Annotated in this window: 90 protein-coding genes and 1 pseudogene (2 of these 91 only partly in view); 68 read left to right on the top strand and 23 right to left on the bottom strand. The window is 46.2% G+C overall.

Annotated elements, in window-relative coordinates; translation table 11 throughout:
* The 4 genes from NST25_RS29640 to pgmB form a co-directional block, all read left to right on the top strand.
* Nucleotides 1-733, top strand: partial view of an ABC transporter substrate-binding protein gene (locus NST25_RS29640; RefSeq protein WP_340393065.1) — the 3' portion only. It extends 689 nt beyond the left edge of the window; only the last 733 of its 1,422 coding nucleotides appear in the window; the start codon falls outside the window, past its left edge; the stop codon is at nucleotides 731-733.
* Between the two features lie 173 nt (nucleotides 734-906).
* Nucleotides 907-1,995: a sugar ABC transporter permease gene (locus NST25_RS29635; RefSeq protein WP_036682450.1), complete on the top strand. Its 1,089-nt coding sequence runs from the start codon at nucleotides 907-909 to the stop codon at nucleotides 1,993-1,995.
* Nucleotides 1,995-3,086, top strand: a complete 1,092-nt coding sequence (locus tag NST25_RS29630) for a carbohydrate ABC transporter permease (RefSeq protein ID WP_076124061.1) — start codon at nucleotides 1,995-1,997, stop codon at nucleotides 3,084-3,086. The genes NST25_RS29635 and NST25_RS29630 overlap by 1 nt, the downstream gene beginning before the upstream one ends.
* Before the next feature lie 46 nt (nucleotides 3,087-3,132).
* Entirely contained in the window at nucleotides 3,133-6,138 is a 3,006-nt protein-coding gene (gene pgmB / locus NST25_RS29625; RefSeq protein ID WP_081386187.1) for a beta-phosphoglucomutase, read from the top strand.
* Between the two features lie 51 nt (nucleotides 6,139-6,189).
* Here the strand turns inward: pgmB and NST25_RS29620 are convergent, their stop codons facing one another.
* From NST25_RS29620 to NST25_RS29610, 3 genes are read right to left on the bottom strand one after another with little or no spacing between them, the layout of a single operon-like run.
* Entirely contained in the window at nucleotides 6,190-7,581 is a 1,392-nt protein-coding gene (locus NST25_RS29620) for an aldehyde dehydrogenase (RefSeq protein WP_340393063.1), read from the bottom strand.
* A gap of 40 nt (nucleotides 7,582-7,621) precedes the next feature.
* On the bottom strand, nucleotides 7,622-8,596 hold the full coding sequence (locus tag NST25_RS29615) for an aldo/keto reductase (protein ID WP_076191692.1): 975 nt from the start codon (nucleotides 8,594-8,596) through the stop codon (nucleotides 7,622-7,624).
* Nucleotides 8,597-8,632: 36 nt separating this feature from the next.
* Complete coding sequence (locus NST25_RS29610; protein WP_305953676.1) at nucleotides 8,633-9,541, bottom strand: LysR family transcriptional regulator; 909 nt, start codon at nucleotides 9,539-9,541, stop codon at nucleotides 8,633-8,635.
* A gap of 61 nt (nucleotides 9,542-9,602) precedes the next feature.
* Between NST25_RS29610 and NST25_RS29605 the strand changes: the two genes are divergently transcribed.
* On the top strand, nucleotides 9,603-10,493 hold the full coding sequence (locus NST25_RS29605) for a DMT family transporter (protein ID WP_036682097.1): 891 nt from the start codon (nucleotides 9,603-9,605) through the stop codon (nucleotides 10,491-10,493).
* An 86-nt stretch (nucleotides 10,494-10,579) separates the two neighbouring features.
* Here the strand turns inward: NST25_RS29605 and NST25_RS29600 are convergent, their stop codons facing one another.
* A complete protein-coding gene (locus tag NST25_RS29600; RefSeq protein ID WP_052097383.1) occupies nucleotides 10,580-11,680 on the bottom strand; it encodes an FUSC family protein in 1,101 nt (366 codons plus the stop codon).
* A 309-nt stretch (nucleotides 11,681-11,989) separates the two neighbouring features.
* Here NST25_RS29600 and NST25_RS29595 point away from each other — a divergent pair, with 309 nt between their 5' ends.
* The 7 genes from NST25_RS29595 (at nucleotide 11,990) to NST25_RS29565 (ending at nucleotide 19,217) form a co-directional block, all read left to right on the top strand.
* Nucleotides 11,990-13,099: an ABC transporter ATP-binding protein gene (locus NST25_RS29595; RefSeq protein ID WP_036682445.1), complete on the top strand. Its 1,110-nt coding sequence runs from the start codon at nucleotides 11,990-11,992 to the stop codon at nucleotides 13,097-13,099.
* The gene (locus tag NST25_RS29590) at nucleotides 13,089-13,901 is read left to right on the top strand and encodes an ABC transporter permease (RefSeq protein ID WP_036682096.1); all 813 of its coding nucleotides are present in this window, start codon (nucleotides 13,089-13,091) and stop codon (nucleotides 13,899-13,901) included. The genes NST25_RS29595 and NST25_RS29590 overlap by 11 nt, the downstream gene beginning before the upstream one ends.
* Nucleotides 13,891-14,724 (top strand): ABC transporter permease, encoded by an 834-nt coding sequence (locus tag NST25_RS29585; RefSeq protein WP_076099717.1) that lies wholly within the window; start codon nucleotides 13,891-13,893, stop codon nucleotides 14,722-14,724. Before NST25_RS29590 ends, NST25_RS29585 begins: the two co-directional genes overlap by 11 nt.
* A complete protein-coding gene (locus tag NST25_RS29580) occupies nucleotides 14,721-15,794 on the top strand; it encodes an ABC transporter substrate-binding protein (protein ID WP_076181956.1) in 1,074 nt (357 codons plus the stop codon). The genes NST25_RS29585 and NST25_RS29580 overlap by 4 nt, the downstream gene beginning before the upstream one ends.
* A gap of 181 nt (nucleotides 15,795-15,975) precedes the next feature.
* Nucleotides 15,976-16,650, top strand: coding sequence for a response regulator transcription factor (locus tag NST25_RS29575; RefSeq protein ID WP_038573732.1), 675 nt, complete (start codon nucleotides 15,976-15,978; stop codon nucleotides 16,648-16,650).
* On the top strand, nucleotides 16,647-18,011 hold the full coding sequence (locus NST25_RS29570; RefSeq protein WP_339188864.1) for a HAMP domain-containing sensor histidine kinase: 1,365 nt from the start codon (nucleotides 16,647-16,649) through the stop codon (nucleotides 18,009-18,011). The genes NST25_RS29575 and NST25_RS29570 overlap by 4 nt, the downstream gene beginning before the upstream one ends.
* Nucleotides 18,012-18,236: 225 nt before the next feature.
* Complete coding sequence (locus tag NST25_RS29565; protein WP_076191702.1) at nucleotides 18,237-19,217, top strand: alpha/beta hydrolase; 981 nt, start codon at nucleotides 18,237-18,239, stop codon at nucleotides 19,215-19,217.
* Between the two features lie 66 nt (nucleotides 19,218-19,283).
* Here NST25_RS29565 and NST25_RS29560 read toward each other — a convergent pair whose 3' ends face one another.
* The 3 genes from NST25_RS29560 to NST25_RS29550 all read right to left on the bottom strand — a co-directional run bounded on the left by NST25_RS29560 (nucleotide 19,284) and on the right by NST25_RS29550 (nucleotide 21,809).
* On the bottom strand, nucleotides 19,284-20,105 hold the full coding sequence (locus tag NST25_RS29560) for a class I SAM-dependent methyltransferase (RefSeq protein WP_076124053.1): 822 nt from the start codon (nucleotides 20,103-20,105) through the stop codon (nucleotides 19,284-19,286).
* A 157-nt stretch (nucleotides 20,106-20,262) separates the two neighbouring features.
* A complete protein-coding gene (locus NST25_RS29555; RefSeq protein ID WP_076297019.1) occupies nucleotides 20,263-21,114 on the bottom strand; it encodes a 1,4-dihydroxy-6-naphthoate synthase in 852 nt (283 codons plus the stop codon).
* Nucleotides 21,114-21,809 carry a futalosine hydrolase gene (locus NST25_RS29550; RefSeq protein ID WP_081383981.1) on the bottom strand — a complete coding sequence of 232 codons (696 nt, stop codon included), beginning with the start codon at nucleotides 21,807-21,809 and terminating at the stop codon, nucleotides 21,114-21,116. The genes NST25_RS29555 and NST25_RS29550 overlap by 1 nt, the downstream gene beginning before the upstream one ends.
* A gap of 281 nt (nucleotides 21,810-22,090) precedes the next feature.
* Here NST25_RS29550 and NST25_RS29545 point away from each other — a divergent pair, with 281 nt between their 5' ends.
* The 8 genes from NST25_RS29545 (at nucleotide 22,091) to mprF (ending at nucleotide 30,596) form a co-directional block, all read left to right on the top strand.
* Nucleotides 22,091-22,561, top strand: coding sequence for a MarR family transcriptional regulator (locus NST25_RS29545; protein WP_076124049.1), 471 nt, complete (start codon nucleotides 22,091-22,093; stop codon nucleotides 22,559-22,561).
* 196 nt (nucleotides 22,562-22,757) lie between these two features.
* Nucleotides 22,758-23,606, top strand: coding sequence for a neutral zinc metallopeptidase (locus tag NST25_RS29540; protein ID WP_339188857.1), 849 nt, complete (start codon nucleotides 22,758-22,760; stop codon nucleotides 23,604-23,606).
* Between the two features lie 115 nt (nucleotides 23,607-23,721).
* The gene (locus tag NST25_RS29535; protein WP_036682076.1) at nucleotides 23,722-24,123 is read left to right on the top strand and encodes a DoxX family protein; all 402 of its coding nucleotides are present in this window, start codon (nucleotides 23,722-23,724) and stop codon (nucleotides 24,121-24,123) included.
* 17 nt (nucleotides 24,124-24,140) lie between these two features.
* Entirely contained in the window at nucleotides 24,141-25,091 is a 951-nt protein-coding gene (locus NST25_RS29530; protein ID WP_339188855.1) for a ring-cleaving dioxygenase, read from the top strand.
* Complete coding sequence (locus tag NST25_RS29525; protein ID WP_339188853.1) at nucleotides 25,088-25,708, top strand: alpha/beta hydrolase; 621 nt, start codon at nucleotides 25,088-25,090, stop codon at nucleotides 25,706-25,708. Before NST25_RS29530 ends, NST25_RS29525 begins: the two co-directional genes overlap by 4 nt.
* A 164-nt stretch (nucleotides 25,709-25,872) precedes the next feature.
* Nucleotides 25,873-27,096 (top strand): multidrug effflux MFS transporter, encoded by a 1,224-nt coding sequence (locus tag NST25_RS29520; RefSeq protein WP_339174636.1) that lies wholly within the window; start codon nucleotides 25,873-25,875, stop codon nucleotides 27,094-27,096.
* A gap of 115 nt (nucleotides 27,097-27,211) precedes the next feature.
* Entirely contained in the window at nucleotides 27,212-27,562 is a 351-nt protein-coding gene (locus NST25_RS29515) for a FlxA-like family protein (RefSeq protein ID WP_076099710.1), read from the top strand.
* Between the two features lie 367 nt (nucleotides 27,563-27,929).
* Entirely contained in the window at nucleotides 27,930-30,596 is a 2,667-nt protein-coding gene (mprF, locus tag NST25_RS29510) for a bifunctional lysylphosphatidylglycerol flippase/synthetase MprF (RefSeq protein WP_339188851.1), read from the top strand.
* A 48-nt stretch (nucleotides 30,597-30,644) separates the two neighbouring features.
* Here the strand turns inward: mprF and NST25_RS29505 are convergent, their stop codons facing one another.
* Both NST25_RS29505 and NST25_RS29500 read right to left on the bottom strand, forming a co-directional pair.
* On the bottom strand, nucleotides 30,645-32,117 hold the full coding sequence (locus tag NST25_RS29505; RefSeq protein ID WP_076282153.1) for an alpha-amylase: 1,473 nt from the start codon (nucleotides 32,115-32,117) through the stop codon (nucleotides 30,645-30,647).
* A 141-nt stretch (nucleotides 32,118-32,258) separates the two neighbouring features.
* Nucleotides 32,259-33,851, bottom strand: a complete 1,593-nt coding sequence (locus NST25_RS29500) for a histidine kinase N-terminal 7TM domain-containing protein (protein WP_339188848.1) — start codon at nucleotides 33,849-33,851, stop codon at nucleotides 32,259-32,261.
* A gap of 280 nt (nucleotides 33,852-34,131) precedes the next feature.
* Here NST25_RS29500 and NST25_RS29495 point away from each other — a divergent pair, with 280 nt between their 5' ends.
* The 6 genes from NST25_RS29495 to NST25_RS29470 all read left to right on the top strand — a co-directional run bounded on the left by NST25_RS29495 (nucleotide 34,132) and on the right by NST25_RS29470 (nucleotide 40,841).
* Nucleotides 34,132-34,914 carry an ABC transporter ATP-binding protein gene (locus NST25_RS29495; RefSeq protein WP_036682061.1) on the top strand — a complete coding sequence of 261 codons (783 nt, stop codon included), beginning with the start codon at nucleotides 34,132-34,134 and terminating at the stop codon, nucleotides 34,912-34,914.
* A 2-nt stretch (nucleotides 34,915-34,916) separates the two neighbouring features.
* On the top strand, nucleotides 34,917-35,729 hold the full coding sequence (locus NST25_RS29490; protein ID WP_339188845.1) for an ABC transporter permease: 813 nt from the start codon (nucleotides 34,917-34,919) through the stop codon (nucleotides 35,727-35,729).
* A complete protein-coding gene (locus tag NST25_RS29485; protein WP_339188843.1) occupies nucleotides 35,729-36,646 on the top strand; it encodes an ABC transporter permease in 918 nt (305 codons plus the stop codon). The genes NST25_RS29490 and NST25_RS29485 overlap by 1 nt, the downstream gene beginning before the upstream one ends.
* A 136-nt stretch (nucleotides 36,647-36,782) precedes the next feature.
* Nucleotides 36,783-37,883 (top strand): ABC transporter substrate-binding protein, encoded by a 1,101-nt coding sequence (locus NST25_RS29480; RefSeq protein ID WP_339188840.1) that lies wholly within the window; start codon nucleotides 36,783-36,785, stop codon nucleotides 37,881-37,883.
* 104 nt (nucleotides 37,884-37,987) lie between these two features.
* Entirely contained in the window at nucleotides 37,988-39,451 is a 1,464-nt protein-coding gene (locus tag NST25_RS29475) for a CoA-acylating methylmalonate-semialdehyde dehydrogenase (RefSeq protein WP_339188837.1), read from the top strand.
* Nucleotides 39,452-39,482: 31 nt separating this feature from the next.
* A complete protein-coding gene (locus NST25_RS29470; RefSeq protein WP_339188834.1) occupies nucleotides 39,483-40,841 on the top strand; it encodes an aspartate aminotransferase family protein in 1,359 nt (452 codons plus the stop codon).
* Here NST25_RS29470 and NST25_RS29465 read toward each other — a convergent pair.
* Nucleotides 40,816-42,504: a PucR family transcriptional regulator gene (locus NST25_RS29465; RefSeq protein ID WP_076124031.1), complete on the bottom strand. Its 1,689-nt coding sequence runs from the start codon at nucleotides 42,502-42,504 to the stop codon at nucleotides 40,816-40,818. The two genes, NST25_RS29470 and NST25_RS29465, sit on opposite strands and share 26 nt — an antisense overlap.
* Before the next feature lie 318 nt (nucleotides 42,505-42,822).
* Here NST25_RS29465 and NST25_RS29460 point away from each other — a divergent pair, with 318 nt between their 5' ends.
* The 4 genes from NST25_RS29460 to NST25_RS29445 are packed head-to-tail and all read left to right on the top strand — an operon-like array spanning nucleotide 42,823 to nucleotide 47,195.
* The gene (locus tag NST25_RS29460; RefSeq protein WP_076124030.1) at nucleotides 42,823-44,214 is read left to right on the top strand and encodes an NAD(P)-dependent oxidoreductase; all 1,392 of its coding nucleotides are present in this window, start codon (nucleotides 42,823-42,825) and stop codon (nucleotides 44,212-44,214) included.
* Nucleotides 44,215-44,258: 44 nt separating this feature from the next.
* Entirely contained in the window at nucleotides 44,259-45,548 is a 1,290-nt protein-coding gene (gene preA, locus NST25_RS29455; protein ID WP_076124028.1) for an NAD-dependent dihydropyrimidine dehydrogenase subunit PreA, read from the top strand.
* Nucleotides 45,549-45,550: 2 nt separating this feature from the next.
* Nucleotides 45,551-46,939, top strand: a complete 1,389-nt coding sequence (gene hydA, locus NST25_RS29450; protein WP_076124027.1) for a dihydropyrimidinase — start codon at nucleotides 45,551-45,553, stop codon at nucleotides 46,937-46,939.
* A 4-nt stretch (nucleotides 46,940-46,943) separates the two neighbouring features.
* Nucleotides 46,944-47,195, top strand: coding sequence for a hypothetical protein (locus tag NST25_RS29445; RefSeq protein ID WP_076124025.1), 252 nt, complete (start codon nucleotides 46,944-46,946; stop codon nucleotides 47,193-47,195).
* 322 nt (nucleotides 47,196-47,517) lie between these two features.
* Here the strand turns inward: NST25_RS29445 and NST25_RS29440 are convergent, their stop codons facing one another.
* On the bottom strand, nucleotides 47,518-48,036 hold the full coding sequence (locus NST25_RS29440) for a GNAT family protein (RefSeq protein WP_076124023.1): 519 nt from the start codon (nucleotides 48,034-48,036) through the stop codon (nucleotides 47,518-47,520).
* Nucleotides 48,037-48,216: 180 nt separating this feature from the next.
* Between NST25_RS29440 and NST25_RS29435 the strand changes: the two genes are divergently transcribed.
* Both NST25_RS29435 and NST25_RS29430 read left to right on the top strand, forming a co-directional pair.
* A complete protein-coding gene (locus NST25_RS29435; protein WP_036682051.1) occupies nucleotides 48,217-48,834 on the top strand; it encodes a TVP38/TMEM64 family protein in 618 nt (205 codons plus the stop codon).
* Between the two features lie 59 nt (nucleotides 48,835-48,893).
* Entirely contained in the window at nucleotides 48,894-49,805 is a 912-nt protein-coding gene (locus NST25_RS29430) for an aldo/keto reductase (protein ID WP_076179216.1), read from the top strand.
* 12 nt (nucleotides 49,806-49,817) lie between these two features.
* Here the strand turns inward: NST25_RS29430 and NST25_RS29425 are convergent, their stop codons facing one another.
* The 4 genes from NST25_RS29425 to NST25_RS29410 all read right to left on the bottom strand — a co-directional run bounded on the left by NST25_RS29425 (nucleotide 49,818) and on the right by NST25_RS29410 (nucleotide 53,048).
* Complete coding sequence (locus tag NST25_RS29425) at nucleotides 49,818-51,329, bottom strand: aminotransferase class V-fold PLP-dependent enzyme (protein ID WP_076278291.1); 1,512 nt, start codon at nucleotides 51,327-51,329, stop codon at nucleotides 49,818-49,820.
* Between the two features lie 125 nt (nucleotides 51,330-51,454).
* On the bottom strand, nucleotides 51,455-51,931 hold the full coding sequence (locus NST25_RS29420) for a DsrE/DsrF/DrsH-like family protein (RefSeq protein WP_036682046.1): 477 nt from the start codon (nucleotides 51,929-51,931) through the stop codon (nucleotides 51,455-51,457).
* Nucleotides 51,932-52,052: 121 nt separating this feature from the next.
* Entirely contained in the window at nucleotides 52,053-52,370 is a 318-nt protein-coding gene (locus NST25_RS29415; RefSeq protein WP_076278292.1) for a hypothetical protein, read from the bottom strand.
* A 54-nt stretch (nucleotides 52,371-52,424) separates the two neighbouring features.
* Nucleotides 52,425-53,048, bottom strand: coding sequence for a GPR1/FUN34/YaaH family transporter (locus NST25_RS29410; RefSeq protein WP_036682044.1), 624 nt, complete (start codon nucleotides 53,046-53,048; stop codon nucleotides 52,425-52,427).
* A gap of 335 nt (nucleotides 53,049-53,383) precedes the next feature.
* Between NST25_RS29410 and NST25_RS29405 the strand changes: the two genes are divergently transcribed.
* The 4 genes and pseudogenes from NST25_RS29405 to NST25_RS29390 all read left to right on the top strand — a co-directional run bounded on the left by NST25_RS29405 (nucleotide 53,384) and on the right by NST25_RS29390 (nucleotide 57,262).
* Nucleotides 53,384-54,301 carry a prenyltransferase gene (locus tag NST25_RS29405; protein ID WP_036682043.1) on the top strand — a complete coding sequence of 306 codons (918 nt, stop codon included), beginning with the start codon at nucleotides 53,384-53,386 and terminating at the stop codon, nucleotides 54,299-54,301.
* A 35-nt stretch (nucleotides 54,302-54,336) separates the two neighbouring features.
* Complete coding sequence (locus NST25_RS29400; protein WP_339188826.1) at nucleotides 54,337-55,113, top strand: DUF6081 family protein; 777 nt, start codon at nucleotides 54,337-54,339, stop codon at nucleotides 55,111-55,113.
* A 38-nt stretch (nucleotides 55,114-55,151) separates the two neighbouring features.
* On the top strand, nucleotides 55,152-56,105 hold the full coding sequence (gene menA / locus NST25_RS29395; protein WP_076219134.1) for a 1,4-dihydroxy-2-naphthoate polyprenyltransferase: 954 nt from the start codon (nucleotides 55,152-55,154) through the stop codon (nucleotides 56,103-56,105).
* A gap of 162 nt (nucleotides 56,106-56,267) precedes the next feature.
* Nucleotides 56,268-57,262 (top strand): annotated as a pseudogene (locus tag NST25_RS29390) (Gfo/Idh/MocA family oxidoreductase).
* A gap of 88 nt (nucleotides 57,263-57,350) precedes the next feature.
* Here the strand turns inward: NST25_RS29390 and NST25_RS29385 are convergent.
* Nucleotides 57,351-58,706 (bottom strand): dicarboxylate/amino acid:cation symporter, encoded by a 1,356-nt coding sequence (locus tag NST25_RS29385; protein WP_036682429.1) that lies wholly within the window; start codon nucleotides 58,704-58,706, stop codon nucleotides 57,351-57,353.
* Between the two features lie 356 nt (nucleotides 58,707-59,062).
* Here NST25_RS29385 and NST25_RS29380 point away from each other — a divergent pair, with 356 nt between their 5' ends.
* From NST25_RS29380 to NST25_RS29360, 5 genes are all read left to right on the top strand, one after another.
* Nucleotides 59,063-59,833: a hypothetical protein gene (locus NST25_RS29380; protein ID WP_340393051.1), complete on the top strand. Its 771-nt coding sequence runs from the start codon at nucleotides 59,063-59,065 to the stop codon at nucleotides 59,831-59,833.
* A gap of 73 nt (nucleotides 59,834-59,906) precedes the next feature.
* Complete coding sequence (locus NST25_RS29375; RefSeq protein ID WP_340393049.1) at nucleotides 59,907-63,635, top strand: S-layer homology domain-containing protein; 3,729 nt, start codon at nucleotides 59,907-59,909, stop codon at nucleotides 63,633-63,635.
* Between the two features lie 692 nt (nucleotides 63,636-64,327).
* The gene (locus tag NST25_RS29370) at nucleotides 64,328-65,134 is read left to right on the top strand and encodes an ABC transporter ATP-binding protein (protein WP_036682032.1); all 807 of its coding nucleotides are present in this window, start codon (nucleotides 64,328-64,330) and stop codon (nucleotides 65,132-65,134) included.
* Nucleotides 65,127-66,785, top strand: coding sequence for a hypothetical protein (locus NST25_RS29365; protein WP_340393047.1), 1,659 nt, complete (start codon nucleotides 65,127-65,129; stop codon nucleotides 66,783-66,785). Before NST25_RS29370 ends, NST25_RS29365 begins: the two co-directional genes overlap by 8 nt.
* A gap of 233 nt (nucleotides 66,786-67,018) precedes the next feature.
* Nucleotides 67,019-69,034, top strand: coding sequence for an EAL domain-containing protein (locus NST25_RS29360; RefSeq protein WP_038573706.1), 2,016 nt, complete (start codon nucleotides 67,019-67,021; stop codon nucleotides 69,032-69,034).
* Between the two features lie 77 nt (nucleotides 69,035-69,111).
* Here the strand turns inward: NST25_RS29360 and NST25_RS29355 are convergent, their stop codons facing one another.
* Nucleotides 69,112-70,809: a methyl-accepting chemotaxis protein gene (locus NST25_RS29355; protein ID WP_340393044.1), complete on the bottom strand. Its 1,698-nt coding sequence runs from the start codon at nucleotides 70,807-70,809 to the stop codon at nucleotides 69,112-69,114.
* Between the two features lie 243 nt (nucleotides 70,810-71,052).
* On the opposite strand from NST25_RS29355, the gene NST25_RS29350 reads away from it, so the two are divergent.
* Nucleotides 71,053-71,484 (top strand): MarR family transcriptional regulator, encoded by a 432-nt coding sequence (locus tag NST25_RS29350; RefSeq protein WP_081383619.1) that lies wholly within the window; start codon nucleotides 71,053-71,055, stop codon nucleotides 71,482-71,484.
* 112 nt (nucleotides 71,485-71,596) lie between these two features.
* On the opposite strand, the gene NST25_RS29345 is transcribed toward NST25_RS29350, so the two are convergent.
* Nucleotides 71,597-73,462, bottom strand: coding sequence for an LTA synthase family protein (locus tag NST25_RS29345; RefSeq protein WP_076124004.1), 1,866 nt, complete (start codon nucleotides 73,460-73,462; stop codon nucleotides 71,597-71,599).
* Nucleotides 73,463-73,744: 282 nt separating this feature from the next.
* On the opposite strand from NST25_RS29345, the gene NST25_RS29340 reads away from it, so the two are divergent.
* Complete coding sequence (locus tag NST25_RS29340; protein ID WP_340393041.1) at nucleotides 73,745-76,057, top strand: helicase C-terminal domain-containing protein; 2,313 nt, start codon at nucleotides 73,745-73,747, stop codon at nucleotides 76,055-76,057.
* Between the two features lie 53 nt (nucleotides 76,058-76,110).
* The gene (locus NST25_RS29335; RefSeq protein WP_076182005.1) at nucleotides 76,111-77,079 is read left to right on the top strand and encodes a Gfo/Idh/MocA family oxidoreductase; all 969 of its coding nucleotides are present in this window, start codon (nucleotides 76,111-76,113) and stop codon (nucleotides 77,077-77,079) included.
* A 76-nt stretch (nucleotides 77,080-77,155) separates the two neighbouring features.
* Here NST25_RS29335 and NST25_RS29330 read toward each other — a convergent pair whose 3' ends face one another.
* Nucleotides 77,156-77,839: a CidB/LrgB family autolysis modulator gene (locus NST25_RS29330; RefSeq protein ID WP_076123999.1), complete on the bottom strand. Its 684-nt coding sequence runs from the start codon at nucleotides 77,837-77,839 to the stop codon at nucleotides 77,156-77,158.
* Nucleotides 77,833-78,207, bottom strand: coding sequence for a CidA/LrgA family holin-like protein (locus tag NST25_RS29325; RefSeq protein WP_340393038.1), 375 nt, complete (start codon nucleotides 78,205-78,207; stop codon nucleotides 77,833-77,835). Before NST25_RS29325 ends, NST25_RS29330 begins: the two co-directional genes overlap by 7 nt.
* A gap of 111 nt (nucleotides 78,208-78,318) precedes the next feature.
* Between NST25_RS29325 and NST25_RS29320 the strand changes: the two genes are divergently transcribed.
* The 7 genes from NST25_RS29320 (at nucleotide 78,319) to NST25_RS29290 (ending at nucleotide 88,069) form a co-directional block, all read left to right on the top strand.
* Entirely contained in the window at nucleotides 78,319-79,248 is a 930-nt protein-coding gene (locus tag NST25_RS29320; RefSeq protein ID WP_340393036.1) for a LysR family transcriptional regulator, read from the top strand.
* 114 nt (nucleotides 79,249-79,362) lie between these two features.
* The gene (locus NST25_RS29315; RefSeq protein WP_076099698.1) at nucleotides 79,363-79,632 is read left to right on the top strand and encodes an aspartyl-phosphate phosphatase Spo0E family protein; all 270 of its coding nucleotides are present in this window, start codon (nucleotides 79,363-79,365) and stop codon (nucleotides 79,630-79,632) included.
* Between the two features lie 164 nt (nucleotides 79,633-79,796).
* Nucleotides 79,797-81,194, top strand: a complete 1,398-nt coding sequence (locus NST25_RS29310) for a DNA-binding protein (protein ID WP_076105042.1) — start codon at nucleotides 79,797-79,799, stop codon at nucleotides 81,192-81,194.
* 345 nt (nucleotides 81,195-81,539) lie between these two features.
* Complete coding sequence (locus NST25_RS29305) at nucleotides 81,540-81,986, top strand: MarR family transcriptional regulator (protein WP_076124352.1); 447 nt, start codon at nucleotides 81,540-81,542, stop codon at nucleotides 81,984-81,986.
* Nucleotides 81,979-83,739, top strand: a complete 1,761-nt coding sequence (locus tag NST25_RS29300; protein WP_076123992.1) for an ABC transporter ATP-binding protein — start codon at nucleotides 81,979-81,981, stop codon at nucleotides 83,737-83,739. The genes NST25_RS29305 and NST25_RS29300 overlap by 8 nt, the downstream gene beginning before the upstream one ends.
* Nucleotides 83,736-85,631 (top strand): ABC transporter ATP-binding protein, encoded by a 1,896-nt coding sequence (locus NST25_RS29295; protein WP_076182009.1) that lies wholly within the window; start codon nucleotides 83,736-83,738, stop codon nucleotides 85,629-85,631. Before NST25_RS29300 ends, NST25_RS29295 begins: the two co-directional genes overlap by 4 nt.
* A 212-nt stretch (nucleotides 85,632-85,843) precedes the next feature.
* A complete protein-coding gene (locus NST25_RS29290) occupies nucleotides 85,844-88,069 on the top strand; it encodes an MMPL family transporter (RefSeq protein ID WP_339188815.1) in 2,226 nt (741 codons plus the stop codon).
* Nucleotides 88,070-88,472: 403 nt separating this feature from the next.
* Here NST25_RS29290 and NST25_RS29285 read toward each other — a convergent pair whose 3' ends face one another.
* From NST25_RS29285 to NST25_RS29275, 3 genes are all read right to left on the bottom strand, one after another.
* Nucleotides 88,473-88,784: an antibiotic biosynthesis monooxygenase gene (locus tag NST25_RS29285; protein WP_340393033.1), complete on the bottom strand. Its 312-nt coding sequence runs from the start codon at nucleotides 88,782-88,784 to the stop codon at nucleotides 88,473-88,475.
* Between the two features lie 835 nt (nucleotides 88,785-89,619).
* Entirely contained in the window at nucleotides 89,620-90,339 is a 720-nt protein-coding gene (locus NST25_RS29280) for a 3-ketoacyl-ACP reductase (protein ID WP_036681981.1), read from the bottom strand.
* Nucleotides 90,340-90,488: 149 nt separating this feature from the next.
* Nucleotides 90,489-92,036, bottom strand: a complete 1,548-nt coding sequence (locus tag NST25_RS29275; protein ID WP_076182015.1) for an FAD-dependent oxidoreductase — start codon at nucleotides 92,034-92,036, stop codon at nucleotides 90,489-90,491.
* 159 nt (nucleotides 92,037-92,195) lie between these two features.
* Here NST25_RS29275 and NST25_RS29270 point away from each other — a divergent pair, with 159 nt between their 5' ends.
* The 17 genes from NST25_RS29270 to NST25_RS29190 all read left to right on the top strand — a co-directional run.
* The gene (locus tag NST25_RS29270; protein ID WP_076123985.1) at nucleotides 92,196-93,554 is read left to right on the top strand and encodes a spore germination protein; all 1,359 of its coding nucleotides are present in this window, start codon (nucleotides 92,196-92,198) and stop codon (nucleotides 93,552-93,554) included.
* A complete protein-coding gene (locus tag NST25_RS29265; protein WP_076301457.1) occupies nucleotides 93,554-94,654 on the top strand; it encodes a GerAB/ArcD/ProY family transporter in 1,101 nt (366 codons plus the stop codon). Before NST25_RS29270 ends, NST25_RS29265 begins: the two co-directional genes overlap by 1 nt.
* Complete coding sequence (locus NST25_RS29260) at nucleotides 94,651-95,748, top strand: Ger(x)C family spore germination protein (RefSeq protein ID WP_076123981.1); 1,098 nt, start codon at nucleotides 94,651-94,653, stop codon at nucleotides 95,746-95,748. Before NST25_RS29265 ends, NST25_RS29260 begins: the two co-directional genes overlap by 4 nt.
* Before the next feature lie 91 nt (nucleotides 95,749-95,839).
* Nucleotides 95,840-96,235: a transcriptional repressor gene (locus tag NST25_RS29255; RefSeq protein WP_076123979.1), complete on the top strand. Its 396-nt coding sequence runs from the start codon at nucleotides 95,840-95,842 to the stop codon at nucleotides 96,233-96,235.
* A 229-nt stretch (nucleotides 96,236-96,464) separates the two neighbouring features.
* Nucleotides 96,465-98,468 carry a methyl-accepting chemotaxis protein gene (locus tag NST25_RS29250; RefSeq protein WP_179086281.1) on the top strand — a complete coding sequence of 668 codons (2,004 nt, stop codon included), beginning with the start codon at nucleotides 96,465-96,467 and terminating at the stop codon, nucleotides 98,466-98,468.
* 103 nt (nucleotides 98,469-98,571) lie between these two features.
* Nucleotides 98,572-99,384 carry a uroporphyrinogen-III synthase gene (locus tag NST25_RS29245; RefSeq protein WP_076282139.1) on the top strand — a complete coding sequence of 271 codons (813 nt, stop codon included), beginning with the start codon at nucleotides 98,572-98,574 and terminating at the stop codon, nucleotides 99,382-99,384.
* 205 nt (nucleotides 99,385-99,589) lie between these two features.
* Complete coding sequence (locus tag NST25_RS29240; RefSeq protein WP_076123974.1) at nucleotides 99,590-100,228, top strand: ThuA domain-containing protein; 639 nt, start codon at nucleotides 99,590-99,592, stop codon at nucleotides 100,226-100,228.
* Nucleotides 100,229-100,326: 98 nt separating this feature from the next.
* Entirely contained in the window at nucleotides 100,327-100,674 is a 348-nt protein-coding gene (locus tag NST25_RS29235) for a phasin family protein (protein ID WP_036681962.1), read from the top strand.
* Nucleotides 100,675-102,342, top strand: a complete 1,668-nt coding sequence (locus tag NST25_RS29230; RefSeq protein WP_076182022.1) for an AarF/UbiB family protein — start codon at nucleotides 100,675-100,677, stop codon at nucleotides 102,340-102,342.
* Between the two features lie 390 nt (nucleotides 102,343-102,732).
* The gene (locus NST25_RS29225) at nucleotides 102,733-104,532 is read left to right on the top strand and encodes a DEAD/DEAH box helicase (protein ID WP_081383618.1); all 1,800 of its coding nucleotides are present in this window, start codon (nucleotides 102,733-102,735) and stop codon (nucleotides 104,530-104,532) included.
* A 200-nt stretch (nucleotides 104,533-104,732) separates the two neighbouring features.
* Nucleotides 104,733-105,599 carry a M15 family metallopeptidase gene (locus tag NST25_RS29220; RefSeq protein WP_340393029.1) on the top strand — a complete coding sequence of 289 codons (867 nt, stop codon included), beginning with the start codon at nucleotides 104,733-104,735 and terminating at the stop codon, nucleotides 105,597-105,599.
* 141 nt (nucleotides 105,600-105,740) lie between these two features.
* Nucleotides 105,741-106,217, top strand: coding sequence for a glutathione peroxidase (locus NST25_RS29215; RefSeq protein ID WP_340393027.1), 477 nt, complete (start codon nucleotides 105,741-105,743; stop codon nucleotides 106,215-106,217).
* Nucleotides 106,218-106,465: 248 nt separating this feature from the next.
* Nucleotides 106,466-108,100, top strand: a complete 1,635-nt coding sequence (locus tag NST25_RS29210; protein WP_076123967.1) for a formate--tetrahydrofolate ligase — start codon at nucleotides 106,466-106,468, stop codon at nucleotides 108,098-108,100.
* Between the two features lie 334 nt (nucleotides 108,101-108,434).
* Complete coding sequence (locus NST25_RS29205; protein ID WP_038573671.1) at nucleotides 108,435-109,799, top strand: FAD-dependent oxidoreductase; 1,365 nt, start codon at nucleotides 108,435-108,437, stop codon at nucleotides 109,797-109,799.
* Nucleotides 109,800-112,358: 2,559 nt separating this feature from the next.
* A complete protein-coding gene (locus NST25_RS29200) occupies nucleotides 112,359-113,186 on the top strand; it encodes a formate/nitrite transporter family protein (protein ID WP_036681949.1) in 828 nt (275 codons plus the stop codon).
* A 460-nt stretch (nucleotides 113,187-113,646) separates the two neighbouring features.
* The gene (locus NST25_RS29195; RefSeq protein WP_036681946.1) at nucleotides 113,647-114,867 is read left to right on the top strand and encodes an MFS transporter; all 1,221 of its coding nucleotides are present in this window, start codon (nucleotides 113,647-113,649) and stop codon (nucleotides 114,865-114,867) included.
* Between the two features lie 68 nt (nucleotides 114,868-114,935).
* Nucleotides 114,936-115,343 carry the 5' portion of a GNAT family N-acetyltransferase gene (locus NST25_RS29190; RefSeq protein ID WP_339813027.1) on the top strand. The gene runs 123 nt beyond the window's last position, so 408 of the gene's 531 nt are visible here — the first part of the coding sequence; it begins with the start codon at nucleotides 114,936-114,938; its stop codon lies off the right edge, out of view.

Raw genomic sequence — 115,343 nt, 5'->3', positions numbered from 1 at the left:
TCCTGCCTGGGCTATTGGCATTGAGAGTGGTGCTGCAACGGGTTGGCCAGCAACAGACTGGGTCGAAAATATAATGCTTCGTACGACTACGCCTGAGAACTACGATAAGTGGGTAAAAGGTGAACTGCCATTTACTTCACCAGAAGTAAAAAATGCTGTTGAAATCATGTCTAAAATTTGGCTTAACAAGGATTATGTTTACGGTGGTGCTAAGTCTATCGTGACGACATCCTTCGGGGATGCCCCAGCGCCAATGTTCACTGATCCGCCTAAAGCCTGGTTTAATATGCTCGGTAACTTTATTACAAGCTTCTTCCCTGAAACGGCAAAGGTTGATCAGGATTATGATTGGTTCTACTTGCCGCCAATTGATGCGCAATATGGTAAACCAGTGCTGGTTGCAGGTGATATTTACGCTATGTTCAACGATCGTCCAGAGGTTCGTGCAGTCATGGAATTCTTCACCACTGGAGAGTCGATTAAGAGCTGGGTACAATCTGGCGGCGTAATTGCTCCTATGAATGATGCTTCCCTTGATTGGTATACCTCTGAATCTGATCGCCGGATGGCGAAGTTGGTTCAAGATGCTTCCACACTGCGTTTTGATGGCTCTGATTTGATGCCAGGTAAAGTGGGTGCAGGCACCTTCTGGAAAGGGATGACCGACTATGTGAGCGGTACAGCGACACTGGATCAAGCCTTGGAACAAATCCAGTCCGGCTGGAACAACTAACCTAATATTTAAAGCGCACAGTAAAAAGAGGGGCAGTGAGAAAAGAGGATTGTCTGCCCCTCTTTTTGTTTTCTAACTAGTGAGTTCGATGCTTATGATAAGAGTTTTGCTCCGCAAAACTTATAGGAGGAGCTGGAGCTAATATGGGTGCACAATCACAGCCACAGCCACAAATGCCAACACAACCACAAGCTAGGCCAACCGTCAGCCTGAAGGCGGTAATGTTGTCCCTAGTTGTGTTGTTAGCGAATATTGTTGTTAACGGCGCAATCTTTTTATTCTTCCGGGATTCCACATTAAATCCGCTGCTAACAGCGGTTCTGGCTGTCCTCTGGGGAGTTCTAGGTGTTTATCTGATTTACTATACGCTGACTTGGGCGGTTGAGCAGTACCCTGATCATATCCGGCGAAAGGTGCTGCCTTATATCTTTATTGGTCCGGCAGTGATTATTCTGGGCTGGTTACTGGTCCTGCCTGCACTGCGAACATTATATTTGAGCTTTTTTAATGCTTCTTCAGAAAAATTTGTGGGTCTGAGCAATTATGCAGCGATCTTTAGCGATCATCTGATGGCAACGGCATTGCGTAACAATTTACTTTGGGTATTCGTTGGCACGCTTGCTTGTGTAGCATTCGGGCTCTTAATTGCTATTCTTGCCGATCGCAGCAGCTATGAGAAAATCGCCAAATCGATCATCTTTATGCCGATGGCTATTTCCTTTGTAGCGGCAGGAGTCATTTGGAAATTCGTATATTACTATCAACCGGGTGACGAACAAATCGGGCTGTTGAACGCAATCGTTACTTATTTTGGGGGAGAACCCCAAGCCTGGACGAGTATGCTTCAGCCATGGAATAACTTTTTCCTCATTATCATTTTGATCTGGATGCAGACGGGATTTGCAATGGTGATTTTCTCGGCAGCAATCAAAGGGGTTCCTGACGACATTTTGGAAGCTGCACGAGTGGATGGAGCAAATGAGGTGAAGATTTTCTTTGGAATCATGATTCCATATATTTCATCAACCATTCTGACAGTGACAACGACCATTATCGTCTTTACGTTGAAAATATTTGACGTCGTCATGGTGATGACAGGAGGTCAATACGATACAGAGGTTGTTGCTACACAGTTCTACCGGCAATTCTTTATGTACCGTAATTTCGGCTACGGCTCCACGCTGGCTATTGTTCTACTGATCGCGGTGCTGCCTGTAATCATAATCAATCTACGTCAGTTCCGTAAGCAGGGGGGATTCTAATGGCTGGCAAAAAGAAGAGAAAAGGCAGCAAAACGGTTGTAAATATCGTGTTGGGTGTGATCTGTTTTATTTGGCTGCTTCCGACTCTTGGGCTATTTATTTCCTCCTTCCGTCCGGCTGCTGACATTCTGCAAACCGGATGGTGGAAAGCTTTTCCTCATCAGGAGTGGAAGGCTGGAGAGACGATTCAGCTATCCAAGGATGTGGATCTTCGGGAGCCAATTGAGGTGAACGGTAAAACTTATACAGATGATGAGCTGAAGGCTGGCGTGAAGGCAGATGGCAGCCGGCTTATGTGGGAGAATCGTAGAGCACGTACCGTAAATGAACAGATACAAGGTTGGAAGATGACACCGGATCTCACGCTGGATAACTATAATAATGTGCTTTCCGGTAAGGAATACAAGCTGAAACAGGCTGATGGTAGTGAAACGGTGCAAAAAGGCTCCGGATTGTCACAGGCCTTCTGGAATACGCTAACGATTGCTGTTCCAGCAACAGTTATTCCGGTGCTGATCGCTTCTTTTGCTGCATATGCTTTTGCCTGGCTGCGGTTTCCTGGGCGCAGAATCCTTTTTGTGATCATTATTGCAATGCTCGTCATTCCGATACAGGTTGCGCTTATTCCAGTGCTTAAGGATTATACCGCACTTGGGCTAAACGGAAGTTATCTGGGAATTTGGCTGGCGCATACGGCTTTTGGATTACCGCTGGTTACGTACTTTATGTACAACTTTATCAGTCAATTGCCGAAGGATTTGTTCGAATCGGCTTTCATGGATGGGGCAAGTCATTTCACTATATTCAGTAGGCTAATTCTGCCTCTATCCGTGCCAGCACTGGCTTCTATCGGGATCTTCCAATTCCTATGGGTGTGGAATGACTATTTAGTCTCATTGATTTTTATCGGCAATCAACCGTCTGTGCAAGTCATGTCGATGAAAATTGCCGATTTAGTAGGCTCACGAGGCAACGATTGGCATTTACTTACTTCGGCTGCATTTATCTCTATGCTGATGCCGCTCGCTATTTTTTTCCTGCTGCAAAAGTATTTCGTCAGAGGGCTTATGGGTGGGTCGGTGAAAGGTTAATGATTTAGAACCCGAATGAAACTGTGATCAGGGGGAGCTTAGAGAGATGAAGATGAAACCATACGTACATCCGGCGGCGGTATATCCTTACCGGGAGTGGAGTCTTGATGAGGAAGCTTATAGTGAAGAGAACAATCAAAGAAGCGAGAGTATTTTTGCGCTTGGCAATGGATATATTGGTATGCGCGGTAATTTCGAAGAAGGTTACCACGGCAGCTCAGGCTCGTCTGTAACAGGCAATTATTTGAATGGTTTTTTTGATTCGGAGCCCATTGTATATCCAGAAGGAGCGTACGGATATCCATCCCGCAATCAAGCGATGCTGAACGTAACAGATGCCAAGATTATTGAACTGAGTATTGAAGGGCAGACCTTTCAGTTAAACAGTGGGCAAGTGCACCATTATGAACGAAAGCTGGATATGCGAAGCGGGGTTCTGCATCGGCAGGTAGAATGGGAATCTCCAGCTGGTCACCGGGTACAGCTTCATATCCGGCGGATGGTGACTTTGCAGCACAAACATCTGGCGGCGATAGATTATGAGGTTAAAGCGCTGAATTTCAGCGGAGTGCTTACCTTCACTTCATCCATCGACGGCAAGATCCAAAAACCTAAGGTAACGGATGATCCCAGATTGGGCTCGGGAGGCAAGGAGCCCAGTCTGCTCCTGGAGGATACCGGTCATGAACCGGGACAGTCCTTCTTATGGATGAAGCAGCGGACGCGGCATACCCAGTTTGCCTTATTAACAGGGGTAAGTCATAAGCTCGATTCAAGATCTGAGGGTAAAAGGACCGTGCAGCATGAGGGGCAGAAATTATCCGTGCAGTTTGTCGTCCCGGTGGAGCGTGGGGAAAGCGTCTCGCTAACCAAATATATCTCTTACCATACCTCTAAAGATTATCCAGAAGACGAACTACTTAGTAGAAGTACTGAAATATTACACTTAGCAGACCATAGCGGGTTTGAAGCGCTTGCCCAGGAACAGCAGGCTTATCTGGATCGATACTGGGCACATACGGATGTGGAGATTCATGGTGATCTTGCGCTTCAGCAGGGCATTCGCTTTAATGCTTTTCAACTGCTTCAATCCGTAGGCCGTGATGGGGTTACGAATATTGGAGCCAAGGGATTAACGGGTGAAGGATACGAAGGGCACTATTTCTGGGATACCGAGATGTATATGCTGCCCTTCTTTACGTTCACACAGCCGGAGATTAGCCGAAAGCTGCTCGAATTTCGTTATGCCACGTTAGACAAAGCACGGGAGCGTGCAGCGGTAATGTCGCAGAAGGGAGCCTTGTTCCCTTGGCGGACTATAGACGGGGCAGAGAACTCTGCGTATTTCCCGGCAGGCACGGCGCAAATGCATATTAATGCGGATATTGCGTATGCCATCAAGCAGTATGTACTGGCTACCGGAGATTATGATTTTTTGGTTACGAAGGGAGCGGAAATTTTATTCGAAACTTCCCGCTTTTGGTTGGACTTGGGGTACTTTAATCCGGCTAGGGGCGGTGTCTTTTGTATTGATGCAGTAACCGGTCCTGATGAATATACAGCTATCGTCAACAATAATGCATACACCAACTTTATGGTCCAGGATCAGCTTTATTATGCACACGAGATGGCAGGGATATTGTCTAAGCAGTATCCTGAGCATTTTGAACGCCTGAAGCAAAAAATCGGTCTGACTGAGCATGAGACATTAGTGTGGCTGGAAGCGGCGGACAAAATGTTTATCCCCTTTGATGAGGGACTTGGCATTTATGCTCAAGACGACACGTTTCTCTCCAAGAAAAAATGGGATTTCGAGCATACACCAGCTGACAAATATCCGCTGCTGCTCAACTACCATCCGCTGGTAATTTACCGGCATCAGGTGTTGAAACAGGCGGACTTGGTAATGGCGATGTTTCTACTGGGTGACCAATTCAGCTTGGCGGATAAGATCCGGAATTATAATTATTATGAGCCGCTGACGACGCATGATTCTTCATTGTCACCGTGCATTCACAGTATAATCTCTGCTGAGATTGGTGATTTGACGGGAGCCTATTCCTATTTTGACCGCACGGTACGGATGGACTTGGATGATATCAACCGCAACGTAAAGGATGGACTGCACACTGCTGCTATGGCAGGCTCCTGGCTGTCGATTGTGAATGGTTTTGGTGGCATGCGCTTATGCGGCGGGATGTTATCATTTAATCCTAGTGTGCCAGCGCAGTGGGAGAGCTATCGGTTTAAAATAACATGCGCTGGACAGCTATTGGATATTTTTGTGAGTGATACAGAAGTGATCTATACGCTGCTGGAGGGCGAAGAGCTTGAGATTATGCATAAGGGAAACCTTATACAGTTGTCTGCACAGAAGCCGCTGAGGCTTTCGAATGTGAAGCAGCTTGAAGCTGTTATTTTCGAGCTGGACGGGATAATTACTGACACTGGAGAGTATCATTATGAGGCTTGGAAGGATCTGGCGGATGAACTTGCGCTTTCTTTTGATCGAGAGAAGCATAAGAGTCTTAAGGGCCTAAGTCGAATGGAATCTTTAGAAGTCATTCTGGAGAGTAGTGGACTGAATTTGCCGCAACCGGTAAAGGGAATGCTCTGCAACAAAAAGAACGAGAAGTATAGACAGCTGGTTCAGCAAATGACGCCTGCTGAGCTGTATCCGGGTATCCACAGCGTGTTGTCCGATTTGCAGCAAAGAGGGATTGCTATCGGACTGGCTTCAGTGAATGAGAATGCGCTGCTGATTCTCGAACGCTTGCAGATCGGGCATTGGTTTCAGGCGGTGGCTGACCCTGGCAACTTGCGTAGAAGCAAGCCAGATCCAGAGATTCACTTGCAGGTTGCGGAGATGCTGGGCATATCCCCAGACTGCTGTGTGGCGATTGAGGATACCGAGGAAGGAATAGCCGCAATTAATGCTGCTGGTATGAGGTCAGTGGGAGCTGGAGTGGCGCTCGTAACCGGGACCGCGGATCTATGTCTGGCTTCCACCGCAGAGATAAGTGTTGAGAAATTGTTAGAGCTGTTTGCGTAGTTACCCTGATAAGCAGCAAACCTCCCGATCATGGGAGGTTTGCTGCTTTGTTTATTTCATTACTTTTCGAACCAGCTTCACTTTATTGCCATAAGGAGGATACACGATTCCGAGATCGATCCGTGTGCCTCGCTTGACGATGCTTTTACGATGGGAGAAGACCTCAAAGCTATACTTCCCGTGATAACCCCCGATTCCAGAGTTTCCTACTCCACCAAACGGAAGATAAGTGCTCGCCACATGTGAGATCGTATCATTGATACACCCTCCCCCGAATGAGACCCGGGACAGCACCTCTTGTTCTACACTCTTATCCTCCGTAAATAGGTATAGTGCCAGTGGCTTTGGATGTTCATTAATACTCTGAATGGCCTCATCCAATTGATGATATTCCAATATTGGGAGGATCGGACCGAAGATCTCATCTTCCATAGCAGCATCCGTCCAAGTGGCAGGATAGATTAAAGTAGGCTCAATATAACGTTCTTCTGGCACGATGGTGCCGCCCATAATCACCTTGCTCTGATCTCGCGCAATGAGGTCAGCAAGTCTTTGCAGCTGGCGATCATTCACGATCCGGCCATAATCTGTATTAGGCTGTGCATCCTGACCGTAGAACTCAGTGACGTGATGTTTGAGTTTGGTAATCAATTCTTTGGCAATATCCTTGTGGACTAACAGATAATCCGGTGCAATACAGGTTTGACCCGCGTTTAGCAGCTTGCCCCAGACAATCCGTTTCGCTGCAACATCAAGATTAGCGGTCTTATCAACAATAACCGGGCTTTTCCCGCCAAGCTCCAAGGTTACAGGCACTAAATTTTTGGCTGCTGCTTCCATAACGATTTTGCCGACAGGCACACTGCCTGTAAAAAATATATAATCAAACTTGGCGTGGATCAGTAAATTAGTGGTCTCTTTTTCCCCTTGAATTACGCGGATATACTGCGGCTCGAAGGTCTCTTGAATAAGCTGTTCAACCACGGACGAGATGGCAGGTGTGCTCTCAGATGGCTTGAGGACAGCGCAGTTACCAGCGGCAATGGCGCCGATCAGGGGCTCAATCAGCAACTGAAATGGATAATTAAACGGGCCAATAATGAGCGTTGTGCCGTAAGGCTCACTTAAAATATAACTTTTTGCAGGAAATAAGTGCAGCGGCGATCGAACCTTTACAGGCTTCGCCCAACGCTTAAGATGTTTCATCATGTAGCCGATACTGTCCAGCGTAAAGCCGATTTCTGTGGCATAGGCTTCGAACTCACCTTTTCCTAAATCCTGTTGTAGTGCGGTGATGATACGTCCTTCGTATTGTTTAATAATATTCTTAAGCTTGAGCAGCTGCTGGAGACGAAAAGAAACCTCCTTAGTTACGCCGCTATTAAAAAAAATCTTATGCTCTTCAAGCATTCCTTGAATGCTGTCAGCTGTATAGGTTGTCATTAATCTTTCCTCCATCCTTGTAAGAAGTTAGAGCATACGACTATGGGAGCCGGTAAAAAGCGAACGGCTCGCGATAACGGAAGGAATCACTGGCTTCATCCAGCTTGGCCGAAGTTTCTTCATTAAGTACAAGTGAGGTACTAAGCAAATTTTGTTCCAGCTGTTCCACACGCGTAGCCCCGACAATAACCGTCGAGACGGCAGGCCGATTCATAAGCCAAGCTAAGGAGAGCGCGGTAGATGAGGTTTCCATTTCCTCAGCAATTTGACTCACTTGGCTTCCGAGCTTGATCCGGTCAGCATCAAGGAATCTTTTGAAATTAGGATCGGTATCTGCTCTGGACCCCGATGGCGCTGAGTCGCTTGTATTATATTTGCCTGTGAGAATCCCGCCAGCTAGTGGAAAGTATGGAATGATCCCTACACCTTGATCCAGGCAGAGCGAAAGGAGCTCATTCTCCGGTGTCCGGTCTGCTAAGGAGTAGCTGCACTGAATTGAAGTGTACTTGGTGAAGTTGCGTGCTTCACTAATCCCAATCGCCTTCATTAATTGCCATGCTGTATAGTTGGAGGCCCCGATATAACGGACTTTCCCCGAGGATACCATATCGTCCAAGGTTCGTAAGGTTTCTTCAAGCGGCGTATAGGGATCAAAGGTATGAATCTGGTATAGATCGATATAGTCCGTCTTAAGACGGCGAAGGCTATCTTCAAGCTCCTGCAGCAAATGGCGACGGGAGGAGCCGCTACCGTTAGGACCCTCATTTTTGACTAAACCTGCTTTAGTTGCTAGAACAGCCTCATGTCTCCTACCTTCCAAGGCCAGACCGATGATTCGCTCGGATTCTGAGCCAGCGTAAATATTAGCAGTGTCTATGAAATTAATTCCCTGATCAAGCGCAGCATGTACAATCTGAATGGAGGTCTCTTGATCCGCACGTTTGCCGAAAGCGTTCGTTCCCAGTCCTAATGCGGATACCTGTAATCCGCTATTTCCTAGTCTTTTAAAGTTCATCCTCAGCACTCCTTATCATCTATTAATTAATCCATTTTATTTTTGAGTGAAAAGATCCAGCGCTGTCTCAATGAAGAGCTTTACAGCAATTGAAGTGTCGGCAAGCGAGCTGACCGCAATTTGGATATCTCTATAAGCATCCGGCTGCAGCTCACGGGTAACCACATTTGGAGGCAGAGATAACAAGGACAGTTCAGACATCACGCCGATCGCCAGTCCCTCCTGAACCATATTAAGAGCTGTTGCAAAGTTATTAACCACATATTTTACATTCAGATGGCTATTACTTCTGCGGAATAGCTCTACAACAGGCGGTTCATATCCTGCTTTGCAAATCAACATGGGCTCGTTCGCTAATTCCTGCACACATACAATGGATCGCTTTTGCAGGGGATGGTCATCTCTAAAAACGGCAAACAATTTCTCTCTATATAATGGAATGGTTTCGAATTCTGCACTGGGAGCGAGCAATAAGCCAACATCAATTTCTTTTGAATCCAGCCATTCTCTGACTTCAGCGATAGAACCCTCCTGTAAGCTAATCGTAATATTTGGATATCTTTTAGTGATAGAGCTAATAATCTTCGGTAGAAAATGAGCCGATGCCACAGGGAAAGCTCCAATGCGGATACTTCCTTTTTCAAGACCTCTCTCCGCGTAAATCTCCTGATTGACCTTATCAAAGCCCATTAGAATTTCACGGAAAATAACAAGAATACGTTTGCCGATATCCGTAAGCATCAGGCCATTACGCCGGTCTCGAAGCAAGAGCTTCACGTCTAATTCGGCTTCGAGGGACGAGATCGCCCGGCTGACCGCAGGCTGTGTCATATTCAGTTCTACACCAGCTTTAGTAAAGCTGCCGCTTTCGGCGATTTTGACGAATAAACGAATTTGAGTATTGTTCATAACAAATATGATATGCCCCTTATGATTATTATTCATTTCATTTATGCTCTTGTTTATTGTATCATTTGTGATGAATCTACACCAAGGAAGTGAACAAATGAATCAGCAGAAGAAAAGTATGATCCTTCTTATTTTTTTGGTGATTGTATGGGGCATTAATTGGCCTATATCCAAAATCGCCTTAGACTATGCTCCACCTCTATTATTTGCAGGTATTCGAACCGTCGTAGGCGGTATTATTCTGATTCTAATTGCACTGCCCAAGGTGAAGGAGCTTCGCTTCAAGCAGCTCTGGCCGATCTATCTGATCTCGGCGGTACTTAGTATTGTGTTCTATTATGGATTTCAGACAATTGGCTTGCAGTATGTTCCGGCGGGATTGTTCTCATCGATTGTATTTTTGCAGCCTGTATTGTTAGGTATTTTTTCTTGGCTGTGGTTAGGTGAGAGCATGTACGGGCTTAAAATGGCTGGTTTGCTGCTTGGCTTTCTCGGGGTAGCCTCTCTTAGTATCGGCGGAATTAATGGGAGTATCTCCATATGGGGAATTGTGTTGGCTTTAGCCAGTGCCTTAAGCTGGGCATTAGGAACAATATATATGAAACGGAATGCTGTACGTGTGGATATGCTGTGGATGACGGCTATGCAAATCACGATCGGTGGCATCATTCTGCTACTTTCGGGATCAGCTACGGAGAAATGGTCGGATATTACCTGGAGTGGAACCTTTATTGTGGATACCTTGTTTATCGCAATCTTTGTTATTGCTCTGGGCTGGCTAATTTATTTCAAGCTGATTAACGAAGGAGAAGCAGGAAAAGTAGGTTCATTCACCTTCTTGATCCCCCTGATCTCGATAGCAACCAGCGTAGTTTTTTTGAAAGAGCAGATTACCATAAACCTTGTGATCGGATTATTGCTGATTGTCAGCAGTATTGTACTGGTAAATGTGAAGATAGGGCGTGCTGCCAAACAATCAGTCAGTTAAATTTGTTGGATGGTTGTAGTAACCAATCGTGCTAAAGGGCATTATGTCTAATAGGGATAGAACATAAAAAAAGGACACTCCCAAGCTTAGAGCTTCTGGGAGAGTCCTTTTTTAATTAAGCGTATAGCGCGTGTGATTTCAGCTGTTGAAGGCCGAGCTGCAACTACGTAAGTAGCAGAACTAGCGCGTTCCACTTCTTCGAGTACCCGGTTTAAGTGACTGAAGAGCGCTCCTAGATCACGAACTGATGACAGTGAGCACCGTCCTTGCAGTTCAGAGAAGCTGGCCGCCTGCAAGTCGCGGGCACGATGCAGACAATCTGTAAGTGAACGTTGGCATTCAGCCTTGGATAAGGTCTTGGTACCATAAACAGCTATACAATCGGCTGTTGCCTCCAGCACTTCCAGCATCCAGTCAGAATTGGCATGATGTGCTGGCAGCAAGCAAATATCGTCGGCAATTTCTTTAACATAGGAATGAATGGTCTTTAGATGTGCTGTGGCTTGTATAAGTCCCTTTAGATCACCACGACACTGATAGTGAGCAATGGTATAGAACATTTCCTTCTGTTGTTGATTGCTGGCAGACAGCAGTTTACCTGCTTGCTCCAGCATATTATTATCCTTTGATGAATCTCTTCTTATGCCTACGAGACCTTTTAAAGCATCCGAAAGTAGAAGGCTTCCATCGAGTGCCAATGCTTTTACCTTGACGAACCTGTTCGGTGGAACGATAATCATATTGATGATCAAGGCAATGAGCACACCAATAAAGGTTTCGGCGACTCTCCACAGCACGTAATCATTGTGATAAAAGGTAAGGGCCAGAACCGAGGTCACCCCCACCTGCGAAACCGCTTGGATATTCATCCGACAGGCTGTGGCAATTCCAATCCCGATGAGCAGAATTAGCAGAATGGAAAATGCACCTACATCGAAGAATTGGCCTACAATCAGGCTGACGATTCCGCCGATAATAATGCCGATCAGGCGGTAGATTCCTTTTTCAAGTGAAGCCTTCACACTGGCTTGAGTAATTAGAATGGCTGCAAGCGGTGCAAAGTATAAATATTGGTCACCATATAAACTGTGTACGGCTACCCAGGATAGTGATGCGGCAAGCGTAATTCGTATCATGTAAAGCGAGAATCCATATTTTTCAAGGCGGTCTAGTAACCCCTCGTTCATTATCATTCATCTTCTTTCGCAAAAATAAGAAAACCACACTGGCTTTTCAGTTCGTTTTCATTATAGCACCTCAAAAAGGGCAGGGAAGACTGGACTTTTTACAAACTTGTTAAGTTTATGCTTAGCATTTAACAATGTAAGCTATCGCATATAATGGTACAATCTAATATGCTATATCTATTGGAGCGTCGAAGGAGAGGGAAAATTGTCGCTTATTAGCGCTGAGCATACTCATTTCGATTGTTCTCCGCAAGATGCGGGTAAAATAGTATTGTATTACTAAGGTAAGGGAGGTTGTTAGCTATAGCTATTCAGGAAGGTACCATCATTTCATTTGAAGAAGTTACTAAGCAATATGACGACGAAGATCCGGTGTTAAAAGGAGTCAGCTTTGAGATAGAGCGCGGCAAATTCTATACACTACTTGGTCCATCTGGCTGTGGTAAAACGACTATTCTTCGATTGATCGCCGGGTTCGCTGAGCCAACGAGCGGTTCTATTTATTTAAATGGAAAAGTAATTAACCACATTCCCGCCAATGAGCGGCAGGTCAATACGGTATTTCAGGATTACGCATTGTTTCCACACCTGAACGTATTCGAGAATGTGGCTTTCGGACTGCGCATTAAGAAGCTTAAGAAGGATGTTATCACAAAGAAGGTGCAGGAAGCGCTAAGCTTCGTTAACCTTGTGGGTTATGAGCAGCGTGCGATTAATGAAATGTCCGGCGGTCAGCGCCAGCGGGTTGCCATTGCCCGGGCGATTGTGAATGAGCCACAGGTTCTATTGCTGGACGAGCCTCTATCGGCGCTAGATCTCAAGCTGCGCACGGAGATGCAGTACATACTGCGGGAAATGCAGCAGCGGTTAGGCATTACCTTCATTTTTGTAACTCATGACCAGGAAGAGGCACTCGCGATGTCCGACTGGATTTTTGTCATGAATAAAGGAAAAATCGAGCAAAGCGGCACCCCTAACGATATTTATGATGAGCCGATTAACCGTTTTGTGGCGGATTTTATTGGCGAATCGAACATTGTGCCGGGAGTTATGATCGAGGATTATCTGGTGGAGTTTAACGGCCGCCGCTTCGAATGTTTCGATGCCGGGCTGAAACCGAATGAATCCGTAGAGATTGTTATTCGTCCTGAGGATTTGGAAATTTCTACGCTGGAACAGGGTAAACTACGTGTGCGGGTTGATTCCCAGCTGTTCCGGGGCGTGCATTATGAAATCAGCTGTTATGATGAATCCGGGCATGAATGGCTTGTACATTCTACACGTAAGGCGACTGTAGGCAGTGAAATTGGCCTTTATTTTGATCCGGAAGCGATTCATGTTATGCGTTTCGGTGAAACGGAGGAAGAATTCGACAGACGTCTGGAAGCTTATGGCGAGGTGGAGAGTCATGAAGAATAAGGGCAAATCGTACTATCTCATCCCTTATTACCTCTGGATCGCATTGTTTGTAATTGCACCGGTAGTGCTTGTCATCTATTATTCGTTATTTGATTTGGATGGCCATATTACTCTGGATAATTACGTCAGTTTCTTCACCCCTGTATATTTAAAAATGACGCTGACCTCGTTCTGGTACGCGTTTCTGATTACAGCATTCTCATTGCTGGTTGCCTATCCGGCGGCTTATCTGCTGACGAGAACCAAACATAAGCAGCTGTGGTTATTGCTGATTATTTTGCCGACATGGATTAATTTGCTGCTAAAAACCTACGCTTTTATAGGGATATTCGGTACATTTGGTCCGATCAATAATTTCTTTGATCTGCTTGGAATCGGAGAACAGCAAATTCTGTTTACGGGCTTCAGTTTTGTATTTGTATCTGTCTATATTTTTATTCCGTTTATGATCCTGCCGATATACAGCGCTTTGGAGGATTTGAATTTATCCTTGCTGGATGCGGCACGTGATTTAGGGGCTTCGGGCTGGACCACGTTTAGACGTGTTATTTTTCCGCTGACCATTTCGGGAGTACGCTCAGGCTGTATGGCAGTATTCATACCTGCGCTGTCCCTGTTTATGATCACCCGTCTGATTGCAGGCAACAGGGTCATTACGCTGGGCACCGCAATCGAGCAGCATTTCCTGGTCACTCAGGACTGGGGCATGGGTTCTACAGTTGCAGTGTTTCTGATTGCCATTATGGCGCTGTTTATGATTATCACAGGCGGATCGCGGAAAGGGGCGCGGAATGAGAAATAAAAATGGATTCTCTAACCTCTACCTAGTTCTGGTGTTCATTGTTCTGTATGCACCTATCTTCTATTTAATGTACTATTCGTTCAACAGTGGGGGGACGATGCATAAGTTCGAGGGCTTCACGCTGGATTACTACCGTGAGGTGGTCCAAGATAAGCGCCTGATCATCATCGTAATCAATACGCTTGTGATCGCGCTGCTATCCTCGGCTATTGCAACCCTTATCGCTATTATTGGTGCGCTGGCCATTAAAAGTGTGCAGAATCGCCGCGCCAAGAACACCTTGCTGTCTCTGAATAACGTGCTGATCGTCAGTCCAGATGTCATTATTGGTGCTTCGTTCCTTATCCTGTTCACCATTGCTGGCATCAAGCTGGGTTTCGCGTCTGTTCTGCTCTCACACGTTGCATTCAGCGTACCGATTGCCGTATTGATGATTTTGCCGCATCTACAGGAAATGAGCCCTACATTAACGGATGCAGCCCGTGATCTTGGGGCAAGCCGTAAGGATGTGCTGACTAAAGTAATTTTGCCGATTATTAAACCAGGGATATTCAGCGGATTTTTTATGGCGCTTACGTATTCACTGGATGACTTTGCGGTTACGTTCTTCGTAACAGGCAACGGTTATTCGACGTTATCGGTTGAGATATACTCTAGAGCCCGGCAAGGGGTGTCGCTATCGATTAATGCGCTGTCGACAATGATCTTCCTGTTCACCATTCTGCTTGTGGTTGGTTATTACTTCCTGACCCTTAAGAAAAATCGCCATAACACAGCAGAAGCTGTGGCGGAGCCTGTTGCAGAAGCGGGGGTGCCTAGATGAAACAGCTGATAAATGCTTTTCTGGCGATCCTTATCACGGCATTTGCGCTCATGTACTTGGGATCTTGGATGAATTCGAGAGAGGGATATTCGGGTGGAAACACACTGACTATCTATAACTGGGGCGACTATGTCGATCCGGATCTATTGAAGGAATTTGAAAAAGAGACCGGCTTAACAGTCATTTATCAAACCTTCGATTCCAATGAAGCTATGTTGACCAAGGTTGAGCAGGGCGGAACTACCTTTGATGTTGTAATCCCTTCGGATTATGCCATTGCTAAGATGAAAGAAGAAGATCTGCTCATCCCGCTGGATCATAGCAAGATTTCGAATCTAAAGAATATTGATTCACGCTTTATGGACCTCTCGTTTGATCCGGGTAACAAATATTCTGTACCTTATTTCTGGGGGACCGTCGGGATTATTTTCAATCCGGAAATGACCAAGGGCATGGACTTCACCAGCTGGGATTCTCTCTGGGACAGCAGACTGCATAATAACATCTTCCTGGTAGACGGAGCCCGTGAAGTGATGGGCATGGCCTTGAACAGCCTGCATTATTCCGTTAATGACAAGGATGAGGCACATCTGCAGGAAGCACTGACTAAGCTCAACAAGTTGTCTCCTAACGTGAAGGCGATTGTCGGTGATGAGATCAAGATGCTGCTGGCAAATGAAGAAGCTTCGGTTGGGATTGTCTGGTCCGGCGATGCTTCCGAGATCATGGACGAGAATGATAAGCTGGATTATGTAGTGCCGGAAGAAGGCTCGAACAAATGGTTTGATAACATGGTTATTCCTCGGACAGCGAAAAATGTGGATGGAGCGCATCAGTTCATCAACTTCATGCTCCGCCCAGACGTTGCTGCTAAGAATGCAGAATATGTAGGTTATTCCACGCCTAACATTCCTGCACTGGAGCTGCTTCCTGAGGAAACTTCTGAGGATACCCGTTTCTATCCACCAGCCGAAATTACGGACCGGCTTGAAGTATACGATAACCTTGGCAAACGGATGCTTGCTCATTATAATGAGCTGTTCCTAATGTTTAAGATGAATAAGAAGTAAGCTGACTAAAGCTAAAGCTAAAGCTAAAGCGAAACGACATTAAGAGCGTCTACATACGGGTAACCGTGTTAGACGCTCTTTTTCGGTTTGATCATCGTGTAGTCTCAAGACAACAGACAGTTTAGCCGAAAGTATAATATAGTATAATAGTAAGAATGGACAACAGGAAAAGAGGAAACGAATGCCTACTATACTGGTTGCTGACGACGATGCGAACATTCGCGAACTTGTCTGTTTATTTCTCCGCAACGACGGATTCGAAACAGTTGAAGCTGTGGATGGCAAGGAAGCGCTCGCCGTATATGCTGGAACACATGTCGATCTTGTCGTGCTGGATATTATGATGCCAAATATGGATGGTTGGATGCTTTGTAAGGAGCTCCGCAGAGCTAATCCTGATCTTCCATTACTTATATTGACTGCCAGAGGCGAAACCTGGGAGAAAGTGAAGGGCTTCGAATTAGGCACGGACGATTATTTAACTAAACCGTTCGATCCGTTAGAGCTGACGGTTCGTGTTAGGTCATTGCTGAAACGATATCGGATTGGCTCCACGCAGATGATCCAAATTGGCAATGTCATCCTTGATCGGCAGACCTATAAGGTGATGAAAGGTACGGAGTCATTTCCCTTACCCCTTAAGGAGTTCGAGTTGCTGTACAAGCTTGCTGGAACCCCTGGACAAGTATATACGCGCGAGCAGTTGATCGATCAAATTTGGGGAATTGATTATGCTGGAGATGATCGGACGATTGACGTGCATATCAAACGCCTGCGTGAACGGTTTGCGACTACTCCTGATTTTCGTATTGAGACGGTGCGTGGACTTGGCTACAGGCTTGAGGTGCATGAATGATCAGATCTATATATACACGCGTTGTTCTGACCTTCCTAGCCTCCGTAATCGGGGGCACAATCATTGCTTTGTTTGTGGCAACTTGGGTATTTGAAGACAAACTGAAAGAGAACATGCGAATTCCCTTATTGCATTTTGGACAGGATATAGTCAAAATTTACGAAACCTTTCCATTACGTGAAGCCAACTCTTTCGTAAGTGGGATGAAGCAGCTTGATTCCTACTATATCCGAATATTCGATGAAGCGGGTAAATTCCAATCTTACGGACTTAATGGGCACAAGCCGGTCCCTGTAACTATGGAAGAAATAAAAAAAGTTCTCGCAGGAGAAGTTTATCAACCTCATAACAGGAATACTTCTGCGCTTCTCCTAGGCTTGCAGTTGAGAACGGAAGACGGCACCAAAGCGATGTTTGTGGAGACGCTTAATCCCCCTTCCGTCACTGCCAGAAGGAATTTGATATTAAATTTCTTGCTCTATTCATTGATAGCTGGAAGCCTCTTGATTCTGGTAGCTGCGATGTTCTTAGTCAGACCGATCAAGAAGCTAACCAAAGCGACTAGACGAATAGCAGCTGGTGATTTCAACGTCGAGCTGAATATTAAGCAAACCGGTGAGCTAGGTACCTTGGCTCGCAGCTTTGAAGAAATGATGCACGATCTGCAGCAGCTTGAGCAGATGCGTAAGGAGTTTGTATCCAATGTGTCGCATGAGGTCCAGTCTCCGCTCACCTCAATATCTGGTTATGCGATTGCGCTCAAGCGAGTAGATCTTGCAGAACAAGAGAGAAATCGTTATCTTGATATTATTATCGCAGAAGCAGAGCGGATGTCTAAAATGAGCGACAGCCTGCTGAAGCTGAGTTTATTAGAATCGCAGTCACAGCAGCTACGGCTAATTACATTTAACCTGGACGAACAGATAAGAAGAGTAATCGTAGCGATTCAGCCGCAATGGTCGGCTCGTAATATCAGCTTTGACCTTGATCTGAAGCCTATTATCCTACTGGCTGACTACGACCTGTTAAGTCAGGTATGGACCAATCTCCTTGGCAACAGCATCAAGTTTTCTAAGGATAACAGTGTAATTAACGTCAGCCTCAAACAAGATATCAACAACGTGACCGTTCGGGTAACAGACACTGGCATCGGGATTTCACTTGAGGATCAGCAACGTATATTTGAACGGTTCTTTAAGGCTGATCGGTCCCACAGCCGTAAATATGGTGGCAGCGGGATGGGACTTGCCATTGTTAAACAGATCGTAACGCTTCATAAAGGGGATATCCGCGTGGAAAGCGAACCCGGCCAAGGAACGACCATCGTTGTCACCCTCCCAATTATAGCGCCGACAGAGTAATTAGCTTCCAGGCGGTGCCTTGCGAGGGCTTGAATGCATCCCGGATTTTTCATGCTACAGCAGTACAGGCAAGTTTTCTTGTCTTGTGCTGCTGTAGCATTTTTTTTACCTGTTCATTTTCAGTTCATATTGTCGTCATGAGGGGTACATCTTTGTTAGTTATGATCTCATTAGCGAAACGTTAAGGGAACTTAATAAACAGATTAAAGACAGGAGAAGATGAGGGTGACACAACAAGAGGACAAAAAAACGGGGAATGGACAGAAAAAACATAAACTGCGTAACCTGTTGCTCAAAATATTAGGAGCAATAGTGATCGTGGTCGTACTTTTTCTAGCTGTTGTCTATACAGTTAATGTGATCAGCAACAAAACAGATCAGAAAAAAATACAGCACTATGGTCAGTTAGTCCCTGTTGACGGGAAAAATATGAATGTTTTGATTCAAGGAGAAGGTAAACAGACGATCGTGCTCATACCAGGCTTTGGAACAGGAGCGCCAGCGCTTGATTTCAAGCCGTTGATTGATGAGTTATCACCATTCTACAAAGTGGTGGCGGTTGAACCGTTTGGGTATGGACTCAGTGATGAAACGAAAAAAGAACGAACTACAGAGAATATCGTTAGTGAAATTCATGAAGCCGTTCAGAATCTTAACATTGACCAATACATTCTAATGGGCCACTCGATTGGAGGTATTTACGGATTGGAATATGCGAAGAAATATCCAAACGAAGTGAGTGCTTTTGTGGGTATTGATAGTAGTGTTCCGGAGCAAGGCGGTATGGATGTTAAATTCCCAATTAAAAAATTAAAGCTGCTTAAAGATTCAGGGATTATAAGATTGGGCTTGCAATTAAGCGGTGACCCTTATGATGGACTGCCATTTGATGATGAAACCAAAAAACAAATGAAATTAATTTCGCTTAAAAATATGAACAATTCCACTACCTTAAATGAAATGGAACATATTTATCCTAACTTTGTTGCCTCCAGAGGCTTAACATTTGACAAGAATCTACCCATTATCTTCTTTATACAAGCGAATAATACTACCGTGAAAGACTGGATTCCTCTACATGAAGGGCAAGTCAAGGATTCTGTGCATGGAAAAGTAATGACATTTGAAGGCGGACATTACTTACATCATTCAAAATCCAAAGAAATCGTAGAGAACCTAAGGGTATTCATGGAAGAAGTTAAATAAAAAGAAGAAAACGCTCCGAACTCCTCATATGAGGGGGCGGGGCGTTTTTTTGGTTGTGATCGAAGATTATTTGATGCCGATTCTCATTCGGTAGCTGATCAGAACCTCTAATGTTCTGCCTTTAAAATGCTGTTCAACTGCGGCGGTGTAATCGGCGATGTCTTGCTCAAGCAAGGTAGCGTCTAGTTTCATTACGGTTTGCACTCCCCCTTGACTTAGGGTTAAACCAATATATCGCTGGGCATCGCAGGACTCTAGGTTGTGGAATACGATTTCTCTGGCAAAAGAGAAGGCCCCACTAGCTTTGATCCGTGACAAATGACCTTCTTTGTCCCATTTATGTGCTCTCTCCTCATTAGGTAAAAGCGAAGCCAGCAATTCTTCTGTTTTGGAGATCAGCTGGTTGTATCGTTCTTCTACATTTTGCTGAAGAGATAAAGGCCAATCGCAATCGTAGGCGGCAAAGACTCCGCCTTTTTTTAAGACCCGGGAGATTTCTTGCAGTGTACTTTCAGGATCCATCCAGTGGAATGATTGCGAGCAGGTAACTATGTCTACACTATCTGATGCAAGCGGAAGCTGATTAGAGTAGCCTTGCACAAAAGTAATTGATTGGGGTGCTTCTAATCTGCTAAGTTTATCGATTGCTTTTCCCAACATATCTGGATTGGGTTCGATACCGATTACGCGTTCTGCGACATCGTTCCAGAGAAAAGTAGACAAACCCGTACCGCAGCCTATATCTGCGACGAGTGAAGGGGTGGTACCTAGGTAATCTGTTAGCAATTTGATAATCATCTCAGGGGCTTCGGGACGGTAGCGGTCATATTCATTTTGAAAGCCCAAAAAGCGGTCGATGTTTTGTTTGCTGTTTTTTTCAGGTATCATGTGATCCTCCCTCATAGATCATGTTTATAGGTCTATTGTATAATCACTGGTTCGATAAGCCAAATAATGTCTGGCTGGAAGGCTACGTAGAATAAATAAAATCCCCGGAGAACACCTTATAGGTGTGGCCGGGGATTGTTAAACTATCTGGTAAATGCTAACGAAGCAGTGCTGGATCGATTGCAGGCACAAGTCCTTCTGCCGCAGCACGATTAAGCAGGGCAGAGATTGCGGCATAGCCGTCATCACCCAGATTCATCGAGAAGTCATTCACGTAGAGATCGATGTGGGATTTAGCCACTTCAGGAGCCAACTCTTGAGCATGGCTAAGCACATAGTCTCTGGAATCCGTTGGATGATCCCACGCATACTGAAGAGAGCTGCGAATCCAGCCGGTGATAGCATCGGCATCTAAATCACGGCGGGCAATGATAGCGCCGAGAGGAATGGGCAGTCCGGTATCGCTTTCCCACCAGCTGCCTAGATCAGTCAGCATATTAAGACCATAAGAGGCGTAAGTGAAGCGGGCTTCGTGAATTACCAGCCCTGCATCGATATGGCCATCCCGTACGGCAGGCATAATCTCATCGAAAGGCATTACGACTATTTCGCCGATGCCTCCAGTTACATTTTGTGCTGCCCATAATCGGAAAAGCAAATAAGCCGTAGAGCGTTCGCTAGGTACAGCAATCCGGCGTCCGGCTAGCTTTTCTGGGCGTTTGACCGCATGGGGTCCACTTGCTGTAAGCAGCAGCGGGCCGCAGCCGCGTCCTAAAGCACCGCCGCATGGCAGCAGTTTGTACCGCTCCAGAACCCAAGGCAGAGCAGCGTAGGAGATTTTGAGGACTTCTGGTCCTTCTCCGTCAGCAGCCAGCGTATTGGTAATATCAATGTCGGCATAGGTTACATTCAGCTTAGGTGCATTCGGGACAAGCCCGTGCGCCCAGGCATGAAATACAAAGGTATCGTTAGGGCAAGGGGAAAAAGCGATATTAAGCTCAGTTGTCATTACAGCACCTCCAGTAATATAGCGGCTGCCGCCGTTAATGCTTCCATTGCATCACCGATCTTCCAAGCGGCCCGGTCGCGGGGACCGACCGGGTTCGAGATGGCGCGGAGCTCCAGTACCGGGAGCCCCAGCGCCTGAGCGGCCACGGCAACTCCGTGGCCTTCCATCGCTTCCGCGACGGCATGGGGATGCCGCGCGAGATGGGCGGCGGCCGTCTCCGCGGTGCCGGTCGCCGTCGAGACCGTAAGCACGGTGCCCGTGCTTACGGGTAACCCGGCCGCAGCCAGCGCGGCCGAAACCGCTTGCACCGTGCCGCGGTCAGCCGGCACGGACACGCTGCCGAAGCCGAGCTCGGCAGCGCTGCGGAAGCCCTCCGGCGTCTCGGCCCCGAGGTCGGCGGCAATCATCTCGCTGGCTACAACCAGCGAGCCTAAAGGCGCCAGCCCCGGGAATCCGCCGCCGATCCCGACGCTCAATACGCAGCCGTAAGAACCGGCTGCGAGTGCCGCGGCGGTTCCCGCCGCCGCCGCTGCCGGCCCTGCGCCGGCAGCGATAACATGGAACCTGTCGCTGCCTTGCAGGCCGCGCAGGACCGCGTCACGCTCCGCGTCTACGGCTGTCACGATCAGCACGCGTCGTGCTCCAGCCTGCCCCTCCATAGCTTCTTCGGTAGGGGTTGGATTGAACGAACTCATCAGGTCGCCTCCTTTAGGGTATTGAAATCGCTTACTAAAGAGTCATTCGTAAAGACAAGAATACGCCCTTTTATAGGTCAGGTCAAACTTGGGGTGATTTTTATCACTCCCTGTAAAGTGTCAAAGAAAAACTTACCGGTCTCTAGACGGAAGTGACTTTTTTAGCGATGAGGTTGACAAGGAGGATGGGAAGTCGTATAGTTATCTTAAATTAAAGATACTTAACGTAAAGACAAATAAATGGATTGAATACAAGTTTGATTGAAGTGGAGGTGGAATTGATGAGTGATAAACAAATAAATCTGCGTAATACAGAGAGTGCACCTGACGAAGAACAAGCCGCCTCACTGAAATTGTTCGTAGTCTTATCTAAGGCTTATAAAAGCCTAATGGATCATGCGGTGAAGGATATGAAAAGTTATGGCTTGGCTTCGGCTGAATTCATGGTGCTTGAAGTACTTTACCATAGAACGCGGATTCCGCTGCAACAGATTGGGGAGAAAATTCTCGTTACGAGCGGAAGCATTACCTATAATATCGACAAGTTGGAGAAAAAGGGACTGCTGAAACGTGTACCCTGTAGCGAGGATCGCCGCGTTACTTATGCGGAGATTACGGATGCAGGCCGTGAACTGTTTGATGAGATTTTCCCTCGTCATGTAGCCTCAATTCATGATTTGATGGGTGGATTAGATAAGGAAGAGAAAGTCCAGGCTATCGAATTAATGAAAAAGCTTGGCAAAGGTGTATAGGCGCTGCGAACATGACGAATAACTAGGCGCTTCTATAAGGTTGGAAGTAGTTCGGCTCCATCCTCATTCTCCCAACTCCAGTAAGTATAAGTGAAACCCTGCTTTTTTGGGTATATCACTAATAAGATATTTAACTTAACGAAGCCAGGTAGCCATTTACTTAAGATTACCTGATATTTCGACTGGGGGCTTGGCCATGAAATGGCAGGGAAGAAGAGGGAGTTCGAACGTGGAGGACCGCAGAGGCATGAGCGGCGGCGGCAAGATGATTGGTGGCGGGATCGGAGGAATTATCCTTGTCCTGGTCATCACGTTACTCAGTGGAGGCAATGCCGGGGATATCCTGGGAAGTTTGACTTCCACAGGCTCCAGTTCAACGGCCCCTTATGAACAGACCGCAGAGGAGCAAGAGCTTGCGGAGTTTGTATCGGTAGTTCTTGCCGACACAGAGGAGGTTTGGGGTGAGATTTTTCAGCAGCAGGGAATGACCTATACGGACCCCACCTTAGTGCTATACAGTGGGAGTGTAGACTCTGCTTGCGGAACAGCCACCTCGGCAGTTGGTCCCTTCTACTGTCCGGGTGACGCCAAACTGTATATTGATCTGAGCTTTTATGATGAGTTGCAGCAACGCTTCCACGCGCCGGGCGACTTCGCCATGGCTTATGTCATTGCCCATGAGGTTGGACATCATGTACAGACATTACTAGGCACCTCGAAACAGCTCGATTCCCTTCGCCAGACGTTGAGTGAGAAGGAGTACAACAAATATCAGGTTCGTTTTGAGCTGCAGGCTGATTATTTCGCCGGTGTCTGGGCCAATCATGCTCAGGGTATGAATCTGCTGGAGGAAGGCGACTTAGAGGAAGCTCTGGCAGCTGCAAGCGCCGTCGGCGATGATACGATTCAGAAGCAAGCTCAGGGCTATGCAGTGCCGGATAGTTTCACTCACGGTACCTCAGAGCAGAGAAAGCGCTGGTTCTACAAAGGTTTTAACTCGGCTACGATTAAGGGCGGCGATACGTTTAACGCCTCCGAGTTGTAGATAGAAGAGGGAAGAGGAGAGCAGCCCATAGGTTATTCCGGTTCGCCGGGCGCTCTTTTTTACCCAATATCTTAACATTAAGATAATTAAATCAAAGGAATAGGGGAAGGTAAAAATGATAAGTGTAGGACTGTTATTAATGAGATTGGTGATTGGGCTTGCTTTTATAGGACATGGCGCACAAAAGCTATTTGGATGGTTCGGAGGATACGGTCCGAAGGGTACGGGAGGCTGGATGGAGTCCATCGGAATCAAACCGGGTGTGACTATGGCGATTTTAGCAGGGATTATGGAGCTGGTGGGCGGATTTATGTTCGCGGCAGGACTGTTAACGCCTGTTGCAGCGGTGTTAATCGCTGCCACGATGCTGGGGGCAATCGTTAAGGTTCATGCTCCAAATGGTTTCTGGTCCACTTCGAACGGGATTGAGTTTCCGCTCACGGTTTTGGTATTTGCGGTAGGTGTGGCGCTTACGGGACCAGGTTCGATTTCTCTAGATGCATTGTTTTTTAACTAAGAAGGGAGTTTATAATAATGACACTTCAAACTGCAGGAATACATCATATTACAGCTTTTGTCGGAGACGCTCAGCGCAATGTTGATTTCTACGCCGGGATTCTGGGCCTACGGCTCGTGAAAAAAACGATTAATTTTGATGCTCCAGAGGTCTATCATTTATACTTTGGGAATGAGCAGGGTGCGCCGGGAACGATTATTACATTTTTCCCTTCACCTGTAGGGCGTAGAGGCAGAATCGGCAGTGGTCAAGTTGGCGTAACGATCTACGCAGTGCCGGTCGGTGCTCTGCAATTCTGGGAACAACGCCTTGCTGAATACGGAATTTCGGTTACAAAAGGAAGTCGGATCTCGGAACCCTATTTATCTTTTGCTGATTACGACGGTCTGCGGATTGAACTGGTGGAACGTGAGGAAGGCCCGCTCAGTAAGTGGTCCTTTGGTGGGATTCCTACTAAATACGCGATCAAAGGTTTTGGCGGGGCCGTGCTATATAGCAGCAATCCGTTGCAAACAGCCGAGACACTTGTTCATACGCTGGGTATGGAACATATTGCTGACGGAGATGGATATACTCGCTATAGAACCAATGGGGAGCTAGGTAATATTATTGATTTGAAGACATCACCCGTTCCGCTCGGAGCGGGAGGTGCAGGGACAGTTCATCACATCGCGTGGCGGGCAAAGGATGATGCAGAGCAACTGGAATGGTCGCGCCATGTACAGAGTCATGGGCATAGACCTACACCCGTTCAAGACCGTCAGTATTTTAATGCGATCTATTTCCGTGAAAGAGGAGGAATCCTGTTCGAGATCGCTACAGATCCTCCAGGTTTTGCCCGTGATGAAGCCCCAGATGCGTTGGGTGAAAAGTTGATGCTGCCGTCCTGGTTTGAGCCGCATCGCGCGGCCATCGAAGAAAACTTAACGCCTATTCAAGTAAGAGAAATTGAGGTGAAGCAGGGATGATTCATGTATTCCGTAAAGGTAAAGATATAACTAAACCTACGTTAGTGTTGTTTCATGGTACAGGTGGTAATGAGCAGGATTTGCTGCCGCTGGCTGAGATGTTATCCCCAGATTCATCGGTGCTAGGTATACGGGGCAATGTGCTGGAGAATGGCATGCCACGATTCTTCCGTCGGCTGGCAGAAGGAGTGTTCGATGAAGCGGACTTAGTTTTCCGTACCCATGAGATTAAGCGATTTCTGGATGAAGCGGCAGAGAAATACGGGTTTGATGCCAACAATCTGGTAGCGGTTGGTTACTCTAACGGTGCAAACATTGCTGGTAGCCTTCTGTTTCATTATAAGGACATTTTCCGCGCGGCAGTGCTGTTGCATCCGATGGTGCCATTACGCAATGTGGAGCTTCCTTCTCTTGAAGGTGTGTCTATCTTTATTGGGGCAGGTACGAATGATCCGCTAATAACATCTACGGAAACTCAGGAGCTAGAGGGGATTCTGCAGAAAGCAGGCGCTGAGGTTACAACCCATTGGGGCAACCAAGGTCACCGCTTGAGTATGGCGGAAGCCGAAGCCGCCAAAGATTGGCTACAGGGGTTTAGTACATCTCAAAATGCATAAAACAATTAGGATAACCGCCTTTTGGCGGTTATTTTTAAGTTATTAGCCCCGAATGAGGCCTTATAAAAGGATTGATCATTTGAGTTCCTTTACGTTAGTATGAAGAATACAAAAAAAGGCCCCCGGGTTGCTTTAGAAAGGTTGACGTAAGGATCATGATTGGAATGCAAAATGCTAATAAACTTGCTGCAGATGGACCCTCAAGGAAGCAGAGATTGCAACTTGCTGTTATTCTGGGCTCCATTACAACCATTGGGCCGTTATCGATTGATATGTATTTGCCGGCGCTGCCTACACTTGTCGACGATTTCGGTACGACGGCTGCTTTGGTGCAGCTAAGTCTCACCTTCTTTTTATTGGGACTGGCCTCAGGTCAGTTAGTAGCTGGACCACTGAGTGATGTATATGGACGTCGCCGTCCACTGCTTATAGGGATGTTCATCTATGCCGTTTCCTCAGTGCTATGTGCTTTTAGTCCTTCGATTGGACTTTTAATTGTTTTGCGGTTTATTCAAGGTCTTGCTGGTTCAGTGGGTGTAGTTGTCTCTAGGGCGGCTGTGCGTGATCTGTACAGTGGCTCTGAACTAACGAAATTTTTCTCTTTATTGATGATTGTTAATGGTCTGGGTCCGATTTTGGCTCCAGTCATTGGAGGCCAGCTCTTAAGAGTGACTACATGGCAGGGGATATTCCTCGTATTATTTGCTGCCGGAATTATCTTCTGCTTGACGATTCTCCTGCGCTTGCCTGAGACATTGCCGAAGGAGCGGCGCTCCAAGAGTGGGTTGAAGGGTACTCTGCTTACCTTTAAGGTGTTACTTGGCAACCGCAAGTTTATGGGTTATGCCTTGTCCCAAGGTTTTGTTACAGCGTCTATGTTCGCTTATATCTCAGGGTCATCTTTTGTTTTGCAAAATATTTTTGCAGTTACTCCGCAGGTATACAGTTTGATCTTTGCTGTGAACGGGATTGGGATTATTATTACAGGTCAAATCGCCGGCAGACTAGCTGGTAAGGTGAGTGAGACGAAGCTACTGCTTAGCGGGTTGCTGCTCTGTACAACGGGGGGCGTCTTGCTGCTGCTTACGATCCTGGTAGGGGGAGGGCTGATCCCTATTCTAATCTGTCTGTTCGCCGTTGTCTCCAGTGTGGGGATTGTCGGAGCGACCAGCTTCTCACTTGCGATGCAGGACCAAGGAGAGGCCGCAGGCAGTGCTTCGGCTTTAATCGGACTGTTACCGTTGCTGCTTGGTAGCTGTGTAGCACCGCTTGTGGGTCTTGGGGGCGTAGACTCAGCCCTTCCGATGGCAATTGTGATTGCCTGTACGGGTGTTCTCTCTATTCTGTCTTATTTTCTGTTGGTCAGACGGGTGAATTCCAATTCCTAACAGTTTATCCTTATAACCTTGAAAGAGAGCAATACTTTCAGCAAACTTTCAGCGGGTTTTAACGTTCCTTATCTGCAAAAGGATTATATTGGAGGTAAGGAAGGGAGGGATGATTATGAGTATATCCGCAGTCTCAGGTTCTACATCGTATACTACCTCGACGTCTAGTACTACAGATACCAGCGCGCTCGAGAAACAAAAAGCGAAGCTGGAAGCCGAATTGGACAAGATTGATGCCAGCTCGGATGACGCGAAGACCAAAGAAACGAAAACGAAACAAATTGAGCAGCAGATCAAGCAAATCGAGGCACAAATTTCCCAGAAGTCGCAGAGCAGTGCTTCCGCTGCAAGCAGTAGTGCAGAAGCACCTGCCAAACCTGCAAACAACGCGCTTGCTGCGGCAAGCCCGCAAGAAATCGCTACCGCAACAACGAATAGCCAAGGCAGATTTGATATTCGTGTATAAACCATACTAAGTCGTGTTACATAACAAAAAGGGCATCCTTTGCCGTGAGGGATGTCCTTTTTGTTATGTATTTTTAAGTTTAGACTACAATTTAAATGTTCTTTTATCACATTGTTGGCCAATACTAGAAAGATACCCCTAAAATAAAGTTCCGTCATATTGATCTGTCCAGCTTCGTAATATATTAACTATGCTTATCCTCATTTCCCAAAAAATCTTTAACTGTTGCAGGGGTTAGGGATTTGCTGGCAGTCTAATAGAGTAGGTGTTGATTATCACGGGTCTTCTATTCCAAGAATTGCTATAATGGACTAGTTGTAAAAATTGTCTAGCACAACGTGTGTCAGCGGTAAAGGCAGGTGGGCTCATGCATTCAAAGCAACAGACATTAGAAAGATTCAAAATTGTAAGACTGATCTTATCTATCTATCGGATCCGGGCGGTCAGAGCTCTTTTTCCAGTGGCTATCATAGCGTTCGTATACTGGGAGGGGCAACATGAGCTGAAGCAGGTTCATTTAGGACTTATAATGCGTGAACTAAGGCGAGTACCTACGTCTGCTATTTTGCAAATGATTGGTTTTGCACTTCTTTCCGTAGCTGTGATGAGTGCTTATGATTATTTGATTCGGGCCCATTTTCGTTTAAAAGTAGGGCTGTGGAGTACCTTTCGGTATGCATGGATTGCTAATACATTTAATAACTTGATTGGGTTTGCAGGTCTGGCTGGAGTTGGTTTAAGGACGCTGCTGTATAAAAAAAGCGGAGTGCCGACCTCCGTACTAACACCCGCCATTGTATTTCTATCGCCGCTTATGATTACCGGGTTATCACTACTTTCATGGGCGAATATCTTTGGTTTACTTCCGGCAACGGCTTTGCTGGAAGAACATCGCTGGCTGGTATTTGCAGTATGGGGTATGGCGCTTTATTTGCCGGTTTTTGTGTTTGTGCAGCGCTCATCGCTTTATGCGAAATGGATTAACCGGGGAAAAGGCAGAACACCATGGCTTACAGTCGTTAACTCCGTCGGTGCTTCCTTTCTGGAATGGAGCTTTGCTGGCGTGACGTTTTGGACCATCAGCAGCCATCTCTTGGATGAGGTCCATTTTATAGCTATCTTTGGTATATTTACGATTGCTGCTATTGCCGGAATCTTGAGTATGGCACCCGGCGGTATCGGTGCATTTGACCTTATCGCCTTGCTCGGGCTGACACAGCTTGGCTACCAGACCGATAAGGCGATGGCGGTGCTTGTCATCTTTCGATTGTTTTATTATGTCATTCCTTGGTTGATTGGATTGGTGCTGGCTGCACTGGAAATTGGTCTGCAAGGAAAAAAGGATCAAGATCGTTCAGTTCCAGGGTTCGAACCCTCTCTTAACAAATGGCAGAAGATCTGGGGCTGGCCGGGTCAGTATACCTTTCTGAGCGATCTTGGGATGTGGGCTCTTGGCAAGCTGGTACTAGCTAGCGGGCTTATTCTCTTACTATCTGCAGCAGTACCCGGATTGCTGTATAGGTTGAAGATTACGGAGGAAATATTGCCGTTTCCCGTAATGCAGCTTTCTCATCATCTGTCTGTCCTTATTGGTTTTATGCTGATTTTATTGTCGCGGGGCATTACATTGCGGGTCCATAGTGCATATGTATGGACTAGCATACTTCTGTTTATTGGATCATTGTTTGCAGTCACTAAGGGTTTTGATTATGAAGAGGCGCTTTTGCTACTTATAGTAGCGCTTATTCTTTGGATATCCAGATCGCGGTTTTATCGGATTAGTGCGCCAATCAGCAGACAGAGCGCGATCCGGTGGTTTGCCCTCACTTCAGTAATTGCACTAAGCTACTATCTGATGGGCTGTTATGTACATCGTGGATTTCTGAAGCATCTGCCTCCGGGTGTACAGCCTGAATGGTTGCAGCGATATAGTCATGTTGCATTTACGGCAGTGGGAGGATTGGTCTTGTCTTGGGTACTGCTCATAATGTGGGTAAACCTCAGGCCCCATCATAAGGAGAACGAGCTGTTCGGGACCTTGGATGTAGCTAAGCTGAAACATTTTCTAGATGGAGTTCGAGGCAATACCTTAACTCATACGTTGTTTTTGGGTGATAAGGGCTTCTTCTGGGCTCAGAACGATAAAGTGCTGCTCGCTTTCGCCAGAGTTAGGGATAAACTCGTTGTGCTGGGTGATCCGCTGGGAGAGAGCAGCTTAATAAGTGAAGCCATCAGTGAATTTAGACAAGCTGCAGATCAGTATGGTCTGGTTGTAGTTTTCTATCAAGCTTCACCTGCTTTTTTATCGGTCTATCAGGAGCAGGGCTATCGCTTTTTTAAGCTGGGTGAAGAGGCAGTGATAAGCCTTGATAACTTTGCACTCAGTGATCTGAAGAATGGTGATCTGCAAAGGGTAAGCGATCGTTTTGAACGGGAAGGCATGATTGTTGAAATTACAGAAGCGCCGCATGCTGATAGTTTGCTGAGAGATCTGCGAACGATTTCGGACGAGTGGTTGAATGGCCGAGCGGAAAAGGGTTATTCGTTAGGGTGGTTTAAGGTCGAGTATCTGCAACGGGCTCCCATTGTGGTGCTGCGGAACACCAAAGGTACAATACTGGCATTTGCTTCTATTGCCCCAGGGTATGATCAAGGATTGACCCTGTCCGTAGATTTGTTGCGCCAGCGGAAGAATGTGCCAAACGGGACGGTAGATTATTTATTGGTTTGTATGCTGGAATGGGCGAAGTCCAAGGGGTATCGGCGATTTAATCTAGGCAACACTCCTCTATCATCCAGTGGGGGTCAGGACCCCGGAGCTCTGAAGGAGGAGAAGCTGGCTCATCAAGTGTTTAATAGAGGTGGGCATGGGCATGGTTACGGTTTTGCCAGATTGCGTCGTTACAAGGAAAAGTTCAATCCAGAGTGGGAGCCGCGTTACTTAGCTTATCCAGCGTCCCTAACATTACCCGTCTTAACGCTGGATCTGGTGAGGCTTGTATCCCGCCATCCGGAGCATAAAACGAATAACTAAAAAAAGGTGCCCAACGCCAAACGGCGTTGGGCACCTTTTTAATCAGGTTTACTTCTTGTCAGCTTCTGCATCTGGCAAAGCCCAGACGGAGACGCTGCCGCCATTGACCGGGAAGGTCGCCCAACCATCTTTTTCAATGGTTATGGTGGCTTTATGGTTATGGGTGAAATCCACCCATGCTTCACCGGCGCGATGTTCTCCTACGAACATTCTCTTCTGGCCATTCTCACCATTACTGATCACAACCGCACAACCGGAGTTTTCAATATCCTCCACGCCGAGCCGTGTCCAGCCAATCGTGTTAGGATGATCGAAATAATCCTTCTGTTCACCATAAGCTTTGTGATAGCGGGTATACAGCAGAGGGTCAATCGCATCTTTTTTACCTGCTACAGGTGTTGGTCCTTCGATCCCATAATAATCCCCGTAAAAGACCACAGGATATCCATCCCGTCGCAGCAGGATAAGCGCGTAAGCACTTTGCTTGAACCAATCATCTACCCAGGATTCCAGGGCTTCGTGAGGCTGAGAATCATGATTGTCAACGAAGGTTACAGCATTGGTGGGATGGGTCTGCACCAGTGTGTCATCAAGAATTTTGGTCAGATCATAGTTTCTGCCCTCCAAAGAAGCTGAATGCAGCTTGTAGTGAAGGGATACATCGAAGAGGTCAATTTTATAATCGACGGTATTCAGAAATTGTCGACAGGACTCTAAGTCGGAATTCCAGAATTCACCGACGATATAGAAATCCTTCTCGCATTTATTAAACATCTCTACCGCGAATTCTTTAACAAACTCATGGTTGATATGTTTGATGGCGTCCAAGCGGAAGCCGCTGCAGTGGAGGGTATCCACCAGCCATTTTCCCCATTGGATCATTTCTTTTTTGACTTCCGGATGGCTGTAATCAATATTAGCGAACATTAGATAATCATAGTTTCCGAACTCGTCGTCAACATTCTGATTCCACGCTTTATTCTCGCCTACTATACGGAATACGCCGGTTCGCTCTTCTTTGGCGTCAAAGTCAGTGCCGTTAAAATGATTGTGATTCCACTTAAAGGCAGAGTGTTCATTCCCGCGGCCAGGGAAGGTGAATTTTGTCCAGCCCTCAATCTCGAAAGGTTTCGAAATTTCTTTCATCCGATCATTGGGGTCGACCTCGATGACTTGGAATACTTCCTTTTCATCCGCGCCAGCCTTATGATTCATCACCAAATCAACGTAAACGGCGATGCCATTCTTTTGACATTCCGAAATTGCGTTGATCAGTGCTTGTTTGGTGCCATATTTGGTGCGTACCGTACCTTTTTGGTCATATTCGCCCAGATCGTATAGATCATACACGCCATAGCCTGTATCGTCAGCGGAGACGGCCTTTGTCACAGGAGGTACCCAAACAGAATCAATGCCTACGGCTTTTAGCGCGGGTGCAGTTTCTTTTAAGCGATCCCAGTGTTTCCCGTCCGCAGCAACATGCCATTCAAAAAACTGCATCATTGTATGGTTCCTCATTATTTCTTACGCCTCCATATCCCATCAAGCAAATTTTACTCTCAACACTCTGATTAGTTTTTCAGATAACTCTTATTAAACTTAAAAACAGACTATGAAAAATAAGGCCAGTTGTTGAATGCGCAGGAAGGGACATGATTGTCATTAAACAGGCTTGAAAAGAATGATTTCTGACCTTTGGGAGAGATGCACAGCGTTGCGTCCATTCCGTTTGGAGCTATACAGAGCATGGTCGGCTTCAGATAGCAGTTCTTCTAGAGTGGCCTCTGGATTTAGGGCCTCCACAACTCCAAAGCTTGCGGTCACATTAATGGGCCCGATGACGGTATATAAGGTGCTTTGTTCAATATCCGCGCGGATAGTTTCGCAGATCAATGCTGCTTGCTTCAGTGACGTCTCTGGCAGACAGATCACAAATTCCTCACCACCATAACGGCCAAAGAGATCTCCCTCCCGCAGATGTCTGCTGCACACCTGGACAATATGCTGTAGAGCTTGATCTCCATATTGATGCCCATAGCGGTCATTAATGCTCTTGAAGAAGTCCACATCCAGCAAAATCATAGATAATGAGCTTCGCAGGCTGGCAGCCCGGGCAAGCAATGCTTGACTCAGCTCCAAAAAATAGGAGCGGTTATAGATACCCGTTAGGCTGTCCATCGTAGCCAATTGACGCAGCTTCTCCTGAAGCAGTATTCGTTCAGTCACGTCAATCAGCATGATCATCTGTCCTGCTATGTGCCCCTCTTGTTTCTGTACCGGAGAGGAGCGGATTTGATAATAGCAGATCTCCTCTGCTTTGTTCCAAGCCACTTCCCGTTCTTCGCGCAACAGTGGCTCGGCATCCATCACATAGGACAAGGCATCTTTGCCTGCGTTAAGAAACAATTGTGCTAGCGGTTTGCCAATCGATGAGGAGTTGAGCCCCTCTATCATATTCGCGGCTGCACGATTGTAATCGACGAGCATGTCCGAGCGGTCGGTGACAAGCACTCCCTCCCGCATGCTCTCGAACAGATTCTCACGAGCAATAGGTGCAGCCGTTAACATGCCCCGGGATAAAATAGCCCAAATATATAGGGAGGAGGTTAGGCTCATAATGATCGGGACGGGATCCATTCCGTAAGGAGTCAAGCCTATCAGATACAAAAAAGCGCCGAGGGTTGGAAGGCTTAACCCGATTATTATTGTGATGATCTGCCTGCGGTATACCCTTTTCATCCGGTTCCACTGCCATATCATGAGGCAAATGGCTGCCAGCAGACAGCCGAAAGTAAAGCTGCCGTGAACGATATACCAAGGTCCCATCACAACATCAACGAGTGGGGTGGGCGTATTTTCCCGTAAATAAATGGATTTATAGAAGAGATGATGGTAATCATTGGTCCAGACCAGCAGCGTTGTAATGAATGGAATGATAAATAACGCCGCCCGTATGCCTTTTTTAAACAGCGTCTCCAGCCCAACGAAATGGATCACCATGATTAGACTAGCCGGCGCAATAAAGGGCATCCCCAGATATTCTAACTTAATCCAGAAGCTGATTTCCTCCAGAGTTTTCCCCGATAATTCTAATGCGAAACCGAAGGTGTAAATAGCAGAGGTAAAGGAGCTTATAACAAAAGCCCTGATTCCTAAGAAATCAGTTTTTTTATAATAGGCGAAAAGGGCTAGTAAGACACTCAGCACACCTGATATAGCAACAATTACAATATAATTCGAGATTATAGATCCCATGGGTCTATTGTCACCTACCGAGGAAAGATATGGATAAATATTACCACATATTCGCGGATATAAAAAAATACTTCGGGTTTGTGGTCAAAAAAATGTCTCCTAGACAAAATGACGCAATTTAACAGGAGCTATTTTACTAATTGTCTAGTGAGAGTCCAGTGAGCAGCGTGTAACATGTTAGTTAATACTACATGCAATAGAAGTTTTCTTTATTTTATCTGAATAGCGTCAGTTTATATAACATTATAAACATGGCTTATTTTGAAAAGGGGGGCTGAGGATGTCATCACTAGCGACAAATATTCCTGAGATTCAGCTGGAGAATGTTGAAATGCGTTATCGGACAGAAGCTGCGGAAGTGCTTGCCCTGCATCAGGTGAGTCTTGATATTGCAAAAGGGGAGTTCGTCTCCCTGCTCGGACCTTCCGGATGTGGCAAAACGACGCTGCTTAGACTGATGGCCGATCTCATAGCACCAACAGGCGGGAACATTGTGGTAGCTGGGAAAAGTGCCAGAGAAGCCAGGCTGGCGCAAAAATATGGCATTGTTTTTCAAAGTCCAGTGTTATACGACTGGCGGAAAGTGAAGCATAACATCACATTGCCACTGGAGCTGATGGGGGTAAAGAAGTCAATCCGTGAGGAAAAGGCGATGGAGCTTCTTGATCTGGTGGGGCTGCAGAGCTTTGCGGATAAATATCCGTGGCAGCTCAGCGGCGGGATGCAGCAGCGTGTAGCGATTGCTAGAGCACTATCGATGGAGCCGGAAATTCTGCTCATGGATGAGCCGTTCTCTGCACTGGATGAATTTACGCGTGAGCGATTGAATGAAGAGTTATTGTCTGTCTGGAGTAAAGTGCAGAACACAATTGTTTTTGTAACTCATAGTATTCCTGAATCTATATTCCTCTCTGACCGGGTGTTTGTTCTTTCCCCGCATCCAGGTCGCTTGTCCGCTGTGGTCGAAATTCCTCTGCCACGTCCGCGAACGGCGGAAATGAGAAATAGCCCAGAGTTTTTCGAACTGATCGCACGTATTCGCGACAGCTTCGAAGGGGTGTAGTGATGAAAGGGGGCAGTATCTTTGTGCGAGGTCGTCTGCTGCCGTTGTTCGTCTGGAATATTGGCCTGCTGCTAGTCTGGGAAGGGACTTCCTGGATGCTGCTCCATGTGGTGGAGACGCCGTTAGCACAGTCCAAGCTGCCATATGTTCATGAGGTGTTAGCTACCTTATGGCAGTATGGAGGCACGCTCTTGAAGGAAGGGGCTGCGACCTTCGGTAATGCTGGTGTTGGCTTCCTGATTGGAGCGGTAGCTGGTGCCTCATTGGCGGTGCTGATGAGTTTGTCGAAGACAATAGAGCAATTAACTTTTCCTTATGCTATTGCCTCGCAGATGATTCCGATTCTGGGGTTGGCACCCATCATCTACGGGATTGTGCGCGATGAGCAGACCTCGCGGATTATTATTTCGGGGTATATCACCTTTTTCCCCGTGGCTCTGAACATGCTGCGCGGCTTGCGGAGTGTAGATCCATCAGCGCTCGAATTGATGCATTCTTACGCGGCGAAACCTTGGGCGGTCTATTGGAAACTCAGATTCCCGGCGGCTTTGCCGGGTTTGTTCGGTGGGCTTAAGATAGCTGCCCCACTTGCTGTGACTGGAGCTATTCTGGTGGAGCTTATGGGTGCCCAGCATGGCATTGGTGTAATTATGCTGCGCAATCTCTATTATGGAAGCTCTCACACCTATATGTTCTGGTCTACGGTGATTGTGGGTGCCTTGCTGGGAATCGTAAGCTACTGGTTAATCAGTCTGATAGAACGCCTGGTAACGCCTTGGCAGCCTGAATATCGTCCGAAAGGAGGCAGCCGCTAATGGAAACTAACTCCGTTCGGGAGACCACGTTTATAGGCTCTACTGGTAAAGAAATGGCTCAGCCGGCGCTAACGGCTACACCAAAGAATGCTGTAGCCGTTCCGAAACCTGCGGAAGCTACGGCGAGTCGAGGCGGCTCACGAATGCTGAATAGGATATTTAGCGCAGGGGTGCTGCTGCCAGTACTGGCAGGTCTGTTATTTCTTGCACTATGGGAATTTCAATTTTTCCATAAGATCTTTGATCTGAAAAAATATCAACTCCCGCTGCCTACAGCCATCGCCGAAACCATGCGAGATAATTTCAGCTTGTTGCTGTCCTATACCGGATACACTCTTGCTGAAGCTGTGCTGGGAATGTTGGTTGGTTCTGCTATCGGCTTCCTGATCGCTTTAGTCGCGACAGCTTGGCCGCGCTGGGGGAGTGGAAGCTTGACGCTGGTTGCCGCTCTAAATGCTGTGCCTATCGTTGCCCTCGCGCCCATCATGAATCTGTGGTTTGGAGATGGGATAGGCTCACGAATTGCCATAGTAACCGCAACTACAATGGCAGCGATGGCGATCAACGCCTATAAAGGTATGGCGGCGATTGATCCATTGGCGCTGGATCTGATGCATTCTTATGCGGCGGGTAAACCGGCGGTATTCCGTTATCTGCGGATTCAGAGCAGTCTGCCCTATGTATTTACAGCACTCAAGATTAATGCTACTGCCAGTATGATTGGTGCCATTGTTGGGGAATTCTTTTTCTCCTCAAAAGGGCTTGGATATCTGCTCTCCAATTCCATTAAAGTTGCCAAAATGCCACTGGGTTGGTCCTGTATTGTGTTGGCTGCGATTGCAGGCGTGCTCTTCTATTTAGTGGTTGAGCGGCTGGAGAAAGTATTCATTAAGTGGCATCCTTCGCAGCGTACTTAATCTTACCCTCATTACATCCGGCCATAGTGGGAATGGAAAAGAGAAACCGCCCACGGCTGTATGCATAAACGCACCACGATGATTGTCCATACTGTGCTTGTTACAAACTTAAATTACGATAGGGGGAGTTCGATTGATGAACGGGAAAAAACGCAAATTTCGTGGTGGTTTGTTGGCAATCGTGATGATGTTGAGTGTTTCTTTAATGGCGGGTTGCGGTGGCAACAATAATAACTCGGCAGCTGAAGCTACGACTGCCCCTGAAGCTTCAGCAGCTCCTGAAGCAAGTGCTGCTACTGAACCGGCTGCTGATCCAGTTACAGTGAAGCTACAGCTGAAATGGGTGCCGCAGGCGCAATTCGCTGGGTATTTTGTGGCGCAGGATAAAGGATATTACAAGGAAGAAGGCTTGGATGTAGAAATTCTGCCGGGTGGGCCTGATATCGTTCCGGAACAGCAAGTGGCAGGTGGCTCCGCAGATATCGGTGTGGGTTGGGTAGCCAGCTTGCTGCCGAGTCTTGAAGAGGGAATGCCGCTGGTGCAGATTGCGCAAATCTATCAAAAGAGCGGATTGGTCCTGGTCTCCAAAAAAACTGCTGGCATTAACTCAGCCGCTGATCTTAAGGGTAAAAAAGTCGGCAACTGGATGGGTGGCAACGAATTTGAACTATTAGCGTTATTCGATAAATATAAGTTCGATCCGAATAAGGACCTAAGCTTTACGAAGCAAGGGTTCACGATGGATCAGTTCTTGGGCGATCAGATCGATGCGGCCTCAGCAATGACTTACAACGAGTACCAAGTAGTGCTGGAGTCAGGCATTAAGGCTGAGGATCTAAATGTCATCGACATGAATACAGAAGGCGTTGCGATGCTTGAGGATAACTTGTTCGCGAATAAGGAATGGCTTGCGGAGAATAAAGAGACTGCAGCAAAGTTTGTGCGTGCCTCCCTGAAGGGCTGGAAAGATGCAATTACTGATCCTGCGGCTGCCGTGGACAGTGTGATGAAGCAAGCGGAAGACGGCAGTACGACGAAGGAACATCAGCTGACAATGATGACTGAGGTTGCCAAGCTGATTCTGCCTGAAGGCTTTGACAGTGCCAAGATGGGATATACCGATGCGGCGGCGTTCCAGCAAACCGCTGATATTTCGCTTAAATTTGGTGTCATTAAAGAACCGGTTAAGGTAGATGAGGCTTATACGAACGAAATCGTAGAAATGGCGGCAAAATAACTAACTGAGCTCAATGTTATAGTGGATGGCCGCCTGATCTGGCGGTCATCTATTATAATCAGCAGTCCATCAGTGCATCTGAAACAGAGAAAGAGGTGCGAGCTATGTCTCTCCTAGTAACGCAGGCTGAAAGAGTTAAGAATTATGTGAATGGAGCTTGGGTAGAATCGTCGTCCGGGCGAGATGAAGAGGTTTATAATCCGGCGACAGGTGAAGTGATTGCTTATGTGCCCATTTCTAGTAAGGAAGAGTTGGGTGCGGCGGTAGAAGCGGCTGCGGCGGCATTTCAAGCGTGGAAAAGGGTCGCTGTGCCGCGTCGTGCCCGCTATTTATTTCAATATCAACAGCTGCTGGTAAAGCATTGGCATGAGCTGGCCGAGCTGATTACGCTGGAGAATGGCAAAAGTCTGGAAGAGGCGCAAGGTGAGGTGCAGCGTGGAATTGAGTGTGTGGAATTTGCCGCAGGCATCCCCACGTTGATGATGGGCAGTCAGCTTCCGGACATTGCTACCGGTATTGAATCCGGGATGTACCGTTATCCATTGGGGGTGATCGGGGGAATTGCCCCGTTTAATTTTCCAATGATGGTTCCTTGTTGGATGTTTCCGCTTGCCATCGCTTGTGGAAATACCTTTGTGCTGAAGCCTTCTGAACGGACGCCGCTGCTGGTTAATCGATTGGCAGAGTTATTTGCCGAAGCGGGCTTTCCTCCAGGTGTACTGAATGTGATACATGGGGCGCACGAGGTTGTGAATGGGATGCTGGAGCATGATGAAGTGAAGGCGATTTCGTTCGTCGGTTCGCAGCCGGTTGCGGAATATGTATATAAGACAGGGACAGCGCAGGGAAAACGGGTGCAGGCGCTAGCTGGAGCCAAGAATCACTCGATTGTGCTGCCTGATGCGGAGCTGGACAATGCGGTCAAAAATATCATTGCGGCTTCCTTTGGCTCGGCAGGTGAGCGGTGTATGGCTTGCTCGGTCGTAGTGGTTCATGAGGATATCGCTGACGAGCTAGTGAACCGTCTGGCTGCGGCTGCGGATGAGCTTAAAATTGGTAATGGCGCGGATGATGGGGTGTTTTTGGGTCCGGTAATTCGTCAGTCGAATAAGGAGCGGACTCTTTATTACATTGAGACTGGTGAAGCTGAGGCAGCCAAGCTTGTGAGAGATGGGCGGAAGGATGCGGCTACGGGGGGTGCGGGTTATTTTATCGGGCCGACGATATTTGATCATGTACAGCCGGGAATGACCCTCTGGAAGGATGAAATTTTTGCGCCGGTATTGTCTGTGATTCGTGTGAAAAGTCTGAGTGAAGCGATTGCGGTAACGAATCAGTCCCCATTCGCGAATGGGGCGTGCATTTATACAGATAGCGCAAAGGCGATCCGTGAATTTCGGGAAGAAATTGATGCAGGGATGTTGGGTGTGAATCTGGGTGTGCCTGCCCCCATGGCATTTTTCCCCTTCTCGGGTTATAAGAAATCGTTCTATGGAGACCTGCATGCCAATGGCCGTGATGGGGTGGAGTTCTATACGCGTAAAAAGATGATCACTGCCCGTTATTAGAGAAAATGAGCTGCTGAGAGGAGAAAATGTTATGCAGATTCTGGGGAACGATAGTGAGCTTGCGGTGAAGAAGGATCAGGAATATTTATGGCACAACATTACACCTTATAGTGAAAAGAACCCGCCTATGATTGCCGCCTCGGCAAGTGGGTCGTGGATTACAGATATACAGGGCAATCGATTTTTGGACGGGATGTCTGGCCTGTGGTGTGTAAATGTGGGATACGGGCGCAAGGAGCTGGCGGAAGCTGCTTACAATCAATTGCTGACCCTGCCATATTTTCCTCTGACACAAAGTCATCTCCCGGCGATTGCGCTGGCGGAGAAGCTGAATGAGTGGCTCGGAGACGATTATGTGATCTTTTTTTCCAATAGTGGATCGGAAGCCAATGAGGCTGCTTTCAAAATGGCCCGCCAGTACCAGCAGCAAATCGGCCAGCATTATCGCCATAAATTCATTGCCCGTTATCGTGGGTACCATGGCAGTTCACTTGGGGCATTATCTGCAACGGGCCAGGCCCAGCGCAAATATAAATATGAACCGTTGGCGGGTGGTTTTCTGCATGTAGCTCCCCCGGACAGCTATCGCCGCCCGGCTGGGATGACTGTGGAAGAATTCAATCTCCAGTGTGCACAGTCCATAGAGGATATGATCATCTGGGAAGGCGTGGAGACGGTAGCTGCGGTGATTATGGAGCCTGTAATTACGGGTGGTGGCGTCATTGTACCGCATCAGGTTTATTTGGATCGGGTGCAGGAAATCTGCCGTAAGCACGGTGTGTTGCTCATTATGGATGAGGTGATTTGTGGATTCGGACGTTCTGGACGTAAGTTTGGTCATCACAACTTTAATGTGAAGCCTGACATCGTAACGATGGCTAAGGGACTGACTAGCGCTTATCTTCCTCTATCTGCCACTGCTGTTCGTAAGGATATCTATGAGGTATTTAAGGACAATAGCGATGACTATGGGCATTTTCGCCATGTGAATACTTTTGGTGGTAACCCTGCTTCCTGTGCGCTGGCGCTGCGTAATCTGGAGATTATCGAGCAGGAGAAGCTGGTGGAACGTGCGGATCTTTTAGGTAAAAGAATAAATACAGAATTTACTGAGCTGCTTGATCACAAGCTTGTAGGTGATGTCCGCAGCTTTGGTTTGGTGACAGGGATTGAGCTGGTTGAAGACAAGGTCAGTAAGAAACCGGTTGATCTGAATATTGTGAAGGGGATTATTGCCGAATGTAAGTCCAAGGGGCTTATCATCGGTAAAAATGGCGATACCGTAGCTGGGTTCAACAACGTGCTTACCTTCGCCCCGCCGTTATCCTCCACGGATGAAGATATAGAATTTATTATCGATACCTTTAAATCTGTGCTGAACGGGGGCTAGGTAAAGTGATTTTGTCTGGATATAGAAATTGGTAAGCGCGCAGGGCGACTTGAATGGAGATCCGATTCTCTGGCTGCATGAAGTCTTCACCCAGTAGCTCTGTTATTTTGTCCAGGCGATAATAAAGGGACTGTCTGACAATGAATAAGTTTCGAGCGGCAATTTGTTTGGAACCATCATGATCCAGATAAACACGAAGGGTAAGCAGCAGCTCGCTGCCTTTGGTTTGGTCATGGTCGATTAGCGGGCCGAGATAACTGCGAATGAAGTTCTGCAACGTTTTTCCGTCGTTTAAGCTCAACAGCAGCTGGAATACACCCAGCTCTTCATAGAAGAGTAGTGACTTCTGGTAACAGGAGTATAACGACAATGCCTGTAGGGCTTCCTGATAACCGGAATAGGCTCGTTTTAGGCGCTTATGCGATTTGCTGACTCCAATGACGAGCTGCAAATCCTTGAGCTTCTCATCGGAGCGGATGTTCTGCAGGGCTTCAAGTGCTTGTTGAAGTCGCATTTTTCCAGGCATTTTCGATTGGATGTCAAGGGCGATGACGGTGAGGCGATTGTTCTTAAGGGTGATCAGTGGACGTAAAGAATATTTCTCAAAGATGGAACGCAGGATGAGCGAAAGGTGGAAGGTGATGGACTCCCATTCGTTCTCTGAGCTGTTCCATTTTACATCTCTGGGGTTCTTGATCTCTATAAGGCATACACGGTAAGGGAGCTCGTTGACTACGTTGAAATTAGAGCCGATCAGGCCCTTTAAGCGGTTATCATCTTCGATGCGGCCATTGATCAGCTCGTCGACCCATAGATTTTCTGAAAAAAGCTTACGCTCCTCCATATACCGCGTCCGCAGCAGCTCTTGTGCAATGGACAAAGAGGCGGAATCCAGCAGCAGACAGTCGAACTCCTGTGGTTTGTGATTGCATACCATCAGAATGTAAGCCCAGGTCTGATCCAGCGCACCTACAGGCTTGAGCGCGATGGTCTTCTGTCCATATTCCCGGATATAGGGGGCGGCGTCAGGTTGAATTCCTTCCAGCTCGTCGCCGAAGGCGGTGAAAAAATTCAGCAATGGAGCCTGCTCTTCCGGCGGAAGTGCCGGAAAAAATAAGGGTTTGCCTTGCAGCTGCATATAGACAATTTGTGTGCGGGTACTTTTGCACAATAATTGCAGCACTTTCAGCGTTCCTTGTGAAGTTAAGGTCAGGCGGTGGAATTCACGTGAGATTTTTTCAAGTTCTTGGAGCATCCGGTGATGCCGGTTGATGATAATCGAGTGAAGATCCAACGTGATATCTACGAAACGAACCGTGCGGGTGAAGATGATTAGCGGAAAGTCATGCCTGTCGGCTAAGTCGATCATCTCTTGCGGGATGGTACTGAAATACGTACCTAACTCAATACATAGGCAAGCTGCATTTTTGTCGATCAGGTTCTGCATAAACTCCAAGGAGGAAGGGAGATCGACACTTGCACCAATCCCCGTAGTCAAAATCATTTCTTCGCCATGAATCAGAGTCTCGAAGTTGGCACTTTCCAGCACATGCACCCAGCGAATGGCACGGCTTAGGCCGCTTTTCCCGCCGATCACCTCGGCTTCTGCGAATAGTGGTCTTTTTAAAGCGTCACGAATGGTTAATACAAGCTCCCAGTCCATAGGTACTCCCCCTCGATCTTCTGCGCTCTGGCCTTCGGCTAACGCCTTGTTATTCTCAGCCTATTCTCACACGTAAAAAATACAGTTTTGAAATTAGACAAAGTGTCTAATGCAACGAAAATTCGAAATGACTATAGTTTGATTAACGGATGTCAGTATATATAACCTAATCAGGAAGAACGTTGAGAGATAATTTCTGTTAATGCTTATATTACTACAATAAATTAAAGATGTAAGCAAAATATTCAGACAAAACTTGAAATAATGTTATATTATATAACACAAATATGAAAAATTACCCATAAGGAGGGACTAGTGATGGAGCATTCATCTCCGTTAACAGCATTTACACCTGATATGTTCATGCGCAATTTCGCCGAGGCTGAGCCGCCTCTGACCCATAAAGGTGCCCTGGATGAGTCTAATCGCTGTCTATATTGCTACGATGCCCCATGTATAAAAGCATGTCCGACCAGCATTAATATTCCCTCCTTTATCAAACGGATCGCTACTGACAATTTGAAAGGCTCGGCACAGACGATTATGGATTCCAATCCTGTGGGTGCCAGCTGTGCTCGTGTTTGTCCTACAGATGAGCTGTGTGAAGGAGCCTGTGTGTTAAATGATGCCTCGGCGCCGATCCAAATCGGACTGCTGCAGCGTTATGCGACAGATTGGGCGATGAACAGCGGAGTTCAATTATTTAAGGCTGGCACCCCTAATGGGAAAAAGGTAGCCGTAATTGGTGGTGGTCCTGCGGGATTGTCTGCGGCTAGGGAGCTCGCCCGTGAAGGTTTTGCTGTTGTGATCTACGAAGCAAAGGCGTTAGCGGGTGGGCTGGATACACATGGGATTGTATCGTTTCGGCTCCCGCAGTCTGTATCTCTTTGGGAAGTAGAGCAGGTAGAGAAGCTGGGTGTGGAAATACGTACAGGTGTAAAAGTCGGAGTGGATGTTTCTGTAGATGAGCTGAAGTCGAATTATGATGCTATCGTTTTGGCAGCGGGTATGGGATATGTGCCTCCAATAGGGATTGAAGGTGAAAAAATGGCTGGAGTTTATGACGCTATTGCGCTTGTAGAATCTACTAAGACGGGCATTCCTCTGCTAGAGCTGATGGATCAGCGGGTCGCTGTCATTGGGGCAGGGAATACGGCTATTGATGCAGCGACTTGCTCAGTGCGGCTGGGAGCCACCAATGTGAAAATGGTCTACCGCCGGACCCGCGAAGAGATGACGGCATATGACTTTGAATATGAATTCGCGAAGCAGGAAGGTGTGGAGTTCAGCTGGCTTACCTTACCGAAACGTATCGTGGGTGATGAGCTTGGGAATGTAACCGCACTGGAATGTGTGCAGATGAAGCTGACGGAGGAGCTGGGCAAAGATGGGCGTCCAATACCTATGCCGATCGAGGGTTCTGAGTTCTTGATTCCTGTAGATGCGGTTGTAATAGCTATTGGTCAAAAGCGTCGTCTGGATCTAATAGATTCCTTAGGTCTTATGCATGACCGTGGGGTTGTTAAGGTGGATGAGGTCACCTGCCAAACCTCCGATCCGCAGGTTTATGCCGCTGGGGACATTATTTTTGGTTCAGGTAAGGGTGAGGCCATGGTTGTGTCAGCGGCACAGCAGGGAAAAGATGCAGCCCATGCGATTGTTAAACAATTCTCAGGCCAGCAGGAGGTCGTTGTTAGATCAGCGGGCTGAGCGTAGAAATCAAATTGGATTTTACATGACAGGGAGGGAACATCATGGCAGATTTAAGTATTAATCTCGCAGGAATCAAATCACCGAATCCGTTCTGGCTGGCCTCCGCGCCGCCTACGAATACAGGTTATCAAGTGCAGCGGTCCTTTGAAGCAGGTTGGGGCGGTGCGGTGTGGAAGACGCTCGGCGATCCGATCATTAATACCTCATCGCGTTTTGCGGCAGTAAATTTCAATGGGCAACGGGTTGCGGGCTTTAACAATATTGAACTGATCACCGACCGTCCGCTTGAAGTTAATCTGAAGGAAATCTATGAAACGAAAAAAAGATTCCCTAATCATGCGATTATAGCCTCCCTGATGGTAGAACCAACGCAGCATAAATGGCATGAGATTGTTAAGCGGGTAGAGGATGTGGGTGTAGACGGCCTGGAACTTAATTTTGGCTGTCCGCACGGGATGGCTGAGCGTGGAATGGGCGCTGCTTCGGGGCAGCAGCCTGATCTGGTGCAGGCACAGACCACCTGGGTAAAAGAAGTTGCAACGACCCCGGTGATTGTGAAGCTGACGCCTAATATTACGGATATCACCGTCGTTGCCCGCCATGCGGTTAAGGGTGGAGCAGACGCGATTAGTATGATCAACACGATCAACAGTCTTGCTGGTGTAGATATTCATAGCTGGAACACAATTCCGAATGTTGGGGGTCAGGGTGCACATGGCGGTTACTGCGGGCCGGCTGTGAAACCAATTGCGCTTAGTATGGTGGCCGAGTGTGCCCGTGACCGGGGAGTAGGCATTCCTATCTCCGGTATTGGAGGGATTTCCACCTGGCAGGATGTTGTTGAATTCATGCTGATGGGTGCTACGGGCATTCAAGTATGTACAGCGGTCATGCATCATGGCTTCCGGATTGTGGAGGAAATGATCGATGGCCTGAACAACTATTTGGATGACAAAGGTTTGGCTTCTGTAACAGAGTTAATCGGTAAATCGGTATCCCGGTACTCGAACTGGGGTGATCTGGATCTCAACTATAAGGTTGTTGCCCGTATTAATGAGAACAACTGCATCAACTGTAATAAATGCCATATTGCCTGCGAAGATGCTTCACATCAGTGTATTGATATGTTAACTAATGCAGATGGGAAAGCTATTCTACAGGTCCGCGAGGAAGATTGTGTAGGTTGTAATCTTTGTTCTATTGTCTGTCCAGCAGACGGCGCGATCGATATGGTTCCAGTGGATACCGGGGCAGCTCCACTGACCTGGAATCAGCGGCAGAAAGTGATCGGCAGTTTGAATGGCACCTATTCGGAAGTGGAGGTGGTTTAAGGATGAAAAAGATTATTAAAAATGGCATCATCGTTACCGCAGCAGATACTTATACAGGCGATGTGGCGATTGAAAACGGGGTTATTACGGAGATTGGCCTTCATTTGGATGTCCCTGGTGCGGAAATTATAGATGCCTCGGGGTGTTATGTTTTTCCTGGAGGCATTGATCCTCATACCCATCTGGATATGCCTTTTGGCGGCACGGTTACAGCTGATAATTTTGAGACGGGAACTATTGCGGCTGCATATGGCGGAACGACCACAGTCATTGATTTTTGCTTAACCACCAAAGGACAACCGCTACAGCAAGCCGTAGATACATGGCATCATAAGTCGCAGGATAAAGCTGTGATTGATTACAGCTTCCACCTTATGGTCTCAGAATTAAACGATAAAGTACTGGGTGAGCTTCCGGAGATAATTGAGAATGAAGGCATTACCTCGCTCAAAGTATTTATGGCTTATAAGAATACTTTTCAGGCGGATGATGGCACACTTTTTAAGACCCTTCAAGCTGCGAAAAAAGAAGGTGCACTCGTTATGGTGCATGCGGAGAATGGAGATGTCATTGAATATCTTGTTGAGCAGGCCTTGGCCGCAGGCAACACTGATCCGATCTTTCATGCGCTGACCCGCCCGCCGGAGCTGGAGGGTGAAGCTACGGGACGCGCAGCTTATCTAACCGAACTGACAGATTCTCAGCTGTATGTTGTACACGTGACCTGTGCGGAAGCTGCTTGGAAGATTGCTGAAGCGCGTAAAAAGGGACTGCGCGTCTACGGCGAGACTTGTCCACAGTATTTAGTGCTGGATCAGACGGCACTGGAAAAGCCTAATTTCGAAGGTGCTAAATACGTGTGGTCTCCGCCCCTGCGTGAGCAGTGGAATCAGGATGTTTTGTGGGATGCGTTATGGAACGGCAGCTTGCAGACGATTGGCTCTGACCAGTGCTCGTTTGATTTCAAAGGACAAAAGGATCTGGGGCTGGGCGATTTCTCCAAAATCCCGAACGGTGGGCCGACCATTGAGGACCGGTTTACGATTCTATATTCGGAAGGTGTGCAGAAAGGCCGGATCTCATTGAACAAATTCGTAGACATTATTGCTACCTCTAGCGCCAAGCTGTTTGGCTTATATCCGCAAAAAGGCACGGTCGCAGTAGGTAGTGACGCTGACCTGGTCATTTTTGATCCTTCTGTAGAAAGAACCCTTTCTGCGGACACGCACCATATGAACGTAGATTATAATGCGTTTGAGGGCTTTGAAGTGAAGGGAGAGCCTGTTTCTGTTCTCAGTCGAGGCGAATTTGTTATTCGTGACAAACAATTTGTCGGCAAAGCAGGTTCGGGAAAATATTTGAAACGCAAACGTTTTGCAGCGGAGGTGTAGTCTAATGTCTGCTTTTGCGGAATATGCCAAAGAACAGCAGGAGATTGATGGGCTGCTTTTTAAAGGATATACGATTGCCGGCATCCAAGAGGATTTGGACGGTGCCCGAATAAAGTTTGTCAGAGGGGAGCCGGCTAAAAGCTCGGTAGAGCTGTTACTGCTGACAGCGGATGCCCGTAAGTACGTGACAACCTATGTGGTAGCGGGGCTGAGGGCGGAAGGTGAGCAGGCGGGTTGTTACAGTGGAGAGGTTTGAGGGAAATGGAATTGAAAGCTGAGTAGTGAGCCTGCGCAGGATAGGGGGCCTATTGCTCGGCTTTTTATTGTGCTCCTGAAAGGGGGCGAGGAAATAAATTCCCTGAAAATAGCCGATTATCATCGCGGCATACACTTTTTTGGGAAAACCTCCCTAAAAAGTGGCTGATTAGGGTCCCCAAATAGACGATTTAGGGAAAACCTCCCTAAAAATTACTGAAATACGCCGATTTTGCTCAAATTCGCTGAATATTAGGGAAGTTTTCCCTGATTTGCAGTTATAGGCACCTGAAAGACCAAAGATCAGGGAGGATTTCCCTAATCTATTTCTGTCGCTGCTGCTCACGCTCTATATACTCATACCGTAATATGGACATGATATGCAGAGATTCAAAATGTCCCTCAACCTTCATACAATCACGTAGAGTCCCTTCCAGTGTAAAGCCACAGCTTTCATAGACATGGCGAGCCCTGTGGTTGTGATCTCTAACATCCAACCATAGCCGATGCGTCTCGGTGTGCTGGAAGATCCAGTCGCTCACGAGACGAAGCGACAGTTTGCCATACCCAAAGCCCTTGGAATGGATGACGATTCGTTTAATACAAACAGTAAGATGAATATCTTGAAGTCCTGTTACGATGATATAGCCGACTCTTTTCCCGGACCTCTCCCAAATTGTAAGATGCAGGATATCTGGATCATGGATAGCCGTAATGTGCTCCTCTTTACTCCACTGTCCGATATAGGCACGATTAAGCTCACTTTGTTCAATGGCTAGAACGAACGCTAAATCCTGCTCAGTGGTAGTTTGCAGATCCAACGTTTCTGAATGAATGATCATAACCTTATGCCCCCGTCTAATATGTATTTTTGTCTATAGTAACGAAGAAATTTCTCCCTGTCATTTAATTAGTCCCGGTTGCTCACTCTATATTGGCGGCACTGTAGGAATGAACGTAACTTCGTGTATAATTGAGACCAAGTGTTAAGAATTCCAATCGGATGAGGAGATCAGCTGGTTATGTATTTTCTTGATATTATGTCTTGGCTGACAGAGGATAATCTGCGGCATCTGCTTGAACAATATCGTTCGTTTGGGCCCTTTCCGGGCATTGCGTTAACGTTTATGAAATCATTTATACCACCACTGCCAACTATTGCGATCGTAGGGTTAAATGGGGCCGTATATGGTTTATGGTTAGGTTTTTTGTATTCTTGGATCGGTCTGGTTGCAGGCTGTGTGACTACCTTTTGGATTATCCGCAAAGTAGCCTCCCATCGTTATTTACGAAAATGGGCAGCGCGGCCCAAAGTAGCCAAAAGCATGACGTGGGTGCGGCAAAGCGGATTTAGCTATGTTTTTCTGCTTAGTATATTTCCGGTAGGGCCTTTTGTTGTGATTAATATGGCAGCGGGGCTTGCCGGGATGAGGTTCCGTTCGTATCTTCTTGCGCTCACGGTAGGCAAAGCGATTATGGTATTCGCAGTTTCATACATTGGCAACGATCTGGAACGTTTCATTCGCCAGCCGTGGGAGATTATCTATGTTCTGTTGTTTATCGGGCTGTCGTTATGGGGAGTCAAAGCCATCGAAGCGCGTTTTGCTAGAACAGCACAGGATGGGAACAAGATAGCTTAGCATAGTGTCAGAATTAACTTGAATCCCTAAATCTAAATAGAATAAAGGAGGAAATGATGATGAAATATCGTAAGCTTGGCAGTACAGGAATGAATGTCTCGGTGATTGGCCTAGGGACTTGGCAGTTTGGCGGAGAGTGGGGCAAGGATTTCACTCAGGTTGAAGTCGATGCCATGCTGGATAAGGCTGGAGAGCTGGGTATTAATCTGATTGATACGGCAGAATGTTACGGAGATCACTTGTCGGAGAAGTTCATCGGGGATTATCTGGCGCGCCGCAAACGCGAGGACTGGGTTGTAGCTACGAAATTTGGCCATCATTTTCAGGGGCATTTGCAGCGGGAACAGCTATGGCGTGCTGAGGATGTGCTTAAGCAGCTGGACGACTCCCTCCGCGCACTCCAGACAGAGTATATTGACCTCTATCAATTCCATTCCGGAACGGATGAGCAATTCGATAATGATAAGCTGTGGAGTATGCTCGACAGACAGAAGCAAGCCGGCAAAATCCGTCATTTGGGCGTGTCGATCAGTGCATCGGGCTCGGGGGTGCACCAGACCTCTGCGGCAGCGGATGTGCAAGCAGAGGCCATACAAGTAGTATATAATCGGCTGGATCGTCAACCTGAAGAAGAGATTCTTCCGCTGTGCATCGAGCATCAATTAGGTGTGTTAGCTCGCGTTCCGTTAGCCAGTGGTTATTTGAGCGGCAAGTATAAGCCAGATGCGGTTTTTGCTCAGGGTGATGTGCGAGCTAACCATAAAGAGGATGTAAGACAAAAGCAGCTGCGCGCAGTAGCAGAAATTGCTGCTAATGAAGTGCCGTCAGGTCTGGATATGGCGCAGTGGGCTTTGGCTTGGTGTCTCCAGCATTCCGCAGTAACCAGTGTAATTCCGGGCTGCAAAAATGTAGAACAAGTCATCTCCAATGCCAGTGCTGCCGATTTGGACATGGTGAAGGGCAACGTGTGATAAGTTAGATTGTTACATGGTGAAGAGTTCTTGGAGCTTCATCTCGGGTGAATGCTGCGCGTAGATATGATTCCAGCTGTTCGTGGAAGTATCGTAAAGGTAGTCCTGCTTCCATTGCTGGACATGGGTCGCAATACTCCTTACAGCGGATACAATTCTCTTTACTTCCTGATTAGTCATAATGGGATGTAGGGAGATGCGAATCCACCCTGGTCTGAAGGATTGGTCGCCGCTCATGATCGCTCCGGCAATCTGAGCGGATTGCGTCCACCCTAATCCAAGCAGGTAATGTCCGTATGGACCTGCACAAGAGCAGCCGCCTCGAGCTTGTATGCCGAAACGGTCATTCAACAGCTGAACAGCGAGGTTGTAATGGATATCACGAAGTGTAAAAGAGACGATTCCATGACGTTCTGTATGATCTCCGGCCAGCAGCGCGCACTCCGGGATGCTGCGGAGTCCTACCATTAATTCCTGACATAGCTCGTGTTCTCTAATCACCATATATTGACCGTTTCCATTCATCTGCTCCTTCAGCTTCACGCAAAGCGCCGTGCGAAAAGCTTGTAAAAACCCCGGTGTTCCCCCGTCTTCCCGCATCTCAATCGCATTAGTGTAGCGGCGTCCTCCCCAAGGGTTGACCCAGGCTACTGTACCTCCACCCGGTTCGTCAGGAATACGTCCATTGCTCAGCGCTTCATCAAAGATTAGAACGCCATTTGTGCCCGGCCCACCCAGAAATTTATGCGGAGAAAAAAAGATCGCATCAAGCTTCTCCAGTGGGGAAGGTGGGTGCATATTGATAGGCTCGTAGGGAGCACTGGCGGCAAAATCCACAAAGCATACGCCCCCATGACGATGCATAGTAGCCGCTAGCTTTGCGTAAGGCGTCTGAATTCCAGTCACATTAGAACAAGCTGTAAATGAACCAATCTTGAAACGGCGATTGGGGTACAGTCGCAGCTGGTCTTCAAGCTGTTGAGGGTCAATATTTCCGTCCTTTCCGGCGGGAATGGTAACGACGTCACCAAGTCCCTCCTGCCAAGGAAGAATATTGGAATGATGCTCCATATGGCTGGTGAAGATAACGGGGCGGTCTTCCAGTGCACGGTTATTATGTTCCTGTAGCCATTCCGGGAGCCTTAATCCCATGATACGCTGCAGCTTGTTCACGGCTCCTGTTGTTCCATTGCCGCAGAAGAGCAGTACATCCTGAGGGCCAGCATTTACATGGTTCTTAATGATTTGGCGAGCTTCATTATAAGCCTGCGTCATGATTAGTCCGGTGGTGTTGGAATCTGTATGTGGATTGCTGACGTAGGGACCGAAGGCTTCCTGCAACTTGCGTTCGATCGGTTCATATAAGCGCCCGCTTGCGGTCCAATCGGCATACAGAAGCGGCTGTCTGCCATAAGGGGTGTTGATTTGATGCCGAATGCCGATGGTGTGACCACGAAAAGTATCAAAATGGTCTTGTAATGAAGCGGGCGTCTCTGCAGAAGAGGCGTGGATGATGTTTAGCACGGATATTCCCTCCAGCCCGTACGCCGTCAGTGCTAAGTTAATGGGGTGTATTTTCGGCGTGCCAGTAGTTTCTATGGCAACAGTATATGCCTGCATGGGGGATTGGGTTAAAGCCTAGTCAGACTTTAAATAAATAACTGTACATCACTTTCTAAAGCATCTTTTAAATATGCCGCAGCATCGATGATTTCGACCTCTGGCAGCAGTTCCTCGGGCTTAAAGCCCATGATCTCCACAGAGAGCTTGCAGGCATAGAATTTGATGTTTTTTTTACGAGCCCCTTTTAGAAAATGAATCAGCTTCGGTGCGCCTTGTTCCTCCATCATTTCCTCGAGCATCATTCGTCCTAGCCCGCTAAAGTTCAGATGAGAGAGCGGCAGCTGCCCAGGGCCCTTCGGTGTAATAACATCCATCAGCTTCTCGTAGATACTCTTGTCCTCAAGAGTCATCTTCTCCGGATCACGCACCAAAAATAGACCCCAGAATGAAAAAAACATAGTAACCTCGACATCGATATCTCTTGCGGCATTCGCTAGGATCAGTCCAGCCATCGCTTTGTCGTATTCCCCACTGAACATTAGCAGATTGATTTTTTTGCTCACCCTGATAATCCTCCCGTTACTTTTATTAGAATGTCATTAGTATGGTTGTGAGGGGGAGAACTATGCGAAGAAGCTTTCTGAAATTATAAAAAAAAGCCCCCTTTCGGGAGCTTGAGATTTACTAATGTGCTTCAGGATCTTTAGATTCTGGACCTGCATTGCGACTGATGTCGTAATAACGGGCGGACAGCCAAATAGCTCCGGTAAATAACACAATGAGTCCAAGGACGATAGAAAAGCGCCAATCGCCTGCTTTGAAATTCAACTGAAGCACCGTTAGTACTAGTGAAACTTGGGTCCAAACCAGTGTTCTTTTGCGAAAAGCCGCAATATCACCAACCATCTTCGGGATATTCCGAATGATCAGGTAGGCAATAACTGCGAGAATAAGGGCGAAAATAGCAGTTACCGCTAATTCAGAAGAGGACAGGACATGCATAGTCTCAGCATCCTTTCGGCTTGCAAAAGTATTAGTTTCAGATCAGAACAATTTCTATTTTTTGAAGATGCCCAGCGGAGCTCCAATCGGTAAGAAGCTGCGGCCGAAATGAGCGTTTAGCACGGATGCTCCACATCCGTAAAGGGACACGATACCAATACCAAGCTCAGCACAAGCAGCTAGCTTATGGAAGAATTCTGGAGCGATCCCAAAGGAATCAAAGGTTAGTCCGATAAAGAGAAAATCTATCAATACAAAAATAATAAGCAGAACTCTATTTGCCTCAACGGCACCAATCGTCATAAAGAGTGTGAAGATCAAGTAACCCAGAAATACAAATCCGAGCTGCTTAGGATCTACAGCCTCCGCAAGCGTTGGACCAAATACGCCAAGCTTGATTAGCCAGCTGCTAGCCATGCCGAACCAAAAGAAAGCGTAGGCGCCAAAGGCGGTCATACCAAAGGTATTGTTGTGCTTAGCATCCTGAATGGCGGCGAATAGCTGCGCGAATGCTCCCAGGAAGATAGCCCAAGGAATAACGTAGCTAAGTCCTGTTGTAAATTCAAGCTTCTGTGAAGAAGCGACCAATGTGACAATAGCCAGTCCGAATAGCCCGATGGCGCTAGGGTCGGCAGTGACGATTTTGACAGATTGGGTGTTAGGGGATTGCGCTGACATGACAGTAAAAGCCTCCATTATTATATATAGTTTTACGCTCTTAAAAACAGCCCGTAAGGGGCGCTGTTCATAGGCTTGCCTATCATATCATATCGGTATGTGCTTGCCTATAAAACAACACTCATTTTTTGTCGTAAAATAGGGGTCCTGCGTGAAATAAGGAATTGTTTACATTTTTATCTTCCATTATCAAGATACTTAACCAAACAAACGGAAATATTATGTCAAGAATAGACATTATATGCAGTGATAATCTTCACAATCTCTCGAAAATTGATGTATAATAGTCAGTGATAATTATTATCAAATCATATGAAAAAGGCGGTAAGCTTGAAGTGAACAAATGGACATTATTTACCAAGGCGACCCGGTTTTGGAGTTTTTCTGTTATGCTCATCCCGATTGTTTTGGGGACCGTTGGGGCATATGTATGGGAAGGGACATTCCATCCGGTTTTATTTATTCTTACCTTAATAGGGGCGATTTCGGCGCATTTGTTCTCCAATATGGTGAATGATCTGTGGGACTTCCGCAACGGAACCGATACAGAAGCAAAGAATTCCGCTGGTGAAATCAGCACAAACTCCGGGCTACTGACAGGTGGAATCCTCTCGGAGTCTTTTTATGCAAGGATGACCTGGAGTATGCTGGCGATTGCCCTTATCTGTGGTGGGATTCTTAGTATATATAGCGGTTGGAATATCCTCTGGTTTGTACTTGTTGGTGCTTTAATCGCTTATTTCTATGTGGCTCCGCCACTGCGTTATGGCTATCGCGGCAAAGGTTATAGTGAGATGGCCATTTTTATTGCTTTTGGGATTATGCCTGTATTAGGCTCCTATTTCGTACAAACCGGTCAGTTTAGCATGAAGCCTGTAATTCTCTCGCTGCCTGTCGGATTTTTAACTACATTATTGTTGTTTAATCACCATTTCCTACATTGGAAAGCGGATGAGCAGGCGGGTAAGCTTACGCTTGTTGTAGTATGGGGAGAACAAAAGGCACTTGTTTTCTCACGTGTACTTCTTTTCACTGGCTACGCTTCGGTGATAGTCTGTGTGCTGTTGGGTGTACTTCCTGTTTACGCACTGTTGGCGCTGGTTACAGCTTTCTGGCCGCTGCGCATTTACAGTAGTCTGAAGCAACATAATGCTTCGCCGGCTTATATCCCGCTGATGGGTGCTTCACAAAAAGCCTCCGTACGCTGCGGAGTAGTAATGGCAATAACTTTATTAATTCAAGGCTTGATCTGATACTAATAGATGGACTACAGAAGGAGTGAGCTTTCATGGAAAAGAAGGACAAGGAATTGATGGCAGAAGAACAACAAGTTAAAGGCAATCGCATGGTTCTTGGGGATTTCCACTCCATTTTAGAAGAAGGAAAGGTCTGGAAGACGGGTGGATTTACACTGCCTGACGGATCATTTTGGGCTTACCGTGAGCCGGAGGCTGTAGTTATCGTTCGTAATGATACCTTGTATGTACGTGCGAAGTTATCTCGTGAGAACCATCAAGTGCAAATTCTGGACAATGCCAAGCACATGTATTATTCAGCCAAGCCAGTGGAGATTCCGGAAGCTGGAGAGATTAGCATTGAGCTGCAAATTCGTTGCCGTACACAAGGAACTGCACCTGGAGATCTGTATGATGGATATGTATCGCTGAACCTGCTGGATTTCACGACAGGCGCTGCGCTCGATTTCTTCGCGGGAAATGACAAATATGCTAGTGTATATGGTATTTTGCCGTTCCCGGGTGTACAAGTGCCAGAAAGCACTGGAACGAAATATTTCTGTATCTTTAAAGAAGATACGGATTTCAAACCACGGGAATTCAATACGTACCGTATTATCTATCACCGCGGCAATGATGAGGCTGTATTCTATTTGAACGGCAAGGAAGTACGCCGCGAGAAAAATATACCGCTTAAATTCAATAACTTCACTGTAGCGCTCGGAATTATGACAGAGAAGGATCTGAGTCCTGAAGGCAGTGTGTCTGTACATGGACAAACAGTTATTGCAGAATGGTCCCCAGTGACGGTTACAACAACTGAACAGTAATGCCTTGCAGGCTCATTTGACAGATAAGGGTGTATGGTGTGAATATTAAAAGCTTTCTAAGATTTGTGGAGCTGCCGACGAAGGTAGCCAGTATTATTCCGTTTCTAATGGGAACGTTGTATGCCCTGTACCGGTTTGAGGATTTTTACGTACTGCGTTTTGGATTGATGTTCGTGTCTTTGCTTAGCTTCGATATGGCGACGACGGCGATTAACAACTATTACGATTTCAAAAAAGCCTCCAAAACCCACGGCTACGGCTACGAAACGCATAATCCGATTGTTCATTTTAAGCTAAAAGAGCGCACCGTCGTGGCGACGATTGTTATTTTGCTGGCGCTGGCAGCAGGGGGCGGGATTGCGCTTGTCACTCAGACGGGTTTGCTGGTCTTTTTGCTGGGTGGACTGTCGTTCTTGATCGGTATACTTTATTCGTTCGGGCCGATTCCCATCTCGCGTATGCCGTTAGGTGAGCTGTTTTCGGGTTTGTTTATGGGCTTTGTTATTATTTTTATCTCTGCCTATATCCATACGGATGAGCATGTGGTTTCACTGCTGCTTCAGAACGGCTGGGTCAGCTTGAATATCAACATCGTGGAAGTGCTGTACCTTTTCTGGTTTTCCGTGCCCGCTATTTTGGGGATCGCAGGGATTATGCTCGCTAATAATATTTGTGATATTGATGAGGATGTGGAGAATCGCAGGTACACGCTTCCGGTGTACATTGGCCGCCGCAATGCGCTTGTGCTTTTTAAATATCTCTACTATGTCTCTTATCTGGATCTTGTAGTGCTGCTGATCTTAGGGATTAACCCTATTCTGGTTCTGTTGATTCTACTTACGCTGATCCCGCTTCGCCGAAATATTGCCTTGTTCACAGAGAAACAGGAGAAGGCGAGTACCTTTATTCTTGCCGTCAAAAACTTCGTATTGATGAACCTTGCGCGTATAGTTGTGCTGGGTGCGGCTGTGCTGTTAAATGCACTAATATAAACATTCATATTTTATAAAAAGCAGTGTCTATCGGGGTTGGAGCTCCTTTTGGCACTGTTTTTTTGCAATTTGCAGGCTTCTTTCTGTTAGAGAAACGTTTCATTCTATGATAAGGTGGCTTTAAGTATAGTAAGTAATCTATAAGGAAGAAGGTTAGCAACGATGGTGCAAAAACTTCGCTGGGGAATCATGGGCTGTGCGCAGATTGCGACAGGTTCAGTGATGCCGGCTATAATGGATTCGGAGACGGGAATGATTACAGCGGTAGCCAGTCGCGGTTTAGAAAAAAGCAGCGCTGTAGCCGCAGAGTTCGGAATAGATAAAGCTTACGGCAGCTATGAGGAATTACTGGCGGATAAGGATATTGATGCGGTGTATATTCCACTGCCAAATCACCTCCATCGGGAATGGGTAATCCGTGCGGCGGAAGCTGGCAAACATATCTTATGTGAGAAACCGATCGCGCTGAACAGTGAAGAAGCGGCTGAGATGGTAAAAGCTTGTAATGATGCTGGAGTCCATTTGGCAGAAGCTTTATGTATCGGCATCATCCTCGGATTGCGGAATTGCAAGAGATTATCGCTAGCGGAGAAATTGGCGAATTACGCTCCATTCGAGGCACTTTTACTTATAATGACGCTACAGACACCTCTAATATTCGTTTTAAATCCGCTTGGGGCGGCGGCTCGCTTTATGATATCGGCTGTTATCCGCTAAGTGCAGCACGACTGCTGTTCGGAGCTGAGCCAGAAGCCGTAACAGTTCATGCTATGTTCTCTCCGGAGCATGACAACGTAGATATGATGGCTTCAGGACTGGTAGAGTTTCCGAAGGGGCTAAGCCTGATTTTTGATTGCGGGATGTGGGCATATAACCGCCAGCTGTTAGAGATTCTGGGGACCGATGGAATGATTGAAGTGCCTATGCCTTTTAATGCTAGAGATGAGGATGCTGAATTTTTTGTGCATACGGGTGAAGGGGTAAGACGGGTTGATGCCACCGGGGCGAATCCCTATACACGGGAGGTCGATGATTTTGCCGCCGCAGTATTTACAGGGAAAAAATTATTTGCACCTGAGGATGCAGTGCTGGGCATGCAATTGATCGAGACTTGTCTAGCTTCTGCTAAAAAGCGGGAAAGAATTAGTATGCTATAAGAAGATGAATCCAATAGGAATCTATGCAAAAAAAACCTCCGGGCGCTCTGCTTTACGCAGATTCCGGAGGTTTTTACAGTTTCAGCTTTTACACGGTGCTCAAGAGAATATCATCGTCATCATTGCTATTAAACGCTTCGCGGTCAAATTCACCTTCGGAATTAGCTACTAACAGAGCTGTTACAGCTGTTCCAGTTGCGTTTACAGCAGTACGGCCCATATCGATGAGCGCTTCAACACCTGCAACGATAGCGATTCCTTCAAGCGGCAGGCCGAGAGCAGTTAAGACTACTGTGGTGGAGATTACGGCTGGTCCAGGTACGCCAGCTACACCAATGGAAGAAATAATACTTACTAATACCAGTGTAATATAGTCGGTCCAGTTCAGATCAATACCGAATACTTGGGCGGTAAATACAGCCACAATAGCTGGCCAAATCCCACCGCACGCATTAAAGTTCACAGATGCCCCTAACGGTGCGATAAAGCTCGCGATCCGCGGGGAGACATGAAGCCGCTTCGTAATCACTTCTAGATTGACCGGTAGGGTTGCGTAGCTGCTTCTGGTTGTGAAGGCGACGGTAATGGTTGGATACACTTTGCGGAAGAAACGAATTGGATTCACCTTTGCTACTAATAGAACCAATCCGCCAAAGATAAGTACAAAATGTATAATCATTGCTACGTACGAGGTTATAATTACACTGCCTAGCTCCTGCAACGTCTCCCAGCCATAACGTGCGGTGATTCCGGCAATCAGTGCGAATACGCCATAAGGCGTCAGACGAATAATGAATTTCACAACCTGATGCAGTATCAGTGTCAGGGATTCAATAAGATCACGTACAGGCTTGACGGCTTCCGGTTTCTTGGAGCCAATCTTGATTATAGCCACTGCTAGGAAGATCGCGAAAATGAGTAGAGGCACAACCTTACCCGTAGCTGCTTCATTAACAGGGTTAGATGGAACAAGATCGAGGATAACCTGGGAGAAGGTCGGGATTTCCCGGGCTGCAAAATCTGCGGGGACATCTTGTTGTATACCTTGGCCGGGATTGAACAGCAGCGCAACGGATAGGCCGATAATAGAAGCGATGCCCGTTGTTCCGAGGAACCAGGCGAAGGTTTTGATCCCGATTTTGCGTAGATACTCCAGATTGGTTAAGGAAGAAATGCTGTTTAATACGAGTACGAATACTAAAGGAATGACGAGCATGCGGATCAAGCTGACATAAATGCTGCCGAATGTGCTAATAGCTTTGGTCTCTAAATCGAAGTACTGAAAGAATATACCGGCAATAAGTCCGATGCCAAGTCCGATGAGTACCCGGGTACCAAATCCAATTCGTTTACGTGCCAGTAGAAACAAAATTGCAAACACAAATATGGAGGCGACAAATCCATACCAGTTCGTTTCGATGGCGGATAATAAGTTGTTATCTATGTTCACTACCAATACCCCCTTAAACCTAGTTTTTTAATGTGATTAATCCTATTGAGATCAATCTATATAGAATTTATAGTAAAGTCAATGTAATTATATGTTAAAAATAATCAATTCCGATAAAAACCATGTGAAAAATAAAAATTGATTGACAAGGCACTATGGCATGAATAATATGGAACTTAATCACAAGCCAATTGGAATCGACTGGACAGCCGGAGATTCAACGAAAGACGCGTAAATTGCGTCCCGTTGAGTCTCTTTTTTTTTACTTTAGAGAAGGGAGAGTTACGGATTTAAGGTACAAGAATGTAGTGAAGGGGTTTCTTATTTTATTTGAAAAGGATGGTACACATATGAAAAAGCTTTCGATCTCTTTGGTTGCCGCCGCTATCGTCTTCTCCGCATTGACGTATGCCGCAGTATCCGCTAACAAAAAAACAGCAGAGGCAGCACCCATTCAAGAGAGTAGTAATACAGCAGTAACCGCAGCAGCTTTACCAGCAGCTACTTCTGCGGCAGCAGTTGTTGTTCAGGCAGAAGCTACTGCAGCTGCTGTAACAGAAGCTGTCCAGCCGGAAGCTTCGGCTCCAGCAGCTGAGACAGTCACGGCAGAAGCGACTACGGCCCCAGCCGCAGCTGTTGATTCTGCGGCGAAGGTTGTGGCTTCAGCAGCTCCAGAAGCGGGTGCAGTTCAGCCTAAAGCAGCTGCATCCCCGGCTGCGGACACCGCTAAGACGGCAACAGCTGCAACAACGGTATCTGCATCTGTTAAACCGCAAACCAGCGCAGCAACGCCTGCGCCAACTGCTGCGCCTACGACTGCTCCAAAAGCAAACGTAACCGCTAAAGCCGTTCAGCCGACTGCCGCTCCTGTTGTATCTGAACAGCCTAAGGAAACTGCAGCTCCCGTAGCAAAAGCAACGGAGACACCTTCCAAAAAGGCTATAACCTTCTCTACCACAGAGGTAGTTAAGGCAACCCCGGCTCCGGTAGTTGAGTCTTCTCAACCGAAAACATCGTTTTCTGCACCTGCATCTACAGTCAGCGCGCCAGCAGCTGCTCCAGTGGAAACGGTTCAGGCACCCGCACCGGCACCAGCCGCTGAGGAAGAGGTTTGTCCTTGATGAGCAGCAGGCTCATTCAGGATTCCTTTCAGCCCATTCATCCCATAAACCTATTTAAGGCGAGGTGCACATAATGATACGACCATTAACCTTCAAAAAAATTGTAACGCTGTTGCTGGCAGCCTCCCTGCTAATCCTGCCTACTCAGGCAGGGAGAGCTTATGCTAATCCGGATACCGCAGAAGCGATAACCTCTTCCCAAGGCGGCGTTAACCAGTTTGACTATTTCAGTCATGTCTATGACCGTCTAAATGATGCTAACCATGTATTTAAAACAGCGACGTATGAAGATATCGTTCATCTTTTTGAGAGTGAAGGCACATACGCTGTTCTGGTTGGCGGCGCTTGGAGTGAGAATACACAGGCCGATATCGGCTTTATCAACGAGGCAGCCAAGGAATATGGCATCTCAACGATTTATAACTTTGATACTAAGCTGGACGGGGACACCCTTCAGATTGCAGACAGCAATAATAAATTTGCCTATAAATATGTTGATCTGGTCAACAAGTATTTGAAGAATTTAAATCTGTCTTCCAAAGATGATCCAGAACGCAATGTCAGCTATACCAATACAAACGGGGAAGTTGTGACTGCTAACAAGCTCGAGTCTCCATTCTTATTGGTATACAACAAGGATCACAAGGATGCACAGGGAAATAGTGCTCCTGTCGTATCCTATCTGGATAAGAGCTATTCGTGGAATGAGTTCCTGACGAACGGAACACTTGATGCGGCGAAGGTTAATGCGTATAAAACATCAGTAAGTGAGGTGCTGGGTGCCGCTTCCCGATATGACACTATCGACGAGTCGGCTTATATCAAGGCTGCATTTAATAAGAACTATGAAGGGGAAAATGAGGGCAAACCTACGATCTTCAACGAAGCGGATGGCACGCTTGTTTATGAACATGTGACCTATCATCAGCTGAAGCAAATTTTAGCGAGTGAGGGAAACTATGCGATTTTGTTAGGCGGCTCGTGGTGCCCTAACACGCAAGCGGTGATTAAATATATCAACGAATATGCCAAAAAACATAATATCCATAAGATCTACTTCTTCGACACTAAGCTGGATGCTGGTGTGACCGTTGCTGAGCCTAATAACAACAGCGGCACTAAGGGCAGTGCGAATCCGCATAATAATAATGAGCTTCAGATTAGAACCACCAATCATCCGTATGCGCAGCTTTATGTTGATCTGGTTCGTACTTATCTGACTAATATCAAGACCGAAAACAATACAGCTGCTAAGCCAACTGTAATTAGTTATGTAGATGGACTTGGAAACACCGTGAGCGGAGACAGACTTCAGGTTCCATATCTGTTCACTTATAACAAGGACAATAAGGATGCAGGAGGCAAAAACACACCGATTCTAGGGCATGTTGAACTTATGTACAGCTGGACGAATATCCAACCGGATTACGTGCAGGCTAATTACCCAATCGGAGCCAGATACAATAACACTACAACAGCGCTGGATAAAATATTCTCCAGACTCGAAGCTGTGCCGGCAGGACTTACGGGTGTAGCACCAACTGCAGCCGACAATAAGGATGGGCAAATTGTAGGCACCAGTTCAGCATTGGAATTTAAGCTTGCTGTAGACGAGGCTTACACCCCAGTTTCGGGATCAGCCATCACAGGGCTTGCACCTGGTGTTTATAAGGTAAGATATGCCGCAACATCGGGCTATCAAGGGCCAACTTCCGCAGCTGGACCCACAATCATTCCTTATAATGCTGGCGAAGACGTAAGTGTGGAAGTTCCTGCTTACACCCATCAACAAGCAGCTCCGATAGGACTGGTAGGCGTAGCCCCTACTTCTGAAGCTAATGATGATGGGCAAATTACGGGTTCAGCGGAAGGACAGGAGTATAAAGGCGTTGGAGAAGCTGATTATAAGCCTGTAACAGGTGCGGCTATCACTGGTCTTACTCCGGGCTTCTATAATGTGCGATATGCGGCAAAAGAGGGATACAGCGTTGGTAAAGACGCTACAGTTGAAGTCCCGGCATATGGTGAGCAAGCGGCACCTACAGGATTAGTAGGTGTAGCACCAACCAGTGCAGCTAATGACGACGGTAAAATTATAGGAACTACGAAAGCGCTGGAATATAAGCTGTCTACCGTTACCGATTATGTCTACGCATCAGATGTAGAGATCGTTGGACTGGTGCCGGGTATCTATCAGGTAAGATACGCAGCTAAAGAAGGATTTAACGCGGGTAGAGCAGCAGATGTAATCGTTCCAGCATTCACTGCGGAACAAGCAGCCCCAACTGGGTTACAGGGAGTTGCTCCTACCTCAGCAGCGAACAACGATGGAAGAATTACGGGAACCACGACAGCCTTAGAATATAAGCTGTCGAGTGTAACTAATTATGTGTATGCACCAGATAAAGAAATCACAGGATTAATACCGGGCACGTATCAAGTGAGATACGCAGCCAAAGAAGGTTATAAGGCAAGTCCAGCGACTGACATTGTGGTTCCGGCCTATGTGCCTATTTCAGATCCTGGAACAGGTGGAACAAGTGGATCGGGTGGCAATTCTACACCGAGCACGACTACACCAACACCATCGGCAAGCCCGCAACTGGTTGCTACGGCAACAGCAGGGAGTACCGTGAACCTATCAGCAACAGCAGCAACTAAAACGGATAAAACCACAGGAGTTACTACTGCTACGATCACAAAAGAAACGGCTGCTGAATTTGTGAGTCTCGCTAAGAAGGCAGCAGCTGATGGGAAGAAAGCTGTTCTTGAAATTAAAGTTGCAGCTACTTCGGATACTCAAACAGCTGATCTTATACTTCCAAGAAGCATAATTAATGAGTTAGCCGCCGGAACGAAGGCGGAGATTACCATTGATTATGAGAATGTGGGTACGATTACGTTTGATGCCAAATCATTGGCGAGCATTAGTGCAGCTTCAGATGCCGGAGACATCATTGTTAGAATCGCGAAGGTGTCATTAACGGCAGAAGGCAAGGCTGTTCTCGGAGACAGACCGGTTTATGACTTGTCGGTTATAGCGGGTGAAAGTACGATTTCCACCTTCGGTGGGGGGAGTGTTCGTATCAGCGTACCGTATGTGCTGCAAGCGGGAGAACGGTCAGATGCGGTTATTGTGTATCACATTAACAGCACTGGAAGTTTGGACAATGTACGTGGAAATTACAATGCCGCCAAGAGAACTGTAGATTTCGTAACCACACATTTCTCCCAATATATTATTGGATATAATCAGGTGAGCTTTGCAGATGTTCCAGATGCATCGTGGTATAGCCATGCAGTAGGTTTCTTAGCAGCACGCAGTATCACATCTGGTACGGATGCTGAACATTACAGTCCTAATGCTGCAATCACTAGAGGGCAGTTCATCGTCTTGTTGCTCAAGGCTTATGACATCACACCGGATGCCATTGCTGCTGATAATTTTGCAGATGCAGGTAATACGTATTATACGAATTATCTTGCTACAGCTAAGCGTCTTGGGGTAGCAACCGGTTCGGGAGATAATCAATTCCAGCCAGATATTCAGATCACTAGGCAGGAGCTATTTACACTCTTGTACCGCTCGCTTGTAGCGCTAGGTGAACTGCCATCTGAGAAGACAGCGGCCACGCTTGCCGGCTTTAGTGATGCTGGACAGATCGCTGGTTATGCACAAGAAGCCCTTCAAGCGCTGGTAGAGAGAGGCGTAGTGACCGGAGCGAACGGTAAACTCAATCCAAAAGAAGTCACTACAAGAGCAGAAGCAGCACAGGTTATTTACAATTTGCTATCCAAATAATCAGCCACTAAGACATAGCGGACGTCACGTAAGTAGCGTTCAACTATGAATGCGGCGACTTGGTTTGGCTAAGACAGCAGAGCAGCGATTCCTCTTTTATTGGAGTATCGCTGCTCTGTTTTTTTGTTTGTTAGCAGGCTGGCTGGTTGCCCTTGCCCTGTCCGCTTGCCCTCATGCCCTCATGCCCGCTTGATTCAGCAGTTCATTCATTATCGGCGCGGCTTTCGGACCCAGATGACGTTATTTTCCACTTTCCAGCCTTTGGGGCATAGTTTCGGACTCCAGCGACGCTATCGCTTTGAAAAAGGTGCGTTTATGGTGTTTTTCATGCTGATAGCGACTATAGGGTCCTTTAGCACTCCAAATGAGGTAAAAAGCCGCGTATAAGGTCAGCTGTGTCCGATAGCGTGCTCGCTCTCTTACTTATAAATGCTACCCGACCAAACGTACGCTGATCTTAGTCTGGTTTGCTCAAATAGAGGGGGTGCCAACAGCCATTTCGTGGCATCGGTGGTGCTGCCTTTCGCTATAAATCTCTAGTGGGTGGCCTAATGGCCACTCTTTTTTAACTAGACATAAGATTAGCAGACTAAATCATGGAAGAGGATTCTACTAAATGATACAATTATTGTAATTACATAAAGTAGTAATATTTCACATTATTGATTAGTTACTAGAAAGGGGACTGAGATATGGGTTTAGCTGACGATCCGGTCATAGCGATTTCAGGTTTATGGATGAACTATACAGACCGAATGGTGCTAAAGGGAATTGATCTTAAGGTATATAGAGGACAAATTATTGGTTATATCGGCCCTAACGGGGCAGGCAAGAGTACAACGGTGAAGATTATGCTCGGTCTGGTAGAAGGATATAACGGTAAAGTGGAGATTTTCGGTAAGGATATTGCCGATGGAGATGTTTCTTACAAGAAACGTATAGGTTATGTGCCGGAGGTAGCCGAATTATATGATAGCCTCACTGCAAGAGAGTATCTAACCTTTGTTGGCGAGCTGTATGGGCTAGGTCGTGCCGAGGCGGACTACAAGGCCAAAAAATTAACTACACTGCTAGGTTTGGAGAAGTCTTACGATATGCGGATTTCTTCGTTCTCAAAAGGGATGAAGCAAAAGGTGCTGCTTATCTCCAGCATGCTGCATGACCCTGATATTTTATTCCTGGATGAACCGCTGAGTGGTTTGGATGCTAATAGCGTGATGATAGTGAAGGAGATTTTTGCATCGCTGGCGGCACGGGGGAAGACCATTTTTTACTCCTCACATATCATGGATGTGGTTGAGAAAATCAGCAGCCGAATCATTTTGATTGATGGCGGGGATATTGTGGCGGACGGAAGTTTTGCAGAGCTGAAAGAGAAAGGCCGTGAAGGGACGCTTGAAGATATTTTCAATCAATTAACCGGATTTGATAAATACCGTGATATCGCTGGTGAATTTGTTGCGGTCATGCAGGAGCAAGAGGTATCCTCTTATGACTGATTTCTTCGTGCTGAGGCTGTTGGATAAGCTGCGGGGTGCCTTTATAAGATTTGGAGTCGATTACGACACCATGCGGAGTATTTTACAGATCAAACTGACCATGGACGGAAGAAGAACGCCTACAGCGCTTGCAGGTATGCAGAAAAAGGAGAACGCTAAAGAAGGTTCACCCTTGCGATTACAGTGGATTTATTTACTATTTGGTTTAATATTAATTCCGCTAACGCTATCCAACGATCACTATATGCTGCAAATGAGCTTAACCTTTGGGATCATTATGTTTTTTGTCTCCACAACCCTGATCTCTGACTTTTCTTCAGTAATGCTTGATTTACGTGATAAAAATATTCTTTTTTCCAAACCCGTCAACCGTACCACCTTAAATATGGCCAAAACCATCCACGTTCTCCTCTACTTAGGGACAGTTACATTGTCGATCACTGGTCCATCTTTGGTATTTAGCCTATTTAAGCAGGGGATCGCTTTTTTTCTGATGTATGCGGTGACAATTGTCTTGTTAGACTGTTTTATCCTCGTAATAACTGCACTGCTCTACCTGATGATCATGCGGTTTTTTGATGGGGAGAAGCTCAAGGATATTATAAATTATACGCAAATCCTTCTGACGATCGGAATAATGGTGGGCTATCAATTCATCTCCCGGTTGTTCAACCTCACTGAGCTTGGCGCTGCTTATCATCCTGCTTGGTGGCAGTACTTTATTTTTCCGGTTTGGTTCGCGGCTCCGTTTGAACTGTTGCTTGGTGGAGCTAGAGAACCCTATTACTTCATTCTTTCAATGCTGGCTTTGATAACCCCACTTGTACTGATCGCAGCGTATATTAAGCTGATGCCGCAGTTTGAACGGAATTTGCAAAAGCTGGCGGAGCAAGGCTCCGGTGGAAAAGACAAGGGCCAGATCGCAGAGTGGCTCTCGCGCAGAGTATGCAAGGAACCGGCAGAGGGGATTTTCTTTCGGTTTACTTGGTCCATGATGAAGAATGAGCGCGATTTTAAGCTGAAGGTCTATCCTGCACTTGGCTTTTCTATCGCATTCCCGTTTATTTTTATATTTGGTATATTGCAGAATAGTTATGATGGTTCCCTTAAAGGTTCAAAAGTGTACTTGTTAATCTATTTCTGCACGATGTTAATGCAGACTGTAATACAGATGTTACGCTACTCTACAAGTTATAAAGGAGCTTGGATTTATAGGCTGATTCCTTTACCCGATAGCACGCCTATTTACCGTGGGATGCTTAAGGCGGCATTGCTACGGCTAGTCTTGCCTTTATTTGCTGTAGATGCGGTATTGTTCATTCTGTTGTTCGGTGTGCACATTGTACCTGATTTAGTAGTGGTATTATTCGCCATGCTGATTTTCTCAGTCATCTGCTTTCGTGTTTATCCCCGGAGCTTACCTTTTTCAGAGCGTTATGAGGCAGCCAAACAAAAGGATTATACTGGAGTCGCCTTCATGCTTATGTTTTTGCTGATGGGGATGGCGGGTATTCATTATGTCTTCACTTTATTTACCGGAGGAATTTACATCTATCTGTTAGTTCTGGTAGTTTTGAATCAATGGTTATGGCGAAAGACCTTCCCCAAAACCCCATCAACCACAGGTCACATATCCAACTTTTTGGGGTGAGTGAATGCGTCAAATATGGACATTTTTTGCCGACATAAAAAAAGGGTATAAATTCCAGTATTTTCTTAGACAATCGGCTGAATACAAGGTAGAATACATCTAAAGTTGCTTTTCAGGGATAACCTATAATCTTTACGCACTCTTCCATTTATCTGATATTCGTGTACTGATTTTTTACTTGAGAAATACGCTGCAGCGATTACGGTATTCAAAACCGGTGAAGAGGTTAACTAATGGATAAAATGGGAATCCACTATAACGTTTGGATTGTTTTACTATCATTTGCGCTAGCGGCGACTGCAGCTTATTCCGCGCTGAATCTGATCTCGCAAGTCCCTCGTTCGTTTGGGAAAGTTCGACGCTTATGGTTAATATCGGGGGCATGTGTACTCGGCAGTGGCATATGGTCGATACATTATGTAGGGATTATGGCGAGCCGTTTTCCTTTTAGCGTGAATTATTATCCAGGCAGGGCTGTATTATCGTTATTGGTTGGTGTGTTGTGCTGCTATTCGGCATTCCGGATTACGTTTGTGCCACGTTTAAGAAAAAGTTGTTTAATAGTTAGTGGTGTTCTTCTAGGCAGCGGAATTTCGGCTATGCATTATATCGGAATGTCCTCCATGAAGATCGCAGCGGAGATTCATTATGAGATATGGACTCAGACATGTGCTGTAATCCTCGTTATGCTCTCGTCTTTTATCGGATTATTTCTATTTCACAAGTTTAAAGACTATGTGGGTTTTAACCGCTGGAAGTTATACTCTGCTCTCTTTATCGGATTTTCGGTGACTGGATTGCATTATACGAGTGTAAGGGCGACTCATTTTGAATATAACGGTCTACTAGGCAATACAACTTTTTTTATGGAGACTGATGTTATTCTTTTAATGGGAGTGTCCTTGGTAACGCTATTTATGCTTGCGATTTCTGGTGGTGCTGTATTTCTGGACCGGCATGTGCTGGAACGGATGGCTTATTATGATCCGCTAACCGATCTTCCGAACAGGCATGGCCTGGTACGTTATTTTAAAGATGAATTTTTCGGGAGTAGATCTGGCGCCGTATTTTTTGTGGATCTGGATCGGTTTAAGTCGATTAATGATACGCTTGGACATGATATAGGAGACTTGTTACTGCGAGAGGTCGCTATAAGATTAAGACGCTCTGTAGGAAGTAAGGGCAAGGTCTTTCGTTTGGGCGGAGATGAATTCCTGATCGCTCTTCCAGATTGTACTGTGGAGGATGCGCAAGAGGAAGCAGAGCACATTTTATATGAGCTTAAGAAATATTACAGTATTCAAGGTAATGAGCTATATGTTACTGCAAGCGTGGGGATCAGTATGACCCCTATGCATGGAACTGACCGCTCAGCGTTAATGAAGGCGGCCGATACAGCTCTTTATACCTCTAAGGATTCGGGTAAGAATAAATTCAGTGTGTTCGATCAGGAGATGAACCGCCATCAGCTGCGACGGATGTCGCTGGAGAAGGATCTTCGTAAAGCGCTGGCACGCTCCGAGTTTATGGTTGTGTACCAGCCAAAATGGGATTCGTATATGAACGTTACCGTTGGTCTTGAAGCACTGCTGCGTTGGCGGCACCCTGAACATGGGATAATCTCCCCGGCTGAATTCATTCCCATTGCAGAGGAAACGGGACTGATTGTCCCGATTACCTATTGGATGCTGCATGATGTATGCAGCCAGAACATGCTTTGGCATAAGGAAGAGATAGCAAATGTCGCAGTCTCTATTAATATGTCAGCACGGATGTTTGAGGGCGGGGGCTTATACGATGTTGTAGAAGAAGCACTCACACGTTCAGGTCTAGAGCCGCATTTCCTTGAACTGGAGATTACAGAGTCCATTGCGATGAATAACATGGAAGAGACGGTTGCGCAGCTCTCCAGACTTCGGGCACTTGGGGTAAGGGTATCACTGGATGACTTTGGGACAGGCTTTTCATCCCTTGGTAATTTAGACGAGATTCCAGTTAACACACTCAAGATTGATCAAGTGTTTATTCGTAAGAGCAAGATGCATTCCAAGAAAGCCATTATCAGTAATATCATTGCGATTGCCACCAATCTTAATATGGAGGTCGTGGCGGAAGGTGTGGAGACACCAGAGCAGATTGAGCTGCTGCAATCCTTAGGCTGCAGAGTGATGCAGGGTTATTATTATGGGCGGCCAATGCCGGTGCATGAGCTGGGCCAGTGGTTTATAGCGAATACAGCAGTATCGTAGCAGATGATCTCAATACATAGAATAAGGGGCTAGCGTCTAAGCAGAATATCTCTGCTTGGATGCTAGCCCCTTTGCTATTAAGAAACCTTAAATCGTTCAATCAGAATTTGCAGCTTCTCAGCTAGGGAGGACAGGAAAGCTGCTGCAGACTCAACTTCCTCCATTGCGGCAAGCTGTTCTTCTGAGGAAGCGGATAATGTCTCTGCACTGCTGGCTGTCTGATTAGCGACATTTACGATATTCTGAAGGGTTGTAACGAGACGGTCGGAGATCAGTGAAAGCTGGCGAACCGTTCCTGAGATCTGCTGGCTTTGTGAGGCCATTCCCGAGACAGACATTTCAATTTCCGAGAAGGACTGGCCTGCCGTGGCAATCATTTCTCTGCCGTGCTCCATCTCTTCTGTAGAGCGTTTCATAGTTTCTCCAGCCTGATCCATCTGGTTTACGATGATGTTGACCAGTTGGCCAATTTGCGCAGCGGAATGGGCTGAGCGCTCAGCCAGCTTACGTACGGAATGAGCAACGACCGCGAACCCTCTTCCCTCTTCTCCAGCTCTTGCGGCTTCAATCGCTGCATTCAGGGACAGGAGATTGGTTTCTTCTGCGATGCTGGCAATAGTACCCACGATATTTTCAATTTCTTTGGAATAACCACCCAAGGTTTCAATAATGAGTGCTAGGTCGGTAATACTGTCACTTACGACTCTCATCTGCTGTGTGGTGGAATCCATTGCCTCACGGCCTGTACGTGCTTTATTAGCGTTGCTGACCGCATTATTCATTGCGTTATCTGCATTGCCTGCAATCTCTGTGATGAAACGAGACAGGTCTTGTACAGACTTATATTCACCCTCCATATTCTGCAGCTGTGAATTCGCGGTATCGGCAAGTTCAATCGTAACATTGACGCTATATTCACCGGCCCGGTTGGTTTCCTGCGCACTGGCGGAGAGCTCTTCGGAAGAGGAGGCTACCTGCATGGAGGTCTCATTGACCTCGGTAATAAGTAAGCGCAGGCTTTGGGTCATGTCATTGAAATCACGGGCTAATGTACCAATCTCATCCTTGCTGTTGAATAAAATAGGATTATGAGTAAGGTCGCCCTGTGCAACAAGGTTGACCCCTTTGGACAGCTTCGTTAACGGACTAATCATTCGGCGGATTAACAGATAAGCTGCCACAATAGCTATAACCAGAATGGAAGCACCGATAATAAAAGGCTGAACAATGATATCTTGAGTTCGTTCTTGAATTATGGAGCCATCGAAATTAATAGCCATCAGCGCAACTATAGGTTTAGACGGATCATGATCCTGATAGATGGGGCCGTACCCTGTCTTAAGTGAGGTACCTTCGTATGTATAAACCTTGGAGTAGGAGGAATGCTTATGCTCAGTAATCATTTGCTTATCTTTATCTGAAAAATAAAAAGTATCGCCTGCTTTATAACCTCTAGCCTGGAAGCTTGAATCTGCGGCAAGTACTTTTCCGTCTAAGGATAAGATGAATGCCTCTTTAAAAATAGCCTTATGTGCTACAATCCAACCGATTCGATCCTCTACAGCCTCCAGTTTACTTTGATCGCCTGCCAACAATGCGGAAATGTCTGCGGGGTCAATCAGGCCGGTTGTAATATTAGCGCATCCTACCAATTCGATACCTGCGGCTTCGTCTACTTGCTTATAAGCTGTACGGTATCCGAAAAACCCGATGGATGATCCTACAAGAAGTAAGACGACGAACATCATCCAAGTTAATTTAGTTGCTAATTTCATTCTTCGCACCAACCTTGACAAATTATGTTCTCAGTGATAATAGCTCTCACCTCTACGATTATATCGTATTGATATGCTTATAACCTTACATGGAATATAGTATTTCTGTGTCGGAAATTGGAGAATGGTGGAAGTTTGCGCTTTCCATCATGCTTTCAATGGTTTAGTAGACAAAACCATTGAATCATAACCAGTTCTAATGGTACGCTTGAGTTATTAAAAACGGATTGGGGTTGAACAAATATGCCACATCAAATAGATCCGTTAATAGATCGTCTAGGACTATCCATGTGGAGAGTACAGCGTAAGATTATGTCTCAAATGTCTTTGCACAAAGAACTCGGACTTACGGTGCCACAGATGGGTCTGTTAAATATGATAGCGAAAGAAAAGAAGTCGCGGGTGGTACAGCTGGCAGAATGTATGGAGGTCAAATCCAGTGCGGTGACGGTGATGCTGGACCGTTTGGAGGTGCTGGGTTATATCAAACGTGAGCCGGATGGGAAGGATCGGAGAGCGGTTGTAGTGACGATCACCGAAAAAGGTCAGCAGGTGCTCGAAGAAGGACATTTCCGGTCCAAAGAACTGCTGGCGGAGCATTTATCCATACTGAAGCCCGAAGAACTACGCAACTTTGCAGAGTATTACCGTATGATCGAGGACCAGGAGCGTTAGTCAGCTAAGCTTCGGAATGGATATCTTTATAAAAACAGCAGAGCAGCGGTTCTCCTTATTGGAGAATCGCTGCTCTGCTGTTTTTGTTCGTTGGCTGCCTACGCCCTGTAATTTATTGTTTAGGTTGTTTGTCAGGCAACTGAGTGATATAGCTGTGGGAAAGCTGTAAAAGCCTCAAGGCACGGTTATATTCGTCTTCAGTGGCACTCGGCGTTGTTCCATTGTTATAAATAGAGTACTGAGTGTTGTCTTCAAAGCTGTTACCAGGAATAAGCAATCCTGAGCTGGCAATGAATGAACCAGAAGGTAAATAATATCGTTCTGGCAGCAAATTATAAGTCTGACTGAGTAGATCTTGACCAAAATATACGTTATTCTCTAATGAAATCCCAAGCAGACTGGCTGCGGTTGGCATGATATCTACTTCCCCGCCTACTTCGTCAATGGTCTGCGATGCTACGCCAGCACCTGCATGAATAAGCAGAGGGATGTTCATCATATCCGCATAACTGTATTCATGACCATAGATTTCAGTCATCAATTCTTTATCATCATGATCGAGGGAATAAATCGGCAATCCCATATGATCTCCATAAATCATGATTACACTATTGTCCCAGACACCATTTGCTTTTAGCTCTTCTACAAAATGTCCAAAAGCATCATCCGCATAGTTCTGGGAACGGATATAGTCACCAACAAAAGTACCTTCATAACGCTCCGGCAGCTTCATGCGGTATTTTTCTTCCGGAATAGTAAAAGGGTGATGCGCTGACATTGAAATGACTTGAGCGTAAAAAGGCTGCTCCTGTTGGTCCATTTCTTTTAGTTTATCGGCTGTCTTACTGTAGAGCGTATCATCAGAAGCTCCAAAGAAGAAGACATCATCTTCACCAAAAAATTTGCGGTCATAATAATGATCGAAGCCGAGGGAGTCATACAGCTCGCCGCGGTTCCAGAATTCTACGACATTGGTGTGGAAGGTTGCTGTCTGATATCCATTTTCTTTAAGCACGCGTGGCAGACTTGGAAGTACCTTATCCACATAAGACATCGTTGCCGCTCCACGTGGAGGGATGTAGAAGGAAGTGTTAACTACGAACTCTGCATCCGACGTATTCCCTTGGCCAACCATTTGATAGAAATTAGGGAAGTAAAGACTGTCCTTCATTACCTTGTTCAGGTTCGGTGTAATTTCTTGACCGTCTAATTTAAGTCCCAGCAAGAAATTCTGGAAAGATTCCATTTGAAGAATAATAAGGTTCTTGCCTTTAGCGATGCCTTGAAGTGGAGAACTAGCCGCAGTATTAATCCCCTTCAATTTGTTGATGGCATCCTGTGTAATGTCACTTGAATCGACTAGCTCAGGCTCTTCTTTAGCGAAGATCGTATAAGCTTCATAATTAAGAATTCCCATTTCTTGAGCTTTCTTAATTTCGTTCATACTGGCCTTATTAGGCAAGATGTTGAACAAACATAAAGCAAGTGAGACTGCAAACAGAACACTATACTTAAGTTTTCCGCCACGGCGGTGGTTGATATTCTCTTTCTTATAGACCCGGCCTTTTTTATTAAAGAAGAAATAGACGCCAAGAATAATGATGTCTGTAAAAATCAGCAGGTAGTATGGATCCATTAGTGAGAATACGCTGTTGCTGACGGCGGTGACTTGATTCACCTGCTCCGCTGCATGGTAAGTCACAATAACACCGTAATATTTAAAATACATAATGGCTGCGAAGAAAATGGCTGTCACTAATAAATTTACGGTCATGTAATATCCGAGCTTGCGCTTGGAACCAAAACGTTCAATGATACAGAAGAGCGCCCAAGCAAAGGGGATTTCAGTTAATAATGATTTCCAGGGCAATATATCGTCAAAGATTACGCCCCATGCCAAGAAAGCTTTTAGAATAAAAATTATTGTGAAAAACACAAAAGGTTTAACGATCCACTGTTTAAAGTTAAAGGATGACACAGCTTCGCCTTCTTTCTACATGATAAAACGCCATTTCCCGGCTAGGAAGAAACAGCGCCCAGACAAAATAATTCCATAGTAATTAAATTTATTATGCAGGGCTGGCTATAGAATGTCAAAAATCGAGAACCTAAGTATAAGCTTAGTGAAGCGCGTAAAGTTGAACACAAAGGGTTGAAGCTGACGCTCCTGCTCTCATGCAGGGTTATACAACGAATTCAGGACTAAAATGGCAATTGGGAACAAAAAGGATATATGGATAATAAAAGGAGGTGATGCTGGATGAGCTCTACAGTAGCTTTATCAGTTAGAACTCTCGTTGAATATGTTTTTCGCAGCGGAAGCATTGAACCCGGCTTTCATGGAACGGGCGCTATGGTCGAAGGCACAAGAATTCATCAGAAGATCCAAAAGCAATATAAGGAAGGTGACCGCAAGGAGGTTTATTTGAAAACGGAGATTCCTTATGGAAACCTGCTTTATGTTGTAGATGGGCGTTGTGATGGATTGCTTGTCTCGGAGGATGGGAGCTTTACGGTCGAAGAAATCAAATCAACCTCCGGACTGCTGGATTTACTGGATGAAGGACATGAGGTTCATTGGGCACAGGCGCTGATGTACGCATATATGGTGGCTCTGGAGCAAGAGCTTTCTTCTATTCAGGTTAAGCTTACCTATGTCCACCGGGCTACTGATGAGCAAAAAAGCTTGTACCGAACGTTGTCTTTTGAAGAACTGATTTCATTTGTGAATGACACAGTGGCTAGATATGCTCCATACGCTGAGATGATGGTTCGTCATGATGCTAAGAAGGAGCAGAGTCTTCGGGAGTTGAGCTTTCCGTTCTCCTCTTATCGAAAGGGACAACGTCATTTTGCAGGAGCTGTATACAAGTCCGTCGTGGAAAAGGTCAGTCTGTTCGCTCAAGCCCCCACAGGTATCGGGAAAACAATGTCGACGTTGTTCCCTGTCCTTAAAGCGATGGGCGAAGGACAAGCTAAAGGATTGTTCTATTTAACGGCAAAGACGGTTACCCGTTTTGCCGCGCAGGAAGCCATCTCGCTGTTGCTAACGCAGGGTCTTCAGCTGCATGTCATCACACTTACCGCTAAAGAGAAGGCCTGTTTTCGCGAAGAGGGGATATGTGGTAAGGATTCCTGTCCTTATACGGATGGTTATTATGACCGGATCAACGAGGCATTAATGGATCTGTTAGAGCATGAGACACTGATGAGCAGAGACACCCTTGCACTGTATGCTCACAAACACAAAGTGTGCCCATTTGAGTTCTCGTTGGATGCAGCCTATGCCTGTGATGCTGTGATCTGCGATTACAATTATATATATGATCCTCGCATCAGTCTGAAACGGCTAACAGAGGAAAGAAAGAGAGAAACGGTACTTCTAGTAGATGAAGCACATAATCTGGTAGACCGGGGACGGGAGATGTTCTCCGCCTCTTTGCTGAAAGCCCCTTTCCTGGAAATCCAGCGCCAATATAAAGAAATGAACCGGAATTTGAGTACAGCCGCTAAATCGGTGAATGCTTTTTTCATCTCCCTTCGCAAAATTTGCAATGAAGAGGGGCAAGGGCAGTGGGACTCGTTCCCGGAGGAGCTGCCGGCTTTGCTTGAGATATTTTCTTTGGAGGCGGAACAGGAGCTTATTCACCCGAGCTCCAGTATTGTCTCACTGAATAGGGAAGGAGAAGGGGAAAATGTCCTCTTGGATACCTATTTTGCAGTTCAGGGCATGCTCCGTACCTTTAAAACCTATGATGAACGCTACATTACCTATGCGGAGGTTCGTAGAGGGGATGTCTATCTCAAGCTATTCAATTTGGATCCCTCGCATCTGCTACGGCAGATGTCCAAGAGCTTTCGCAGTCAGATCCTGTTCTCAGCTACACTTTCTCCATTATCTTACTACCGGGATATGATTGGTGCAGCGGAGGAAGATTACAGTTTAACCGTGTCTTCCCCTTTTCAGAAAGAGCAGTGGGAAGTAACCGTCTTACCTGTCTCCACACGTTATCATGACCGGGAAGCCTCCCTAGTTCCGTTGACTAAAGCACTGAGCCAAATGGTCTCTAAAAAGGGCAACTATCTGGTGTTTTTTCCTTCGTACCTCTATTTGCAAAACGTATATCAGGCCTTTACGGAGTATTACCCTGAAATCCGGACATTGATGCAGGATACTGGCATGAGCGAGCAAGCTAGAGAAAGTTTTTTAGCCGCATTTAGTCCAGATAATGACGAGACGTTATTGGGATTTGCTGTACTTGGAGGGATTTTTTCAGAAGGTGTGGATCTGCCAGGGGATCGCCTCAATGGGGTTATGGTTGTTGGCGTTGGCCTGCCACAGCTTGGTCTTGAACGCAATCTGCTGCGTCAATATTTTAATGCCAGAGGAAAAAATGGCTTTGATTATGCCTATGTCTATCCGGGAATGTGTAAGGTACTCCAAGCCGGAGGCAGGTTGATTCGCAGCGAGACGGATACGGGCATTATCGTGTTGGCGGATGACCGTTTTTTGCAGAGTCCATATATGCATTTGCTTCCCGAAGAATGGAGAGATTATCTTATACGCTCATAAGAGGTTATAATCTACGAAAGGGTATTCATAATCAATCGGCAGGAGGAAATAATATGACAATAAAAGTGGGTATTGTGGGTACAGGTTGGTTCTCTAAGGTACATGCTGATTTGCTGGCAGGGATGGCTGATGTCCAGTTGCAGGCAGTTTGTGGAAGCAGTAAAGCCAAAGGCGAAGATATGGCACGTCCATATGGAGCTGCTGGATATGGTGATATTACAGAGATGTTGGATGCGGAGAAGCTTGATGCTGTTTATATCTGTGTGCCTCCACAATCTCATGGTGCGATTGAACGTTCATTAATCAAGAGGGATATTCCTTTTTTTATAGAGAAGCCGCTTAGTATGACTACTGAAATTCCTGCCAGCTTGCTGCAAGATATTAAAGAACATAATTTATTGACCTCGGTAGGTTACCATTTCCGCTATCAAGAGAATGTTAAAAGGCTCAAGGAAACACTACGTGGTGACAAGATCGGTATGGTCATGGGCCAGTGGATGGGCGGCATGCCGGGCGTAGCTTGGTGGCGTGATCAGGAGCAATCCGGAGGACAGTTCACCGAGCAGACCACTCATATCGTCGATTTGGTGCGTTATCTGGCAGGAGAGGTAAAAGAAGTATACGGCATGTTCGGAAATCGAATTATGCATGAGCAGCATGAAGGTGTGAGTGTAGCCGATGTAGGTACCGTATCTCTGAAGCTTGAGAATGGAATCATAGCTAATATTTCAAATACATGTGTCCTGCCTGATCCGGTAGGAAGTGTAGGTCTTAGTTTCTATAATGATCGGGGATTGCTGGACTGGAACCCGGATCGTCTCTTGGAAGTGCGAAGTGGCAATAGCACCGAATTTGAAAACACAGGAAATCCATATTTAGTGGAAAGTGAAGCTTTTCTGTATGCTGTACGGACAGGAGATCGTTCGCGTATTCTCAGTGACTATGAGGATGGATTCAAGACGCTTAAAGTAACTTGTGCGGCTTACGAGTCCGCACAAAGTGGACTTCCGGTTAAATTCTAAGTTTGGATTCTTAAAAAAAGGACATGCCGCCTTAGATGTGCTAAAGAGACATGTCCTTGGCTCAAGCTGGGTTAGCCTAGTGGAGGAATATTGCGAGTAAAGCTGGCGCCACACCTATGGATAACAGCGCGGACAGAATCATCGCAATACTGGAGATGGTTCCGGTCAGTGAACTAAGCTCGAAGGCCTTGGATGTTCCTGTACCATGCGCAGCGGTTCCCAGCGATACACCACGCGCGATTTCATTGTCAATGCGGAAGATGCGGAGTACTGTAGGGCCCATCATTGTACCGAGTATCCCGGTAATGATGACGAAGACTGCAGTAATACTCGGTACACCGCCGATACTTTGCGAGATGCTCATAGCGATCGGTGTAGTCACCGAACGTGGAACCAGACTGGCTGCCAGATCGCCGCTGACATGCAGCCATTTGGCGAGCAGAATGGAAGAGATCACCGCTGTTATCGTCCCTGACAGCACGCCTGCCGCAATTTCGGCGGCGTGCTTTTTGAGCACCTTGAAGTTTTTATGCAAAGGGATTGCAAAGGCCATAGTTGCCGGTTGCAGCAAATCCGTCAGCCATTTGCCTCCCGCATTGTAAGAATCATAAGTAATGCCTGTGATGAGTAAGAAGATAATCATAAGTACGGGTGTAATGATCAATGGAGAGGTGTACACTTTGCCACTAGAAGCATAAATGCGTTTCGCCAGTAGATATACAGCAACCGTAAGACCGAAGAATAATAGAGCGTTTAACATGATCCTTTCCGCTCCTTTGCTTTGTAAATTCTACTGGTAAGTAATCCGGAACTGGCCATTACAACAATCGTACCCAAAATGACCACCGCGAGGATTCGTAAACCATCAGTTTCCAGAATATTGGCGTATTTCATTACGCCGATAGCAGATGGAATAAAGAACAGCAAGAGCTCAGCCAGTAGCCAAGAAGCACCAACTTCAACCCAATTCAGATGAATGACACCAAACTCAAGCAGAAGAAACAATATAATCATTCCGAGTATGCTTCCGGGAATAGGGATATGCAAAAATGGGGTTACAGCATTGATTAGTAATGAGAATAGGGTGAGTCCCGCTACCTGCAGCAAGCCTATAATAATCTTTTTCATAAGGCTTCGCTCCTTTCATGATAATGAAAGTTTACATCAATTGTTTTCATAGGTAAAATGAATAGATTGAATAAATGACATTCCTTTTGTCTATGGATCGGAGGTTGGAAAATGGATATCAGACAATTAGAATATTTCGTCCAAGCAGCACGAATGAAAAGCTTTACTCGGGCTGCCGAATCCTTATATATTTCACAACCTACGATCAGTAAAATGATCCGGAATATGGAGATCGAGCTGGAGGCTGATTTGTTTTACCGTGAAGGGAAAAGTGTCCGGCTTACAGATGCGGGGGAAATTCTGTTCACCAAAGCGCAAAATATCGTGGAGTCGTTCGCCAGCTTGTCTTCTGAGCTGGATAGCTTACGAAATTTGGAGCAGGGCCACATCCGCATCGGTCTGCCTCCAATGGTAGGAGCGAGCTTTTTTCCTTCGGTGATTGGTCAATTTCATAAACGTTATCCGCAGGTTACTATTCGTCTGCATGAGGATGGCGCGAAAAAAGTGGAGGAAGATGTAGAAACGGGCTTGTTGGATATCGGAATGGTTGTGCTGCCTGTAAATACAGCCAAACTTCATTGCTTCACCTTTGTTGAAGAGAAGCTGAATCTTATTTTACCTGTTGGACATAGATTGGCCGAGGCAGACCTTGTTCCGTTAAGTGAACTAGCCGAAGAGGAGTTTGTGCTGTTCCGGGAGGATTTTACGCTGCATGATCGGATTATTACGGAATGTGTGAAGGCGGGATTTCAGCCTAAGGTTATCTATGAGAGCTCCCAATGGGACTTAATTAGCCGTATGGTGGCTGCCGGAATGGGAATCGCATTGCTGCCAGAAACCATTTGCAAGGATATGGATCGTTCACGATTGGTCGTTGTGCCTTTGACGGATCCGGTAATTCCGTGGCAGCTTGCTATGGCGTGGCGTAGAGACCGTTATTTATCTTTTGCGGCACGCGAATGGATTGCTTTTGCAAAGGGACTTTTGCGAGAACAGTATCCAAATGAGCTCCCTGACGAACTTGCGGAGGACTCTGAATAAGTAGTAATTCCGTTTTTGTTAGAAGCTCTACAATTTTTCTTTTTTTTGAAAATATGTTTTTTGGTATCATGACTTATGATAGGAGAAGATGTTGATAGAGAGAAGGAGAGAGATGTGACACAAAATCCAAATTCCTCCAAGAATAATCATAGAAAAGATTATAAAGAAGATGAGCTACTTGTAACTATAGAGAGTCTTAGATGTGAATTGCTGGAGGTTGCAGAGCAACGCAGTCTTAGTGACCGTGCTGTTCTAGAGCTCAGTGAGCGATTAGACAGCTATATTTTGCTGGCACAAAATAAGATGATGGAAAATTTGCGCAACCGGAAAGCCGGCATTACATCCTATAGTAGAAGTTCCAAAACCGCCATCACTGTTAGCTAAACTACCAACAACATAGAATTATAATACTATGAAGATGTTACTGATCTAGAGGAGCGTATTAGGCTCCTCTATTTGTCGTACAATCTATTTGTTGTACAATCCATAACTTTCACCTATAATGTCAATTAATAGAATCTTTTCAAGTCAAACTTTGGGGGTGCCGAGTGGAGGGAAAGTTAACAACTATACGCTCAGAAATTGAGAAAAATTTGTCCCGCTCCGGCCATAATCTCGCCTCATTTTCAAAAATTTGTGGCCTGAATCGAGGCAGCCTCAGTGCAATTCTGCATGGAAATCCGCCGAAGCCTATGTCCTTGGGACAAGTAGATGCAATTATAAAAGCCTTTGGTTTTCCAGAAGGTTGGTTATATCCTCTGTATGTTGATGAATGCTTCAATGATGAGAAGGTCTCACGCCGTAGAGTGGAGCCTTTTTTGATTCGTTGTGCTGAATTGGGCAAACAGAATTGCATTGATGAAACTATAAGCAGATTATTAGAGTCTACCAAGCCGCTGGATATCATTTATTCTGTTGCTGATAAATTATTCAATAAAGGCAAAGTTCAGGAATCCATGTTTTTTTACAAGATTGTAGTAGAGAACGAGTCGGATAGTTATAGTGAACGTCTCGCGATCAGTCATTATCGTAATTTTAAATTTTTGCAAACACTTGATATGGAGGAGAAGCTACGCGCAGTCATTAGCTTTAGTCCTTTTAGGGGGCGCCTTCCGGAAAATTTGCAATTAGATGGTTTATTGATGCTGACACAGCTATGTTTCGCCCTTCGCAGATGGGAAGAAATGGAGATCTATGCTGATGAGTTGAGAGCTTTAGCCAATGCAGTTTACCGCCAAGAACTGCGGAGGAGCGGAGACAAACGAAGAGAAGAACTCTGTACGGAACGTCCGCTCGTTGTTTATTATGGACACGGATATTTGCTTAAAGCAATTTCGTTGACGAAGCAAGGTCAATATGAAGCGGCGAAGAAATATACCGCTGGTTATGCAGACTTAGGCTGGTTTGAGATGTTGGATGAAGTAGGCCAGCAAGCTGTAGAACAATTCCGATTATTTGCAGTTGGGAACAGTTTCACACTGGAAATGTTGGAGGGAAACGTAAAGGTTGTACCGGACTATGTAGCTTTTTTGGCTGAGCACCCCGGAGAAATATTGCCAGGACTCATTATTATTATGGAATCGGCTAATCATTACAGATTTTCTGTAGACGATGTGCTTAAACGTTTTGCACGGGAAATGTTACGATTTGAACAGTTTGAAGATCCCATTAATATTGACCGATTATATCGGTTGTACTATCAAATAGCCATGTATCTAATAAACAATGGACAATATATTACGGGTGTAGACTATATCATACAGTCTTTAGAGTTATCTATTAAGACTAATAATGGGATAGACTTCATTAAGTGCGTGACCTTGTTTGAGACCAATAGGGACTATGCAACTCTGAATCAACAGGAGAAATACAGAAAGCTGATAAGGGAGGTGAGAAAAGATGAAAAAATCACTATTGATGATGGCAGGCATTTTAGCATTGTTTAGCTTCATCATTATCGGCCCAGTTGGTTCCGGAAGTAACGGACCAATCACAACTTATGAGCACGGAGCAGGATTCTAAAGGTTATCCTTGGCAATATTCTATATACAGATACATATACGCATAACTACTCCCTTGCACTCGTGCTGGGGAGTTTTCTTTTTCGTAATAATTGATAGCGCATTCATAATTTGACAAAGCAATCTGGCGAAAATATAATTAGGTAGCCTAAATAATATAGTGTTTAATAATTAGTTGACCTAACTAAAATAGAGGTGAAGGAAATTGGGATAAACGGAGGAAATACAGAAAATACTGAAAATTCAGTCGCACACGGGCTTTTTGCGGCGATGAAACGCCTGCACAAAGCTCAATGGCAAAAGGGCGTTGAGGGCCACAAGCCAAGTGAGATGACTTTAATGATATGCATTGAAAAATGGAATCATTCTGATGAAGAGGGTCTCAAGGTGTCTGAAATCAGCCGACTACTTGGATTCACTCCTCCTACCATCACGCAGCTGATTAACAGTCTTGAAGCGAAACAGATGGTGGAAAGACGCGCGGATCCTTCAGATCGAAGAGTTGTACGCGTGAAATTAACGGAAAGTGGAAAAGAACTCACACGAAAAGCAGAACATTATCGTGATGTGATGCTTGATAAGCTTGTGCAACACTTAGGCGAAAAAGACACTAAACAGCTCACAGAGCTATTGCTTAAGGTACATGAATACGTTGAGGATAATCCACCACCTGATTGGGATAGGCTACAAATGAACGGAGATGAGAAGCTTGATTAAATTATTTAAACAACTGAAGCCTTTTAGGGTAGCTATTGGTGCTGTATTAATCCTTGTATTTTTGCAGTCCATGGGCGATTTATACCTTCCTACACTGATGTCCGACATCGTCGACAAAGGGATTGTTCAAGGAGATCGCGCTTATATTTGGAAAATAGGTAGTTTCATGCTCCTGGTTGCAGGTGGCGGTGCTTTATGTTCGGTAATTGCCAGTTACTTATCGGCAAAAGTAGCAGCCGGGTTTGGTAAACTCACCCGTGCACGAGTATTTAACCATGTAGAAAATTTTACGCTGCATGAATTCGATAAGCTGGGTACAGCTTCCTTGATTACACGTACAACAAATGATATTACACAAGTTCAAACGGTACTTACTATGATGTTGCGCATGATGATCGGAGCACCGATGATGATGATTGGTGGTATCATCATGGCAGTATCTGAAGATGCTAAATTATCATTGATTTTTGTAGTCGTTATTCCTGTACTTGTAGGGGCGATCTTCTTTATTGGGATGAAGGGTCTGCCACTGTTTAAAGCCATTCAGATTAAGCTTGATAAATTAAACCTGGTGCTGCGTGAGCATCTGACAGGTATTCGTGTTATTCGTTCTTTTAACCGGATTGATCATGAGAATAGACGTTTCACTGAAGCTAACCGTGATCTTACGGATACAGCTATCAAGGTCAATAAAATTATGGCCGGCCTGATGCCGCTGATGATGATTGTAATGAACTTTTCTATGATTGCTATTCTTTATTTTGGTGGAATACGAATTGGTGATGGCGACTTGCAAGTTGGGTCCCTGATGGCATTTATCCAATATGCAATGCAAATTATGTTCTCTCTGATTATGGTATCGATGATGTTCGTGTTAATTCCGCGTGCTTCAGCTTCAGCCGTGCGTATCAATGAGGTACTGGATATGCAGCCTGAATTTACAGATCCTACTGAGAGTGAACTGCATACAACAGCTCAAGCTACTAAAAAAGACGGACGCGATTCTTTGCGTGGTTTTGTTGAGTTTGAGAATGTATCTTTTTCCTATCCAGGGGCAGAACAGCCTGCACTTTCGAAAATTAGCTTTAGTGCTCGTCCGGGTGAAGTTACCGCAATTATCGGGGGTACCGGATCGGGTAAATCTACACTGCTTAGCCTGATTCCAAGATTCTATGATGTTAATGAAGGTGCTGTACGCGTAGACGGAGTGGATGTACGTGAGATGACACAGGAAGAGCTGCGGAGCAAAATCGGTTACATCCCACAAAAAGCAGTATTGTTCTCGGGTACGATTAATGAGAACATCCGCTACGGTAAAGAGGATGCTACGGATGAAGAAATCATTCATGCATCTAAGGTGGCTCAAGCCTACGATTTCGTATCCGCGATGAAGGATGGGTTTGACTCGGAAATTGCTCAGGGCGGGAATAACGTCTCAGGTGGTCAGAAACAGCGGTTGTCCATTGCTCGGGCGCTTGTGAGAAAACCTGAGGTTTATCTGTTTGACGATAGCTTCTCAGCTCTTGATTTCAAGACAGATGCCAAACTTCGCGCGGCTCTCAAATCTGAAACTACGGAATCCACCGTATTGATCGTAGCTCAACGGGTTAGCACCGTTATGGATGCGGACCGGATTATTGTAATTGATGAGGGTGAAATTGCTGGAATGGGCACTCACCGTGAACTGCTCGAGAGCAGTGATGTGTACCGCGAGATCGTATCCTCGCAGCTGTCAGAGGAGGAAATAGCATGAGTGAACAAAACAGAGAACATAAACCTGCAGCTCCCCGCGGCCATAAAGGCCCGGGTGGACCGGGTGGTCCTGGAATGAGGATGCCGGCAGAAAAAGCTAAAGATTTTAAAGGTACACTTCGTCGCCTAATCAAATACTTGCGCCCACGTATGGTTCAATTGATTATTGTACTAATTATGGCGATTGCCAGTACGGTGTTCAGTATCTTCAGTCCAAAAGTTATGGGTAAAGCTACAACCAAACTGTTCGAAGGTGCTTACGGCAAACTGATGGGTGTAGAGGGTGCCTCCATTGATTTTGGATATATTAATGATATTCTGATCCTGCTCGCGGGATTGTATCTGCTTAGTGCTCTGTTTAGTTACATTCAGCAGTATGTAATGGCTGGTGTAGCGCAGAAGGTAGTTTATGACATGCGTGAGCAGATCAACAGCAAGCTGGAGCGTTTACCTTTAAAATATTTTGACTCCCGTACACACGGGGAAATTCTTAGCCGTGCTACGAATGACGTGGATAACATCAGTACCACGTTGCAGCAAAGTTTAACGCAGCTAATTACTTCAATCGTCACTATTATTGGTGTTATTGTGATGATGCTTACCATCAGCCCATGGCTGACGTTAATCACGATTACTACGTTGCCACTCAGCTTTATTGTGATTATGGCGATCTCTAAACGTTCGCAGACTTATTTTGTGAGACAGCAGAAATCGCTTGGCCAGTTGAATGGTCATGTAGAGGAAATGTATACGGGGCACCGGATTATTAAAGCTTTCGGCCGCGAACCGCAGTCGCTTAAAGATTTTGATGAAATAAATGATAAGCTTTATGATTCTGGCTGGCGGTCTCAATTTATGTCAGGTATGATTATGCCGCTTATGATGTTTATCGGTAACTTGGGTTATGTGCTTATCTGTGTTGTGGGTGGTATTTTTGTTACTAAAAAAATGATTGATGTCGGGGATATCCAAGCCTTCATTCAATATTCACGTCAGTTCACCCAGCCGATTGCACAAACGGCTAATATTGCTAACATTATTCAATCCACCATTGCTTCCGCAGAACGTGTATTTGAACTTCTGGATGAAGAAGAGGAAGTTAAGGAAGTTAATAGTACACTTGTGAAGCTTGATGAAGGTGCTCCGGAAGGTTCCGTTGAGTTCCGTCATGTGAAATTCGGCTATAAAGAGGATGCTATTCTGATTGAGGACATGAATATTGAGGTTAGTCCAGGTCAGACTATAGCGATTGTCGGTCCTACTGGTGCTGGTAAAACCACTTTGATTAACCTGCTGATGCGCTTCTACGAGCTTAACGACGGGGAAATTATCATTGATGGCGTCAACATTACCGACATGAAACGGAGTGACCTACGTAGCAAGTTTGGTATGGTGCTTCAGGATACCTGGCTCTTTAACGGTACGATTCGTGACAACATTGCTTACGGTCGTGAAGGTGCATCTGAAGCTGATGTGGTGCGGGCTGCCAAAGCTGCGCATGCCGATCACTTTATCCGCACACTTCCGCTTGGCTACAATACGGTGTTAAATGAAGAAGCTTCTAATATTTCACAAGGACAGAAGCAGTTGATTACTATTGCTCGCGCTATTCTGGCCGATCCATCGATCCTTATTCTTGATGAAGCAACGAGCAGTGTCGATACACGGACTGAATTGCTGATTCAAAAAGCGATGAATGCGCTGATGCAAAACAGAACAAGCTTCGTTATTGCCCATCGTCTCTCGACGATTCGTGATGCGGATCTCATCCTTGTCATGAATCAAGGTAGTGTAATCGAGAAAGGCAACCACGAAGAACTGCTGGCCCAAGGCGGATTCTATGCGGATCTCTATAACAGTCAGTTCTCTGAAGGAGATTTGGACGTAGGCTAAATTGAAGTGAAGAAAAAAGTATAGATAACCCATAAACCCCTCTTTTCACATGTTGCTGATTTTTTATGTGAAGAGAGGGGTATTTTATATGTGATGATGTGTTTTAATTTTTCTGAAAAATAAAAAAAGTTTGATTAAAAATTAAAGCATATATATGATAGAATAAAAAATGACCCGCGGCTCATTTTTAAGGCTGCAAGGTAAAGGAGAGGATGAAGGGAATGTCAGGCTACGGAAAATGGGTGGCAGGAAAAAAGACGAAGTGGATTACTCTTCTCGTATGGATAGTGCTTGTAGGTGCACTTACCCTGTTATGGCCTGCAGTGAATTCTCAGGTTGCTAATAATGCGCCTAACCTCCCAGATGATTCACAATCGGTACAGGCAGCAGCTATTGCAGAGCAAGAATTCCCTAGTGGAAGTGGAGTGCCTGCGCTGCTCGTATGGCATAGAGAAGGTGGGCTTTCACAAGATGATTTAGTACATATCACTGCTGTGTACAAGAAGTTGGAGCAGCAACCATTGCCCCATCAGAATTTTGTTCCCCCATTAGGACAACTGCCGCCACAGGCATTACAAGCCTCGTTATCTGAGGATCTTAGTACGCTGGTAACCCCGGTGCTTTTTGATAAAACAGCAGATAGTGATCAGCTTGGCGAAGCTGTGACAGAAATGAAGAAGATCATAAACACAGAGACGGGTGGAGACCCCTCCGCGGCTAAGGTGGATGGAAAAGACCTGAGTTTACGTGTTACGGGTCCAGTGGGCATCTCCATAGATGCTTCAGGCCTGTTTCAGAACGCAGACGTTTCCTTGTTAATTGCTACGGTTATGCTTGTGCTGGTGTTCTTATTGGTGATTTATCGTTCACCGATCTTGGCTTTTATTCCACTTATTGCGGTTGGATTCGCTTATGGTGTAACTAGTCCGATTCTTGGAAAAATGGCGCAAGAAGGCTGGATCACAGTGGATTCACAGGCTGTCTCGATTATGACTGTTTTGCTATTCGGAGCTGGTACGGACTATTGCCTGTTCCTGATCTCACGGTTCCGGCAGTTGTTGAAGGTAGAAGAGAGTAAGAGTCGTGCGCTTCTTCGCTCCATTACCGAATCTTCAGGCGCCATTGCTATGAGTGGCTTCACCGTCGTGCTCGCGCTGTTTGCGTTATTGCTGGCTAAGTATGGAGCTTATCATCGTTTTGCCATTCCATTTAGCGTATCTATCTTCATCATGGGAATTGCCAGTCTAACCCTCGTACCAGCACTGCTGGCAATCTTCGGACGGACCTCGTTCTTCCCATTCATTCCGCGCACACCGCAAATGGAGGTAGAACGGGCTAAGGCTAAAGGCAAACCTATTCCGGAACCCAAAGTTTCCCGTAAAAAAGGAATTGGTGGTTTGGTAGTAACCCGGCCTTGGGCTATCGTAGGTGTGACCGTTATCGGACTGGGGATTTTGGCTTCATTCTCCAGTGGCATCAAATTTACGTATGATATCCTATCCTCTTTTCCTAAAAATATGGAGTCCCGCGAAGGTTTCGACCTTATTGGCAAACAGTTCTCTCCCGGAGAATTAGCTCCAGCGAAGCTGATTATTGATACCCAAGGAAAAGCGAGCGGAGAGGATTTAAAGGTCATTCTTGGCGGACTCACCTATGTGGACACGGTTTCCGATCCGCAGCAGGGGGCAGTAAACAAAGATATTGTTGGTTTTGATATTGAATTTAAAAGCAATCCATATTCACTAGAAGCGATGGGTCATATTCCTACCCTTCTTGCTACCGCAGAGCAGGCATTAATCGATGTAGACGTTGCGAACCCTGCGGATCACGTGTGGCTAAGCGGGCAGACGGCGACACAGCATGACACTAAAGAGATTGGAGATCGGGACACCGATCTGATTATCCCCGTGGTGATCGGAATGATCACCGTACTGTTGTTGATATATCTGCGTTCAATAGTGGCCACCATCTATCTGGTCGGCACCGTTATTCTCTCCTTTTTCTCAGCGCTTGGCTTAGGTTGGATTATCATTCACTATGTGATGGGAGCAGATGCTATTCAGGGAGCGATCCCACTGTATTCCTTTGTTTTCTTGGTGGCACTTGGAGAAGACTACAACATCTTCATGATCTCGAATATCTGGAAAAAGCGTAAAACCATGCCGCTTAAGCAGGCTATCGCGGAAGGAGTGAATGAGACCAGCTCGGTAATTACCTCTGCCGGCCTCATTCTGGCAGGTACATTTGCTGTATTGGCAAGCTTGCCGATTCAGGTGCTTGTGCAGTTCGGTATCATCACCGCTCTTGGTGTTCTGCTGGATACCTTCGTGGTTCGGCCGTTCCTTGTACCAGCTATTACAACGCTCTTTGGCCGTTGGTCGTTCTGGCCGGGTAAACATCAAGAGGTGGAGACCCCTCAGCCAGATGTAAGTAAATAATGAGTTTATAAACAAACAGGGATGTCTCAGAGCCATATTGGCTCCGGACATCCCTGTTTGTTTTAGGCTTGGGCACAGGACATCGCTGGATAATAGCGCTGCTTGTACCAACTAACTGAACAGTATCTATTAGGCTAATCAATCAGTCAGCTGGACGATAATTACTCTAAGTTTTTACTGTAGCAATTAGCATTTAGAAGCGATAACTGTGTTAATTAGCGGCTGATTCTCTTAGCCCAGTGGTAGAAGACAATTAGGTGGCTGTATCAATAATAGTCAATTAGCTCGTAGCACCGGTTACCTAGCAGTAATAGTCAATTAGTTAACTGTACTTATCGGGCTACCATTCCGTACACACTGCTGGTTCAATCTAGCTACTGCTCTGTTTGGGTGGTCCAAATCCTTAGTTACTGGGCGTGCGGCTGATCATTAGTTCATATTTATCGATGGAAGCACCCAGGATTGCGTCATTACCACCAGCACCACGGTGCGACTGACGGAAGGACTCGCTGGAGGTCCAGCCTTTGAATGCATCCTCATTCTCCCATACGGTGCAGATTTTTAATTCCTCGACACCTTCCTGGGCATTTCCACGCCAAACCTCCATACGTACAAACCCTGGCATATCCTGCACACCATTATTTCCTCCGAAACGTTGAGCAATAGCTTCGCCGTGGCCTTCTTTTACTTTAATAGTATTAGTTACTACCAGCATGATAGATAAACCTCCGATCAGAAAGTTAGTATATTTTTCAGGACATTGTGAATCGAAATAGTATAACATGGGAACCTCGAAAATTAGCCAATATCTCAAGGTAACATCGTGATTTTCAACTAACAAAATAAAAGACCATCCCACAAGACACAAGAGTGCGGGCGTTTAATTGCACTTTGTACACTTAAATTATCCGTCACACCAGAAACGATCGAATAAGTGTATTCTCTGCAACTAATTTGTGCGAATCTGGTGAATCGCCGAGATTAGCCTTCTTTTAACTGTATAGAGTGCAATTAAAGTATGATTTCTACTCTAATTGCGCTGAATAGATGTACAAAGTGCAACTATTATCTATTTAAACGTTAAGCATTGTGCAAACTCAGGTACCTGCGAAAAATCAAAGTGTCTACTGCAAGTAAAGTGGCTATAGCAAGTTAAAGTAACTACTGCACGTTAAAGTAACTACCGCAATTAAAGTGCCACCTCAACCGTAATGTTACTCTAAGCCAAAGTGCCAACCCAACTCCAAAGTTTTTACTCAAAACCACCATTACAGCTAGCACCTAATTCCAGTCCCAGTTCCCTAATAAAGCCCCCAAATGAAGTTACATTGCAGAATGTGCAACAGAATAGCCTGAATGTTATCTGAATAAGGCAGTCTGTTGCATTCTGTACAATAGAATCAAGCCCAAATCGCCTAAAAAGGAGGGGAGCCACTAAACTGATTGCACCACGTGCAATCACCTAAGGCCTCACCCTCGTCTAGAGCGATTCTATTGCACAAAGTGCAATCACCCCAGATCACCCGGCTCCCCCCGCGTCCAGCGCGATTTTATTGCGGATTGGTGGTCCATAGTCCTGCTGTTTTTAGGAAGACGCGATCCGGCAGCTTCAAAGCTGTCAGTGCCAATTCAGCAACATCTTCAGGTTGCATCATGCGGTCTTCGTCACCGATTTTAAGTCCAGCATTGGAAGCTAGGCCAGTGTTGACGGTGCTTGGAGTCAAGGCTACGACGCGAATATTGTGTTTGCGCACTTCTTGTGCGAGGGCTTCGGTCATGCCCATGAGAGCGAACTTGGACGCGCAATAAGCAGAGCCTGTCGCGAAGCCACGTTCTCCGGCTGTGGATGAAATATTGATGATATTTCCGCCATTTTTCTCAATCATCGCAGGCAGTGCAGCACGAGTTACGTAATAAGTACCGTAAAGATTAACTTGGATGTGGCGCTCCCAGTCTGCAGGATCCATTTCTACTAAAGTGCCGAATTTTGCGATCCCGGCATTGTTGATTAATGCATCAAATGCTCCAAGCTCATTTTGCAGGGAAGCAACAGCACGTTCAGCTTCTTCGCGTACGGCGATATCGGCCACGGCAATGCTGACTTTAACGTCATATACTTCCGTTAAGGCTGATTTTAACGCTTCGAGATCACCTGAAGTTCTGGAGATCAGGCCTAAATTAGCACCTTCCTTAGCCAGTGCCATAGCCAAGGCTTTTCCGATCCCTTTGCCTGCACCAGTAATTACAACACTCTTTCCTCTCAAATCCATCTCTATCGTCACTCTCCTTCAAACTTTTTTTGAAGCAGCTGCTTCATTCAAGTCTTATTATACCTGAATGCTGTAGGGCAATTACAATCGCCCCTTAGAAAATGGCCTGCAAATTTTCATGAAGCCGAACTGCCTTTTCATGAAAGGTATTATTCATGGAGTTTCGTCAGCGGTACCGAAGCTGGGCCCTCTAAAACCTCGCCATCGTAGGAGAAGCGGGAACCATGGCAAGGGCAATCCCAAGAACGATCCCCGTTGTTCCATTCGCATTCACAGCCCATATGGGTACAGGTTCTATCCACCAGATGAAGTTTACCTTCTGGATCCTTATAAGCTCCCACACGTTTGCCATCATGGAACACAACGGCTCCTTCGTCAGCTTCCAAATCAGTTGTCTTTTTATGGACGATTTCCACTTTGCCCGCCACGAGCTCTTTTGCCACATTGGCATTTTGCACGATGAAGTTTTTTAGACTGGTGCCAGCTTTGAAGCGGGACGGATCGTACAATTCGGTATACGGATTATCTTTGCGCTGAATCTGATCCGAGATGATCTGTGCGGCCAGCGTACCGCTTGTCATGCCCCATTTTCCAAAACCTGTGGCGATATAAATCTCTTCGTTGTCAGAAATTTTACCGATGTAGGGCACTCTGTCTAGGGTGATTAAATCCTGTGCTGCCCAGCGGTAAGGGATTGTTTTGATGCCGAGCAGATTTCCTGCGAATAGCTCCAAATTCTCATAATGTCCTATCGTACAGATGCCCTGGCCTGTCTTATGGTTGTCTCCCCCGACAATGACCAGATTCCTGCCTTCCCACTCTACTGCACGAAGAGAACGGGTGGGTTCGCTTGCACTTAGATACATTCCACCCTCAAAATCCGTTTCAGGCTGGATCGCCAGACAGTAGGAACGTTCAGCATGCAGCCGCGAGAAATATAGTGCTCCTCCATCGTAGAATGGGAAATGAGAAGCTGAAACGGCGTAGCGGCAGGTGATCCGATGCTCGTCCTTTTCAGTAAAAAGCGTAAGCTTATCGTTCTTCTCCACCTTATCCGCCATCATCGTATGCTCATAGATTACGCCACCTTTATCCTGAATGACCTTCAGTAGCCCCTTCAGATATTGCAGCGGGTGAAAGCGGGCTTGTCCTGGTAATTTAATGGCACCACTCGCCATCAGAGGGATAGAGACGTTATCTAGCCATTCTCCGGGCAGACCCAATTGTTCATAGGCTTTATACTCTTCCTCCAGTTGTTTAAGCGTTTTATGATCTTCAGCATCCGCGTACAGAAAAGCCGCCTCATGTTTCATGCCGCAGGATACTTCAAGTTCCTCAGCCGTATTCTGGATCCAATTCATAGCCTCGCTGTTCGAGCGATAATAGAGCCGGGCTTGCTCCTGCCCAAAATGCTTTATCAAATGATGATAGATTAACCCGTGCTGTGCTGAGATTTTTGCACTGGTAAAACCCGTAGTGCCACTCAGAATTTCTCCGGCTTCTAAGAGCGTGACTTTGTAGCCTGCGTTGCTGAGGAGATAGGCTGTTGTAATGCCTGTAATTCCACCGCCTACCACTGCCACATCTGTAGAAATATCTTCAGCCAGCTTTGGAAAAGCCGGTAAATCCGTGGTATCTCTCCATAATGATTCCGGAAATTGTGGAAGACTTTGCGTTATTTTACGGTTTGGGTCCATCTATTATCCCTCCATCTTTACAATCTTCATCTCATTTATTACCACAGTCCTGTGAAAAGAAACTTCCCATTCCATCGTGCTGTGCATGAATTCAGAGAAACAGTGCCAAAATAAGGTGGAAACTGGGACGTAAAGGATAAATAGGAGGGATGATGTTCCATGTCAGTTCAACAGGATAAGGACAATATTTCTCTGGAATGGATCAAAGATCAGCTGAACGGGTTCGCGGATTTAATCGATAAAACAAGCGTTGCCCCTTTTGGGCAAATCAACCTGCTATATATCAAAAGTGTTACAGATGCGCAGACACTCAGCCGCCACGTGATTGCGCCGTTTTATGAAATGGAGAGTATTAGCGCTTATCAGGATTACATTATGACTTATCCGGGCACTGAAGAGGCGACTACGAGAGAGAAGGCGATCGACCTTTTGCTCAGTGGTTATGTGCTTCTGGGTATAAAAGATGTGATATATTTCTTCGATGCTATGAGTACGGAGAGCAGCGGTGTTAGTGAAACGTCTGCCGAAAGTATTTCACAGGGGCCGTCAGATGCACTGACAGAGGATATAGCGATTAATTTGAACATGATTCGGCGGCGTTATCAATCGACTAATCTCAAAATGGAGACCATGGTCATCGGCGATGTCTCTAAAACAAAGATAGCTATTTTATACGATGACAGTCGTGTTGACCATAACGTTTTAAAAGAATTAAGGGAGAAGATGGGAACGCTAAAGGTTGATATTTTGCAGGCTACAGGAGAGCTTGAGAAGTTTATAAGCAGTGACAAATTAAGAATACTCCCTAAGTCCATCATCACCGAAAGACCGGATAGAGTGGTGTTTAATTTGTCTGAAGGAAAAGTAGCGATAGTGCTGGATACAACCGGTTATGCGATAGTGCTGCCTTCTATTTTTAATGATTTCTTTACATCCATGGATGATAAAATACAATTTCCTATCGTGGGGCGATTCCTAAAGCTGCTTCGGATTATCGGTGTGTGCATGACGTTGTGGCTGCCTGCGCTCTATGTAACACTCACCTCGTATAACCCAGAGATTATTCGTGTGCAGATTGCCTTGCTTATTGCGGGCAGTCGTGCGACTGTGCCTTATCCATCTTTTGTGGAAGTGCTTTTAATGCTCATGATGATGGAGTTTCTGACTGAGGCGAGCTTACGGCTCCCCAAGGCAATTGGTCCAACGGCCACGACGGTAGGGGGGCTTATCTTGGGGCAGGCAGCGACGGCAGCAGGACTTGTAGGAAATATCATGATCATATTGGTTTCTGCTGTTGCGATATCTAATTTTCTAATTCCGCTGAATATGATGAGCTTGTCCATACGAGTGCTGAAGTATATTTTTCTAATTGCCGCAGCTTTTTTAGGATTGGTTGGGGTAGTAGTCTGTGTCGTGGGATTCGCAATGTATTTATGCAAACAGCGTACCTTCGGACAACCTTATTTCAGATTGTTTTTTCTCGATAATCTCGGCAAGAAGAAGGGTGGAGAGCATTGATGGCCAAAAGCCGTTATTTCTACTGTCTTTTTCTGATGAACAGCCTGATCAACATCATTAATTTTGTTCCAAGGGAACTAATAGACAGACGTTTTGGTGGCGCTTTGATGTCTATACTAATCGGAACGATTTTGGGCACTTTGTTTGTCTATATATTTACTGTACTGATTGCTAAATTCCCCGGCAAGGGGTTTCCGGAAATATTTGACTCTTTGCTTCCTAAGAATTTATCCAGAATCTTACTGGTCCTTTTTGCTGGCTTATGGTGTGTGGCCGGGGGAGTTACATTGCTTTCTTTTGTAGATATTACGCTGCGGTTTATCAGTCCGGATTCGAGTCCTTATACGGTTGTGATCAGTTTTTTAGTCTTGGTCTGCATCTGCTGTCGCTTCGATTCTCTATCACTCTTGTATGGGCTTGAAATCATTCTCAGCGTATCCTTACCTTTAATTATTTATGGCCTCGTAAAAGCATTGACCAATCCGGACTTTAATTGGGATTCTGTTCTGCAGGTCACTACATACTTCTGGCATAAGCCGGACCTAATGAGCCTTGCGGCGGCTACCTTTTCGTTTAGCGGTTACTTAAACCTGGCCATATTTAATCGGGTATTTCATGGGCTGAAGCTGAAGCATGTCTGGATTTTAGGGGTGGAGGGTCTTTTCGTATTACTCTTGACTTTTTTAGTTCCCATCGGCTATTTCGGAACCGTTGCTATTGATAGACATGTGTATACATGGTTCTCGACGGCCGACAGTATTCGGATGGAATCCTTTATTATTGAACGGATGCTGTTTATTTTTTATTTTGCCTATTTAAGTTTATCTCTGGTGAGTGTAATCGTTCATTGGCATGGAGGTTTAGAGCTTTTTAAAGGTGCTCTTTCATCTGCAAAAAAACAGTCCCCAAAAGCAGAGCGCTGGAAAGAGTGGGGGATCCTAGGCTTGTTTAGCGCGATGGTTCTTTCCTTAATGGGGCAGGATCAGTATCAACTTAATATGTTTGGTGCCTGGTTTCTGCAAATTCGCTGGTTTGGTGAGATGTTCATCATCGCTCTGTTGTTTTATTGTTATCGCAAAGCTAGGAGGGGGAAGCTATGAGAAGAGTACTTGCTGGAATTGGAATTACCTTGCTCCTTCTTCTTCCCGGTTGTGACTTCAAGGAGATTGATTTGCGGATTTTCGTGTTAGCGATCGGCGTTGACCAAGGTACAGAAGCAGGGAATTTTAAGATTAGCTTGAAGCTTGCCATCCCTCAGGGGGATGTTACTAAGATTGATGAGAAGATGCAAATCTTGACTGAGGAGTCTCCAAGCATTTCGGAAGCCCTTCGTAGAATGAAATCCAGAGTGGAAAAGGAGCTTGATTACTCCCATTGTAAATCAATTGTTTTGGGGGAAGGGGTTGCCCGTGAAGATATTCTCCATGTTATGGATTGGGCTGTGCGACGTAGAGATATCCAGCTTATTGTCAATTTTGCAATAGGGCGTCCGGAAGCACTTCAAGTGCTGAAGGTAAGACCCGAATCGGAGCGGATCCCATCGAATTCTCTTATTCTGGCTATGAGTGGACAAGGCACAGAGTCTCCATTTATTTCTAGTGTGTATTCCTTTCAGCTGATGAGAAATATCTTTGAGGAGGGGATTGATCCAATCCTGCCGATTATTGAGGCCAAAGGGGATAAGGAGTTTTTAATTGATAAAATTGCTCTGCTGAATAATGAGAAAATCAAAATGGTTCTTACGCCAAATGAGACCCGGCTATATAATCTGCTGTCACGCCCGAATCTGCGGACTAACTTACCCGCCCATTCCGAGGGAATTATGTTTCAATATTACACAGAGAGGTCATCCTCGCACTATAAAATCGTAACACCAGAGCAAGGGAAAGCTACTATTCGTTATCATATTAAGATAAAAGGTATTCTCGAAGAGAGTAGTAGCCCAGATCTGGTGACACATCACATGTTGAAGAAGATCCAGGAAGCCGGGGAAAAGGAATTGGAAGCGGATATCTTAGCATTGCTGACCAAAATACAAGCCAGTGGCCTAGATCCCTTGGGTTGGGGGCTGCATTATGGAGCAAGGCATTTTAATAACGATACGGAAATGAAAGTGTGGAAGGAGCTCTATTCTAAACTTGATTTCCAAGTGAAGGCTGATGTAAACATTAAATATTCAGGAATGATTAGGTAGCTTGTAAAGTAACATGTGGATAAAAATGGGATTGACGTTCCTATTCACAAGATTTATACTTGATCTAAAAATAAGTTAGAGGATGATAGGAATGAAAAGTCTAAATTTGACCTCCCAACGTCAAGCCGTTTACGATATCGTCCTTAATTCACATGACCATCCTACTGCTGCGGAAGTAATGAATCGGCTAGTAGAGCAGGGACATAGCTTAGCATACGGTACGGTATATAACTCTCTGCGTTATCTTTCAGATAAACAAATGATTCGTGAGCTTAAGCTTGGTGAAGCTGCCAGCAGATATGACGCACGTATGGATGATCACCAGCATATCATTTGTGAAGTTTGTGGAGCAGTGGATGAGGTTATGAATCAAGTTCCGCGTGAATGGATGAATACAGTGGCCAAGGATACCGGTTATACCATTGGTCATGCTCATGTAGTATTCGGGGGCGTCTGCCCAAACTGTAAGAACAAAAAGAATAATTAGGATAGAGGTGCCGGAGCCTGTGCTACGGTAATAATATGTATATCCGGAGAGACCGCTTTCATTGAGGCGGCCTTTTTTGTTGCATTTATATGACAATTCTCAAAAAAAATGAGAAAAACAAAGAAAGATAGGAGGAAAATCGGTTCCTAAAACAGATTTTAAATTATATATTAAGTCTGGTAAATGTATCCTTGCCTAAGACTGAGATGAGAGAGAGATGATGACGTCTATGAAAAAAAATGCGGGTATGACTATCCGTACCAAGTTAATTCTTACATACCTAATAATACTGCTGCTGCCCAGTATTATAATAGGCTGGCGAACCTATCAAGCTGCCAGCCAGGAAGTGGAAGATCAACTGGTGAACAATGCTACCGAAAGTGTGTTGGCCGTAAATGAAATCATTAACTCTAATATTCAATCCAAAATAGATGCGATTTCTTATTTTGCCGCGGAGTTTTCATCTGAGGGGATCAACAGTGAGGGATCTGGGGGGACTTCCTCTGCTGTAAAAGCCAGACTGAAGGAATATGTGGCGCTGCATCCGGATGTACTGGACATTTATGTGGGTACAAGCAATGGCAAGGCTATTCATGCTTTAGATGCTAAGCTGCCAGAGGGTTATGATCCAAGGCAGGAAAGCGCCTATATTAATTCTCTGAAGCAAGGAAAAGGGGCAGTGATTTCTCCGGCTTTTCAAACCGTAAATAAGGAAACCGCGATCGCGATATCAACGGTTCTTAAGGGCGGTGATGGGGTGATCACAATGAATCTTAACCTGTCTACTTTAGGGGAGCTGACCTCAATTAAGGTAGGCAAGGAAGGTTATATCCTCATCGTTGATAACAGCAAGAAGTTTCTAGTTCATCCTACAGAAGCTATCGGGCAGGAATCGTCTGATGATTTTGTTAAGAAAATGTTCGAGAAAGAACAAGGGGTCTTCGATTATGTCTTCAAGGATACGTCCAAAAAGATGACCTTTATGGTCAATGAACTGACGGGTTGGAGAATCGGAGGTACGATCAGCATTGATGAGGTTAACTCAGCAACTAGTGGAATTCGCGATACAGCTCTGCTTGTTATTGTAGTTTCCGTTCTGCTTGCGCTGGTTGTGATTTATTTTAATATTCAATCGATTTTGAGACCGCTTTTCCGGCTGCGGAAAGCAACTGCGGTGATAGCCAAAGGTGATCTGTCGGAAGACATGGGTGTTTTCCGTAAAGATGAAATAGGGCTGCTGGCAGAGAATTTTCAATTAATGGTGATCAGCTTGCGCGAGATGATCATTGGCGTGCAGGAGATGACAAGCAATGTATCCTCCTCAGCGGAAGAACTGACGGCTAGTGCGGATCAGACTGCCCAAACGATTGAGCAGGTGACCATAGCGATTCAGGACGTAGCGGCAGGGACGGAGCGACAGGTGGTTAGTGTACGAAAAGGAATGGAGAGCACTGCCGCTACAGCTAGTGAGGTCGAGCAGATTTCCACATATATGGAGCAAGTATCCACAATGATGGACAAGACTTCACTCTCAGCATCAGAAGGCAATGATTCGGTTATCAGCGTGGTGGACAAAATCAATGGTATCCATGAAACGGTCGGAGAGCTGGGCAGTGTAATTGACAAGCTGAATGAAAGAACCAGTCAAATTGAGGGCATTGTTGGTGTCATCACCGGGATTGCCCGCCAGACCAACCTGCTGGCTCTCAATGCTTCCATTGAGGCAGCCAGAGCCGGGGAACAAGGGCGTGGATTTGCGGTGGTTGCTGCCGAGGTGCGTAAGCTGGCAGAGGAATCAGAGAGATCCGCACATTTGATTGCCGAACAGATTACCGCTATTAATAGTGAAATGCTGCTGGTAACTCATACGATGGAAGACACCAGACAGCGCGTATCCGAAGGTATTGAGGCTGTGGATACTTCCGGACGTTCTTTCTCTCGTATCCGAAGAGCAGTAAAGAGTGCCGCGGAGAAGATTGAAGCCATGGGTGGGGTTGTGCAGACTTTATTGGTGGAATCTAATGATATGGAGAAGGCTATTGGGGAAATTCGCGGCATATCGGAAGAGGCGGCTGTGAATACGGAGACTATCGCAACTGCCGCACAAGAGCAGCTTGCTTCTGTAGAGGAGATGGCATCCTCGTCTACCGACCTTAGCCGTCTTGCAGAAGAACTGCAGAAGCTGGCGAGCCGCTTTAAGATAAACGCTTCTGGTAATAAGAATGATTTCTGATAGGAGAACCGTGCTTTTTATCTTCCCTTTTGAACTCCTTTGCAAGTATACTGATAAACAATAATGTTGGGTTAGGCAATGGAGAGAGGAGAGATAATAGGAAATGGCAGAGCAATTAAAAGGGATCACTGTCGCCTTGGCGGGTCCGCGCAAATCGGAAGAAATGGCCAAGCTGGTTCAGAATATGGGGGGGACGGCAGTAGGCCGGCCTGCTCAAGGGACTGTATTTCTTGATGACGAGGCCTTGCAGAAAGGTTTGAATGCATGGATCAATCAGCCTCCCTACTTGGCGATCCTGACTACAGGGATGGGACTTGATGCTCTCTTCGATATGGCTGAGCGAATGGGGATCGAAGAACGTTTCTTAGAAGTACTTTCTGGTTCTATTATTGCCGCACGGGGTTATAAGACAGTGAATGCTTTGAAAAAAAGAGGACTTACGCCGGAGGTTCGTGACGACGACGGAAGTACAATCGGATTGATTCGTGGGCTTCAATCCCTGAATTTGCAAGGGAAAGAAGTCGTTCTTCAGCTGCACGGCGATCCAGCTCCTCATATGCTTGCATGGCTGCAGGAGGCTGGGGCTACTACCCGCCAAGTGCTGCCGTATCGCCATACCCCACCTGAGCCGGGCGAACTGGAAAGATTGCTTCTAGAAATCATATCAGGCAAAATTGATGCCGTGGCTTTTACGAGTGCACCACAGTTTCGTTTCCTCTGTCAATTTGCCCGGGAACAGGGAAAGCTGGAAGAAATGCTGAAGTCTTTCGAGGATAAAGTGCTTGCTGTTTCTGTAGGACGGATTACCTCTGAGGCGCTTAAAGAAGAGGGCGTACAGCGTATCATTATGCCTGAGCATGAACGGATGGGAAGCATGATTGTAGAGCTAGGCAAATATGTGGCGGCGAATCGCTAAGTCACAAGTTGCGTCAGCTTTACACGAATGACGTTATCGCACAGAAGCATTCCCGCCTGTTATCATGGCCGGGGATGCTTTTTTACCCGGAAAAATAAGCCCAAAGAGCAATATACCTGCCATCTGCATGGACATTCGCGGCAGTTTTCCTTAGAATATAGGCAACATGTGACGAATAATAACAACGAATAAGGAGGAGGATCCCATGGACAAGAGAAAATGTCTATTACTTGGTGATTACACCCATCCCCGGTTTCATCCACTTCAAGGAGTGGACCAACAAATTAGTGAGATCTTAAATGATTTATTAACCGTGCAATGTTCAGAAAATAAAAAATTAATGCGCATTGAGCATTTAGCAAGTTATGACCTATGTATTGCTTACAATGAATTGTGGAACGAAACAGTCTCCCCTCAACAAACGGCTGGTTTGCTCAGCTATGTAAGTGGAGGAGGCGGACTCATTGTTCTTCATACGGGAGCTTCGCTGACGAAACGTAACGAGCTTGCACAGCTAATCGGGGGTCGATTTAACGGACACACAGCTTACGAACCCCTGAACTTCAAAGTGCTAGAGCATGACATCACCGAAGGTGTGGAAGATTTCCAATTGGATGAGGAGCCCTATCATTTTGAATTTGACCCGTTCACAGAACGGACTATTCTACTTCAATATGAATCTGAGGGGCAATGGATTCCAGCTGCATGGTGCCATAGCTATGGTTTAGGACGAGTAGTATTCCTTATGCCTGGTCATCATGAACCCTCCTTCCGTCATCCGGCACTACGTAAACTAATTCTACAGGCGGCTACTTGGGCTGCCCGTATTCCGGTCACTAACTAAGCAATGTTGTGTTTTTTTTGAAATACGTACACAGTGGGGTATACTTTAATCATAAACTCCGTTATGTAATGAAACGGAATCTTTGGGAGGAAAGTGCCATGAGTGATTTGTTTAAAAAAGCGATCTCTTTAGGAGTGGGCCTCACCATTGTCAGTAAGGAAAAAGTAGAGAAGGTTGTTGAAGAACTAGTGAAACGCGGGGAGCTTGCTCCTTCGGAATCTAGGGCTCTCGTCGATCGGTTGATTGAACGTGGTGAGGAAGAACGAGGCATGTTCAAATCTGCTGTACAAGAGCAAGTACAACGCGTGCTGAAGGAAATGAATGTGCCTGTACAAAACGATATTGCCGAGCTGGAAGGGCGAATTGCAGTATTGGAGCGCCGGTTGGCCGAGCTAGAGGGAATTTCCCATCTAGAGGGAACATCGGCGGAAACGCGTTCGGACTAAATGGCAGTACGCATTAGACATGCCGGACGTTACCGGGCAATTGCCATGGCGCTTATGCGCCATGGTTTTGGCTATATGGTGGAAGAGCTGGGGCTCTATCACTTACTATCCCTTCCACGTCGTCTTGTAACGCAGGAAGCACACACAAGCCTTACGCTCGGGGAGCGGATTCGGCTGGTGCTGGAGGATTTGGGTCCAACCTTTATTAAGCTGGGACAACTCGCCAGTACCCGTTCAGATCTGCTGCCTGATTCTATTATTCAGGAATTGGTAAAACTACAGGATAATGTGCCTCCTTTTCCTGTCGACCGCGTGCGCGCGATCATTGAGCAGGAACTGGACCAGCATATGGATGAAATCTTTAATTCTTTTGAGGATACGCCACTTGCTGCGGCATCCATCGGTCAGGTGCATAGGGCTGTGCTTCACAGTGGACAAGTCGTAGCTGTTAAAGTTCAACGTCCTGGTATTCTGCGAACGATGAGCAGGGATTTGGAAATTCTCAAAGATTTAAGCATGCTTGCTGAAAAGCGGCTCGCTTGGGCGAGGCAATATCAGCTGTGCCGTATGGTAGAGGAGTTCTCGAAATCGCTGCTTGGCGAGCTGGATTACAGCCAAGAGGGGCGTAATGCAGAGAAAATCGATCAACAGATGGATTATGAGGGAGTGTACATCCCGGATATCTATTGGGACTATACGTCAACACGAGTGCTGACGATGGAATATGTGGTAGGGACAACACTGAGTCGTCGCGATGAGTTGCTGAGTAAAGGCGTTAAGCTTAAAGCCATTGCTCAGCAACTTGTGGAGATGATGCTTAGACAAATCTTCATTCATGGTTTTTTCCATGCTGATCCTCATCCGGGCAATGTTATACGGATGGGTGATGGAAAGCTGGCTTTGATTGATTTTGGCATGATGGGTCGGCTGAATGAGGAGATGAAGGAGCAGCTGTCTGCACTTATTATCGCTCTGATGCGCAAAAATACGGATGCAATGGTCCGGGCAATTTTGCGTCTTGGAGTCATTCCCGAGGATGCTGATCGAAGTGCGCTGCATGATGATATGGATCGGCTGCGGGATGAATATTATGATGTTCCATTTAGCAAAATGAGTATAGGCAAAGCCCTGAATGATCTGTTCGGCATAGCGCGAAAACACCGTCTAGTACTGCCGCCGGATTTGACGATGTTAGGGAAGACAATGCTCACGCTGGAGGGAGTCATCAGCAACTTAGATCCAACCATCAGTATTTTGGAGATGGCGGAACCCTTTGGGCGGGAACTTGTGAAGCAGCGCTTTAGCGGCAGTCGATTGCAGCGTAAGTTCCTGGGAGGCGTAGCGGACTTAACAGAGAGTCTGCTGGAGCTTCCTGGGCAGGCAAAGCAGTTATCCGCGCTGATCAGTAAGGGGAAGATAAAGGTGGAGATTGTGGCACCTGAGATGCAGAATCTGGAGCGTAAGCTGGACCGGGTAGGTAACCGTTTAGCTTTCAGTATTGTGATGCTCGCGTTTAGCATCATCATGACAGGACTCATAATTGGTACTGCGATGCGTGGACAGCCTTCAGTGTTATGGAATTTCCCTACAGTGGAGGTTGGCAGCGTAGTGGCTCTTCTGATGTTCTTGTGGCTGATCTATGCGATTTTTAAATCGGGAAGGTTCTAGCTTAAGGGATTTGAATAATTATTCTTCAGCAGTTTCACACAAATGCCTTTCTATCAAGTACAATATAAAAGATAACTTTCTAAGCTTAACTTTACTTCTATTGTATAAAGTGGAATGGAACGCAAATGGAGTGCCGTCTTAACGTCCGGTGGATCGCTGCTGCCCAGAAACCGAACTTTGACCGCACTCTTTTAACGGGTCAAGGGATACATGGGACGGAAGGATGCCGGTGACGGTGTTCTTCCGCTTTTGTTTGAATATAGCTGAATGTGAAGCATATGCCCCAGAACAGGACAGCCTATGCAGGCTGCCTCATACAGGGCTTTTGAAGACGGAAGTTAAGAAAGAGATGTAATCAAATTAAACCGAGAAAATAGTGAGGTGGAGAATTTGCCGGGATTTAAAGATTTAGGAGTTTCAGAATTACTGTGTACATTGCTTCAAAGTCAAGGCATTGTTAAGCCTACGCCAGTGCAACAGGAAGCCATTCCGCCATTGGTGCAGGGCTTGGACGTAATAGCTAGAGCGAAGACAGGTACAGGGAAGACTTTGGCCTTTTTGCTGCCAATTATGGACAAGATCCATACGGAGCGGGCTTACCCTCAGGCGCTGATTATGGCTCCAACACGTGAGCTGGCTTTGCAAATTACAGAAGAGGCACGCAAGCTGGCGCGTCACACGGATATCAAAATATTGGCGGTTTACGGGGGTCAGGATGTAGAGAAGCAACTGCGCAAGCTGGAAGGCGGCAGACATCTTATCATCGGTACACCGGGCAGACTTTTGGATCATATGCGCCGGGAGACGCTGGATCTTAGCGGCGTAAAAATGCTCGTTCTGGACGAAGCCGATCAAATGCTGCACATGGGCTTCTTGGAGGATGTTGAGACCATCATTACGGCTGTCCCTTATCGTCGTCAGACTATGTTGTTCTCCGCGACAATGCCTGATCCGATTAAACGTCTCGCTGCTAATTACATGAAAGAGCCACTGGATATCATCATTAAGAGTGGTTCTCCGATTCCGCTGGATAATATAAAACAGCAAGTAGTGGAATGCTCGGACCGTAATAAAGAAGAAGCGCTCAAATCCCTCATTGAACGGGATCGTCCTTACTTGGCTATTATTTTCTGCCGGACGAAACGACGGGTATCCAATTTGAACGAAGCGCTGCAAGCAGCCGGTTATGAATGTGACGAGCTGCACGGTGATTTGTCCCAAGGTAAACGTGAAGGCGTGATGAAAAGATTCCGTGATGCGAAGCTGCAGCTGCTTGTAGCGACAGACGTAGCAGCTCGGGGTCTGGATGTTGAAGGTATTACTCACATCTTTAACTATGATATGCCGCTTGATGTGGATAGCTATATTCACCGGATCGGCCGGACTGGCCGTGCTGGAGGCAAAGGGCTTGCAATAACTTTCGTATCTCCACGTGATCAAGAGGGTCTGGATTTGATCGAGCATGGCATCTCGCAGCGGCTGGATCGCCGCCGTTACGAGAAGGATGAATTCGGCGTTGGCGAATTCATCCCTGTGCAGGGCGGCGGACGCCACGGCGGTCGCCAAAGCGGCGGCGCTGAAGCAGCGCGCACGGGCCGCGGGCCGAAGACCGGCGGCTCTGGCCGCGGCGGAGCTCCGCGCGGCGAAGGCGGAGCGCGGCAAGGTGGCCGTGGCCGCGGTAAAGAAGCAGGCGGCTGGGGCGCGCCTGCAGAAGGTCGCCGCGGTCGTTCCGATGCGGCGGCGGGCAAGCGTGGCGGCAGCGGCTATGACGCTGCTGCTCCTAAGGGCGGCGGCAAGGCTGCCGGCGTAGTGCGAGTAGGCGGCGGCTATGGCGCCTTCGCCTCCCGAGGCGAAGCGTCTGCCAGCGGTAACGCGGCAACGCCTAGCGCCGGTTCGCGCGGTGCGAACCGGAAGGGCGGACCAAGCACTGGCTACAGTGAGAACGTAGCTAGAGGTGCGGACGGCGGTGCATACACTGGAGGCACTCCACGTGGCGGCTTAGGCAGCGGCTACGGTGCAGGCCCGTCTAGAGGCGGCAAAGGTGGTAAAGGCAGCAAAGGTGGATACGCCGGTGCCAAGGGTGGCGCTGCTGGCAAAGGCGGCCGCAACAGCGGCGGCGGATCTTCACGCGGTGGCCGTAGCAATGGATCCGGTGGCTTTAAAAGCGGCGGTCGCGGCACTTCCAGATAAAGTTAGTAGAGTTTTATAGATGAAACTTGTTACCATAGGGTAGTTAGCGCTGAAGCTAATGACCTATGGTAACCTTTATTTTATAGCGTGGAACATATTGATTTTTATATTAAAAATAGGTTCTTAGTGAAACATTTATGAAGGAAAGCCTGTCTAATAGATAAATAGAATGTTCGGCTTCGAGGAGGAAGAACTTACAGATGTCAAAAAAATTTAAAATTATAATCTTGTTAATTGTCGTTATTGCTATCGGTTGGGGAATAGGAAAGTACACGTCTCCTTCTGCTTCGGAGAGTAACGGTTCAAATATAAATGTGGGGGATAATCTTCAAGGTGAGCCTGGGGAGACGGGGGAAAGTGATGGAGGGGGGATTACAGACCCGGCAGTAGCTGATCCATCGGATACAACAGATCCATCAGAACCCTCTAGTCCGCCTGAATCAGGCGGTGATAATGCAGGTAGTGTTCCAGATCCTATATCTGCAGAGCCTGATAGTATTACAGTGATGGTAAATAAGCAGTATGGTTTGCCTGATAATTATAAACCAACGGATCTTGTCTATCCTGATGTCCGGTTTACCTTCAAAGAGAAAATCGAAAAGCGTATGATGCGCAGCGAAGCCGCTAAAGCCTTGGAGAAGATGTTCGCAGGTGCAGAGGAAGACGGAATTTATTTAGCAGGCGTTTCTGCCTACCGCTCACAGGCAACCCAGACGACTTTGTATAACCGTTATGTGGAGAGAGATGGGGAAGAAAAAGCCCGTACTTACAGTGCAGTCCCTGGCTATAGCGAGCATCAGACCGGGCTGGCTATTGATGTCTCGGGAAGCGACGGCAAGTGTGCCGCTGAGAGCTGTTTTGGTGGGACGAAGGAAGCCGAGTGGTTGGCCAAGCATGTAGGGGAATATGGTTTTATCATCAGATATCCTGAAGGTAAGCAAGACATTACCGGATATAAGTACGAGCCTTGGCATATCCGTTATGTAGGTAAGGACATTGCTGCCTATATCAATGAGAAGGATATTACGTTGGAAGAATATTATGACGCAATTCCGGTATCGAAATAACACAGACGCAGAGAGCAGTCCTATGAAATTTGTAGGGCTGCTTTTTCTATGGCTATAAAAAGAGTTCAGAAGTTGCATTCCCTTACAGTTCGGGTAAGATACGTAGTGTAGTCTAAGTAAAAGGAAAGAAGGGGAATAAAGATGTCGATCTACAATTTTGCCGGCGTTACACCTTCGGGTAAAGAAGTGCCGTTTGCGGAGTATGAAGGTAAGGTGCTGCTGATTGCTAATACGGCTAGTAAGTGCGGACTTACGCCACAGTATGGAGATCTTCAGAAACTATACGAACAGTATAGCGATCAAGGACTTGTAGTATTAGGATTCCCCTGCAACCAGTTTGCGGGCCAAGAGCCAGGTACGAGTGAAGAGGCTGAGGAATTCTGTCAGATTAATTATGGAGTTACCTTTCCGGTATTCGCCAAAGTTGATGTTAATGGACCGGATGCCAGCCCGCTTTTCAATTATTTGAAGGAGCAGCAGCCTGGTTCTGGGGACAGCAGTGACATTAGCTGGAATTTCACGAAATTTCTAATTGATCGCAGCGGCAATGTAGTGGCTCGTGTGGAGCCCAAAGAATCGCCGGAAACGATGAAACAACATATTGAGTCACTACTGTAGATCCATTATGGGGTCAGTTGCAGAGTGATCTTCCAAGTATCCCCTCGACTCGGTTTCGACCGATGCTCGCGGGGATTTTCTTTTTTTAAAGGATTAATGGAGATTGCCTTGAATTTTTATTGTGATAAATTATACTTGACGCTTTAAAAAGACGATGTATCCTTTGAAGAGAATATAGCAACTGTGCGAACATGCATAAAAAAGCGGAGTACAGCAGGATAATAACGGCAGGAGGGTTTTATACAAGCATGAAGTTAATTACAGAGGTAGCAGCACAAGCAGGAATCGACGAGCAGCATCTGGAACTATACGGCAAATATAAAAGCAAACTCTCACCTTCCTTATGGGAGGATATGAAAAACAAGCCAGATGGCAAGCTGGTTCTGGTCACTGCGGTGAATCCGACCCCTGCTGGAGAGGGTAAGACCTTAACAACCATCGGGTTGGCGCAGGCAATGAATGCAGCAGGTGTGAAGACTGTGGCTGCTTTACGTGAGCCCTCGCTTGGGCCTTGCTTAGGGATGAAGGGCGGTGCAACAGGCGGCGGGAAGTCGCAGATTGTTCCGGCTGATGAGATTAATTTGCACTTTACCGGTGACATTCATGCGGTAACTTCTGCGCATAATTTATTGTCCGCAATGATTGACAATCATATCTTCCAAGGCAATGAGCTGGGACTGGATCCGCAGCGTATCGTTTGGAAACGTGTCATGGATATGAACGACCGCAGCCTACGCAGTATTGTGACTGGGCTCGGGGACGGAAATGGAGCGGTACGGGAAAGTGGCTTTCAGATTACAACGGCTTCTGAGATTATGGCTGTGTTATGCTTATGCGATAACCTTATTGATCTCAAGAAGCGTTTAAACCGTATTCTGATTGGATATGACCAAGAGGGACAACCGGTAACAGCCGAGCAAATCGGGGCCGTTGAAGCGATGACAGCGCTGCTTAAGGAAGCAGTTAAGCCAAACTTGGTACAGACTCTGGAAGGTACGCCTGTTATTGTACACGGGGGGCCGTTTGCGAATATCGCTCATGGCTGTAGCAGTGTTATTGGCACTCGTTATGCCCTTAAGCTGGGAGATGTTGTGGTCACCGAAGCAGGCTTCGGAGCGGATCTTGGTGCAGAGAAATTCATGGATATCAAATGCCAACAGGCCGGGTTAACCCCTTCTGCTGCTGTTCTTGTCGTAACTGTTAAGTCCTTAAAATATAACGGTGGTGTGCCTAAAGGTGAGCTTCTAACCGAGAATCGGACGGCGCTTCGCGCGGGATTGGTGAACTTAGAACGTCATGTAGAGAATCTCGGTAAATTTGGAGTCCCTGTTTTAGTTGCCATAAATCATTTTGAAGGGGACAGTGAGGGCGAGATTAATGATGTATTGGAGGCCTGCCGCAATTTAAACGTGCCAGCCGCGATCTCAAAAGTATGGGCGGAAGGTAGTGCAGGTGGACAGGAATTGGCTTCTGAACTGAACAAGCTCTTGGACAATAGTGGCCCGAGCCAGTTTGCTCCTCTGTATGAGAAGGATCTCGACATTTCATCCAAAATCAACAAAATTGTCCGTGAGATCTACCGCGGGGCAGAAGTGAACTTTTCTCCGGCGGCTAAGCGGAGTCTGGCGGTTATCGAGCGGCTTGGGCTAAATGATCTTCAAGTATGTTTGGCGAAGACGCCTTATTCCTTCTCCGACCAGCCTAGACTCCTCGGAGCACCGGAAGGCTTTACGATTGGTGTCCGAGATATTACCCTTTCGCTTGGTGCAGGTTTTGCGGTAGTTATTACAGGCAACATCGTTACGATGCCAGGTCTGCCAGCTAAGCCAGCCGCTGAGGGACTATGGATGGATGAGGACGGAGAGATTCACGGTTTGGTGTAAAAGTGTTTTAATAAAAGGCTTCTCCTTGTTGGTATTAGAGGGGAGGCCTTTTTTTATGCTTCCTTTGGATTCCTGCAAATGCGGATCATAATGTACCTCCCACGTGGCAAAGCTAACGGAGTCGCATTCGGCAGCAGTGGCGGAAAAAACTTAAAATTGTGAACAATATGAGGATATAGGTAAAAAAGACTTGTAATGTGATAAATATCACAATATAATCAGTTTATAAAGTGAAATAAATCACAACTAACCCATTGTTGATCAGATTCCATCATTGATCGGTCATGCAAGTCAAATATATAACCCGATTGTCCATTTGAAGGAGGAAGAAATAATGAAAGTAGCTGTCATTGGATGTACCCATGCCGGAACCGCCGCAATTGTGAATACTGCTCAGCTTTACCCGGATGCCGAGATTACTGTATATGAGCGTAATGATAATATTTCCTTCTTATCCTGTGGGATTGCCTTGTATGTAGGTGGAGTGGTTAAAGACCCAGAGGGGCTATTCTATTCTTCACCAGAAAAGCTTGCAGAGCTTGGCGTAAAGACCAATATGCGTCATGAAGTAACTGCAGTGGATACGAAGTCCAAAACATTGCGTGTACGCAATCTGGAGACAGGCCACGAGTTCGCTGATACCTACGATAAGCTGATTATGACTACAGGTTCATGGCCGATTGTACCGAAGCTTGAAGGATTTGAACTCGAGGGGATTTTACTTTCCAAGAACTATGATCATTCCAACACTATTATAGAAAAAGCTAAACAAGCAAATAAAATCACCGTCGTCGGCGCTGGATATATCGGCGTAGAACTGGTGGAAGCTTTTCAAATGAATGGCAAGCAAGTTACACTAATTGATGGTGAAGATCGCATTCTGAGTAAATATCTGGACCAGGAATTTACTGCACCGATCGAACAATCTTTTCAGGATCATGGGATTAAATTGGCACTGAATGAGAAGGTTAGCTCTTTTGCAGGCAAAGACGGTAAGGTAACAAAGGTTATTACAAGCAAAGGTGAGCATGAGACAGATCTGGTCATTCTCTGCATTGGTTTCCGTCCTAATACTGAACTCTTAAAAGGTCAAGTCGATATGCTGCCCAATGGTGCCATTGTAGTCAATAACTATATGCAGACTAGCTGCCCGGATGTATATGCCGCTGGCGACAGCTGTGCGATTCATTACAACCCTACAGGCAAACACGCCTATATCCCACTGGCAACCAATGCCGTGCGGATGGGAACCTTAGTTGCACGCAACTTGGTAACAGAGACCATTCCTTATATGGGTACACAAGGGACTTCGGGCATTAAGATTTATGAAGACAATATCGCTGCAACAGGGCTTACTGAAGAAGGAGCTAAGGCTGAAGGAATGGACGTAGAAACCGCCATGATTATTGATAACTACCGTCCGGAATTTATGCCCACCTTTGAGCAGGTACAGTTAAAAGTAGTGTTTGATCGCGCCACACGCCGTATTCTCGGGGCTCAAATTATGTCCAAGATGGATCTGACGCAATCGATCAACACAGTGTCTGTATGTATTCAAAATCATATGACAATCGACCAACTAGCCTTTATCGATTTCTTCTTCCAACCGCATTACAACAAACCTTGGAACTTCCTGAATACAGTAGGTCTTCAAGCGCTGCCGACAACAGTACCAAGCAAAGAGGCTGTAACGGTTTAAAAAGGGACGTTGTTCCTGAGTGATTTATCGAAGAATAAGACAGCCTTGTAAAGCTAGAGAAGCAGTGATCCTCCTGTTACGGGAGGATCACTGCTTTTTTTTGTTAGGTGCTGAATAGCTGCTTGGGTAGATGCAATCCAATGGCTTCGGTGATGGTAGTAAGTCAAATGTGCTCGAAAGTTACGACTAGGGTCAACTGAGTCCGATCGTGCTGAGTCACCACCTTCTGCAGAAGCTTCCGGACTCAGGAGCTCTGTATAAGGTCAACTGAGTCCGATCGTGCTGAGTCATCGCCCTCCGCAGAAGCTTTCGGACTCAGAAGCCGCTAATTAGCAAATAATCGCCGTTTGAGCGTGGTTTCGGACTCCAATGCAGCTATTACATAGAATGAGTTACAACTAGTGTGTTTTTCGTGCTAATAGCGACCATGGGGTCCGATAGCGAGCTAAATTTGCTCAAAAGCTCTGTATAAGGTCATCTGAGTCCGATCGTGCGGAGTCACCGCCCACCTCAGAATTTTCCAGACTCAGAAGCCGCTATTTAGCAAATAATCGCCTTTTGAGTGTGATTTCGGACTCCAGTGCAGCTATTACATAGAATGAGGTACAACTAGTGTGTTTTTCGTGCCAATAGCGACTATAGGGTCCGATAGCAAGCCAAATGTGCTCGAAAGCTACGAATAGGGTCAACTGAGTCCGATCATGCTGAGAAACCGCCCACCTCAGAATTTTCCGGACTCAGAAGCCGCTATTTAGCAATTAATCGCCGTTTGAGCGTGATTTCGGACTCCAGTGCAGCTATTACATAGAACGAGGTACAACTAGTGTGTTTTTGGTGCTAATAGCGACTATGGGGTCCGATAGCGAGCCAATTGTGCTCGAAAGTTACGATTAGGGTCAACTGGGTCCGATCGTGCTGAGTCATCGCCCCCCGCAGAAGCTTTCGGACTCAGAAGCCGCTAATTAGCAAATAATCGCCGTTTGAGCGTGGTTTCGGACTCCAGTGCAGCTATTACATAGAATGAGGTAAAACTAGTGTGTTTTTGGTGCCAATAGTGACTATGGGGTCCGATAGCGAGTCAAATGTGCTCGAAAGTTACGAATAAGGTCAACTGAGTCTGATCGTGCTGAGTCATCGCCCCCCGCAGAAGCTTTCGGACTCAGAAGCCGCTAATTAGCAAATAATCGCCGTTTGAGCGTGGTTTCGGACTCCAATGCAGCTATTACATAGAATGAGGTACAACTAGTGTGTTTTTCGTGCTAATAGCGACTATGGGGTCCGATAGTGAGTCAAATGTGCTCGAAAGCTAAGATTAGGGTCATCTGAGTCCGATCGTGCTGAATCATCGCCCTCCGCAGAAGCTTTCGGACTCAGAAGCCGCTAATTAGCAATAAATCGCCGTTTGAGTGTGCTTTCGGACTCCAATGCAGCTATTACATAGAATGAGGTACAACTAGTGTGTTTTTCGTGCCAATAGCGACTGTAGGGTCCGATAGCGAGCCAAATTTGCTCAAAAGCTCTGTATAAGGTCACCTGAGTCCGATCATGCTGAGAAACCGCCCACCTCAGAATTTTCCGGACTCAGAAGCCGCTATTTAGCAATTAATCGCCGTTTGAGTGTGATTTCGGACTCCAGTGCAGCTATTACATAGAATGAGGTACAACTAGTGTGTTTTTGGTGCTAATAGCGACTATGGGGTCCGATAGCGAGCCAAATGTGCTCAAAAGCTACGAATAGGGTCAACTGAGTCCGATCGTGCCGAGTCATCGCCCCCCGCAGAAGCTTTCGGACTCAGAAGCCGGTATTTAGCAATTAATCGCCTTTTGAGTGTGATTTCGGACTCCAGTGCAGCTATTACATAGAACGAGGTAAAACTAGTGTGTTTTTCGTGCTAATAGCGACCATGGGGTCCGATGGCAAGCCAAATGTGCTCGAAAGTTGCGATTAGGGTCAACTGAGTCCGATCGTGCTGAATCATCGCCCTCTGCAGAATTTTTCGGACTCAGAAGCCGCTATTTAGCAAATAATCGCCTTTTGAGTGTGATTTCGGACTCCAGTGCAGCTATTACATAGAATGAGGTACAACTAGTGTGTTTTTGGTGCCAATAGCGACTATGGGGTCCGATAGCGAGCCAAATGTGCTCAAAAGCTACGTATAAGGTCAACTGAGTCCGATGTCCGGGTGTGGGCCAAATATGCTCAAAAGCTACGATTAGAGTCATCCGAGTCCGATAGAATGCCGATAGTGAAGTATGACTATAGTGAGGTATGACTACAGTGAGGTATAGCTACTGTGAGATCTAGCTGCATATAAGGACAACTGTGTCCGATAGCTGCTGCGTACGCTCAAATGTAATCCAACGAAACAAGATATGCTGGCTTAGCCGGTCATACACAAACTTCTATTTGTGCTCAGGTCGCAGTAAATTTGACATGTCAGTGAAAACTTTCACTTAGTTTTCTCAAAGTGATAATTATCACGTTAATGTATTTTACGACACGCTACAATGGTCATAAAGGAACAAATTTGAAGTAAATAGATGAAGGGGATAGGAACCATGGCTTATAGCAAACCGCAGCAAATTGCCGAAGTAACTGTAGAGAACGGCATAAAAAAAGCTCATAATCCGCTAAGTACCGTACTTATTCTGGGCTTTTTGGGAGGAGCGTTTATTGCGCTCGGGTTTTTATTAGATATTCGCGTCATTGCTGGCGCACCACAGGAATGGGGTTCCATTGCTAACTTTATCGGAGCCGCAGTCTTCCCCGTTGGGCTGATCATGGTACTCCTTGCAGGTGGAGAACTGCTGACAGGGAATATGATGGCCGTGCCGCTCGCTTTTATGGCTAAGAAGATTTCTTTCTGGGAAGTTGTGAAGAATCTTTTGCTCATTACGATTAGTAATCTGGCAGGGGCATTATTTGTAGCTTATTTCTTCGGTCATGTGGTGGGTTTAACTTCAGAGGGTGTGTATTTAGAAAAATTGGTGGATATGGCTGGTCATAAAATCGATGCAGAATTCTTTCCGGCATTTGTTTCGGGTATCGGCTGTAACTGGCTCGTTGCGCTGGCCGTATGGCTCTCCTATGGAGCAGATAACTTCAGCGGCAAAATCCTTGGTATTTGGTTTCCAACGATGGCCTTTGTTGCGATCGGATTCCAGCACGTTGTAGCTAACATGTTCCTAATTCCAGCAGCTATTTTTGAAGGTTATTATTCATGGGGGCAATACTTCACTAACTTTGTTCCCGTCTGGCTCGGCAATCTAACGGGTGGAGCAATATTTGTCGCAGCTGCCTATTGGATGGCATACTTGCGTAAAGCACCTACGGCTATTCAATCCGTAGATAGCATGTCCGGCAGCAGTGTCAAAAAACACGCTTAAGCTCGTCTTATAGAGCACTCCATAGAACATTCAAGGTCTGCCTTATTGGTGGCGTTAATGTTTTAGGGGTGCTTTTTGTTATGTAGACACAAAAAAATCCGCCGTGATATATCCGCGCTCGGGGGAACGAAATCGGATCACGGCGAATTTTGAAGGGGGAGTGTTTCTAGGCTCTATTACCCCGTCTTTCTAAAAGCGAATCAGTTTCTTCTTGTTTAGTTTGCTTTACGGACGACAGCCACGGCTTTAAAATAAGAATAGATATTAGAACTAGGGAGGACTGCGGACGTGAACCCCAAGGGAGACGGGATATTTCATGCGATATGTGCGTCTTATCCTCTAGATTTCATGCGTACTTTATCACGATAAAACGTCAATGTGTATGCTTGCTCATAGCCCTGTTTTGGGATGATACTGGATGAATTAATGACACATATATAACAGGGGATGTACACTACTTATGAAGTTTTTACAGGCATATCCAAAAGAAGTGAAGATATTTCTAATTGCCAGCCTAATTAACGCAACAGGTAGTGCGCTGATGTGGCCGCTCGTTACGATGTATGTATTTGATGAGCTTGGACGCAGCATGTCAGATGCTGGACTGGTGATTCTTATTCAATCGGTTGGTGGGATCGTGGGTCAACTACTCGGGGGCTCACTCTATCATAAGGTAGGCGTTAACCGGCTGATTGTCGGAGCGCTCGCCATGAATGCTTTGGCACTGTTCACCTTGCCGGCAGCTAGTAACAACTGGACGTTATTTATGGTAGCAATGGGACTGGTAGGATTATTTAATTCCTTATCATTACCTGCCATTCAGGCATTTATCGGCTTTCGTTTCACGAAGCAGCGTGGTGAGCTGTTTAATGTTATTTATGTCGCCAATAATATTGGTGTAGCACTGGGGACGGCATTAAGTGGTTTTTTGGCCGATATTTCCTATATGCTAAGCTTTGTAATGAATGGTGTAACTTCGGCGGTATTTGCGGGTTTCTTTTTTATATATCTGAAGAAAATCGGTGGAGAACCTGCGCATGAGGTAATGGGACATCAGAAGAATGAACCAGAGAAACAATCCACGTGGAAGCTAATGGGGCATACTCGTATTTATCTTTATATGGGGATCGGTTCTTTGTTCCTGCTTCTCGGTAACTCTATCTGGAATACAGGGGTATCTCCGTTCATTATTTCAGAGGGCTGGCCTAAGAAAACTTATGGTTTTCTCTGGACACTGAACGGTATTTTGATTTTTGCAGCTCAGCCATTGGTAACAATGATTAAGCGCTGGTTCGCGTCTACCTCAACGGCGCAAATGACTGCAAGTGCCCTGTTTTATTTGGGTGGCTATGCGTTTCTTTTGTGGATGCCTAATTATCCTGGCTTAGTGCTCGGAATGGTGCTTGCTACACTGGGAGAAATGCTGATTTCTCCAGCGATGCCATCCTTTATCTCGGATCATGCGGGGCGCAGCGCACCATTTTATTTGGGACTAAGCGGAGGGATTGGTGCAGTCGGGAGAGTCATTGGCCCTTACTTCATGGGCAGACTGTATGATAGCGGTGGTTTGGCACCGACAGCCTGGCTGGCCTGTGCGATGGCGCTGCTGTCTGTAGGATTTTTCGTCATCCATTCTTTAGTCAATCGTAAAGGCCATTCGTTAGAGCGGTCCGTAAGATAACTATACACAGTCGATTCCAACATCTGCTGTGAATTCTATAGAGGTGCAAGGCAAGGGGTGTACATCTTATGAAACAAATCAACAAGGCAAGGTTAACTATTAGACCCTCAGAGATTAAAGACGTGCGAGAACTGATTGATCTGGACCATCTGATTTGGACAGAGGACACTAGCCCGGGACCTATGTTGTGGCGCTCACAAGAGGATTTCTTGCTGAATGCTCCTCCGGGCTCTCAGCTCGTAGCGCTACAAGATGACAAGCTATGCGGATATGTCGGGTTTGGCTGCCCTAGTAGAATGGAGAGCAACCGGCATGTGTGCGAGGTTAATATTGCTGTTCATCCGAACTATCAACGTTTAGGCATCGGCCGGCAGCTCATGGAAGCCATTAAGGAACATGCTGCGGTGCATGCTATTCGTAAGCTTCGCCTGCGTGTATTATCCTGTAATGAATCAGCGATTTCTTTTTACCGGAAA

It is taken from the genome of Paenibacillus sp. FSL E2-0190 (assembly GCF_037992965.1).
Taxonomy (GTDB): domain Bacteria; phylum Bacillota; class Bacilli; order Paenibacillales; family Paenibacillaceae; genus Paenibacillus_AQ; species Paenibacillus_AQ odorifer.
This window is presented reverse-complemented; position numbering and strand designations above follow the sequence as displayed.

Excerpts from the sequence above, each read along its gene's own strand:
- NST25_RS29635 (WP_036682450.1), top strand. The coding sequence starts at position 907 with ATGCCAACACAACCACAAGCTAGGCCAACCGTCAGCCTGAAGGCGGTA.
- NST25_RS29630 (WP_076124061.1), top strand. The coding sequence starts at position 1,995 with ATGGCTGGCAAAAAGAAGAGAAAAGGCAGCAAAACGGTTGTAAATATC.
- pgmB (WP_081386187.1), top strand. The coding sequence starts at position 3,133 with ATGAAGATGAAACCATACGTACATCCGGCGGCGGTATATCCTTACCGG.
- NST25_RS29620 (WP_340393063.1), bottom strand. The coding sequence starts at position 7,581 with ATGACAACCTATACAGCTGACAGCATTCAAGGAATGCTTGAAGAGCAT.
- NST25_RS29615 (WP_076191692.1), bottom strand. The coding sequence starts at position 8,596 with ATGAACTTTAAAAGACTAGGAAATAGCGGATTACAGGTATCCGCATTA.
- NST25_RS29610 (WP_305953676.1), bottom strand. The coding sequence starts at position 9,541 with ATGAATAATAATCATAAGGGGCATATCATATTTGTTATGAACAATACT.
- NST25_RS29605 (WP_036682097.1), top strand. The coding sequence starts at position 9,603 with ATGAATCAGCAGAAGAAAAGTATGATCCTTCTTATTTTTTTGGTGATT.
- NST25_RS29600 (WP_052097383.1), bottom strand. The coding sequence starts at position 11,680 with ATGAACGAGGGGTTACTAGACCGCCTTGAAAAATATGGATTCTCGCTT.
- NST25_RS29590 (WP_036682096.1), top strand. The coding sequence starts at position 13,089 with ATGAAGAATAAGGGCAAATCGTACTATCTCATCCCTTATTACCTCTGG.
- NST25_RS29585 (WP_076099717.1), top strand. The coding sequence starts at position 13,891 with ATGAGAAATAAAAATGGATTCTCTAACCTCTACCTAGTTCTGGTGTTC.
- NST25_RS29580 (WP_076181956.1), top strand. The coding sequence starts at position 14,721 with ATGAAACAGCTGATAAATGCTTTTCTGGCGATCCTTATCACGGCATTT.
- NST25_RS29575 (WP_038573732.1), top strand. The coding sequence starts at position 15,976 with ATGCCTACTATACTGGTTGCTGACGACGATGCGAACATTCGCGAACTT.
- NST25_RS29570 (WP_339188864.1), top strand. The coding sequence starts at position 16,647 with ATGATCAGATCTATATATACACGCGTTGTTCTGACCTTCCTAGCCTCC.
- NST25_RS29560 (WP_076124053.1), bottom strand. The coding sequence starts at position 20,105 with ATGATACCTGAAAAAAACAGCAAACAAAACATCGACCGCTTTTTGGGC.
- NST25_RS29555 (WP_076297019.1), bottom strand. The coding sequence starts at position 21,114 with ATGACAACTGAGCTTAATATCGCTTTTTCCCCTTGCCCTAACGATACC.
- NST25_RS29550 (WP_081383981.1), bottom strand. The coding sequence starts at position 21,809 with ATGAGTTCGTTCAATCCAACCCCTACCGAAGAAGCTATGGAGGGGCAG.
- NST25_RS29545 (WP_076124049.1), top strand. The coding sequence starts at position 22,091 with ATGAGTGATAAACAAATAAATCTGCGTAATACAGAGAGTGCACCTGAC.
- NST25_RS29540 (WP_339188857.1), top strand. The coding sequence starts at position 22,758 with ATGAAATGGCAGGGAAGAAGAGGGAGTTCGAACGTGGAGGACCGCAGA.
- NST25_RS29535 (WP_036682076.1), top strand. The coding sequence starts at position 23,722 with ATGATAAGTGTAGGACTGTTATTAATGAGATTGGTGATTGGGCTTGCT.
- NST25_RS29530 (WP_339188855.1), top strand. The coding sequence starts at position 24,141 with ATGACACTTCAAACTGCAGGAATACATCATATTACAGCTTTTGTCGGA.
- NST25_RS29525 (WP_339188853.1), top strand. The coding sequence starts at position 25,088 with ATGATTCATGTATTCCGTAAAGGTAAAGATATAACTAAACCTACGTTA.
- NST25_RS29520 (WP_339174636.1), top strand. The coding sequence starts at position 25,873 with ATGCAAAATGCTAATAAACTTGCTGCAGATGGACCCTCAAGGAAGCAG.
- NST25_RS29515 (WP_076099710.1), top strand. The coding sequence starts at position 27,212 with ATGAGTATATCCGCAGTCTCAGGTTCTACATCGTATACTACCTCGACG.
- mprF (WP_339188851.1), top strand. The coding sequence starts at position 27,930 with ATGCATTCAAAGCAACAGACATTAGAAAGATTCAAAATTGTAAGACTG.
- NST25_RS29500 (WP_339188848.1), bottom strand. The coding sequence starts at position 33,851 with ATGGGATCTATAATCTCGAATTATATTGTAATTGTTGCTATATCAGGT.
- NST25_RS29495 (WP_036682061.1), top strand. The coding sequence starts at position 34,132 with ATGTCATCACTAGCGACAAATATTCCTGAGATTCAGCTGGAGAATGTT.
- NST25_RS29490 (WP_339188845.1), top strand. The coding sequence starts at position 34,917 with ATGAAAGGGGGCAGTATCTTTGTGCGAGGTCGTCTGCTGCCGTTGTTC.
- NST25_RS29485 (WP_339188843.1), top strand. The coding sequence starts at position 35,729 with ATGGAAACTAACTCCGTTCGGGAGACCACGTTTATAGGCTCTACTGGT.
- NST25_RS29480 (WP_339188840.1), top strand. The coding sequence starts at position 36,783 with ATGAACGGGAAAAAACGCAAATTTCGTGGTGGTTTGTTGGCAATCGTG.
- NST25_RS29475 (WP_339188837.1), top strand. The coding sequence starts at position 37,988 with ATGTCTCTCCTAGTAACGCAGGCTGAAAGAGTTAAGAATTATGTGAAT.
- NST25_RS29470 (WP_339188834.1), top strand. The coding sequence starts at position 39,483 with ATGCAGATTCTGGGGAACGATAGTGAGCTTGCGGTGAAGAAGGATCAG.
- NST25_RS29465 (WP_076124031.1), bottom strand. The coding sequence starts at position 42,504 with ATGGACTGGGAGCTTGTATTAACCATTCGTGACGCTTTAAAAAGACCA.
- NST25_RS29460 (WP_076124030.1), top strand. The coding sequence starts at position 42,823 with ATGGAGCATTCATCTCCGTTAACAGCATTTACACCTGATATGTTCATG.
- preA (WP_076124028.1), top strand. The coding sequence starts at position 44,259 with ATGGCAGATTTAAGTATTAATCTCGCAGGAATCAAATCACCGAATCCG.
- hydA (WP_076124027.1), top strand. The coding sequence starts at position 45,551 with ATGAAAAAGATTATTAAAAATGGCATCATCGTTACCGCAGCAGATACT.
- NST25_RS29445 (WP_076124025.1), top strand. The coding sequence starts at position 46,944 with ATGTCTGCTTTTGCGGAATATGCCAAAGAACAGCAGGAGATTGATGGG.
- NST25_RS29440 (WP_076124023.1), bottom strand. The coding sequence starts at position 48,036 with ATGATCATTCATTCAGAAACGTTGGATCTGCAAACTACCACTGAGCAG.
- NST25_RS29435 (WP_036682051.1), top strand. The coding sequence starts at position 48,217 with ATGTATTTTCTTGATATTATGTCTTGGCTGACAGAGGATAATCTGCGG.
- NST25_RS29430 (WP_076179216.1), top strand. The coding sequence starts at position 48,894 with ATGAAATATCGTAAGCTTGGCAGTACAGGAATGAATGTCTCGGTGATT.
- NST25_RS29415 (WP_076278292.1), bottom strand. The coding sequence starts at position 52,370 with ATGCATGTCCTGTCCTCTTCTGAATTAGCGGTAACTGCTATTTTCGCC.
- NST25_RS29410 (WP_036682044.1), bottom strand. The coding sequence starts at position 53,048 with ATGTCAGCGCAATCCCCTAACACCCAATCTGTCAAAATCGTCACTGCC.
- NST25_RS29400 (WP_339188826.1), top strand. The coding sequence starts at position 54,337 with ATGGAAAAGAAGGACAAGGAATTGATGGCAGAAGAACAACAAGTTAAA.
- NST25_RS29380 (WP_340393051.1), top strand. The coding sequence starts at position 59,063 with ATGAAAAAGCTTTCGATCTCTTTGGTTGCCGCCGCTATCGTCTTCTCC.
- NST25_RS29375 (WP_340393049.1), top strand. The coding sequence starts at position 59,907 with ATGATACGACCATTAACCTTCAAAAAAATTGTAACGCTGTTGCTGGCA.
- NST25_RS29370 (WP_036682032.1), top strand. The coding sequence starts at position 64,328 with ATGGGTTTAGCTGACGATCCGGTCATAGCGATTTCAGGTTTATGGATG.
- NST25_RS29365 (WP_340393047.1), top strand. The coding sequence starts at position 65,127 with ATGACTGATTTCTTCGTGCTGAGGCTGTTGGATAAGCTGCGGGGTGCC.
- NST25_RS29360 (WP_038573706.1), top strand. The coding sequence starts at position 67,019 with ATGGATAAAATGGGAATCCACTATAACGTTTGGATTGTTTTACTATCA.
- NST25_RS29355 (WP_340393044.1), bottom strand. The coding sequence starts at position 70,809 with ATGAAATTAGCAACTAAATTAACTTGGATGATGTTCGTCGTCTTACTT.
- NST25_RS29350 (WP_081383619.1), top strand. The coding sequence starts at position 71,053 with ATGCCACATCAAATAGATCCGTTAATAGATCGTCTAGGACTATCCATG.
- NST25_RS29340 (WP_340393041.1), top strand. The coding sequence starts at position 73,745 with ATGAGCTCTACAGTAGCTTTATCAGTTAGAACTCTCGTTGAATATGTT.
- NST25_RS29335 (WP_076182005.1), top strand. The coding sequence starts at position 76,111 with ATGACAATAAAAGTGGGTATTGTGGGTACAGGTTGGTTCTCTAAGGTA.
- NST25_RS29330 (WP_076123999.1), bottom strand. The coding sequence starts at position 77,839 with ATGTTAAACGCTCTATTATTCTTCGGTCTTACGGTTGCTGTATATCTA.
- NST25_RS29325 (WP_340393038.1), bottom strand. The coding sequence starts at position 78,207 with ATGAAAAAGATTATTATAGGCTTGCTGCAGGTAGCGGGACTCACCCTA.
- NST25_RS29320 (WP_340393036.1), top strand. The coding sequence starts at position 78,319 with ATGGATATCAGACAATTAGAATATTTCGTCCAAGCAGCACGAATGAAA.
- NST25_RS29305 (WP_076124352.1), top strand. The coding sequence starts at position 81,540 with ATGAAACGCCTGCACAAAGCTCAATGGCAAAAGGGCGTTGAGGGCCAC.
- NST25_RS29295 (WP_076182009.1), top strand. The coding sequence starts at position 83,736 with ATGAGTGAACAAAACAGAGAACATAAACCTGCAGCTCCCCGCGGCCAT.
- NST25_RS29290 (WP_339188815.1), top strand. The coding sequence starts at position 85,844 with ATGAAGGGAATGTCAGGCTACGGAAAATGGGTGGCAGGAAAAAAGACG.
- NST25_RS29285 (WP_340393033.1), bottom strand. The coding sequence starts at position 88,784 with ATGCTGGTAGTAACTAATACTATTAAAGTAAAAGAAGGCCACGGCGAA.
- NST25_RS29280 (WP_036681981.1), bottom strand. The coding sequence starts at position 90,339 with ATGGATTTGAGAGGAAAGAGTGTTGTAATTACTGGTGCAGGCAAAGGG.
- NST25_RS29275 (WP_076182015.1), bottom strand. The coding sequence starts at position 92,036 with ATGGACCCAAACCGTAAAATAACGCAAAGTCTTCCACAATTTCCGGAA.
- NST25_RS29270 (WP_076123985.1), top strand. The coding sequence starts at position 92,196 with ATGTCAGTTCAACAGGATAAGGACAATATTTCTCTGGAATGGATCAAA.
- NST25_RS29265 (WP_076301457.1), top strand. The coding sequence starts at position 93,554 with ATGGCCAAAAGCCGTTATTTCTACTGTCTTTTTCTGATGAACAGCCTG.
- NST25_RS29260 (WP_076123981.1), top strand. The coding sequence starts at position 94,651 with ATGAGAAGAGTACTTGCTGGAATTGGAATTACCTTGCTCCTTCTTCTT.
- NST25_RS29255 (WP_076123979.1), top strand. The coding sequence starts at position 95,840 with ATGAAAAGTCTAAATTTGACCTCCCAACGTCAAGCCGTTTACGATATC.
- NST25_RS29250 (WP_179086281.1), top strand. The coding sequence starts at position 96,465 with ATGAAAAAAAATGCGGGTATGACTATCCGTACCAAGTTAATTCTTACA.
- NST25_RS29245 (WP_076282139.1), top strand. The coding sequence starts at position 98,572 with ATGGCAGAGCAATTAAAAGGGATCACTGTCGCCTTGGCGGGTCCGCGC.
- NST25_RS29240 (WP_076123974.1), top strand. The coding sequence starts at position 99,590 with ATGGACAAGAGAAAATGTCTATTACTTGGTGATTACACCCATCCCCGG.
- NST25_RS29235 (WP_036681962.1), top strand. The coding sequence starts at position 100,327 with ATGAGTGATTTGTTTAAAAAAGCGATCTCTTTAGGAGTGGGCCTCACC.
- NST25_RS29230 (WP_076182022.1), top strand. The coding sequence starts at position 100,675 with ATGGCAGTACGCATTAGACATGCCGGACGTTACCGGGCAATTGCCATG.
- NST25_RS29220 (WP_340393029.1), top strand. The coding sequence starts at position 104,733 with ATGTCAAAAAAATTTAAAATTATAATCTTGTTAATTGTCGTTATTGCT.
- NST25_RS29215 (WP_340393027.1), top strand. The coding sequence starts at position 105,741 with ATGTCGATCTACAATTTTGCCGGCGTTACACCTTCGGGTAAAGAAGTG.
- NST25_RS29210 (WP_076123967.1), top strand. The coding sequence starts at position 106,466 with ATGAAGTTAATTACAGAGGTAGCAGCACAAGCAGGAATCGACGAGCAG.
- NST25_RS29205 (WP_038573671.1), top strand. The coding sequence starts at position 108,435 with ATGAAAGTAGCTGTCATTGGATGTACCCATGCCGGAACCGCCGCAATT.
- NST25_RS29200 (WP_036681949.1), top strand. The coding sequence starts at position 112,359 with ATGGCTTATAGCAAACCGCAGCAAATTGCCGAAGTAACTGTAGAGAAC.
- NST25_RS29195 (WP_036681946.1), top strand. The coding sequence starts at position 113,647 with ATGAAGTTTTTACAGGCATATCCAAAAGAAGTGAAGATATTTCTAATT.